General features: G+C 39.1%; 99 protein-coding genes and 1 pseudogene (1 of these 100 running past the window's edge). 50 read left to right on the top strand and 50 right to left on the bottom strand.

Translation table 11 applies throughout. The features are described from left to right. Both H5088_RS12500 and H5088_RS12505 read right to left on the bottom strand, forming a co-directional pair. Positions 1 to 102, bottom strand: a pseudogene (locus H5088_RS12500) (IS481 family transposase); the annotation flags it as partial. Positions 103 to 202: 100 nt separating this feature from the next. Continuing rightward, on the bottom strand, positions 203 to 397 hold the full coding sequence (locus H5088_RS12505; protein WP_002960627.1) for a (2Fe-2S)-binding protein: 195 nt from the start codon (positions 395 to 397) through the stop codon (positions 203 to 205). A gap of 342 nt (positions 398 to 739) precedes the next feature. Here H5088_RS12505 and H5088_RS12510 point away from each other — a divergent pair, with 342 nt between their 5' ends. Continuing rightward, the gene (locus H5088_RS12510; protein ID WP_182753048.1) at positions 740 to 1,297 is read left to right on the top strand and encodes a TMEM165/GDT1 family protein; all 558 of its coding nucleotides are present in this window, start codon (positions 740 to 742) and stop codon (positions 1,295 to 1,297) included. Between the two features lie 61 nt (positions 1,298 to 1,358). On the opposite strand, the gene H5088_RS12515 is transcribed toward H5088_RS12510, so the two are convergent. From H5088_RS12515 to H5088_RS12525, 3 genes are all read right to left on the bottom strand, one after another. Further along, on the bottom strand, positions 1,359 to 1,883 hold the full coding sequence (locus H5088_RS12515) for a DUF6436 domain-containing protein (protein WP_182716305.1): 525 nt from the start codon (positions 1,881 to 1,883) through the stop codon (positions 1,359 to 1,361). Then, a complete protein-coding gene (locus H5088_RS12520; RefSeq protein WP_182753050.1) occupies positions 1,867 to 3,333 on the bottom strand; it encodes a methyl-accepting chemotaxis protein in 1,467 nt (488 codons plus the stop codon). The genes H5088_RS12515 and H5088_RS12520 overlap by 17 nt, the downstream gene beginning before the upstream one ends. Positions 3,334 to 3,481: 148 nt before the next feature. Next, on the bottom strand, positions 3,482 to 4,033 hold the full coding sequence (locus tag H5088_RS12525) for an isochorismatase family protein (RefSeq protein WP_182695210.1): 552 nt from the start codon (positions 4,031 to 4,033) through the stop codon (positions 3,482 to 3,484). A 166-nt stretch (positions 4,034 to 4,199) separates the two neighbouring features. Between H5088_RS12525 and H5088_RS12530 the strand changes: the two genes are divergently transcribed. Further along, positions 4,200 to 8,699 (top strand): EAL domain-containing protein, encoded by a 4,500-nt coding sequence (locus tag H5088_RS12530; protein WP_182753052.1) that lies wholly within the window; start codon positions 4,200 to 4,202, stop codon positions 8,697 to 8,699. A gap of 58 nt (positions 8,700 to 8,757) precedes the next feature. On the opposite strand, the gene H5088_RS12535 is transcribed toward H5088_RS12530, so the two are convergent. Further along, the gene (locus H5088_RS12535) at positions 8,758 to 9,651 is read right to left on the bottom strand and encodes a cation diffusion facilitator family transporter (protein ID WP_002960617.1); all 894 of its coding nucleotides are present in this window, start codon (positions 9,649 to 9,651) and stop codon (positions 8,758 to 8,760) included. 197 nt (positions 9,652 to 9,848) lie between these two features. On the opposite strand from H5088_RS12535, the gene H5088_RS12540 reads away from it, so the two are divergent. The 3 genes from H5088_RS12540 (at position 9,849) to H5088_RS12550 (ending at position 12,847) form a co-directional block, all read left to right on the top strand. After that, entirely contained in the window at positions 9,849 to 11,288 is a 1,440-nt protein-coding gene (locus H5088_RS12540; protein ID WP_182753064.1) for a diguanylate cyclase domain-containing protein, read from the top strand. Between the two features lie 128 nt (positions 11,289 to 11,416). Next, positions 11,417 to 12,370, top strand: a complete 954-nt coding sequence (locus tag H5088_RS12545; protein ID WP_024597361.1) for a slipin family protein — start codon at positions 11,417 to 11,419, stop codon at positions 12,368 to 12,370. Between the two features lie 21 nt (positions 12,371 to 12,391). Further along, the gene (locus tag H5088_RS12550; protein ID WP_024597362.1) at positions 12,392 to 12,847 is read left to right on the top strand and encodes an NfeD family protein; all 456 of its coding nucleotides are present in this window, start codon (positions 12,392 to 12,394) and stop codon (positions 12,845 to 12,847) included. Positions 12,848 to 12,867: 20 nt separating this feature from the next. On the opposite strand, the gene H5088_RS12555 is transcribed toward H5088_RS12550, so the two are convergent. Further along, positions 12,868 to 13,740, bottom strand: a complete 873-nt coding sequence (locus tag H5088_RS12555) for an SMP-30/gluconolactonase/LRE family protein (protein WP_182753067.1) — start codon at positions 13,738 to 13,740, stop codon at positions 12,868 to 12,870. 167 nt (positions 13,741 to 13,907) lie between these two features. Between H5088_RS12555 and H5088_RS12560 the strand changes: the two genes are divergently transcribed. Next, on the top strand, positions 13,908 to 14,744 hold the full coding sequence (locus H5088_RS12560; protein ID WP_182753069.1) for a patatin family protein: 837 nt from the start codon (positions 13,908 to 13,910) through the stop codon (positions 14,742 to 14,744). Between the two features lie 9 nt (positions 14,745 to 14,753). Here H5088_RS12560 and H5088_RS12565 read toward each other — a convergent pair whose 3' ends face one another. The 3 genes from H5088_RS12565 to H5088_RS12575 are packed head-to-tail and all read right to left on the bottom strand — an operon-like array spanning position 14,754 to position 16,875. Next, complete coding sequence (locus H5088_RS12565; RefSeq protein ID WP_182753071.1) at positions 14,754 to 14,999, bottom strand: hypothetical protein; 246 nt, start codon at positions 14,997 to 14,999, stop codon at positions 14,754 to 14,756. After that, the gene (locus H5088_RS12570; RefSeq protein WP_182753073.1) at positions 14,996 to 16,591 is read right to left on the bottom strand and encodes a PepSY domain-containing protein; all 1,596 of its coding nucleotides are present in this window, start codon (positions 16,589 to 16,591) and stop codon (positions 14,996 to 14,998) included. Before H5088_RS12570 ends, H5088_RS12565 begins: the two co-directional genes overlap by 4 nt. Next, positions 16,588 to 16,875 (bottom strand): hypothetical protein, encoded by a 288-nt coding sequence (locus H5088_RS12575; RefSeq protein ID WP_182692528.1) that lies wholly within the window; start codon positions 16,873 to 16,875, stop codon positions 16,588 to 16,590. Before H5088_RS12575 ends, H5088_RS12570 begins: the two co-directional genes overlap by 4 nt. A gap of 236 nt (positions 16,876 to 17,111) precedes the next feature. Between H5088_RS12575 and H5088_RS12580 the strand changes: the two genes are divergently transcribed. The 4 genes from H5088_RS12580 (at position 17,112) to H5088_RS12595 (ending at position 20,820) form a co-directional block, all read left to right on the top strand. Continuing rightward, positions 17,112 to 17,885 (top strand): undecaprenyl-diphosphate phosphatase, encoded by a 774-nt coding sequence (locus H5088_RS12580; RefSeq protein WP_182692529.1) that lies wholly within the window; start codon positions 17,112 to 17,114, stop codon positions 17,883 to 17,885. 206 nt (positions 17,886 to 18,091) lie between these two features. Continuing rightward, on the top strand, positions 18,092 to 18,313 hold the full coding sequence (locus tag H5088_RS12585; protein WP_007375621.1) for a hypothetical protein: 222 nt from the start codon (positions 18,092 to 18,094) through the stop codon (positions 18,311 to 18,313). A gap of 172 nt (positions 18,314 to 18,485) precedes the next feature. After that, positions 18,486 to 20,504, top strand: coding sequence for an ATP-binding protein (locus H5088_RS12590; RefSeq protein ID WP_182753075.1), 2,019 nt, complete (start codon positions 18,486 to 18,488; stop codon positions 20,502 to 20,504). 58 nt (positions 20,505 to 20,562) lie between these two features. Continuing rightward, positions 20,563 to 20,820, top strand: a complete 258-nt coding sequence (locus H5088_RS12595; RefSeq protein ID WP_182692531.1) for a hypothetical protein — start codon at positions 20,563 to 20,565, stop codon at positions 20,818 to 20,820. Positions 20,821 to 20,937: 117 nt separating this feature from the next. On the opposite strand, the gene ahpF is transcribed toward H5088_RS12595, so the two are convergent. Next, positions 20,938 to 22,512 carry an alkyl hydroperoxide reductase subunit F gene (gene ahpF / locus H5088_RS12600; RefSeq protein WP_182692532.1) on the bottom strand — a complete coding sequence of 525 codons (1,575 nt, stop codon included), beginning with the start codon at positions 22,510 to 22,512 and terminating at the stop codon, positions 20,938 to 20,940. A gap of 155 nt (positions 22,513 to 22,667) precedes the next feature. Further along, positions 22,668 to 23,237 (bottom strand): alkyl hydroperoxide reductase subunit C, encoded by a 570-nt coding sequence (ahpC, locus tag H5088_RS12605; RefSeq protein WP_002960601.1) that lies wholly within the window; start codon positions 23,235 to 23,237, stop codon positions 22,668 to 22,670. Positions 23,238 to 23,518: 281 nt separating this feature from the next. Here ahpC and H5088_RS12610 point away from each other — a divergent pair, with 281 nt between their 5' ends. The 3 genes from H5088_RS12610 to H5088_RS12620 all read left to right on the top strand — a co-directional run bounded on the left by H5088_RS12610 (position 23,519) and on the right by H5088_RS12620 (position 25,226). After that, the gene (locus tag H5088_RS12610) at positions 23,519 to 23,938 is read left to right on the top strand and encodes a DUF3429 domain-containing protein (protein ID WP_182692533.1); all 420 of its coding nucleotides are present in this window, start codon (positions 23,519 to 23,521) and stop codon (positions 23,936 to 23,938) included. A gap of 67 nt (positions 23,939 to 24,005) precedes the next feature. Beyond that, the gene (locus H5088_RS12615) at positions 24,006 to 24,407 is read left to right on the top strand and encodes a hypothetical protein (protein WP_002960599.1); all 402 of its coding nucleotides are present in this window, start codon (positions 24,006 to 24,008) and stop codon (positions 24,405 to 24,407) included. Between the two features lie 3 nt (positions 24,408 to 24,410). Further along, positions 24,411 to 25,226, top strand: coding sequence for a class I SAM-dependent methyltransferase (locus H5088_RS12620; RefSeq protein WP_182753077.1), 816 nt, complete (start codon positions 24,411 to 24,413; stop codon positions 25,224 to 25,226). Between the two features lie 27 nt (positions 25,227 to 25,253). On the opposite strand, the gene H5088_RS12625 is transcribed toward H5088_RS12620, so the two are convergent. Beyond that, on the bottom strand, positions 25,254 to 26,858 hold the full coding sequence (locus H5088_RS12625; protein ID WP_182753079.1) for a GMC family oxidoreductase: 1,605 nt from the start codon (positions 26,856 to 26,858) through the stop codon (positions 25,254 to 25,256). 102 nt (positions 26,859 to 26,960) lie between these two features. On the opposite strand from H5088_RS12625, the gene H5088_RS12630 reads away from it, so the two are divergent. From H5088_RS12630 to H5088_RS12645, 4 genes are all read left to right on the top strand, one after another. Further along, entirely contained in the window at positions 26,961 to 27,971 is a 1,011-nt protein-coding gene (locus H5088_RS12630; protein ID WP_182671069.1) for an AraC family transcriptional regulator, read from the top strand. 37 nt (positions 27,972 to 28,008) lie between these two features. Then, positions 28,009 to 28,995 (top strand): Gfo/Idh/MocA family protein, encoded by a 987-nt coding sequence (locus H5088_RS12635; protein ID WP_182733326.1) that lies wholly within the window; start codon positions 28,009 to 28,011, stop codon positions 28,993 to 28,995. 589 nt (positions 28,996 to 29,584) lie between these two features. Further along, on the top strand, positions 29,585 to 30,328 hold the full coding sequence (locus tag H5088_RS12640; RefSeq protein WP_002960591.1) for a FadR/GntR family transcriptional regulator: 744 nt from the start codon (positions 29,585 to 29,587) through the stop codon (positions 30,326 to 30,328). Between the two features lie 232 nt (positions 30,329 to 30,560). Further along, positions 30,561 to 31,424, top strand: coding sequence for a DMT family transporter (locus H5088_RS12645; RefSeq protein WP_182753081.1), 864 nt, complete (start codon positions 30,561 to 30,563; stop codon positions 31,422 to 31,424). An 81-nt stretch (positions 31,425 to 31,505) separates the two neighbouring features. Here the strand turns inward: H5088_RS12645 and H5088_RS12650 are convergent, their stop codons facing one another. After that, positions 31,506 to 32,702 (bottom strand): MFS transporter, encoded by a 1,197-nt coding sequence (locus H5088_RS12650; RefSeq protein WP_182753084.1) that lies wholly within the window; start codon positions 32,700 to 32,702, stop codon positions 31,506 to 31,508. Positions 32,703 to 32,777: 75 nt separating this feature from the next. Next, complete coding sequence (locus tag H5088_RS12655; protein WP_182753086.1) at positions 32,778 to 33,872, bottom strand: NADH:flavin oxidoreductase/NADH oxidase; 1,095 nt, start codon at positions 33,870 to 33,872, stop codon at positions 32,778 to 32,780. A 478-nt stretch (positions 33,873 to 34,350) separates the two neighbouring features. On the opposite strand from H5088_RS12655, the gene H5088_RS12660 reads away from it, so the two are divergent. The 4 genes from H5088_RS12660 to H5088_RS12675 all read left to right on the top strand — a co-directional run bounded on the left by H5088_RS12660 (position 34,351) and on the right by H5088_RS12675 (position 40,485). Next, positions 34,351 to 36,768, top strand: a complete 2,418-nt coding sequence (locus H5088_RS12660) for a TonB-dependent receptor (RefSeq protein WP_182753088.1) — start codon at positions 34,351 to 34,353, stop codon at positions 36,766 to 36,768. An 85-nt stretch (positions 36,769 to 36,853) separates the two neighbouring features. Next, positions 36,854 to 38,437, top strand: coding sequence for a sulfotransferase (locus tag H5088_RS12665; protein ID WP_182753090.1), 1,584 nt, complete (start codon positions 36,854 to 36,856; stop codon positions 38,435 to 38,437). A 312-nt stretch (positions 38,438 to 38,749) separates the two neighbouring features. Beyond that, the gene (locus tag H5088_RS12670; RefSeq protein WP_033021299.1) at positions 38,750 to 39,457 is read left to right on the top strand and encodes an AraC family transcriptional regulator; all 708 of its coding nucleotides are present in this window, start codon (positions 38,750 to 38,752) and stop codon (positions 39,455 to 39,457) included. Between the two features lie 101 nt (positions 39,458 to 39,558). Continuing rightward, a complete protein-coding gene (locus tag H5088_RS12675) occupies positions 39,559 to 40,485 on the top strand; it encodes a DMT family transporter (protein ID WP_182753093.1) in 927 nt (308 codons plus the stop codon). 389 nt (positions 40,486 to 40,874) lie between these two features. Here the strand turns inward: H5088_RS12675 and H5088_RS12680 are convergent, their stop codons facing one another. After that, the gene (locus H5088_RS12680) at positions 40,875 to 41,852 is read right to left on the bottom strand and encodes a helix-turn-helix domain-containing protein (RefSeq protein ID WP_182753095.1); all 978 of its coding nucleotides are present in this window, start codon (positions 41,850 to 41,852) and stop codon (positions 40,875 to 40,877) included. Between the two features lie 1,052 nt (positions 41,853 to 42,904). On the opposite strand from H5088_RS12680, the gene H5088_RS12685 reads away from it, so the two are divergent. From H5088_RS12685 to H5088_RS12695, 3 genes are read left to right on the top strand one after another with little or no spacing between them, the layout of a single operon-like run. Beyond that, positions 42,905 to 44,758 carry a CIA30 family protein gene (locus tag H5088_RS12685; RefSeq protein ID WP_182753097.1) on the top strand — a complete coding sequence of 618 codons (1,854 nt, stop codon included), beginning with the start codon at positions 42,905 to 42,907 and terminating at the stop codon, positions 44,756 to 44,758. 28 nt (positions 44,759 to 44,786) lie between these two features. Then, complete coding sequence (locus H5088_RS12690; protein ID WP_182724058.1) at positions 44,787 to 45,827, top strand: sensor histidine kinase; 1,041 nt, start codon at positions 44,787 to 44,789, stop codon at positions 45,825 to 45,827. Next, a complete protein-coding gene (locus tag H5088_RS12695; protein ID WP_024597345.1) occupies positions 45,824 to 46,612 on the top strand; it encodes a LytTR family DNA-binding domain-containing protein in 789 nt (262 codons plus the stop codon). The genes H5088_RS12690 and H5088_RS12695 overlap by 4 nt, the downstream gene beginning before the upstream one ends. A gap of 13 nt (positions 46,613 to 46,625) precedes the next feature. Here the strand turns inward: H5088_RS12695 and H5088_RS12700 are convergent, their stop codons facing one another. Further along, positions 46,626 to 47,030, bottom strand: a complete 405-nt coding sequence (locus tag H5088_RS12700; RefSeq protein WP_182753099.1) for a hypothetical protein — start codon at positions 47,028 to 47,030, stop codon at positions 46,626 to 46,628. A 280-nt stretch (positions 47,031 to 47,310) separates the two neighbouring features. Between H5088_RS12700 and uvrA the strand changes: the two genes are divergently transcribed. Further along, entirely contained in the window at positions 47,311 to 49,863 is a 2,553-nt protein-coding gene (gene uvrA / locus H5088_RS12705; protein ID WP_182753101.1) for an excinuclease ABC subunit UvrA, read from the top strand. 120 nt (positions 49,864 to 49,983) lie between these two features. Here uvrA and H5088_RS12710 read toward each other — a convergent pair whose 3' ends face one another. After that, positions 49,984 to 50,808, bottom strand: a complete 825-nt coding sequence (locus H5088_RS12710; RefSeq protein ID WP_259398110.1) for a haloalkane dehalogenase — start codon at positions 50,806 to 50,808, stop codon at positions 49,984 to 49,986. 242 nt (positions 50,809 to 51,050) lie between these two features. Here H5088_RS12710 and H5088_RS12715 point away from each other — a divergent pair, with 242 nt between their 5' ends. Next, on the top strand, positions 51,051 to 51,563 hold the full coding sequence (locus H5088_RS12715) for a MarR family winged helix-turn-helix transcriptional regulator (protein ID WP_182753103.1): 513 nt from the start codon (positions 51,051 to 51,053) through the stop codon (positions 51,561 to 51,563). Between the two features lie 72 nt (positions 51,564 to 51,635). On the opposite strand, the gene H5088_RS12720 is transcribed toward H5088_RS12715, so the two are convergent. From H5088_RS12720 to H5088_RS12775, 12 genes are all read right to left on the bottom strand, one after another. Beyond that, the gene (locus H5088_RS12720) at positions 51,636 to 52,127 is read right to left on the bottom strand and encodes a DUF2798 domain-containing protein (protein ID WP_024592896.1); all 492 of its coding nucleotides are present in this window, start codon (positions 52,125 to 52,127) and stop codon (positions 51,636 to 51,638) included. Between the two features lie 149 nt (positions 52,128 to 52,276). Further along, positions 52,277 to 52,525 carry a DUF4282 domain-containing protein gene (locus tag H5088_RS12725; RefSeq protein ID WP_002960155.1) on the bottom strand — a complete coding sequence of 83 codons (249 nt, stop codon included), beginning with the start codon at positions 52,523 to 52,525 and terminating at the stop codon, positions 52,277 to 52,279. 77 nt (positions 52,526 to 52,602) lie between these two features. Further along, complete coding sequence (locus H5088_RS12730; protein WP_002960153.1) at positions 52,603 to 53,172, bottom strand: hypothetical protein; 570 nt, start codon at positions 53,170 to 53,172, stop codon at positions 52,603 to 52,605. A gap of 1 nt (position 53,173) precedes the next feature. Continuing rightward, a complete protein-coding gene (locus H5088_RS12735) occupies positions 53,174 to 54,391 on the bottom strand; it encodes a murein transglycosylase domain-containing protein (RefSeq protein WP_182753105.1) in 1,218 nt (405 codons plus the stop codon). Between the two features lie 19 nt (positions 54,392 to 54,410). Further along, positions 54,411 to 55,124 (bottom strand): hypothetical protein, encoded by a 714-nt coding sequence (locus tag H5088_RS12740; RefSeq protein WP_182753107.1) that lies wholly within the window; start codon positions 55,122 to 55,124, stop codon positions 54,411 to 54,413. Then, positions 55,124 to 56,419 (bottom strand): hypothetical protein, encoded by a 1,296-nt coding sequence (locus tag H5088_RS12745; protein WP_182753109.1) that lies wholly within the window; start codon positions 56,417 to 56,419, stop codon positions 55,124 to 55,126. Before H5088_RS12745 ends, H5088_RS12740 begins: the two co-directional genes overlap by 1 nt. A 9-nt stretch (positions 56,420 to 56,428) precedes the next feature. Continuing rightward, positions 56,429 to 57,796: a hypothetical protein gene (locus H5088_RS12750; RefSeq protein ID WP_182753112.1), complete on the bottom strand. Its 1,368-nt coding sequence runs from the start codon at positions 57,794 to 57,796 to the stop codon at positions 56,429 to 56,431. Next, a complete protein-coding gene (locus H5088_RS12755) occupies positions 57,793 to 58,923 on the bottom strand; it encodes a hypothetical protein (RefSeq protein ID WP_182753114.1) in 1,131 nt (376 codons plus the stop codon). The genes H5088_RS12750 and H5088_RS12755 overlap by 4 nt, the downstream gene beginning before the upstream one ends. Before the next feature lie 8 nt (positions 58,924 to 58,931). Next, complete coding sequence (locus H5088_RS12760) at positions 58,932 to 59,834, bottom strand: LPP20 family lipoprotein (protein ID WP_182753116.1); 903 nt, start codon at positions 59,832 to 59,834, stop codon at positions 58,932 to 58,934. Then, positions 59,834 to 60,556, bottom strand: a complete 723-nt coding sequence (locus tag H5088_RS12765; protein ID WP_002960140.1) for a hypothetical protein — start codon at positions 60,554 to 60,556, stop codon at positions 59,834 to 59,836. Before H5088_RS12765 ends, H5088_RS12760 begins: the two co-directional genes overlap by 1 nt. Before the next feature lie 305 nt (positions 60,557 to 60,861). Then, the gene (locus H5088_RS12770) at positions 60,862 to 61,479 is read right to left on the bottom strand and encodes a LysE family translocator (protein WP_149603552.1); all 618 of its coding nucleotides are present in this window, start codon (positions 61,477 to 61,479) and stop codon (positions 60,862 to 60,864) included. 71 nt (positions 61,480 to 61,550) lie between these two features. Then, positions 61,551 to 64,013 (bottom strand): prolyl oligopeptidase family serine peptidase, encoded by a 2,463-nt coding sequence (locus tag H5088_RS12775; RefSeq protein WP_154902959.1) that lies wholly within the window; start codon positions 64,011 to 64,013, stop codon positions 61,551 to 61,553. A gap of 166 nt (positions 64,014 to 64,179) precedes the next feature. Here H5088_RS12775 and H5088_RS12780 point away from each other — a divergent pair, with 166 nt between their 5' ends. The 3 genes from H5088_RS12780 to H5088_RS12790 all read left to right on the top strand — a co-directional run bounded on the left by H5088_RS12780 (position 64,180) and on the right by H5088_RS12790 (position 67,744). Further along, positions 64,180 to 65,175, top strand: coding sequence for a LacI family DNA-binding transcriptional regulator (locus tag H5088_RS12780; RefSeq protein ID WP_182753118.1), 996 nt, complete (start codon positions 64,180 to 64,182; stop codon positions 65,173 to 65,175). Next, positions 65,172 to 66,401: a glycosyltransferase gene (locus H5088_RS12785; RefSeq protein ID WP_182753120.1), complete on the top strand. Its 1,230-nt coding sequence runs from the start codon at positions 65,172 to 65,174 to the stop codon at positions 66,399 to 66,401. Before H5088_RS12780 ends, H5088_RS12785 begins: the two co-directional genes overlap by 4 nt. 116 nt (positions 66,402 to 66,517) lie before the next feature. After that, positions 66,518 to 67,744, top strand: a complete 1,227-nt coding sequence (locus tag H5088_RS12790; protein WP_002960134.1) for a threonine/serine exporter ThrE family protein — start codon at positions 66,518 to 66,520, stop codon at positions 67,742 to 67,744. Positions 67,745 to 68,298: 554 nt separating this feature from the next. Here the strand turns inward: H5088_RS12790 and poxB are convergent. Beyond that, a complete protein-coding gene (gene poxB / locus H5088_RS12795) occupies positions 68,299 to 70,023 on the bottom strand; it encodes a ubiquinone-dependent pyruvate dehydrogenase (RefSeq protein ID WP_182753122.1) in 1,725 nt (574 codons plus the stop codon). Between the two features lie 316 nt (positions 70,024 to 70,339). Between poxB and H5088_RS12800 the strand changes: the two genes are divergently transcribed. Then, positions 70,340 to 71,995, top strand: a complete 1,656-nt coding sequence (locus H5088_RS12800) for an RluA family pseudouridine synthase (RefSeq protein ID WP_182753124.1) — start codon at positions 70,340 to 70,342, stop codon at positions 71,993 to 71,995. Positions 71,996 to 72,174: 179 nt separating this feature from the next. Next, positions 72,175 to 74,094 (top strand): GGDEF domain-containing protein, encoded by a 1,920-nt coding sequence (locus H5088_RS12805; RefSeq protein ID WP_182753126.1) that lies wholly within the window; start codon positions 72,175 to 72,177, stop codon positions 74,092 to 74,094. A gap of 32 nt (positions 74,095 to 74,126) precedes the next feature. Here H5088_RS12805 and H5088_RS12810 read toward each other — a convergent pair whose 3' ends face one another. Genes H5088_RS12810 through H5088_RS12820 form a run of 3 tightly spaced genes read right to left on the bottom strand, consistent with a single transcriptional unit; the run spans position 74,127 to position 74,943 of the window. Continuing rightward, positions 74,127 to 74,345: a DUF6500 family protein gene (locus H5088_RS12810; RefSeq protein WP_024591904.1), complete on the bottom strand. Its 219-nt coding sequence runs from the start codon at positions 74,343 to 74,345 to the stop codon at positions 74,127 to 74,129. A 29-nt stretch (positions 74,346 to 74,374) separates the two neighbouring features. Next, positions 74,375 to 74,629: a hypothetical protein gene (locus H5088_RS12815; protein ID WP_039488404.1), complete on the bottom strand. Its 255-nt coding sequence runs from the start codon at positions 74,627 to 74,629 to the stop codon at positions 74,375 to 74,377. A gap of 59 nt (positions 74,630 to 74,688) precedes the next feature. After that, a complete protein-coding gene (locus H5088_RS12820; protein WP_182753128.1) occupies positions 74,689 to 74,943 on the bottom strand; it encodes a hypothetical protein in 255 nt (84 codons plus the stop codon). A gap of 331 nt (positions 74,944 to 75,274) precedes the next feature. On the opposite strand from H5088_RS12820, the gene H5088_RS12825 reads away from it, so the two are divergent. After that, positions 75,275 to 75,700: a hemerythrin domain-containing protein gene (locus H5088_RS12825; RefSeq protein WP_008134499.1), complete on the top strand. Its 426-nt coding sequence runs from the start codon at positions 75,275 to 75,277 to the stop codon at positions 75,698 to 75,700. A 93-nt stretch (positions 75,701 to 75,793) separates the two neighbouring features. Here the strand turns inward: H5088_RS12825 and H5088_RS12830 are convergent, their stop codons facing one another. Next, on the bottom strand, positions 75,794 to 76,207 hold the full coding sequence (locus H5088_RS12830; RefSeq protein WP_096794390.1) for a hypothetical protein: 414 nt from the start codon (positions 76,205 to 76,207) through the stop codon (positions 75,794 to 75,796). A 418-nt stretch (positions 76,208 to 76,625) separates the two neighbouring features. Between H5088_RS12830 and H5088_RS12835 the strand changes: the two genes are divergently transcribed. The 10 genes from H5088_RS12835 to H5088_RS12880 all read left to right on the top strand — a co-directional run bounded on the left by H5088_RS12835 (position 76,626) and on the right by H5088_RS12880 (position 93,170). Then, on the top strand, positions 76,626 to 78,986 hold the full coding sequence (locus H5088_RS12835; protein WP_182753130.1) for a TonB-dependent siderophore receptor: 2,361 nt from the start codon (positions 76,626 to 76,628) through the stop codon (positions 78,984 to 78,986). Positions 78,987 to 78,996: 10 nt separating this feature from the next. Continuing rightward, positions 78,997 to 81,150: an FAD-dependent oxidoreductase gene (locus H5088_RS12840; protein WP_182753132.1), complete on the top strand. Its 2,154-nt coding sequence runs from the start codon at positions 78,997 to 78,999 to the stop codon at positions 81,148 to 81,150. A 1-nt stretch (position 81,151) separates the two neighbouring features. Next, positions 81,152 to 81,970 (top strand): DUF547 domain-containing protein, encoded by an 819-nt coding sequence (locus tag H5088_RS12845; protein ID WP_182753134.1) that lies wholly within the window; start codon positions 81,152 to 81,154, stop codon positions 81,968 to 81,970. Beyond that, positions 81,957 to 83,291 carry an ABC transporter substrate-binding protein gene (locus tag H5088_RS12850; RefSeq protein ID WP_182753136.1) on the top strand — a complete coding sequence of 445 codons (1,335 nt, stop codon included), beginning with the start codon at positions 81,957 to 81,959 and terminating at the stop codon, positions 83,289 to 83,291. Before H5088_RS12845 ends, H5088_RS12850 begins: the two co-directional genes overlap by 14 nt. Next, positions 83,288 to 85,042: an ABC transporter permease gene (locus H5088_RS12855; RefSeq protein WP_182753139.1), complete on the top strand. Its 1,755-nt coding sequence runs from the start codon at positions 83,288 to 83,290 to the stop codon at positions 85,040 to 85,042. The genes H5088_RS12850 and H5088_RS12855 overlap by 4 nt, the downstream gene beginning before the upstream one ends. A gap of 71 nt (positions 85,043 to 85,113) precedes the next feature. Beyond that, positions 85,114 to 85,752, top strand: a complete 639-nt coding sequence (locus H5088_RS12860; RefSeq protein WP_002960109.1) for an ATP-binding cassette domain-containing protein — start codon at positions 85,114 to 85,116, stop codon at positions 85,750 to 85,752. 32 nt (positions 85,753 to 85,784) lie between these two features. Beyond that, complete coding sequence (locus H5088_RS12865; RefSeq protein ID WP_182692667.1) at positions 85,785 to 86,465, top strand: CDP-alcohol phosphatidyltransferase family protein; 681 nt, start codon at positions 85,785 to 85,787, stop codon at positions 86,463 to 86,465. Continuing rightward, positions 86,458 to 87,249 (top strand): sterol desaturase family protein, encoded by a 792-nt coding sequence (locus H5088_RS12870; protein WP_182753141.1) that lies wholly within the window; start codon positions 86,458 to 86,460, stop codon positions 87,247 to 87,249. Before H5088_RS12865 ends, H5088_RS12870 begins: the two co-directional genes overlap by 8 nt. 261 nt (positions 87,250 to 87,510) lie before the next feature. Beyond that, positions 87,511 to 90,171: a glycoside hydrolase family 16 protein gene (locus tag H5088_RS12875; protein ID WP_182753143.1), complete on the top strand. Its 2,661-nt coding sequence runs from the start codon at positions 87,511 to 87,513 to the stop codon at positions 90,169 to 90,171. A 65-nt stretch (positions 90,172 to 90,236) separates the two neighbouring features. Beyond that, positions 90,237 to 93,170, top strand: coding sequence for a TonB-dependent receptor (locus tag H5088_RS12880; RefSeq protein ID WP_182753145.1), 2,934 nt, complete (start codon positions 90,237 to 90,239; stop codon positions 93,168 to 93,170). A 242-nt stretch (positions 93,171 to 93,412) separates the two neighbouring features. Here the strand turns inward: H5088_RS12880 and H5088_RS12885 are convergent, their stop codons facing one another. After that, the gene (locus H5088_RS12885; RefSeq protein ID WP_182753147.1) at positions 93,413 to 94,171 is read right to left on the bottom strand and encodes an SDR family NAD(P)-dependent oxidoreductase; all 759 of its coding nucleotides are present in this window, start codon (positions 94,169 to 94,171) and stop codon (positions 93,413 to 93,415) included. A 130-nt stretch (positions 94,172 to 94,301) separates the two neighbouring features. Here H5088_RS12885 and H5088_RS12890 point away from each other — a divergent pair, with 130 nt between their 5' ends. Continuing rightward, on the top strand, positions 94,302 to 95,204 hold the full coding sequence (locus H5088_RS12890; RefSeq protein WP_024032767.1) for a LysR family transcriptional regulator: 903 nt from the start codon (positions 94,302 to 94,304) through the stop codon (positions 95,202 to 95,204). A 432-nt stretch (positions 95,205 to 95,636) separates the two neighbouring features. Here the strand turns inward: H5088_RS12890 and H5088_RS20340 are convergent, their stop codons facing one another. The 7 genes from H5088_RS20340 to H5088_RS12920 form a co-directional block, all read right to left on the bottom strand. Next, complete coding sequence (locus H5088_RS20340; protein ID WP_259398111.1) at positions 95,637 to 95,813, bottom strand: DUF421 domain-containing protein; 177 nt, start codon at positions 95,811 to 95,813, stop codon at positions 95,637 to 95,639. Between the two features lie 8 nt (positions 95,814 to 95,821). Beyond that, positions 95,822 to 96,148, bottom strand: coding sequence for a hypothetical protein (locus tag H5088_RS20345; protein WP_259398112.1), 327 nt, complete (start codon positions 96,146 to 96,148; stop codon positions 95,822 to 95,824). A gap of 419 nt (positions 96,149 to 96,567) precedes the next feature. Then, positions 96,568 to 97,041, bottom strand: a complete 474-nt coding sequence (locus H5088_RS12900; RefSeq protein ID WP_138684764.1) for an energy transducer TonB — start codon at positions 97,039 to 97,041, stop codon at positions 96,568 to 96,570. Positions 97,042 to 97,128: 87 nt separating this feature from the next. Further along, complete coding sequence (locus H5088_RS12905; protein WP_006794835.1) at positions 97,129 to 97,554, bottom strand: hypothetical protein; 426 nt, start codon at positions 97,552 to 97,554, stop codon at positions 97,129 to 97,131. Positions 97,555 to 97,640: 86 nt separating this feature from the next. Next, the gene (locus H5088_RS12910) at positions 97,641 to 98,282 is read right to left on the bottom strand and encodes a hypothetical protein (RefSeq protein ID WP_182753149.1); all 642 of its coding nucleotides are present in this window, start codon (positions 98,280 to 98,282) and stop codon (positions 97,641 to 97,643) included. Positions 98,283 to 98,396: 114 nt separating this feature from the next. Next, positions 98,397 to 98,798: a hypothetical protein gene (locus tag H5088_RS12915; protein ID WP_182753151.1), complete on the bottom strand. Its 402-nt coding sequence runs from the start codon at positions 98,796 to 98,798 to the stop codon at positions 98,397 to 98,399. Between the two features lie 434 nt (positions 98,799 to 99,232). Then, the gene (locus tag H5088_RS12920) at positions 99,233 to 100,753 is read right to left on the bottom strand and encodes an aldehyde dehydrogenase family protein (RefSeq protein WP_182753153.1); all 1,521 of its coding nucleotides are present in this window, start codon (positions 100,751 to 100,753) and stop codon (positions 99,233 to 99,235) included. Positions 100,754 to 100,924: 171 nt separating this feature from the next. Here H5088_RS12920 and H5088_RS12925 point away from each other — a divergent pair, with 171 nt between their 5' ends. Both H5088_RS12925 and H5088_RS12930 read left to right on the top strand, forming a co-directional pair. Next, complete coding sequence (locus H5088_RS12925) at positions 100,925 to 101,818, top strand: AraC family transcriptional regulator (protein WP_182753155.1); 894 nt, start codon at positions 100,925 to 100,927, stop codon at positions 101,816 to 101,818. 80 nt (positions 101,819 to 101,898) lie between these two features. After that, positions 101,899 to 102,930: a LacI family DNA-binding transcriptional regulator gene (locus H5088_RS12930; protein WP_182695370.1), complete on the top strand. Its 1,032-nt coding sequence runs from the start codon at positions 101,899 to 101,901 to the stop codon at positions 102,928 to 102,930. A gap of 95 nt (positions 102,931 to 103,025) precedes the next feature. Here the strand turns inward: H5088_RS12930 and gtfA are convergent, their stop codons facing one another. Beyond that, positions 103,026 to 104,498: a sucrose phosphorylase gene (gene gtfA / locus H5088_RS12935; protein ID WP_182737733.1), complete on the bottom strand. Its 1,473-nt coding sequence runs from the start codon at positions 104,496 to 104,498 to the stop codon at positions 103,026 to 103,028. A gap of 176 nt (positions 104,499 to 104,674) precedes the next feature. On the opposite strand from gtfA, the gene H5088_RS12940 reads away from it, so the two are divergent. The 3 genes from H5088_RS12940 (at position 104,675) to H5088_RS12950 (ending at position 109,530) form a co-directional block, all read left to right on the top strand. Beyond that, complete coding sequence (locus H5088_RS12940; RefSeq protein WP_039488390.1) at positions 104,675 to 105,901, top strand: sugar MFS transporter; 1,227 nt, start codon at positions 104,675 to 104,677, stop codon at positions 105,899 to 105,901. Positions 105,902 to 106,072: 171 nt separating this feature from the next. Next, entirely contained in the window at positions 106,073 to 108,469 is a 2,397-nt protein-coding gene (locus H5088_RS12945; RefSeq protein WP_182753157.1) for a TonB-dependent siderophore receptor, read from the top strand. Between the two features lie 113 nt (positions 108,470 to 108,582). Continuing rightward, positions 108,583 to 109,530 carry a carbohydrate kinase gene (locus H5088_RS12950; RefSeq protein WP_182753159.1) on the top strand — a complete coding sequence of 316 codons (948 nt, stop codon included), beginning with the start codon at positions 108,583 to 108,585 and terminating at the stop codon, positions 109,528 to 109,530. A 45-nt stretch (positions 109,531 to 109,575) separates the two neighbouring features. Here H5088_RS12950 and H5088_RS12955 read toward each other — a convergent pair whose 3' ends face one another. From H5088_RS12955 to H5088_RS12965, 3 genes are all read right to left on the bottom strand, one after another. Further along, on the bottom strand, positions 109,576 to 109,965 hold the full coding sequence (locus H5088_RS12955) for a nuclear transport factor 2 family protein (protein ID WP_149603532.1): 390 nt from the start codon (positions 109,963 to 109,965) through the stop codon (positions 109,576 to 109,578). A gap of 82 nt (positions 109,966 to 110,047) precedes the next feature. Further along, complete coding sequence (locus H5088_RS12960) at positions 110,048 to 110,698, bottom strand: DsbA family protein (RefSeq protein ID WP_182753161.1); 651 nt, start codon at positions 110,696 to 110,698, stop codon at positions 110,048 to 110,050. A 40-nt stretch (positions 110,699 to 110,738) separates the two neighbouring features. Next, positions 110,739 to 111,617 (bottom strand): MBL fold metallo-hydrolase, encoded by an 879-nt coding sequence (locus H5088_RS12965; RefSeq protein WP_182753163.1) that lies wholly within the window; start codon positions 111,615 to 111,617, stop codon positions 110,739 to 110,741. A 119-nt stretch (positions 111,618 to 111,736) separates the two neighbouring features. Here H5088_RS12965 and H5088_RS12970 point away from each other — a divergent pair, with 119 nt between their 5' ends. Then, on the top strand, positions 111,737 to 112,624 hold the full coding sequence (locus H5088_RS12970; protein WP_182753165.1) for a LysR family transcriptional regulator: 888 nt from the start codon (positions 111,737 to 111,739) through the stop codon (positions 112,622 to 112,624). 95 nt (positions 112,625 to 112,719) lie between these two features. Here the strand turns inward: H5088_RS12970 and H5088_RS12975 are convergent, their stop codons facing one another. The 3 genes from H5088_RS12975 to H5088_RS12985 form a co-directional block, all read right to left on the bottom strand. Continuing rightward, the gene (locus tag H5088_RS12975) at positions 112,720 to 113,100 is read right to left on the bottom strand and encodes an STAS/SEC14 domain-containing protein (RefSeq protein ID WP_182753167.1); all 381 of its coding nucleotides are present in this window, start codon (positions 113,098 to 113,100) and stop codon (positions 112,720 to 112,722) included. 121 nt (positions 113,101 to 113,221) lie between these two features. Continuing rightward, complete coding sequence (locus H5088_RS12980; RefSeq protein WP_182753169.1) at positions 113,222 to 113,914, bottom strand: cupin domain-containing protein; 693 nt, start codon at positions 113,912 to 113,914, stop codon at positions 113,222 to 113,224. A gap of 49 nt (positions 113,915 to 113,963) precedes the next feature. Next, on the bottom strand, positions 113,964 to 114,584 hold the full coding sequence (locus H5088_RS12985) for a glutathione S-transferase family protein (RefSeq protein WP_182673696.1): 621 nt from the start codon (positions 114,582 to 114,584) through the stop codon (positions 113,964 to 113,966). Positions 114,585 to 114,973: 389 nt separating this feature from the next. Here H5088_RS12985 and H5088_RS12990 point away from each other — a divergent pair, with 389 nt between their 5' ends. Further along, positions 114,974 to 115,343, top strand: partial view of a TetR/AcrR family transcriptional regulator gene (locus H5088_RS12990; protein WP_182694099.1) — the 5' portion only. 149 nt of this gene lie beyond the right edge of the window; only the first 370 of its 519 coding nucleotides appear in the window; its start codon is at positions 114,974 to 114,976; its stop codon lies off the right edge, out of view.

The following is a 115,343-nucleotide window of genomic DNA, read 5'->3' on the forward strand; positions in this document are numbered from 1 at the left end:
AGTGGGCCTAGAAATTCCACACCGACGACAAACTAGGCCCGCATTATTAGTTTTTTCGTAAAGCTCAATCCACTTTAAACGTTGTTTAATTTCTTTGTTCATAGCGTCATAGTATATTGAAACGACCTCTATGAATCACACAAACAAGCATAAAAAAAGCAGCTAAAAAGCTGCTTTTTTTATATCTAAATTTTATATGTAATTAAGCAACTTGATCCGTTACATCCGCAATTTGAATAAGTCTGCGATTAAGGATCTTTTTAGTACAACCACAACACTTACCGCATTGGCTGCCTACTTTAAGCTCTTTGGTTAATTCACGCATGGTCGTTGCACCATCGTCAATTGTTTGCTCAATTTTTTTATCAGTCACACCGTGACAAAGACAAATATACATCAATACAAACCGTGTTAATTACATTCAATAGGTGCATACTAATCTAAACGACAATTGTTATCAATAGCTTCCTCACTAATAAATATAAATTATTTATTAGAATATGGTATTTGTTCTCTTAACTATATTTACCTAAAAGTAAAGTTATGGAATAATGGCCGCCTCTTAGGGGAGTAGCCCGCTCAGTAATGAGTAAACTTATCAACATAATTGCACCTCATGTGCATGGTAAGTTTGTAATGTTGTAGCAAGCGTTATCGGCGAGACCTAGGTAGACACTATCCTCATGGCGGGAGATAGTTGTTTGCCTTGGTTTAGTATTCCCGCCTGTAAGAATCAATAATGGAAGTTTTTTTAACCTCAACCGTCACTGTTACACTTGCCGAAATTGGCGATAAAACCCAGCTTTTATCACTCCTGTTAGCTGCCCGTTTTCGTAATAAAAGCGCACTTATTCTTGGTATTTTAGCCGCAACTTTACTCAATCATAGCCTATCAGCGTGGTTTGGGCAGTGGTTAAGTAATAGTTTTTCTTCTGAATATTTACCTTGGCTTGTAAACATCAGCTTTATTGTTGTTGGCCTTTGGCTATTAGTTCCAGATAAAGACGAAGATGTAAGTAGTAAATACGATAGCTACGGGGCTTTTTTAGTCGCTTTTGTATTATTTTTTATTGCAGAAATTGGTGATAAAACACAAATAGCGACGGTGTTGTTAGGCGCACAATATCAGTCTGTGTTTTGGGTAACGGTAGGAACCACGTTAGGTATGCTAATTGCTAACGTGCCTGTTATATATGCAGGTAATGCATTACTAAAAAGAATATCTCTAAATACCGTACGCGCGATTGCTGCTTGTGTGTTTGTGTTATTAGGTATTTATGGGTTAGTGACAATTTAATCAATATTAAAGCTCGTAACTGTTGATTTAAGTGCGAGCTTTAGTTTTTTCTGCACATTATTTACGCATTATTTACACAATAACACCCCTTGGTTTGCGTAATTAAAAGGTTTGAGTTAAAGCCTGCAGCTAAATTAGTGACCGCAGTTTCAACAAAGCCACTTCCCTGGGCACACGCTAACCCTTCAGAGAGAGGACCGGCATAAACAAACTCACCGTTTTTATTAATAATAACGGCGGCAGGCGTTGCCGGAATAACGTGTTTAAGCTTTGGTGTTAATTCAACTTGTACAACCTTCATAGCTTTATTGGCAGCAAAAGAGCTTAACGATGAAATATGCGACTTAGCCTGTATGGTGCACCCGCAATTTTTTTCAGTTATAAGCACTAACGACGCTTCATTAGTGTCAACCCAGTCCAATTGCTTTTTAAAGTTATTAAACCAGTGCTTTTGCAATAAAACTTTTGAGCTATCAAACGGCTTAAGTTGCTCTAACTGAAAATAAACTAACCCTGCAACAACACAAACAAGCCATATAGCTATAAGCGAAAATACAAAAGAGTTAGATTTATTTAAACTTGGCAATGCTTTGCTCTAATACATCAATACTTACATCGATTAACTGCACCTTAGCGGTTAACTGCTGCACTATTTGCGTATCTTGGTACTGATTTTGGCGCATAGTATCAGTACTGCTTGCTATTAACTCGGTATTACCTGCCTGCTCCGCTACCACTTGTGCAACTGAGTCAGAGCTTGAAGATACTGCGGCTATTTGCTCGCTCATTGCTGAAATATTTTCTTTCATTGCAGCACTAATACTTGTTAAATCAACTACAAAACTCACACACTGACTCATTGATTGCGTTGACGTTTTACTATTATTAACAAGATCTTTTAATGTAAGACTAATTTTATCTGTTGTTGCTTTACTGTGGTTGGCCAAAGATCTTACCTCATCAGCAACAACAGCAAAACCTCGACCGTGTTCGCCTGCGCGGGCAGCTTCAATAGCGGCATTTAAAGCAAGTAGGTTTGTTTGCTCAGCAATGCCTGATATTTCATTAAGAAGCCCTGAAATAACATCGCCCGCTGCCACTAAGTGGTTTATTTTTTCTTCGGTATGGTTAAGCAGTGTTAACAACTCTCTACTTTTAGCGTCTGTTTGAAGCACTTCTTTTAATGCATCACCTGCAGATTGTGTAATATGGTCAACTTGGCGCTTAAGCACCTCACTTTCTTCTTCTACAAGTTTAAAGCCATTGGCAACTTGAGCGCCAGAATTAGCAATATCATCGGTTTGTTGTGTGCGTTGAACCGCACCACTCGCTAACTGATCGTGTACATCAATAAGCTCTTGTGAGTTTTTTTGCAATGATTCTGATTGTGTTTGTACCTGTTTAATAACATCAGATAAGTAATCTAGTAACGTGTTAAAACCTGCTACAGCTTCACTTTTAGTATCATCAGCGCGAAGAGAGAGTTTTATGTTTTCAGGGTCTTTCATTATTTGCTCTGTCGCATAACTTAAAGATAAGCCCGCACGACGTTCCCGTTGCAGCGTTTTTGCAATATAGCCTGCAACTAATACTTCAACTATTGCGTATCCAGCATGAATTAGCACCGTAGTAAAAGCGAGTCTATCAGGGTCAAATACGTAAAAACCCGTATTTTGAGTTTGTAAATAATAAAAAGATAAATGATGTACCGCTACAAAAATAATAGCGGTAATAAACACTCGCCACTGTACAAAAACAATTAACATGGGCATTAAAATAAATATTTCAAAATGGACTTCAATCAGCCCAAAAGTTTGTTGTATGTGCAAAAAAGAAAACATCATTATGGCGGCAGCTACCACATGGGGGATAATAGGGCTATCACCTTGTGTTTTTAAAAGCCATATAGGTAATAAACACAATGGCAAACCTACCATAAAAGCCTGCGCTAATGTGTCGAAATACAAGCCTATAGCGATAGACTCGACAAACAAAAGACTGAAAATAATTGTAAATAACCGGCCAATACTAGACATAAAAACCTTAAAATTGTTGTTTGCATTGTTGTTTTATAAAGCAGTCTGCAATATACGTGTAAAAACGAGTTTCAGTTCACTGAACACAATAATAAACTACCGACACATCAAAAAGTAATACATTTGATTTATATTATATACATGTGGTCTACTTAATTATAGGCAGTATTTTCTTAAACGTAGGCGTTGCAGCTTTTTTTGTCCATTGAAAAATAACTATTTCAGCGCATGAAATTACAGCTCCAGCTTGACGTAGCTGCTCAATCGCCAAATTTTTATGTTGCGGGTTTCTCGAACCAACTCCGTCGTAAACAATAATAACTTCAAAGTCATTTTCTATTAAATCTAAGCATGTTTGTAAAACACACACATGTGCTTCAGTTCCCACAACAACAACTTGCTTTTTACCATGGCTTTTTAACGTATCAACAAAACCAGGCTCTGCACACGCACTAAAGTACGTTTTATGAAAATACGTGGCATTAGGTAACGTATTTTTAATTTGCTGATTAGTCTCGCCCAAACCTTTCACATATTGCTCCGTTACTAAACATGGAACGCCATGAATAATACCCGCTTGAGCTAACTGCAATGTGCTTTTTAAAATATTCGGAAAATCTTTAATTGCAGGAGCAAGCAACTCTTGTAAGTCTATAACTAATAACACGCTGTTTTTTGCATCAATATTAGAGAAAAGCACTATACTCTCCTTATAAGCATTTACTATTATCTGTATAGAGTAGCTCACTATTTAAAAATAGAACTTTTAGCGTTATGTATATTATTTGTAATTAAAAAATAAAAACTTATGCTATATTTACTATCTAGCTAAGCATCATCCTATCTTCCACTGAGAGTGTTTATAAGTGCGTTTGAGCAAATTTTTTTTTCATATCACCATTACTTTTTTACTATGCATCCAAAGCACTTTTGCATCACAAAACTATGCTCAGCAATTACAACGAATTTCTACTGACGAAGGCCTATCGCAAAGTTACGTTTTGCAGACTCAAGAGGATGATATTGGTTATATTTGGATAGCAACCCAACAGGGTTTAAATCGTTTTGATGGATATAATGTAAAAACTTTTAGTGGCGGCTTTGGCCTGGATAAACACTATATTTATGCATTATTTAAAGCCGAAGACGGAAAAATCATTGTCTCAACAGATCTTTCTGGTGCCTATATAATAGATCCCCTCACTTTAAAAACCGAAAAAATCTATTCTGGTCAAATAGATAAAGAACAAAAAATGTTCTCTCCGATCTCTGCAATGACTCAGCAACAAAACACTTTTTATTTCGCCATAGATGCTCAAATATATACATTTGATGAGACGAGTAAACACTTTACATTTAAGCTAACCCTACCAAATAAAGGTGACTACATTCGGTCATTAACAATATATAAAAACACTTTATATATTGGTACAAATGATGGTTTATACACTGCAAATATAGATAATTCAGAACTTGTAAAAATACCTCTTCATCCCCCTGAAAAAAATACGATAGATAATGTAAACGTCAAATTCTTAAGTATTGATAATGAATTAGGATTACTTGTTGGTACTGTTGAAGGCATGTATCAATTAGCATTCGATAATACCAAAAATATATCTGCAGCAAATATTACAACTTTAATCCCTGATTATAATATATGGGATTATGCCAATACTGTTTACGGGGAGTTTGTAGCAACCGAAAGTGGATTGTTCAGTTATCACCGCGAAACCAAAGAACTAGAATTCGTATTAAATTATGAAAAAAGTAAGTTTAATATTAATGAAAACTCAATAAACGATCTAATGGTTGATAAGTCCGGCGTACTTTGGCTCGCATCTAGAACCCAGGGCGTGTTTACATGGCCAATTATAACCCGACGGTTTAAACACATTACTTTACCCGGTAACAATACTATTCATGCCACCTACCAAGACAAAAATAATATTATTTGGTTAGGAACAGAAGATGGAATTGCACGGTACGACAAAGCAACAAATAAAAGTGATGTATATCTGAGCTCAACCGACTCAAAAGCAATATACGGGGCATCTGCCGTTTATGATATTTTTGCGTCTTCAATTGGTGATAATCAATTCCTTTGGCTTGTTACTTTCGATGGTTTTAAACTGTTTGATAAACAAACGGGTAAAATTATTGAAAATAAAGACACAGAAAAAAATGTAATTAACCAATCCAACTTATTTGGCTTTGCCCAGTTATCTGCAGACACATATGCATTTATGTCGAATGATAATTTTTATGTTTTTAATGAAACAACAGGAAAAACAAGAATTATTAAGGGGCTCAAAGAGCAAGTCGATCCTTTATTTTCTTACGCTTTTTATAAACACCTCGACACACATCCTGAAGAGTTTGTACTTGGCACATCAAAAAGCTTCCTTAGGTACAACGAAAAAACGAAAACTTTAACGACTATATTTCAGTCTTTTAATCCTAAAGAAGATATTTTTTACACTGTAGAAAACTTTTACTTAGACTCAAAACGAAACATTTTATGGTTAGCAACCACTCACGAAGGTTTGCTCGGCGTTGACCCCGTTACTTATGAAAGAAAGCACTATATAGGATTAAAAAATTCGTTTAATACTGATTCTATCTATTCACTACTTCCCGATAAAAACGGCTTTTTATGGGCAAGTACCGACAATGGTCTGTATCAAATAGACCTAGATACTCTCAATGTAGTGAGTTTTTCAGTAAAAGACGGTTTGAATATAAACCAATTTACACCAATAGCGGCAGCAACACTAAGCGATGGCAGGCTTATATTCGGTAGCAATGCTGGAGCCTTACTTCTTGACCCGATAGACTTTAATGAAAAAGAACAACTACAAAAAAGTAATCTAGCCATTACTGATATTAGCCTCCTTACTAGGGAACTCAATTACAACCCTCATAAATACCTTAGCAAACCACTTGAATTAAATTATGAAGACATGGGATTGACGGTTAGCTTTTCTAACTTCTCTTACCCTAATATTGATAAAGCATATTATAAAGTAATCCTTTCAGGGCCTACGTCTCTTACATATGAAGATTTACAATCTAATCAAGTGTTTTTCACAAAGCTTCAACCTGGTAATTACTCACTAAAAATATCAGCACATAATCGTGATGGTATTATTACAAGCGAGCCTAGAACACTTAATATCAACGTGGCGTATGCTCCTTGGAAATCGCCCATTGCTATAGCCACCTACATTATTTTAATACTTGGGGTGTTATGTTTTATTTTTTGGCAGTATCGCAGCCGCCGAGTAGCAATTGAACAAGCCCATAGAGCGACTATTCATTCGCAAAAGCAAACAGAACTCGCGCTTAAAAATAATAAAAGCGGCGTATGGGATTATAACTTTAAAGACGCTTCCGTAAATACGCTCAGAGGAAGTGAATTAGGCTATACAGACTTACCTGAACGCGTGCATATAGATCAATTTTTAGCGATTATACACCCAGACGATCGACGTCTTTTTGAAAACCAATGGGAAAACTACTTCAAGTACAAAAAACAACAAAACTGGCAAGCAACTTACCGTTTACAGCATAAAAATGGCCATTGGCTCTGGTATCAAGATACAGGGCAAGTTATATACGATCCTCAAACAAATGAGCCTCTATATGTTTCTGGCATATATACCAATATCACCGAGCAACGAGCTAATGAGCAACAAGCAAAAATTTTAGGTGAAGCGTTTAGCCAAATAAACGATTGGTTACTTATACTCGATAAGCGTTTAATGCCATTTTCTGCGAACAATAGTTTTATTGAAACATTTTCAAACGAGCAAACGGCCACCAAAATTAGCCCTAAATTGTTTATTAAAGCAATTGGTAAAGATAAGTGCAGAGAGTTTGCTAGTATTTTAAAAAAATTAAAACCAACTGAAAACTGGCAAAGTGATGTTTATATAAAAACAGCAAGAAATAATGAACACCCAATACATATAAGTGCCACAGCTGTAACAAAAGACACTGCAAGTTACTATGTGATTGTTATTACAGATTTAACTGAACAAAAACGTGCTGAAAACGAACTGCGCTATTTGGCTAATTTTGACCCTCTAACGCACCTACCTAATCGTAGTTTAATGTATCAAAACATTGAAAAGGCGATTAAATATGCCGATAAAAACAATACCCAATGCGCATTATTATTTATTGATTTAGATAAGTTCAAACCTGTTAATGACTCTTTTGGTCATGCAGTGGGTGACAAGTTGTTATGTAATATTACCCAAAGAGTAAGCGGTATGCTTAGCGAAAACGCTATACTTGGCCGCCAAAGTGGTGATGAATTTTTAGTGCTGATTCAAAATATAAAATCACTCCAATCTCTTCGCGATAACGTAAGAAAAATTAGTAATGAATTAGCTAATAAAGTAATTATTGAAGACTTCTCTATTAATATCTCAGCAAGTATTGGCGTAGCTCTATACCCATTCGATGCTGTAACCACAGATATACTCATCCGTAATGCCGATGTTGCAATGATGCACGCTAAGCAAGGCGGGAGAAACGACTTTAAGTTTTTTAGCGATGAAATGAATGAGCTAATAAAACAAAAGTTACTGCTTGAAAATGATTTAAAAGATGCAGTAAAAGACAACCGATTTTTTAATCACTACCAGCCTATTATCGACATAGAAGAAAAAACAATAAATGGCGTGGAGTTACTCATGCGCTGGAAAAATGAAGGCCAGTTAATATCTCCAGCTCTTTTTATTCCTGTAGCTGAGGAAACCGGTTTAATAGAACTTCTTACTGAGCAAGCCTTGCACCGTTCACTAATTGAACTTGCGCCTATACTCAGCGAAAACCCGTTGTTTTATATATCTTTAAACTTATCGCCTAAACACATTTTAAAAACAAACATAACACAGCGGTTAATGGCTATATTAGCGGACTCTCAAGTTCATCCAAGACAATTAAGGCTCGAAATAACAGAGAGTATTTTATTAGAAGATAAGCTTAAAGCAGCCAAACAGCTGCAAAACCTAAAAGCTGCTGGGTTTAAATTACTGCTTGACGATTTTGGTACAGGATACTCATCACTCACCTACTTAAGCCAATTCCCTATTAATGTTATTAAGATAGATCAAAGCTTTGTAAATAGTATTGGTATAGATAAGGGAGATGAATCAATTATTAAAACTATTTTTTCATTGGCAGAAAACTTAGATCTATACTGCATTGCAGAAGGAGTAGAAACGCGCGAACAGATGCTCTTTTTAGCCGAGGTTGGCTGCCATGTATTACAGGGTTATTACTTTGCAAAACCAATGAATGCTAAAGACTTACGTAAAAGCGATTGTTTTAGCAATATCATTGATTTGATTTGATTTGAAACATTAAAAGCGTGCTATCATTATTACACGCTTTTATATTAATCAGATGCTATTAATGGATATGATGGCATTCATGGCTTTCAATTTGTAATACACTATTACGTACATTAAATTTTTCGGCTAATAATTGCTCTACCTTCATACGACACGCTTCATCATGTTTTTCAATCGTACAATGTTGTTTAAGGACAACGTGTGCGCCTACTACAATACCATTATATTTGCGCGTTACAGTGACGTTATGGACATTATGAACATGTTCCATATCTGTAATTTTACTTTCAATATCAGTAACTTTAGGAAGTTTCGCTTTATTTAGGCGTAAACCTTTTATACAACTAATTATGACCTTAATACCGGTGAATAATACGAAAGAAGCAATTAACATACTCGATAAAATATCGATTACAACCCAGCCTGTGAAATATATAAGAATACCGGCAACAAATGTCGATACGGTAGAAATCAGATCAAAGAATGAGTGTAAAAATACCGCGTACACATTAATACTCGCTTTGCGGCCTTTATATAAAACCCATGCAGCAGCCCCATGAAATAAAAAACCAATAGCAGCAATAACCGACATTAAATAACTATTGATAGCCAGCTCATTTCCTTCATGTTGGTGTATATAGCGCTCACCACCTTCATACAAAATAATTAAACTGATTGCTAGGTATAAAAACCCGTTCACTAGGCCACCAAAAAGCTCTGCTCGTTGATGGCCATCGTTATAGGTTTTGGCAAAATGAATAGCGAGACTTGATGCTATCAGTGCGATGAATAACGAGCTATTGTGAACAAACAAATGCCCCGCATCAGCAAGAACAGCAAGCGAATTAGAATAATAAGCACCTATAACCTGAATTACCATAAACGAACACGTAATTGCTAGCGCAATGAGTAACCGACGACGAGAAGCTTGGTGTGTAGTGATTTCTGTCATGAAATGCTTGAATAACCTATACTTAAAGTGCAAATAAGCCAAAGATGGCTTAGAGTAGAAATGGGTAATGATATACAGTATCAATTATAATACGTACTGCCCGCAAACGCACTAAAAACTTAGTAAATCAAAAAAAATGTGCTAATAGTTAGTAAAGAAAAAGAATTTAATTATGGCTTGGACACATGGAGAGTTGAGTGAGTAATAACCTATCAGAAGAAGCATGGCAAAACTTGGAGTTATTGCCGTTTTGTGTATTACTTTATGATGCAAATGAAGATATATTTAAAGTTAACAGCCAGGCACAGGACTTGTTTGACTTAAAAGACCAATCACATTTTTATAAAACTGATTTTTCACACATCACTTTAACCAATCATCACAGTAAAAAAAATCTGTTGTTCGAGGAGCTATTCTTTGATTATTTTACGGCAAATAACCAATGCCAGTTTATTTTATCGAAACAATCATCCAAATTGCTACTCAACGTAAAATTTGCAAATTTACCTAATTCAAACTCCATTATTATTATCGATATATTAAATAACAACGTGGATGAACAATATGATTTTGATAATATTATATCGAACATCTCAACTGACTTAATTGATATTCAAAATGACGATGTTGATAAGCATATCAACTATGCATTAAAAGCAGTCGGTACGGTTTGCAATGCCGATAGGAGTTATCTTTTTAAATTTTCCGATGATGGTAAAACTATTAATAACACTCACGAATGGGTCAATGATGGTATCAAAGCTTTTAAAGACGACTTACAAAACCTTTTAAAAAGCGACCTCCCTTATTTTTTTAGTTCGATGGCCCGTACCCACTTATTCAGAGTGAATGATGTAACGTTGCTCCCCATTCAAGCAATGAGCGAAAAAACGATTTTCCAGCGACAAGAAATAAAATCGGTACTTTGCATTGGATTACGTTATGACAAAGAACTGGTTGGCTTTATTGGCTGTGATTGTGTTGTTCAAAAGCGAGATTGGACAGATTTAGACCTTATTCGCCTAAGGTTAGTAGGTGAAATGCTTGCTAATGCTTTCAAAAATTTAAATTATAAGCAAGAGCTTCAACAAACTCAGCAGCAACTCATTAACGCCAACCAAAAACTCAATAAACAAGTCAATACTGATGGCCTTACAAACATTGCTAATAGACGCTGTTTTGATCAGACTTTAAAATGCGAAATTAAGCGCTGTGCACGTAATAAGGAACCCATTAGTTTAATTATGTGTGATATTGATTTTTTTAAGCGTTATAACGATAACTATGGGCATCAGCTTGGCGATGAAGTGCTAAAGCGAGTGGCCAAAGCGCTACACAATATTTGTAAACGCGAAGGTGATCTAGCAGCTCGTTTCGGGGGTGAAGAATTTGCGATAGTTTTACCTGCAGTCGACACAGAACACTGTCAAAGGTTTGCTGTTCTTATTCAGGAAAAAATCGCAGAACTCGCAATTGAACATAACTTTTCAACTGTCAGTAAATACCTCACTTTAAGCATTGGGTTTTATAGTTTCATACCCAATCACAAAACAAAACCCAAAGAGGTTATAACTAACGCCGACATAGCCCTTTATAACGCAAAAGAAACAGGTAGAAATAAAATAGCTAGTTTTTAAAAACCGACTAAGGTGGCGCACTGCAGTGAGTTTTAGTGGTTTAAAGTTCTCTGTAGTGATAATCTATACACGCTGAAATTATAAACAATACAACTACTCAGCGTTTAATTATTATAAGGAATGTTTAAATGGATCCAGTCACACAAATTCTCAATATAGTTTTTACTGTTGAGGCTTTTTTACTTGTTTTTGTTATCGTGCTTTTAAAAAGTAGCGTTAAATTTGTACCACAAAACCGCGCCTGGTTAATCGAACGTTTTGGTAAATACCAATCAACTAAAGAAGCTGGCCTTAACTTTATTATTCCATTTATTGATAGAATCTCGGCTGATCGTAGCTTAAAAGAACAAGCTCAAGACGTACCATCGCAATCAGCTATTACTAAAGATAACATCTCACTCATAGTTGATGGCGTACTGTACTTTAGAGTATTAGACCCGTACAAAGCTACGTATGGCGTTGACGACTATACCTTTGCAGTTGTACAACTTTCGCAAACAACTATGCGTTCAGAATTAGGTAAAATGGAGCTTGATAAAACATTTGAAGAGCGTGATCTACTTAACACCAACATTGTTGCAGCTATAAACCAAGCATCTGAGCCTTGGGGTATCCAAGTACTTCGCTATGAGATTAAAGATATTGTGCCGCCTAACTCTATTATGGAAGCTATGGAAGCACAAATGAAAGCTGAGCGTGTTAAACGAGCTCAAATTTTAGAGTCAGAAGGTGATCGCCAAGCAAATATCAACGTTGCTGAAGGTAAAAAACAAGCACAAGTACTTGCTGCTGAAGCCGACAAAGCCGAGCAAATTTTACGTGCTGAAGGTGAAGCAACAGCTATTACGACGGTTGCAGAAGCACAGGCAAATGCGCTTATCAAAGTAGGTGAAGCCGCAGATACAGAACAAGGTCAAAAAGCAATACAGCTAGATCTGGCAACTAAAGCAATTGCAGCTAAAGAAGCGATTGCTCGTGAGTCATCAATTGTATTACTGCCAGATAACGCGACAGATGCAAGCTCAATGGTTGCTCAAGGTATGGCAATTATTAATAGCTTAAATAAAAAGCATCTGGGTTAATAACTAAATAAAGAGGTTTGTATGGATTTTATTACGCAAAATTTACCGCAAACACTTATGGTAATTGGTATTGTTGCTTTAATAATAGAAGTAGCAGTACTTGGCCTTTCTACATTTATTTTATTGTTTTTTGGATTATCGTTATTCCTCACAGGATTATTAATGAGTTTTGGTATTTTACCTGACTCATTAACCACTGCACTTTGGAGTAACACAGTGGTAACAGCAGGCTTGGCCGTTGCACTTTGGAAACCATTAAAACAAATGCAAAATCGCGTAGATAAGAAGCAAGTGAATAGTGATTTTGCTGAACTTACTTTTGTACTTACTAGCGATGTAACAGAGCAAGGTTTAACTACACATCAATACTCTGGTATCAGCTGGAAACTCAAAAGTGAGCAACCAATTATCGCCGGTACTGAGGTTTTAGTAACCAAAAAAGAAGTGGGTGTTATGTGGGTTACGCCTAAAAGCTAATCATCACTGTAAATTATAAGTCACAGTAAAACGGGCGGCTCAAACTGCCCTTTTTTTATACCTGAGATCTGAAATACAGCGCCTTGTTCACCAACAGTATTATTAATCGCTTCATCAAATGCCGATGTCACAAGTAGTAACTCAGCATTTTCACCACCGAAGGCGGTGCACGTCGGTTTTAATGCACAAAGCTCTATTGTTTTAATTAGCTCACCGCTTGGGGATAAACACATAACACATCCCATTCCCCAAACAGCTAGCCACAAATTGCCTAATTTATCGGTTACGCAGCCATCGGGGTCAACATCAGTATTATTAAATTGATAAAAAACACGTGGCTCAGCGCAAGGCTCACCAGTTTTCTCATCCAAATCTAATACATAAATGCAACTAGTTAAAGAGTCGCAGTAATAACCGCGTAAACGGGACTTATCAAAACACAATCCATTTGGGATACTCAAACCACTTACAACGGCTTTAAGCTGGTTTTTATAATAACGGTATATTTTACCATCCCCTTTTTTAGCATTTACATCCATTGTACTTAACCAAAAGCCACCCCATGGATCAGCACGGCCGTCGTTTGAACGTCGATTTAGCTGTGTATTTTCAATATTAAGAATAAGATGGCGAGTGCTTGAATTAATATGGTATTTGTATATACCAGTACTTGTCCCTAGCAATAAGTGCTGCTCATCAATCCACGCTATTGCACTGAGCGTATCGGGCATATTCACGGTTTTTAGTTGGCTTTCGCTGTGTATATTTTTGCTTAAAAGTAATTTTTTATTTATATCGACCCAAAAAAAAGTGTTCAGCATAGGATGCCAAAGAGGACTTTCTGCAAGCTGACTCTGTGTGCTTTCAAAAATGGTTACGCTAGGATCAAACATAAGTAGTTATTCTTTATTATTAACAAAGCCTTGTAATACTAAACCTTACCAGAAAACAGTGAATTTCGCGATGTGTACCTGGCTTTAATTTATCAACACATTTAGTAATCTCTATCGCATTTTTTAGACTGAGTTGATAACATCAAATTTCATAAAAAGGATTGGCCATGAACAACAATAATAAAAACACACTCGTCGTTGAAGGCGGTGCAATGCGCGGTATATTTGCCGCAGGTGTGCTTGATGAGTTTTTAAAACAGCAATACCACCCGTTTGAACGCTATTTTGGTGTTTCAGCCGGAGCAACTAATATAGCCGCATTTTTATGCAAACAACCAATGCGAAATTATAAAGTGATTACCGACTATTCATGCCGTCCTGAATTTATTAATTTAGCGCGCTTTATTAAAGGTGGTCATTTATTTGATTTAGATTGGTTATGGCAAGAAACAATTCGCGAAATACGCCTTCATACAGAGGTATTCGAACAAACTCCACAAGAGTTTTATATTGTATCTACGGCAATCGAATCAGGCAAAGCACACTATTTAAAAGCCACCAGCGCCGATATGGTGCATCAATTAAAAGCATCATGCGCTATACCCATTGCATATCGTGACTACCCTATTATTAATGACATAGCGATGACCGATGGCGGTGTTGCTGATTCAATTCCGGTTATAAAAGCTTACGAAATGGGTGCACGCGAAATCACCGTTATTTTGTCTCAATGTTTAGGCTATCGTAAAAAACCAAGTAAGGCACCTTGGCTTACTAAAAAAATGTATAAAAACTATCCAGCATTAATTCAAACGACCTTAAACAGGGCTAATTTTTATAATAAGTCTATCGATTTTATTATGAATCCACCTAGTGACTGCAAAATCAATATTATTGCTCCACCGACTAATTTTAAAGTTGGCCGAACCACTAAAAAGTTTGAAGTACTTAATAGTGGTTACAATATGGGAGTTGATACTGCTAAGGCTTTTTTAGCTAAATAAATGCATTATTTACCCTAATAATTGCGGCGCTTTACCCGCAATAACTGCAGTTAGTAACCCTGCTAACATAGCTCCTACAACGGTGCATATTGCACCGCCTAAAATACCATAAACACTCATAAAGCATATCAGCGCTAAACTAAATAGCAGTGTACATAAAAAAGCTATAGTGGGTATTGTGAGTGTGTTTTTGCGTATATTGAGCATCATTAATAATAGACTTACCATGGCAATTATAATTAGTAGTTCGTTCATGCGGGTTGTACCTCTGCTTGTAATTTTTGTGTGTTTTTTATTTTTAAGGCACCAAAAATACACGCGATACCCACCACCATAAAACTTATATCTACTATCGCGACAAGCGAGCTATTAAGGTTAATAACATTGCTCACGCCAAATATAATATTGAGCGGCAGCACCAAAGCAAGCGAAGCGCCGCATAGCAAAAGAGTCAGCTTAAAATAGTTTTTATAACCTATAGGCAATACACTTAAGAGTAACCATGCCAACCACGTATAAAAAAACACGGGTCCAAAAAAGCTATTTTGCGCCACACCAATAACGGTATAATTAAGTACAACTTGCAAAGGAAATAACACAAAGCTTGCTAATACCAAGCCTCCACAACTACCAATAATAAAACGATTCCAGCGTGCATATGCCTGCACACTCAGCGACGGGCTACTGCCACGTGTACGCTTTGCTAGCCACATCATCATGCCCGAAATAGGTAAAAGCGCAGTACTTAAGCCAAGCAATACCCAAAGTAATTTTACAAACACCCCTGCAAAGTTCCCAAAGTGCAGCGGAAACATCAACTCAATTACTTTTATCGAAACACCTGAAATATCACCAAAACTACTCATCGACTGCACAAACTCACCATTGCCTTTATAATGCAGTAATTGAGAAGCAACTGCCTCGCCACCTAACAAACGCAAATACACCTGCGCATTCGCATCGTTATGCGCCATTATTGTGACATCCCTAATTATTGCTTCAGGGTAACGACTATGAGCATTGTCTAAAATAGTGTCTATTTTTGTAGGTTGCTTAATGTGGCTAACTACCGGCTCAGGAATAGCGGTAAACGTTTCTATTAACTTATCTTGATCGCCACCAAAGCTCACAAACGCAGCTGCTGGTAATAAAATAACGGTCGCAAGCCCTAAAAATGATCCTGTAAAACCAATTACAATATTAAATACGCTGCCCCAAATACCTATGACCTTATGAGCATCGCTTACTGCAATATCTAATCCTTTATCTCGCCTAAACGTAAAGAGCTCTTTTATCAATTTACGATGAATAAACAAGCCTGTCACTGCACTTACTAAAAGTGTTAAACCTAAAAAACCAGTGAGTATTAACCCAATTGGTCGCCCTAAATGCAAATCTGCATGAAACTCACCTATATAAGTTGGCGCATCCGTTTTTTTATTAGCGTAAAATTCTTTACTAGGCCCATAGTAAGTATTTTCCAGCGCCAATGTATTGGGATGAAATTGAAATACTCTGGCCACCTCTTGGTCATAGTTTTCATCGCCATGGTGGGATTCAAATACCAACGTTAATAAATGAAAGTTATGTCCACTTGGTAAAAACACATGAATGTTTTCGCCAAATTCACTAGGCACCTGTTTATGGTATTCGTTTACTAGTCGATTAATTTGCGCGCTGGCAACGTGTTGGCTAGATTGTAGCTCTGGATTTGCCCATATTTTTAACTCAGGTCGCGACAGCACTGCTAACGCCCCACTAAATGCAACAATAAATAGCAGTACAGCAGTAATAATTCCTACCCAGCTATGTAATAAAAATAGCTTTTTTAAAGTAATCGACTTCATCCCTGCCCCTGCGTTAACGCCCAAAAACTCAATAAACCATGTAATACACACAGTGCAAACATTACAACAAACGGTTGCCATACCTTTTGCGCCAAATACGCATAAATAAACAACGCAGTCCAAATAACAGGAAAGAGTAAAATAGGCAGTAATATTTGTTCATTCATTTGAAACGGTAAATAAGTTGTCATACCCGGAATCATTATTACCGCAGTAATTAGCGCTAGCACACATGCAATTAGGTGCCTTCGCCGTGTAGCTGTAAACGTTTTTTTATTATTCATTATTCGCTCATTAAATTTGCCCAAACATATACAAAACATCATATGCAAATGATAACAATTGTTATTATATTGTGCATTTAACACTTAATGCAATTTATTAAACACATTAAGTCTAAAAATACTGTTGGTTTGCTTTAAGAGCTTTTATGCTACGCCTCGCAATTTAGGTACGCAGTAATGCGTCATTTCAGTTAAGCCGAGTTCGGGCTTTTTAATTTTTCAGGAAGCAGTAAACCGTGGATATAATTAACGCGATTATTTTAGGTATTATTGAAGGTATAACAGAATTTTTACCCATATCATCAACTGGGCACTTAATTGTAGCGTCAAAGTGGTTAGGCATTGAATCAACAGACACTAACCTCGCCTTCGAAGTCATTATCCAACTTGCCGCCATTTTGGCGGTACTAGCCAACTATAAAGACAAGTTTAGCCCTAAATATTTCAATTTATGGGTGAAAGTTGCCATTGCATTTATTCCTTTGGGTATTATTGGTTTTATATTTAGTGATGTAATAAAAACACTGTTTAGCGTACCAGTAGTAGGTGTTATGTTTATTGTAGGCGGTGTGATCTTTTTACTATTAGAGCGCAGTTATAAAGAGGCTCACTGCACAACTACCGATGTAACCCAAGTTACTTATAAACAAGCACTTTGGATTGGCGTAGCACAAGTATTTGCGTTAATTCCGGGGACTAGTCGTGCTGGGAGCTCTATTGTTGGTGCCATGTTGTGTGGTTTAAACCGAAAAACCAGCGCTGAATTTTCATTTTTACTTGGTTTACCTGTACTTGCAGCAGCCTCAGGGTACGACTTACTTAAACATTACCAACTGTTTAGCTTAGATGACCTAACTGCCCTTGCTGTAGGTTTTTTAACGTCTTTTATAGTTGCTTATTTTACTATTAAACTATTCATACGCTTTCTAGAAAATTTCACTTTTGTTAGTTTTGGTCTTTACCGAATCGTATTTGGTGTTATTTTACTAACTAACCTAAATTCTGGTTAAGAGATTTAAAAACACTGTAAATAATAACGATATTTAAGTCTGTCTCTCTCTAGCTAGAAATTTTTGGTGAAAACAAGGCAAATTTACGCGTCAATAGCTGGTCTATTGCAAGGAAATTCAACGCAGTTAGCGCTAAAAATAGCTGCTTGAGATAGATTTATTATCCAGAACTCAGGTTAGCTATAGCCTACACATAAGAGAACATTATGAGCGAAAAAATAAACGAAGAAGCACTCCACGCCCTAAAAATAGCTTTTACTTACATGCCTAAAGCGATTGAAGTGACAAAGTATGAATATGGCGAGCGCTACCAAAGCGTACTTGATCACATTGAAGCTGTACGTGAAACACTGCTTATTAACGATGTTGACCCAGAGGAAGTAGGCGGCGATATCAACCCTGAGTACACACCAAACTCAACGTACTAATATACACAATAAGCTGCGAGCAACTTACTCGCAGTTTGTGTTTAAATCAGTTGTGCTTAATTGGAGAAAGTTTATATAAAGTAATAATTAACTAAATATATTTAATTTTTTTGTTAAACTAGTGCTTTATCAAGCTATAGACTCAGTTCTAAAACCAACAGGATGTTTACTATTGAATTTTCTTAGGCAATTTCACGACATAGTATCTAGCCAAAGTTTAGACTTTGATGAAAAAACCCATCAGCTACTAGCATTTGGACTTAAAGTGTTTAACCTTGATTTAGCTATTATTAGTAAGGTCGAGAAAAACTGCTATACCGTGCTACATGCCATTACGCCAGATAATGCATTAGAAATAGGTACTCAATTTGATTTAGATGGCACCTATTGTGTACACACTCTTAGTGCGGGTTCTGCACTTGCATTTCATAACGTCTCACAAAGCGCAATTGCTGACCATCCTTGCTATGCAAACTTTAAACTTGAGTCATATATTGGGGCACCTATTAAAATAGGTACCGATATATTTGGAACTGTAAATTTTTCTTCTGCCAATCAATCTCCAGTATTTACAGATGCCGCCTACGACTATATTGAGCTATTTGCGCAGTGGTTAGGGGCAGAACTAGCTCGCAGCATCACTAAAGAAAAATTAATAAAAAACAGCAATAGCTTATTAAAACTAGAAAGCATAGCAAATATAGGCACGTGGGAAGTTGACCTTACTAATAATAAAATTTATTGGAGTCAGCAAACTAAACAAATCCATCAAGTTGATGAAAACTATCAGCCTGAAATTGAATCTGCAGTTAACTTTTATAAAGAAGGTACAAGCAGAGACGAAATAAGTAAAGCAGTTGAGCTTGCTATACAACACGGCGAAAAGTGGCATCTAGAGCTTGAAATTATTACAGCCAAAAATCAGACCATTTGGGTATCTACATTTGGTGAAGCCGAATTTGACGGTGATACCTGTGTACGTTTGTTTGGTACCTTTCAAAATATTACCGAAGCAGTGGCTTTAAGAGAAGAGCTTAAAAATAAACAAGAACAAGCCGAGCGATTACTCGAAGATAGAAGCATGCTTTTTGCAAAAATAAGCCACGAACTTAGAACACCGCTAAATGGCATTACGGGCATGCTTACTACGTTAATAGATGAACATAACGAACAAAAGAGAACCGAAAAAATAAAAGTCGCGCTGCGTAGCGCAGATATACTCTTGAGCATAATAAACGAAGTACTCGATTTTTCTAAAATTAACCACGGTGAGTTAAAACTAGAACCCACGGATGTTTTATTAAATACAACATTTACTGATCTCATTTCTTTGTACACCCCGTTATTTAAAAACAGCAATGTAGAACTAGAAGTAAAAAATGAAATTTCTGATAGCTGCTGGGCATATTGCGATAACACACGCCTAAGTCAAATTACCTCCAACTTATTAAGTAATGCGTTAAAATTTACTGAGCGTGGTTGTGTAAAACTGCACACGTCTGTGATTAATAACAATAATAAATTAACGCTAAACATTAAAGTCGCCGATACGGGAAGAGGCATGACTAGCCAATTTCTTGAATCTTTATTCTCCCCTTTTACTCAAGAAGTAGATGCTAAAAACAGTAAAGGAGGCACAGGACTTGGCCTCGCAATAGTTAAAGAACTTGTTGAGTACATGGGTGGAACAATCAAGGTCAGTAGTAAAGTTAATCAGGGAACTACTTTTTCGCTAAGTATCCCTATAGAGCTAGGTAAAGAGCAAAAAGTAGAGCTAAATCCGCTATCAAAAATAAACATTAACGCTTCTAAGCTTTCTGTTTTAGTGGTGGATGACAACGACATAAACAGGCTAGTTCTTGATGCGTCGCTTAATAAACTCAATATAAAGCCAGACTTTGCAGTAGATGGGCAAGATGCCATATTTAAATGCGAGCAAAAGCATTACGACCTTATTTTTATGGATTGTATTATGCCTATACTCGATGGTTTTGAGGCTACAAAACAACTGCGATCAAAAAGTATCTGTCCGCACGATTCAACCTATATTGTTGCCCTTACAGCCAATACTTCATCGCAAGATAAATTAGCGTGCAAACAAGCTGGTATGGATATGTTTATTTCAAAACCGTTTAAAATGCATTCTTTAGAAGTCGCTATTGCGTCAGCGGCGCAATTACTAAAGCTTTAAAAATATTAGCTTTGCACACTTAACCGCGTGCTAAATATAGTTAGATAAGGCATTAACAATGAAAAACATAATTAGAACTATATTACTAACTGTCCTTATTGTTGCAGTATTTAAAGGCGTTTCCACTGGGCAATGGAGCTCATCAATAACAATAGTTATCGTATCGGGCGTATTGCTGTTAGTTACATTTATCAGTGCTAAGTCATCACGTGGATCATCTGCTTATACTGGCAGTGACTCAACAGCTTCCTCTAGCAGTAACTCATCACATTCTTATACAAATTGCGGCGGCGATTCTGGTGGTGGGTGCGATTAAATCGTGTGCTAATTCTTAAGCATTAAAAAAGCCGCCTTTGGAGAAGGGCGGCTTGGGTTAACAAACAGCTATGGGTGTAGCCTTGCTGTTATATCAAGAGAGTTTTTACTAATTACATTAAGCAGCGCTTTGATCAGCTTCTTCAGAGTGACGAATTAAATAATCAAATGCGCCTAAGCTTGCTGTTGCACCGCTGCCCATTGCAATAATAATTTGTTTAAACGGAGTATTGGTTGCATCCCCCGCGCCATAAATGCCTGGTAATGAAGTTGCGCCTTTAGCATCAATTAGTATTTCACCAAATTTGCTTAATTCAAGGTCGCTGTCTTTTAACCACTCGGTATTTGGTATTAAGCCTATTTGTACAAATATACCGGCAAGTTCAAGCTCTTTGCTCTCCCCCGACACTCTATCTGTGTACATTAAGCCAGTTACTTTTTTACCATCACCAAGTACTTCGGTTGTTTGTGCACTTTTTATAATAGTAATATTAGCCATGCTTTTAGCTTTACGAATAAGCACTTCATCGGCTCGTAGTGTGTCTGCAAATTCAAGTACCGTAACGCTTTGCACAATATTAGCTAAATCGATTGCCGCTTCTATACCTGAATTACCACCACCAATTACAGCAACAGGTTTGCCTTTAAATAAAGGGCCGTCGCAATGTGGGCAATATGCCACACCGTGGCCACGATACTCTTGCTCACCTGGTACGTTCATTTCGCGCCAGCGTGCACCAGTTGCAAGTACGAGCGACTTAGCTTTAAGTACTGCGCCATTTTCTAGTGTAATTTCGTAACCATTGTTATAACCAAGTGCCGCTGCACGCTGATTATGCATTACATCTACATCGTATTCTTTAACGTGCTCTTCAAGCTGGGCAACCAATTTAGGCCCTTCAGTCGCTTTAATCGAAATAAAGTTCTCTATTGCTAGTGTATCGGCAACTTGTCCACCAAATCTATCAGCAACAATGCCTGTATTTAACCCTTTTCGTGCTGAGTAAATTGCAGCCGACGCGCCCGCTGGGCCGCCACCAACTACCAGTACATCGAACTCGTCTTTTTCGCTTAGCGCTGCTGCTTGTTTAGCAGCCCCTTTGCTATCTACTTTATTAAGTATGTCAGTAAGGCTTAGTGCACCTTGGCTAAATGGTTCGCCATTTAAATATACAGCCGGAACAGCTAAAATATTTCGTTCTTCTACTTCATCTTGAAATAATGCACCGTCAATCATGGTGGCTTTAATATTACTGTTTGTCGCTGCCATAGTGTTAAGTGCTTGCACTACTTGCGGGCACGTTTGGCAACTTAAACTTATGTATACTTCAAAGTTCAGCTCTTGAGTAAGCGATTGTATTTGCTCAATGTCTTCGCTTTTAGCTTTACTTGCGTGTCCGCCAGTATGCAAAAGTGCTAACACTAAACTTGTGAATTCATGACCCATAGGTACGCCTGCAAACGTAACATGAGTTTTTTTAATAGGCGAATGTACAACCATTGACGGGCGACGTGCGCTTGTATCAGGATTGCTTATTACAGTAAATTTATCGCTTAGTGAGGCTAAATCGTTTGCTAAGCTTTCTACTTCTGCTGATTTTTTGCTGTCATCCAAGGCAATAAGCAGCTCAACAGGTTGAGTAAGCGATTCGAAATGGCTTTTTAATTGATTTTTTATGTTGTTATCTAACATGGCTTAACCCTTTTAGGAAAATTTAAACAGCAAGCCTCCCATGCCAAATAATGCATGTGCTTAAACAAGTATATTGATATTGGAGGCACCAACAAACGAATGTTCGTTGATTTAAGGGCAGTTACCTGCCCTTATAAAAGTGGGTAAACCTATATTTAGATTTTACCAACTAAATCTAGTGAAGGTGCAAGTGTGTCTTCACCTGGCTGCCAAGATGCAGGGCAAACTTCACCATCGTGAGTTGCAATGTATTGTGCAGCTTGTACTTTACGAACTAGTTCTTTAGCGCTTCGGCCAATTCCTAAATCGTGAGTTTCGATTACTTTAATTTCGCCTTCTGGGTTCATTACAAATGTACCGCGAAGTGCTAAACCTTCTTCTTCAATCATTACACCAAAGCTACGTGTAATACGCCCTGTTGGGTCGCCAATCATTGGGTAAGTAATTTTACCGATAGTGTCTGACGTGTCATGCCATGCTTTGTGAGTAAAATGAGTGTCAGTAGATACTGAGTAAACTTCTACGCCCATTTCTTGAAGTTGTGCATAGTAATCTGCAAGGTCACCTAATTCGGTAGGACATACAAATGTAAAGTCTGCTGGGTAAAAGAAGAAGATAGACCATTTACCTAGAACATCTTTTTCAGACAATTCTACAAAGTCACCGTTGTGGTAAGCGGTTGCATTGAATGGTTGTAATTTTGTATTGATTAATGAAGTGCTCATGGTATTTCCTCATCTGTGTTTATGTATTTTAAAAGTAATCAACGCTTTCGTTTTAAACGACCTTCTGCGTTGGCTTGATTAATACAATAAGTCCAATGGGAAATTAAATAAAATTGATTGTTTAGATTAAAACAATCGGTTTTTTGGGTTGAACTATGTAATCATTGTTATCGTATGCATTATGTGAATTGTAAACGCTGGCGAATTATTAAGACCGCTAATCGCAATACTGCTACAATAGCCGCGCTTCAGATAAGTCATTAAATATAAGGCACACCGTAATGGAAAAATTTGTTAACCATATACAGCTAGGTTACCTAGGCTTAATCCCGTTTTTAGGGTGTGTAGGTTGGCCGCTCATGTTTGGCAGTAATAGCCTTAACTTGGAGTTTTTTACTTTTTACAGTATCGCCATTTTAGCATTTATGGCGGGTAACTTATGGCGCGCCGGAGAGCAAACTTATAGCAATGCGATAAAAGCTGTTGTTCCTGTAATACCTATACCATTTTTATCATTTTTACCTGTTGAGTGGGCACTCGCTTGTTTAGGTGCTAGTTTTTGGTTAGTACTTATATTTGAAAAAGCCACGCCGCAATGGCAAACCTATCATAAAGATTATCAAAAAATGCGCTTTGTACTTACCTCTGTTGTGTTTGTGTGTCATATCCTTACTATTGGTATGAGTATTTACCCTAAATAGCAGCTGTAAACTTAAATATTGCGTGGTAATAAGGTAATATCCGCGCACTGCTATTTGAGGACACACCATGATTGACCAACTACGCCAACAACTCGACGAACTTGGCGAAAACTACGTAGAAAAAAACGCTGCATTTAAAATCAAAGTGATCCCATTTTTTTGTGCTATTCGCATTAAAAAAGATCATAAAAGCGAAGGTCGTTTAAGCTTTTATTCAAGTCAATTACTCGAAATATTTTTAGTCGTCTTATTTTTGCTATTCGGTTTAACACTGTACGATACAGATGCAGGATTTACTCACGGCCCTATTCATATTGCCTTTGCCATTTTAATTACCTTTAATCTTATTATTAAACAAATCGCTATTGAAGGGTTAAAAACCAGACTTGCGTTTCATCGTTTACTAGCAAAAGACTCACAAACAAATAGCGATATAAATAATACTGCTACAAACATAAACGCTAAATAAAATATGTATTTAAATCCTCAATGGCGAATACTCACCGTAGGCGATGGCGATTTATCGTTTTCGAACGCTATTTACACTCATCTATCGCCAAAAGCTTTGGTTGCATCCACTTACGATGACCAAACTACTATTGAGCAAAAATACCAGCACAATGCACTTAGCAACTTAAAAGCGCATAACGTTGAGGTACTTAATAGTTTTGATGTAACAAACCATGCATGTTGGCAAGCTCTAAGTGAAAACCAGCACAGCTTTGATGTGGTTATTTTTCAGTTTCCGCTTATACCTGCATTTGTTGGCCGAGAAGCGTTTGAAAACAACACGCGCCAAACCAGTATGAACGTATTAAACCGCGCTTTACTGCACCAATTTATTAAATACGCTAACGAATACGCGCTTGATAAAAATGGGCCAATGCTTTGTTACATCACCTCAAAGGATGTAAAACCTTATCGAGAATGGAATATAGAGGGGAGTTTAAATAACGGTTTAACCGCAGATTACTTAGGCCAAATCCCATTTGATATTAGCCATTTTGAAGGTTATAAAATTCGTAATGTTGACCGCGACAAACACGTTAAAGACACAAGCGGCATAACTTACGTTTTCAGCCCAAAAAGTCTCGATAAACATACTAGCGAATTAAGCTCACGCCTTACAATGCCTGCATACTTAACATCTAACCATTGCCCCCTATGCCGCGTTGGGCCTTATGTGGCAAGCGAGGACGAAGCCAAGCATTTAAACGCTAAAAAGCATCAGCAAATGCTGCATCTTGAAAGCGATTGGCAACAATGGCTAAATGAGTTTTATAGCTAATTAATAGCCCTACTACTGTTTATTTAATTACTTCCTTGCGTGTTTAATTAAATCAGCCGCTTTTTCAGCAATCGCAATTACCGGCGCATTTGTGTTGCCGGTAATAATAGTAGGCATAATCGACGCATCAACTACGCGTAAGTTACTTACCCCGTGTACTCGTAAATTAGTATCTACCACTGCCATTGAGTCTTGCCCCATTTTACAAGTCCCGACCGGGTGATATTCGGTATCTGCAGTTTGGCGTATAAACTCGATTAGCTGATCATCATTATTTATATCAAGCGAGTAGAGCATTTTACCGCGTATGTTATCAAAAGCGTTGCTTTGCATAATAGCGAGTGTTTTTTTAAGACCAGCAAGCATTACAGTTAAATCATCTGGATGGCTTAAATAATTAGGGTCAATAAGCGGTGCACTACGCGGGTTGTTATCTGCTAATGTAATCGTGCCTCGGCTTTTAGGGCGCATAATACTGCTGTGTATACTGTAACCATGCCCAGTGTGTAATTTACGACTATGATCGTCCACCAGCCCAATTACAAACTCTAGCTGCACATCGGGCGCTGGCGAGCCTTCAAATAATTTAATAAACGCGTGCGACTCTGCAAAATTACTGGTTAATCGCCCTTGTCGTTTACTAAACCAGTTAACACAGCCTTTTATAATGCTGGCAATGCCAAGCGGGCTTATACCAAATGTGCCTTTACTTGTTTTTGATTTATAAAGTGGCACTACCGTTAAGTGATCTTGTAAATTAGCGCCAACACCTTCAAGTACGTGCTGAACCTCAATGTTATGCGCACTTAACTGCTCTTTTGGGCCAATGCCTGAAAGCATTAATATTTGTGGTGAATTAATAGCGCCAGCACTAAGTATTACCTCTTTTTTAGCACGTAAATTAATAACTTCTTTATTACGCTCAATTTGCACACCTTGCGTTATCTTATTAGCTATATTTATTTTATTAACGTGGCTATGGGTTAATACCGTTAAATTGGGGCGGTTTAAATGCGGTGTTAAATATGCTTTTGCCGCACTACAACGCTCGCCATTGTGCTGAGTTACCTGCGATAAACGCGCACCGCTTTGCTCTTTGCCATTTATATCGTCGCTTAAATTAACGCTCTGCTCAGCACAGGCATTTAAAAAATATTGGTTTACATTGCTTGGGTTACTTAGCTCTTGTACATGTAGCGGGCCTTTTGTTCCGTGCAGCTCATTATTTATAAACGCTTTATTGTTCTCAGATTTAATAAAGTACGGGAGTAAACTCTTAAAATCCCAGCCTTCATTACCAAGCTGTGCCCAATTATCGTAATCGTATTTGTTACCGCGAATATAAACCATTGCATTGGTAGAGCTTGAGCCACCCAATACTTTGCCGCGCGGCACAAAACCACAGCGGTTATTAAGCTCTTTTTGTGGCACCGTATTGTAATGCCAGCTATTTATGCCATAAGGCACACTCGCTGCTATGCCAGCTGGCATTTGCACAAATGCACTTTTATCGCTGCCGCCAGCTTCAATTAAACACACACTGACATTTTTATCCTCAGACAATCGCGATGCCATAACGCAGCCGCCACTGCCTGCGCCAATCACAATGTAATCAAATGTTGTATTGTTCATGGTTTACCTTAATAAAAGTTTTAAACGGCCTTAACAGTAATAGTGCATAGAAAAACCCAATAAAACTTGATATTTTTAGACATCACTTATTTGGGGTTAACCATGAGCAGCCTAATCAGAGCCACGTCATTACAAGGTATAGACACGCTAATTAGCGAATTTGGCGGCGATCCGCATGAAATAATGCAAAGCTGTAATATTAGTAACGTTGACTTTAAAAATCTCGACAACCAATATTTACCTTATCGAGATTACGCTGAGCTTTTAGAATACTGTGCTTGTAAGTTCAATTGCTCTAGTTTTGGCCTTAAGCTCGCAAGTAGACAAAACTTTGATATTTTAGGACATATTGCAATTGCTGCCAAAAGTAGTACTAATTTAGGTGATGCACTTAATTGGGTTATTAAATACCTTCACTTACACAGCCCTGCACTTAGCTTAAATTCGCACCCTTTAGAGAATGATAAAAGCTTGTTTTTATCATTCGAAATTAATTTAAAACCATTACCGCACATAAACCAAGTCATTGAGCTAACCATTGGTTTAGCATTAGCTGTTATTAAAAAGCTGAGTAATAACCGCTGCAAACCAATTAATATATTTTTGCCAAAAAAGTTAAGTACTAATACTCGTGCCTATAACACTTACTTTGGTTGTAACGTTATAGAGCATCGCAACAGCGCTGGCATTGTAATCTCAAAAAGTGATTTAACTCTTGAGCTTGATCACCCTAAACTAAATAAAGTACAAGCAGCGCTAAACTTCTTGGCAAAAAACAAAGAACACACACAACCGTTGCCCAACCAAGTTAGTGCGCTAATTAGGCCTATGCTTCCTATTTATCAATGTAGTAACCAAACTATTTCAGCTGCGCTGGGTATGCACCCGCGTACTCTGCATCGAGAACTTATCAAACATAATACGAGTTTTGTAAAACTAAAAGATGCCACTCGCCGCGCTTTAGCTGCACACTATTTAGCGCAAAACCAATTTACAATCTCAACCATATCTGAGCTTTTAGGATATCAGGAACAAGCAACACTAAGTGTTAATGTTAAACGCTGGTTTGGATGTTCTCCTCGAGCATATAGAACTAAAAAAATGTTAAACTAAATACTCTTATTATTTTTATTTAAGCTAAGGAGTGAGCATGAACTTTGTTATTGTTGGCACCAATTTTATTAGCGACACATTGTTAGCCGCTGCAAATACGTTAAACGATTTTAATTTATATGGGGTGTGCTCGCGCGCAGTATCTAGCGGCGAAGCATTTTTAGCCAAACACCCACAAAATGCACAAGCAAAAATTTTCACCTCAATCGAGCAAGTTTGCCAAGATCAAAATGTCGATGCTGTCTACATAGCCGCCCCTAATAGCTTACACAAACAATATGCCGTTATGTGTCTAGAAGCGGGTAAACATGTCCTTGGCGAAAAACCATCAGCTGCCAATTCTAAAGAGCTTGCAAGCATTATAGCTACAGCAAAAAAGCATCAGCGCCTTTACATGGAAGCCATGATGACCACTCACTTGCCTAACTATGAACAGCTACAACAGGCAATGGTAAAAATTGGCACACCACGTAAATATATTGGCCAGTACAGTCAATACTCATCGCGTTACGATAAGTATAAAAATGGAGAACGCCCAAACACATTTTTACCCGAGTTTGCAAATGGTGCTTTAGTTGATTTAGGGATTTACCCGCTGTATTTATTAATTGCACTTTGGGGGGCACCAAAAAGCGTGAGTGCCAGTGGCGTATTGCTCGATACTGGTGTAGATGGTGCGGGCGATGTATTACTAAACTATGCAGATAAACAAGCCGTTATTAGTTACTCCAAAATATCGCAAGGCGACAACATAACCGAAATACAAGGCGAGCTTGGGCGCATACGTATAGAAGCCGTATCGCAACTTAAAAAAGTGGAATTTATTGCTAATAATGGTGATGTAGAGATTATATCCCAGCCGTTTGATGAGCACTTTATGAAATACGAAGTTGAGCATTTCATGTCATTAGTGAAGCAAAATATCCTTGAGTCACCTGTTAATACGCACATTTTAGCCAGTAACGTAATGAGCGTTCTTGATGAAGCGCGCAAACAGCTTGGGGTTGTGTACCCTAACGACTAATTAAATAAAATATGGGCGTTAACCAACGACAGTTAATACCAATCTGCTTATATATGGGGTCTATTTAACGTTAAGAAAATTACGCTAGAACTAGGCAAAAATTTTTATATCTAGCTGTTCTAAATAAAAAATTTTTAACGACGTTATAGTGCAATTTAATTCGTTAAATTGATCAAAGATTTATGCAGGTTGGTATAATACCCAGAAGAAAGCTTAAATAGCTCTCGTACAACGACACATTTTACAAAACACTTTAAAATAGCGATCCCCATCCATGGGCAATCAAATACTTCTACAACAAACTTAACACTGACAACCCAACTCGGTTTATTACCAATATTTATTACTCAATAACCTTAAATCTAACCTAACACATAAAAACATTACCAATCAAGCTGGCCAATTACATTATTTTAAACTAAATTGGTAATACAAGAATGCAACCGTTGGTGTATAGTGGTTTTTAACCCTAACATCGCGTTAGAATTTTGACATAATAGTGAATTTTAAGGTAACCTCTGATATTAACAGTTGGTTTTGACTTATAGGCCCCAGAGGCCATTATTCCTTAAGGTAATGAAGGTAAAGTATGGGTAATCGTCGCTTATTTTGGCGCATAGTTGATAAAATTGAGTCTTTAATAAATCAAGGCGAATTTTCTGCTGGGAGTCGTTTACCACCTGAACGTGAACTTGCAGAAATGTTTGATGTAAGCCGCCCTACCATTAGAGAAGCTATTATCGCATTAGAAGTACGTGGCCGAGTTGAAGTTAAAACTGGCTCTGGTGTTTACGTAGTAGAACAAAAAAATGCATCTATAAAATCAAAAGAGATCAGTGCATTTGAACTTACTCAAGCTCGCGCATTAATTGAAGGCGAAATTGCCGCTCTAGCTGCTCAAAGCATTACAGAAGAAGAACTAGAGCAACTAAATAAAACATTAATTGCTATGGAAAAAGGCCTATATGTTGAGCAAGCCGATCGTGAGTTCCACGAAATTATAGCTAGAGCAACGCGTAATAAAGCACTTGAATTTGCAGTGTCTAACTTGTGGGATTTACGTTTAACAAATCCACAAATTGTTGCTGACTATGGCAGTGTGTGTAAAAACAATAACGAGTGCGTTATGGATGAACACACCGCTATTTATACAGCCCTAAAGTCGCATGATGCAAATGCAGCGCGCAGTGCAATGCACAAACATTTTAACCGCTTAATTAATGCTTTATTTGACGCTGTAGAATCGCGTGCACTTGAAGAAATTAAACGCAAAAATGATGAAAAACGAGGCCTCTACTCGCTTGATGGCTTAGTTAATAAAAGTGCCCATTAAGGCCTTTTAACCAACTGATTAAAGTTAGCAAACGCCTGTTTGCTAACTTTACCTCTTACTTTATTTACCTTCCCTATTTAATATACTTTTTATTGCGTTATTTTTGGTCGCAAAGACTTACCTATAAATTTAAAAAAAGATACTATGCCGCCATTAATATCGGGTGGGTTTAGCTTTTATACTCCCTGCATTACATAACTAATTGATAGAGTTACTCAACTCAAGGATAAAAATGAAAGCATCTTCAAAAAGTTATTTACTGGCTATCGTGTGTGTATTGCTTGCCATGATGACCATTCAAACGGGCGCGTCGTTTGCAAAACAGCTTTTTCCAATTGTTGGCCCTGAGGGTACGACGGCCCTTAGGCTTGGTTTTTCTGCCTTTATACTTTGCTTAGTGTTTAAACCTTGGAAACACATACCCACTACGGGTAATCGTATTCCTATAATTGTGTATGGTTTAAGTTTAGGCGGCATGAACATTTTGTTTTATTACGCTATTGAACGCATTCCACTAGGCATTGGTGTAGCACTTGAATTTACAGGCCCGCTTGCTGTTGCCTTATTTTCATCACGCCGCAAACGTGATTTATTTTGGGTTGCCTGTGCTATTGCTGGTATTTTGCTTCTGCTTCCTGATATGAGCGGGCAAGATAGCCTTGATCCATTAGGTGTAGCGCTTGCGCTTGGTGCTGGCGCGTGTTGGGCAGGTTATATATTATTTGGTAAAAAAACCGGCACACAAAGTTCTGGTGGAGCCACTGTCGCATTGGGCATGACTGTTGCCGCTATAGTGCTAGTGCCTTACGGCGGCATTATGCAAAGCCCCGCGTTTACATGGGAAATTATCCCACTGGGTATTGGTATTGCTATTTTATCAAGCGCACTGCCTTACACACTTGAAATGGTTGCACTGCGTAACATGCCTTCACAAGGGTTTAGCGTAATGATGAGTTTAGAGCCTGCAATAGCTTCGCTCGCAGGGTTTATTATACTGGGTGAATTGCTTACTTTATGGCAGTGGCTCGCTATTTTGCTTGTAATTATTGCATCTGTTGGTAGCTCGTTTTCAAACGCAAAAAAACAGGCTACTTAGTTAACTACCAAACTAACCTAAACAACACAATAAAGTCACCATACAACATGGTGACTTTATTGTGTTGTATCCGGTAATTTTTTAACTCACAGCCTTACTTCGCTTTTTAGTTGTAAGCAAATAGCCAATCAACGAAATAAGCGGCATACCCGTAGCCACCAGTGCAATACCAGTCCAACCACCCACTTCATATAATGGGCTGGCAATAAGCGAGCCTACTGCGCCACCTACAAATATGCTAGTCATATAAATAGCGTTTAAACGCGCACGGCTTTGTGGTTCTAGTGCGTACACTGCACGTTGACCCAATACCATATTGGCCTGCACAGAAAAATCAATAAACACACCGGTTAATGCCAATACTATAATGCCGTAAGGTAACTCAAATAAGCTTGGTAAAAAGCACAGTGCTGCAATGAGTTTGGCCAGTAACGATAACTGATGCGTATAGCCCTTATCAGCCAAACGCCCAACAATGGGAGCTGCTACAGCACCTGCGGCGCCCACTAGTGCAAACAATGCTATTTCTGATTGGGATAAACCATACTCACGGGCAAGCACAACCGGTACGCTCGTCCAAAATAAGCTGAACGATGCAAACATTAACGCTTGAAAAAGTGAACGTTGGCGCAGCACTGGCTGGCTTATCATTAATTGTTTCAGCGATTTTAATAACTTAAAATACGTTGTTTTATGGGTTGGTTGCCTACTTGGAATAGCAAAATAAATTACACCAGCAATAAACACCATACACCCTGCTGCAAAGTAAAATACAGCGCGCCAACCAAAGTGATCGGCTATTAAGCTCGATATAGGTCTTGCTAGCAAAATACCTAACAACAAACCCGCCATAATATTACCAAGAACTTGTCCGCGTTTTTCGTCAGACGATAAATGCGCAGCAAGTGGAATAAGCACCTGAACAGAAACCGAACTTATACCTATCATCAAACACAAAATAAGCATTACATTAGGTGAATCAGCAAGTGCCGTACCCACTAAACTCAAAAACGACACACCAAGAGTGACCAACATAAGCTTTTTATTTTCAACTAAATCAGCTAGTGGTACTAAAAAAAACAACCCCAAAGCGTAGCCTATTTGTGTAAGCGATACGATAAGGCTAGCACTGTGCGCACTTAATCCAACTTCTGGGGCAAGTAACTCAATAATAGGTTGAGCGTAATAAATATTGGCAACAATAAGACCGCAACACAAAGCAATAATAGTAACGAGTGTATTGCTAAGAGGTTGCGCTGAAACGCCTGTTTGGGTCATGTGTGTCTCTACTTTATAAAAATAATAAAACCCAACCCGCAAACGCGGGTTGGGTTTCTACAAAAAAACTAAACTTTATTTTATTGGTGATGGCTGCCCATGTGGGCTTGAGCGTAAATACTGTTTAGGTGCAGTTACTGTAGCGCCAAGCTCTGCAGCTGCATGCCACGGCCAGTGCGGGTTATATAAAATACCACGCGCTAGTGCTACGCCATCGGCTTGCTGCTCACTAATAATATCTTCGGCTTGTTGCGCCTGTGTAATTAAACCCACCGCTATAACAGGCATTTTAACTGCTTCTTTTATGGCTGTTGCAAACGGTACCTGGAAATTAGGTTTAACTGGTATTTGTTGCTCTGGGCTTAGGCCCGCCGTACTTACATGAATAAAATCACAACCTAGTTCATCAAGCGCTTTACTAAGCACTATCGAGTGATCTAAATCCCAGCCACCTTCAACCCAATCGGTTGCCGAAATACGCACACCCACTGCTTTATTACTGGGGAATACCGCTCTTACCGCTTTAAACACATCAAGCAATAACCGCATTCTGTTTTCTAGGCTGCCACCGTAGTTGTCATCTCGCTTGTTTGAAAGTGGCGACAAAAATTGATGTAACAGGTAACCGTGCGCACCATGAAGCTCGATTAAATCAAGGCCGAGTTCATCAGCGCGTTTAGCTGCACTTACAAAATCTTTAATTAGTGAATCTATGTCAGATTGGCTCATTGCTTTTGGCACTGGGCTGTTAGCGTCGTACGCAATTGCCGAAGGTGCGAGCGTTTGCCAGCCATTTACATCATCAGGTGCAATGGCATCGCCACCGTCCCATGGTTTTTCAGTTGATGCTTTGCGCCCAGCATGCGCTAACTGAATACCAATAGGCATAGGGCTGTATTGCCTTACTGCTTTTAGGCTTTTGCCTAATGCTTGCTGGGTTTCGTTATTCCAAAGCCCCAAATCGCCGTAGCTAATACGCCCTTCTGGGTTTACTGCTGTTGCTTCTAAAATAAGTAACCCTGCACCACTTAAACTCAATTGGCCTAAATGAATAGTATGCCAATCGCTAGCAGCGCCATTATTGGCTGAATACTGGCACATAGGGGCAATAATAATACGGTTATCTAACGCTACTTGCCCAAGTGATAAAGGCGAAAATAGTTGGCTCATTGTTAATCCTTAAAAACACGCACAAAAAAGTGCGGACAAAATAAAAAAGAGAATACGAAGCGGCAATCAAACACGCTCACTCAATAACTTAAACTGTCACTAGTAATGGCGACTTAACACTCTTAATGGGGATCAAAATACACTTTAATAGTGCTAATAAAAGTATAAGTAATGACATTATGAAATATTAATTTTAATGTAATAATTTGTTTAACGAGCACGTCATAACACCACCTTTAAAATACGAATGACTATTTACCTTTAAACAAGGGTTTAATTTTCAATCTAACTGTACCTAATTACACTAAGCCATTGCCTGTATTGCCTATTAACCAAATAAAAACCCCGAAAATAAGCTATATTTATTCTATAAAAGTGAATTAAAATTCAATTTAAATATTCCAAGCTACTTCACTCCCTGATAAACTGCTTAACTTAATTTACTAATGTAAAACATTTGAACTGGGGATCACTTTTTATGTTTAAACCAAGCTTGTTAACCTTGGCTATTTCGAGCGCTGTATCTGGCGCATTTTTATTTTCTAATTCTGCAGTGGCACAAGAAGAAATCACAGCTAAAAACAAATCACTCGAAGTAATCGAAGTTACAGCAACAAGGCGCAGCGGCTCGGTGCAAAATGCACCGCTAAATATTACAGCCCTTGATGCTGATATAATGAAAGATCAAAATATCAGTGAGCTTGCGGATGTAGCGCGCTGGGTACCTGGTTTAACAATTACCGATCAAGGTGGCCGCTCAGGCTCGCCTATTATTGTTCGTGGTTTAAATACAAACTCGTCTGGTCCATCATCAGATGGCGGCACAGTATCTACTTACATTAACGAAATTCCTGTTTCGGTAGATATGCGCCTAGTAGATATTGAGCGTGTTGAAGTATTAATTGGGCCACAAGGCACCCTTTATGGTGCAGGCACATTAGGCGGCGCAATTCGCTACATGCTTAAACAGCCTGAGCTTGATTTTACATCGCTTGAAGTTTACGGCGACCTGTTTCAAACAAAAGAAAGTGACTCTTTAGGTGGCGAAGGCGGTTTTATATTTAACCTTCCTATTATCGAAGATAAATTAGCAGTTCGCGCCAGCTTAAACGTATATGAAGACCCCGGTTTTATCGATTACGGCTACGTAGTACGCGAGCCAGGCGTATCACTGCCAGATCCAGATTGGAGCGATAGCTCAGCAGTTAATAACAACCTTAAAAATGTAAAAGACGCCAACGGCGAAACCACCACTACAGGTCGTATTTCTGTTCGCTTTAAACCAAATGAATCGTTTGAAGGTACGCTTAACTACTTTTACCAAAACCAAGACAGCGAAGGCCGCTCGATTGTTCATTACAACAGTCTTAATGCAAACAACGGTTTAAGCGGCGTAATAGGTAAATACGAGTCAGCTTATCGCTTTGAAGAACCTCGCGAGAAAAAAGATCAATTACTAAGCCTTGAACTAAAAGCCGACTTAGGTTTTGCAGAGCTAGTATCGGCAACCGGTATTTCGAGCTTTGATGCCGACGGTCAACGCGATCAAACAGACTTACTTATTCGTCTTGATTACGGCTATGAAGAATTCCCTTCGTTTTCAACGTTTACCCGTGAAATAGACGAAGAAGATACCTTCACTCAAGAAATTCGCTTAGTGTCTCAAAGCGACAGCGACTTTAACTGGATTGTGGGTGGCTTTTACAACAAAACAGAAACCGAAGCGTCAAGCCGAGAGTTTACCCCTGGGTTTGACCAATTCGCTATTGATAACTTTGGTGGCGAGCAGCTAAGACCTGACTCATTAGAATACTTAGAGCTTACAAAAAGTAAAGTCACTGAGTCTGCACTATTTGGTGAAGTTGGTTATCAAGTAACCGACAAATTAGATATTACCATTGGTGCCCGTTTTTACGAATACGATGTAGAGTCGCAAGCAGCTTTTGACTTCCCGCTAGCCAATACATTGTATGGTGGAGTAGATCCTGACAAAATCACCGTTGCATACGAAAAAGATGACGCTGGCGATAACGGTAACTTATTTAAATTTAATGCTAAATATCAATTTACTGATTCAGTAATGGGTTATGTAACAGTAAGTGAAGGCTTTAGAATTGGCGGCTCAAACGGTTTAGTGTCTTGTCCTGATCCAATTGTTGAGGATCAACAAACAGGTTGTGGTAAACCTGACGAATTATTATATGAAGCCGACACCACAACAAACTACGAGCTAGGCTTTAAAAGTACATGGTTTAGAAGCCAGCTACACTTTAACGCCGCGTTATTTAACGTAGATTGGGATGATGCGCAAATCACTGGCGCTACAGATATAGGTCAATTAACGTACCTTTCAAACGCAGGCAGCGCTAATGCAAAAGGGGTAGAAATTTCGACCCGTGCCATTTTATCTGACTCGTTTTCAGTTTACGCAACTTATGCCTACACAAAAGCAGAGCTAACATCAGACGCACCATTTTTGTTTAATGCCGATGGTACCGATGGCGCAGAAGACGGCGACCGTTTACCAGGCTCACCTGAAAATCAATTTTCGATGGGTGTAAACTATCAAACAGACGTGTTTAACGACAAAACGCTTGATATTAACTACGGTTTAACTGCGCAAAGCGACGTGCTTTCAAGAGTAGGGCTTCGTGATAACGGCGAAACACTACCAGGTTACAGCTTAAGTAATATATCAGCTAAATTAACAGCTGATGCATGGTCAACTACCCTATATGTTGATAACCTATTCAACAAATACGCGGTTACATCCGTTCGTCGTTCAGATGCCGATATAACATCAGCAAATGGTGCCGACATACAACGTAACTACGGCCATTACATTAATCGCCCGCTTACGGTAGGTGTTAAATTTAACTACAAATTTGAGATATAATTTATAGTAATTTTTAAACAATGTTTTAAGGCTCAAATTTATTTGAGCCTTTTTATTTTCTTTCACAAAATAATTACCAAAAACCATGCAGCCAAATTTAAAGCAACTTCATCAAAGCGCAATACACTCTCTAAACCAAGGTAAAATAGAGCAAGCACACAAAGCCCTAGTGGAGTTAGTTACACTCAAACCAGACTTTGCTGATGGGTATTTTTTGCTGGCAATGGTTAATTTAACTGTTGGGCAAATACACAAAGCAATAAAGCTCATCGAAAAAGCCCTCACCCTTGGCAAAAGTATTGAATATACCGCGCAACTTGCTAAATGTTACGCACTTACTGGCGAATTACAAAAAGCAAAAAACACCGCACTATCGGTGCCATTAAAGCAAATAACTAAAGCACTTGATGCCGACACACTCGGCGTTGCACTTACTCAAGCAGGCATTCACGAACAAGCACTTAACTACTTTGAGTGCGCTATTAAACTGGCTAATACAGCCAACAAAGCTCAACCCCCGTTTTATTATAACTACGGTGTAAGCGCTAAATTTTTAGGACTGTTTGATAAAGCTCAACACGCTTTTGAAAATGCCATAGCGCTTAACCCACTGCATCATCAAAGTCATTTTGCATTAAGTGATTTAACTAAAGTAAGTAAGCAAAACAATCATATTGAGCGCTTAAAAAATGTATTTGAGCAAGCAACACACCCCGATGCAAAACTGCATATTGGCCATGCTTTAGCAAAAGAGTATCAAGATCTTGGTGAATTTTCAGAGGCTTTTAACGCGTTAGAGCAAGGTAAATTAGCAAAACGTGCTGTACAACCGTTTGATCATAAAAGCTCAACTGAGTTATTTGAACACATTAAACACTTAAGTGAGCAGCATAAACAAGCGCCAACACAAGGTAACCCAACGGCCGAACCTATTTTTGTATTAGGCATGCCCCGCTCTGGAACCACATTGGTTGAGCGTATTTTATCGAGCCACAGCGACGCGCAATCAGCCGGTGAATTACAAGACTTTGGCCTAAGTGTTAAAAAGCTGAGCCAAACACAAACACCCCATGTGCTCGACACTCAAACGCTCAGTAAAGCCTACGAGCTTGATTTTAATCAGCTTGGGTCAACCTATTTAAACGCAACACGCGTAATAACAGGCAGCCATAAACACTTTATTGATAAGCTCCCGTTTAACTTTTTTTATATCGATTTAATAACCAAAGCACTGCCAAACGCCAAAATAATTTGTATGCTGCGCGATCCAATGGACACCTGTATTGGCAACTATCGCCAATTATTTACCATTAATAACCCCTACTACGCGTACTCGCTCGATTTACTCGACACAGCAAAATTTTACAGCCGTTTTTACAAACTACTGCAGCACTTTAGTACCCTGCACAGCAATATAAAATTAGTAAAATACGAAGAATTAGTCGCACAGCCCGAGCAACAAATTAAAGAGTTAGTCAGCTTTTGTAACCTAGAGTGGCAAGCACAATGTATAGATTTTCACTTAAACACCGCACCGGTCTCTACCGCCAGTAAAGTACAAGTACGCCAACCACTTAACAATAAAGCAATTGGGCGCTGGAAAGCATTTAAGCCCCATACTGATAAAGCAGTGGAGTACCTTTTAAAACAAGGTATTAGTATTGAGTAAACGCTTTATTTTACCGGTGAGAGACGCCAAATAAGAGGCTTTGTGTACGTGTGTAGATCGGATAAGCGAAGCGCCATCCGACACAGTAAAATACCTTGCCAATTATTATCTACATTTTATGTTGTGGAGTGGCGGAGAATGCCAACAGCAGATATTACCTTTCAAAGCCTTTAGTGGGACTGCTAAGCCACCATTGCAGTCATTGAGGTTTAAGTTAAAGAGCCAATAAAACTAACACTTCACTTTGTCATCCATTGCTCTACTATGTATAACCAAAATCAGGATGAAATAAGGCCATACATTTCTGTTATTATGAAAAATCTATTATCCATTCGTTCTTATAGCACAAAACCAACCCGTCACTCACATCACTTTAATCAATTGGTTTTACCTTTACGTGGTGTCATAAATATATGCGTTGGTGATTTCAATGGTAAAGTTGCGCCAAGTGAGTGTGTTGTAGTTAAAGCCAATGAAGAGCACTTGTTCACTGCAGATACTGAAGCTAGATTTGTAGTTGTGGACATGAAAAACCTACCCCTAAATATTTCATCTTCTCACTGTATTGTTTTTGCAATTAACTCATCCCTTAAAAGTTACTTAACCTTTATCGAAAACCAATTAGAAAATAAAGTTAATGCTCAATTAGAACAGGCGATGTTTGAAATGTTCAGTTTACTGCTTGCAGAGCAACCTTTATTGCCAAAAGTAGATAACCGTATTGGTACAGCAATATCCTTCATAGAGCAAAATATTGCAGAGCAACTTCACATTAAACGCCTGGCTGAATCTGCTTTTCTAAGCGAAACGCAGTTTAAGAAACTATTTAAGCAACAAACAAATATGACTGTGATGAAATACGTAACCAAACTTCGTATGGAAAAAGCGCAAGCTTTACTAACACACACAGATTATCCACTATCAATCATTGGTGAAAAAGTAGGCTACAAAGAGCCGTCAGCCTTTAGCCGAAAGTTTTCACAATACTTTGGCCTACCACCTAATAAATTCAAAAAGTAAACTTAGTCTTTATTGTCAACGATAGCGTCTTAATTGTTAAAAACTCCTTTCATCATTAGCATACAATTTCTGTATTGAAATAATAAAAAACAGGTTTCACTATGCAAAGTCATCACGGAAGTTTTAAAGGTGTAATTGCTATCATTATTGCTAGTTTTTTGTGGGGAACAACAGGCACCGCAGCAAGCTATTCCCCTGATGTGAGTTCGTTTGCAATTGGTGCATTCTCTATGGGAATAGGGGGAATGCTACTTGTTATTACAGCACGAAAAACGTTATTTATAGATTATAAGCTCATGATTTCACAGCCTAAGGTATTACTTTTAGGTGCCGCTTCTGTCGCTATTTATCCATTAGCATTTTATACTTCAATGCGTTTATCAGGTGTTGCAATTGGCACTGTAGTTTCAATTGCTACGGCACCTTTTTTTGCTGCAATCCTTGAAAGCCTAATTAGTAAAAAAAATATATCACTGGAATGGGTACTGAGTTTTGTTATTGGAGCTATAGGTATTACTTTATTAACGTTAGGTAGAGATCAGAGTAATGATCCTTCATACAGTATTAATCAACAGAGCCTGGGTATTCTTTTGGGGTGTATTGCTGGATTAACCTATGCAGGTTATTCATGGGCAGCAAGGAGTTTAATTGAAAGTGGAGTTCATTCGAAATCGTCAATGTCAGGACTGTTTGGTTGTGCTGCTTTATTGTTACTCCCTTCATTATGGTTTACAGGTGATAACTTATTTTCAAGCGCAACCAATGCATTGGTATCTTTGTATATGGCAGTAATTCCAATGTTTTTAGGATACTTATTATTTGGTTTTGGCTTGAATTATATAAATGCAAGTAAAGCAACATTAATTACCTTAATAGAACCATTAGTTGCAACTGTTTTAGCCGTTTTCGTTATTGGTGAAAGGTTTAAGATAATTGGTTGGATAGGTGTGGCTTTGGTATCACTATGCCTATTAATGCAAACCATCAAACCTCAAAAGCAATTAAGAGTACCTATTAAATCTATGTAGCTTAAGAGCATTGACAATGCTTTTAAAAGCTTACCAAAGGGTATAATTCATTTATATAAAGTAAAAAATATGAACGCTCGTAACGAACGTTCATAACGAACGTTCATAAAGAACGTTCATAAAATGTAATAACCAAGGAGACGAGTATTGACTTCATACATCATAATTTCTCACAGTCTGCCTCACGCTCACAGCCGAACTTCGCTAAAGTGCCATTTATAGTATTTGAATTTAGGTCTAGATTGATGATCGTAAATGCCAGCATAGCGGTTGTTCAAGTATTTATATTTAGATGACTTATTTGTATCCCCCCTAATCTCTGCCATATTAGAAAGTTACTGGTTAAGATTAGGTTTTTGTATCGCTGATAAAGATGCATATCATGTTCATCACTCTTCTTTATCCAGCAACTCCATTAATCCAACCAGTGCAGCGAAAAGTACAGCCCCTACAGGCCAAATTATCCAAGTTACGCCCCAATCCATAGTCCATAAGCTCCAACCAAGAAAGATAGCGATTAGCAAAGGCCAGTAGAATGCAGCGAGTTTTTCAGCACGTTTTACACGTCTACTCTTTACGGTATCTAGAGGCCCATCTTTTAGAATATTGTTATAAGCCTCGTATTTAGCCGCAACAGGAGACACAATGTATATCCCAGCGGCTATGATGAGCATAAGTACAATTAGCATCATTAGAGTTATACTTGGGCCTCTGAAAAGCATACTAGCAAACATAAGAGGTGCAAAACTGATAATGAACATAAATATACCCAACGATAATCTTCGATTATAGGTAGGTCTGAACTTTGTTAATTTTTCATTGAAAACACCATGTACACCATAGGCTAATTCAAATGCTTCATTATCTATTACCGCTATATCGCTTTCATATTGGTTGGCTCTGAGAAAAAAATTTATTCCCATAGAGACCATAACTACAATACACACAACTCCTATCGCTGCTGCGATATTGCCTGTCAGGTTCAATCGATTGGTTTCAGCCATTGCCAAGAAGAAAAACAAAGGTACTACTGAGCATAAACAAAGTATAACTCCTTTAGTGATTAAGGCTGACACTTCCATCTTATTTTCAATATATTTTGCTGCTTGTTCTAAACTAATTTGAATGATATCAGGCTTTTTATTTTCATCATGAGAATCAAAAGCTTCATTCTCATCTCTTAGTAGAAAGTCAGTAGATACGTCAAAAAGCTCCGCCAACATAATTATCCTATTTAAATCAGGTATGCTATTAGTACTTTCCCACTTAGACACTGACTGCCTAGAAACATTCATCTTTCCAGCCAATTCTTCCTGCGACCAACCAACTTGTTTTCTTAATCTGACAATCTTTTCTGCTAAAATCATAAAGTTCATTCCTTCATTTGTTGTTGAGCGGTAAGCATAGAAAGTCAGGTAGTTGCAGACCAGCAAGTCAAGTTGTTAATTTGTCAACCAGCGGTTGCAATTAGGCTAAACAGCTAAATTTAAACATTTTATTTGGTGCTAGCAAGTTAGTTTTTCATTTTGAGAGTCGAACCAAATCAGACATCCTAAATATAACTAAGCTGTCAATCTATGGCAAAATTTCCCCATCAGACAGGTCTTCCAGCCCAAAAGCTTAAAAGGTGCCCGTTTGATCCAATTTTGTCACTCGTTTAGGGAAGAGTTTAGTGTTTAATTGCTAAAATCACCTATAGCATAACTAGGGCATCCATAGTTAAACCACCTCAAAAAAAGAATGTTAGGAATGGGTCAATTTTGTTGGCTAACGGTTGCTCGATTTAAGTTGTTAATTTACATTATTATTGATAATTTTCAGTAATTTGACATGATTAATTCATTAGAAATCTGTGTAAAAATTAAATGCTAGCGTCTTCTATACTCACAAAGTGATCTTGAAACCGAATTCATTACTGACTGCTTTAGGCTCAAATGAACATCAAGTGATGGAAGTTCAAAGGCAGCAACGAGCTTACACTAGCCCCTCAAACATGCAGTATATATTGGTTTGAATTACCAATAATCTGTTTATTCTTTTACAAAAACTAATGTCAGCTTTCGGCTAATAGTTAGCTTTAGTAAAGCAGGTTCGAACGTCAGCTATAGAGAAAAATGGATTCCAATTACAAGATGCTTGAGCGGCTGTTAATCGCTCCTAGCCGCCTTTAAAAGTCATTCAAACAAGATTAAATTTTAAAACCCTGTTTTAAAATAGGCATACCCGCCGAAGGGATCTATCGCTAATTCATAATATTTAGTTCAGTTAATCTGGGCGCACCACTACGTTTATTTACTTTAGTGTCGGTTCAACGGTAAATAATGTCGATTCAGATAAACATTAATGAAGCAGGTTAAAAAACTCGCTAAATTCATTATCAACAAAACGCCAAATACCTATTTTGATAAGGAATATAGTCATGAACATTATTACAAAAACAGTTATAGCACTGAGTTTAACAAGCCACTTTAGTGCGCATGCCATTGACCTGCGAGTCGACAATATTCGTGTATACCAAAGTAATTCGCAAAGCTTTTCTGCGCCGAGTTCGCTTTATATTGACGATGGTAAAATTGTAAACGTTGCCAAAGCGACCGACCCACTACAAAACGCCGATAAAACTATTGATGCCAACAACCAATATGCAATACCAGGTTTAATTGATTTACATGTACATTTGGGTTCATCAGGCAGTAACTTTTCTGAGTTTCAGTATTTGCCGGTTAAATCGCACTTTAATTCTAATTTGTATTTAGGCGTAACTAACATTGTTGATTTGTTTTCGTTTGAGCAAACCCTAAACGAAGCCGCTCAATTAGAAGAAGCCCAACTAACCCCTAACCTTTTTTATGCAGGTACATTGTTTACCAACCCTGGCGGGCATGGCACGCAGTTTGGTGGCAACGCTTACGAAATTGCCAAAAATGAAGACATAGCAGCGCTATGGAAAAAACATATAAGCACCCAGCCCCATGTAACTAAAGCGGTTATTGAAACCTTTGGCGGTGTGGGTAAATCGTTGACTGATAGCCAATTAAGCGATCTTGGTAAGCGCTCTAAAGCGGCTAATTTACCGTATTTTGTGCATGTTTCTACACTAGATGATGGCAAACGCGCTATTAAGGCCGGTGCAACGGCTTTAGCCCACGGTATTAATAGCGAAGCGATAGATGATGAGTTTATTACGCTAATGAAACAGCATAATGTAACCTACATTCCTACCCTTGCGGTGTACCACAACCATAGCGATGAAAAGCATAACCATACTATTAGCTCACAAAACGAGTTACTAAAAACCATTCCCGAAAAGCTTCAAGAGTGCTTGTTTGAAAATGTGCCTGCGCCTTCAAAATGGAAAGAACACGCATGGAGTAAACGTAAAACCGCTTATGCAAATATTCAAAAGTTACATAAAGCTAATATCACTATAGGCACCGGCTCTGATGCCGGAAACCCATACACAATCCATGGAACAGGGTTACATAACGAGTTAGATGCACTTAAAAAAGCGGGCCTAACTAATGGTGAAATAATTAATGCGGCAACGGTTAACGGCGCACAAGCGATCAATAAAGCAGATAGTATTGGTAAGCTTGCTAAAGGCTTTGAGGCAAGCTTTATACTGCTTAAGCAAAACCCACTTGATGATATAAACCATATTCACACAATCTCAGAGGTTTATAAAGCAGGTATACAAGTAAACCGCCCAGCGCTTATTGCTCAAAACAAAGCCATAAAGCCACAAGGCCCCACTTGTAATGAAGTAATTAAAAGCAGCCAAGCGCAGCATGTTATTGATGATTTTACCGGTGATACACCATGGCAAGCCTTAAGCGACTCGGTAATGGGTGGTCAGTCTGTGGCAACGCTTACCACGCATAAAAATAGCTTAACTATAGATACAACCATTACAAAGCCAACAAGCTTTGGCGCGTGGGCAGGCGCTGAAATAAAATTTACATCACCGGCTGATGCTTCAGCATTTAAAGGTGTGCGCTTAACGTATAAAGGGTCTACCACGCCTTTTGCTTTGTCTGTTTATCATAGTGATGTAAAGGATTGGGATCACTTTAGTGTACTTTTAAAGCCGCGCGATGAATGGACCGCGCTTGATATTCCCTTCACTACACTTAAACAATTTGGTTTTGGTAGCCCAGTTACGTGGTCGGCAACAGAATTAACTGGGGTTAACTTAATGTGGCGTAAAATGCCAGGCGCAAGCAATGAGCTATTAAAAAACACACTACAAATCAAAGAGCTAACTTACTTTTAAATGAGTAGCAGTCAAAACACAAAATCATTTGGGTTTTGACTGTTTTTTGTTATGGTTTAATCACTTACAAAAAGAAGCACATACTATGCTCAAACATCCATTTTATAAATACAGCTTTTTTACTCTACTTATTGTAGATATTGCTTATGCCCTTGGGCTAATAATCGCGAACTCCGCACCCTTTACTACTGGTAGTGCACTCGCTGCAACTGTGTGGTTCGTTACTTTTTACTGGGTTCCTGTTTGGAGTGCGGCAGCGGTTATTTTTTACCTTCGCAATAAACACATTAACAAAATAGCATTTGAATGGTTAATTGCAGTTGTATTTATGGCACTTGGTAATGTGCTTACCGATATATTACTCACACAGCTTTTTGATGGGCATAAATCGATGGGAGTATTTGTTGTATTTAACGGCTTACTTTGGGGATCGTGTATTTACTTTACCAGTATTTTTATTGAAAATAAAAAACGCGCAACAGCCGAAAAACACGCACTTAAACAAGCCCAACTTGCTACATTACGATATCAACTAAACCCTCACTTTATGTTTAATAGCTTAAATACAATTTCGGCCTATATTCATACAAACCCTGATTTAGCCGATGAAGTACTGCATGAACTTGCTGATATTTTAAGGTACTCCCTTGATACCGCCGAGCAACAGCAAATACCTTTACAGCAAGAGCTTACAATAATAGAAAAATACTTAAATATTGAAAAAGCACGCTTTGGCGATAAACTTCAGGTTAATTACCATATTCCCAATAGGCTTAAAGACATATCGCTACCACCGCTACTTATTCAGCCAATTATTGAAAACGCCATTAAACACAACGCCAACCAAACTTCGCTAATACTTAATATAACCCTGAGTGAGCTTCCAAACGGCGTTAAAATACAAATTAGCGATAATGGTAAGGGTTTTTCGAGCGATGTAATAAAGCACGGGCATGGCAATGGTGTAGGGATGAAAAACATACTCAAGCGCGTCAAACAACTTGGTAAAAGTAAGGTACTACTGAGCAATAATAATGGTGCAGTGGTTACGTTGGAGCTAGCACTATGAACAGCAAAAACCAGCAACATACTATTACTAAAATGCGCGTATTATTTGCCGATGACGAGCTTCCCGCTCGCGAAAAATTAAGCCATCAATTAAGTTTAATGGAGCATGTTGAATTGGTGGCTATGGCTACAAATGGCAAAGAGGCTATTACATTAATCAATGAGTTGACCCCTGATGTGGTATTACTTGATATTCAAATGCCTGAAATTAACGGTCTTGAGCTTATTGATTTACTTAACTACCAGCCCATTATTATTTACACAACCGCGTATGACCAATTTGCTATTGAAGCTTTTGAGCACGCCTCAACTGACTACTTACTCAAACCTTTTCCTATTGCTAGGCTAAAAAAAGCTCTCGCCAAAGCGCAGCAGCAACTAGAGCAACAACGTGCACATACCCTAGTCAATCACGAACCCAACGAGCAAACGTTTACATTAACCAAAAACACTATAAATAAACTCATTAGTAAAAACGGTGAGCGGATATTTTTACTCTCCCCTAGTAATATTAAATTTATTAAATCGGAGCAGGGCAATAGTTTGGCGTGGAATGGCGATACATTTCATCATTTAAGCGATACACTTGATCAGCTTGAGCATGCTTTAGCTGCACATAACTTTGTACGAATCCACCGCAGTTATTTGGTTAATATTGACCACATTAAAGAAATACAGCGCTGGTTTAATGGCAAACTTATGGTGATTGTAAATGACGATATTAAATCTGAACTAAGCACCAGCAGAGCCGGCGCAGATAAGTTAAAGCAATTGCTGCATATTTAACTTATCCAATATGCTACTGGTCGTTACTCGAATACACACTTAAAATAGGGAATTTATAATCGGCAAACGATACAGTTACCGATTGTGTTTCGTTGCCTTTAAAACCGAGTTTAAATTCCATTGGCATAAATCGGCTGCCGTCAGCAAAAAGTGCAAGTAAGTGCTCCTCGCCTAATTCTCGATTGCCCGACGATAAGTTAATTAGCGTTATAACAGCCCAGCGTTCGCCCTCTTCATTGCTCATTAATACATAATTAACGATTTTAAAATCCCCTTTTTTAGGGGTTATGTTGCTATCGTTTGCAAACGATAAGTGCATGCTATTTGGTACTGCACGGTCAACATTTAGCGCTTTGATAGAGTAGGCTTGGCTTGCCCACGAAAGCACCAATAAAATGATCACTAAGGCTTTCTTCACTGTGAGTTCCTTTTTATTACCTAGTAAAATACCTAGTAAAATACCTAGTAAATTACCTAATAAATTACATAACAATAACTGTTTAAATTATATTCGCATTCCATACCTATTATGTAAACAAACAATTATCACAATTTTATCCAGCGCTTTGGCTGCGCCACTACAGACTAAGCGCTCATTCAGTGTGCTTGCGCTACTTTGAGGTAATAACTAGTGATAAGAGTAAATAATTAAAAGCTAACTTAAAGTAAAAAGCGCGATTAAACAGGAGTATAAACGTATGGCAAGCACACATAAAAACTCAACAACGGATTTATCTGATCCCAGTAACAGCATTCAAGTAAGAGGGGCGCGCGTTCACAACTTAAAAAATGTAGACGTTGATTTACCTCGTAACGCATTGGTTGTTTTTACAGGAATATCGGGCTCTGGAAAGTCGTCGCTTGCGTTTGGAACGCTGTTTGCTGAGTCGCAGCACCGTTACCTTGATTCAGTATCGCCGTACGCCCGAAGGTTGATAGATCAAGTTGATGAGCCCGATGTTGATTCTATTGAAGGGCTACCGCCTGCCGTTGCTTTGCAGCAGCAACGCGGCGCACCGTCGGTTCGCTCATCAGTTGGCAGCATAACAACTATTTCTAACGCGCTACGCATGCTTTACTCTCGTGCTGGCGAATACCCCAAAGGGCAAGGCATACTTTACGCCGATGCGTTTTCGCCGAATACGCCACAAGGTGCGTGCCCAGAATGCTCAGGAATAGGCCGAGTGTTTGAAGTAACCGAAAAGCTACTTGTGCCAGATGATACAAAAACTATTCGCCAGCGCGCCATTGAAGCGTGGCCACCAGCATGGCAAGGTAAAAACCTAAGCCGTATACTTACCTCGCTTGGTTATGACATAGACACACCTTGGAACAAACTTTCTAAAAAAGCACGGGATTGGATTTTATTTACCGACGAAACACCTAGTGTGCCGGTATACCCAGATTACACCTATGAGCAAACACAAAATGCGATAAAAAATAACGAAGATCCAAGCTACATGGGAACTTTTTCAAGCGCTAAACGCTTTGTTTTACAGTCTTTTGCTACTACCCAAAGCCCGCGTACTAAAAAGCGCGTATCACAGCTTATGCAAATATCGCAGTGCCCTACTTGCCAAGGTAAAAAATTAAAACAAGCATCGTTAAGTGTTAAATTTGCAGGGCTTGATATTGGCGAGCTATCTCAACTTACATTAAACGAGCTTGCTAAAAAACTAAGTAACGCCGCCAATACCAAAGTAAATAAAAATACAAAAAATCCAGAGCAAGCCATTGTTACGCAGCGCATTGCCAGCGATATACTCACCCGTATTGAAGCACTAACCATGCTTGGTTTAGGATACTTGTCGCTTGAGCGTACAACGCCAACGCTCTCACCCGGAGAGCTACAACGGTTGCGACTTGCCACACAAATTCGCTCTAAATTATTTGGGGTAGTTTACGTGTTAGATGAACCTTCAGCGGGTTTACACCCTGCAGACACTCAAGCACTTTTAAAAGCGCTTGATGAGCTAATAGCGGCTGGCAATTCTGTATTTGTTGTTGAACACGATGTTAGCGTTGTTAAACATGCCGATTGGATTGTTGATGTAGGCCCTGATGCAGGTGTCCATGGTGGCAACATTATTTACAGCGGCCCTGTTGAAGGGCTAAGAAAAATAAAAAATTCGCACACCGGTCGCCACCTTTTTGCTAAAGACGCCAGTCAAAAATCTACTCAAAATAGCGCTCAAAAAAAGGAGCAAAGGCAGCCAAAAGCGTGGTTAAAATTGGCAGATATTGAGCGTAACAATCTTAAAAAACTCAATGCAGAATTTCCACTAGGTGTTATGACAACCGTTACTGGTGTTTCGGGCTCTGGTAAATCAAGTTTAGTAAGCCAAGCGTTAGTAGAACTTGTTTACGAAGCACTTGGGCAAAAAATAATAACGGAAGCGCCAACCGACGAAGCCGACTTACTCGAACAAGAGCTGCAAACACACACCAGCGGAAAAATCATTGAAGGTATAAATAATATAAGCCGCCTGATTACCGTAAATCAAAAAGCGATTGGCCGTACCCCTCGTTCAAACTTAGCTACCTATACGGGTTTATTTGATCATGTGCGTAAACTATTTGCTTCTACCCAAAAAGCGAAAGAGCGCCGTTACGATGCCGGTCGCTTTTCGTTTAATGTTGCTAAAGGTCGCTGTAAAAACTGTGAGGGCGTTGGCTTTGTGAGTATAGAGCTACTGTTTTTACCTAGTGTTTATTCACCTTGCCAAGTGTGTCATGGCAAACGTTATAACGAGCAAACACTTGAGGTTACATATCGTGATAAAGACATAAGCGATATCCTCAATTTAACGGTTGAATCGGCGCATACCTTTTTTGAAAATGAACCTGCAATACTGCGAGCACTCGATGCACTTATGCAAGTTGGTCTTGGGTATTTACGTTTAGGGCAACCTGCCACTGAGCTTTCGGGCGGTGAAGCGCAGCGTATTAAATTAGCAACTGAACTACAACGTACGCAGCGCGGTAACACCCTTTATATTCTTGATGAGCCAACTACAGGCCTGCATCCATCGGATGTATCAATGTTAATGGCGCAGTTAAATAAATTAGTTGATGCTGGCAATACCGTCATTATGGTTGAACACGATATGCAAGTAGCCCGCAATAGTGACTGGGTTATTGATGTAGGACCCGGTGCTGGCGAAGAAGGCGGCTTAATTGTAGCGCAAGGTTCACCCGAAAAAGTGGCAAGCGTAAAGGCGAGTAAAACCGCACCATTTTTACTTAAATAGTTAATGGGTGACGCTTTTAGTTGTATAAAAGCGTCACCTATATATGGTAGTTAACGCTGAAAATAACGGCTTGAGATAGATTAATTATCCAAAGTTCAGGTTTACTAATACATCCCGTTTTTATCTTGGTAACCAATCAGAAATAGCCTTACCTATTTCGTGCGGCGAATCTTCTTGAATATAGTGAATACCGCTTACGGTTACCTCAGTTAGGTTTGGCCATGTGCGCACAAAGTCTCTTGCGTAACCAACTAAAAAAGCACCCGGTTCAGCATTAATAAATAGCTTTGGAATATCGTGAGAGTTAGCTAAAAAACTCGCATAGCTTTTTACTGAAGCCACGGTATCGGCAGGCTCTCCAGCAATGGGCAGTTGGCGAGGCCCTGCTAAAATTGCACGGCGATCTTCCCCTGAATTAATAAAGGGTCTGCGATACTCATCATGCTCTGCCTGCGTTAATTTGCGTGCAATGGTCGCTGGTAATATTGTTTCAATAAAAAAGTTGTCATCAAGCACCATTTTTTCACCCTCAGCTGAGCGCATAGTGCCAATAGGGCCGTGCAAATCTTTAGGAAAATCGTCCCATGTTGGAAAGTCAGTAACAATTGCTTCCATAAACGCAATTGCTTTTACTGCATCACGATGTATATTAGCCCAGTTAAAACCAACGCCTGAACCCCAATCGTGTAGCACCAAGGTAACGTTATTATTTACACCCAACGCTTCTAAAAGTGCAAATGTGTATTTGCTGTTTTCAGCAAGTGAGTAGCTGCCCTCATGGGTGTTATCTAACTTTTGCGAATCTCCTAATCCAATCATATCAATAGCAATTAAACGCCCTTTTCCTTGCAAATAGGGCATAACGTTTCGCCAAAGAAAGCTAGATGTAGGGTTACCATGTAAAAATACAATAGGATCACCTTCTCCTTCATCTATGTAGGCCATTTTTTATCTAATACTGTTTTAAACTTTTTTGTATAACGTAATGTTTCTGAATCATTTTTCATTTAATTATATCGCTTTATTTAACTGATGAGCTGGCGGTAAATCCTCGCTCATCTAATTTGTGTAATATTCGAAGTAGATTAACTAATTTCGAGTTAATATACATGACTGAGTCACACAATAAATGAGAGCGCTTAATTTGTCACTATATTTATATGATCGAATCACATATAATTAAATTTATGAAAAATGAAAAATATATATTAAATTTAATCGGCACGTTTGCTACTTCTGTTTCTAATGACGTTGAAAAACAGATTGCTGAATTAGGCGGGCGAAGCCTAAGCCACGAAGCGGCACTGGTCACTATTTACAATCATCCGAATGAAACCATTGATGTACTAAGCAAGGTTTTAGGCTTAACGCATTCTGGTGCAGTTAGATTAATAAATACACTTGAAAAAGAAGAACTTGTAGAAAGGCGAAAGTCAGTAAAAGATGCCCGCTCTGTTGTTTTATGCGTAACGGATAAAGGAAGTAAAAGGGTTGAACTAGTACTAGGCAGCAGAGAAACAGCCACCTCTAAAATACTAAACAACTTTAATGATGAACAAAAACAAAGTTTTTTAAGTTTGATAGAAGTAGCACTTGGCAGCCTAACAAGCGAGCAGGTAGAAGCACGTAAAATATGCAAATTATGTAACGAAGGTGTATGCCGTAAACAAGGCTGCCCGGTAGAAAACTCAATTAAGTAACTAATTACTTCATGCATCTGCCCACTATAAACGTATTAAATTATTTGCTTTAATACGTTATCGCTCAAAGTGTTAGCTCTTTAAAAAGCGTTCTATTTTAGGTTTTACCGTAACCGACATTATCAGCATTATAGTTAAACCTATTGGTAATGCGGCTAATAACCCTTCAGCCCATCCAGTTACAAATACACGCATATCTGCATAGCCAATATTATTAGTAGCGGTAACAAACGCCATCACCGACTCCATTATCAGCGCCATAAAAACACTAATCACTAAATTACGTTTTAGCTCGCTACTAGTAGGCAATAACTTATTAACTAGCTTATGCATTAAGGTCATCATTACAAAACCAACAGGCGCCATAACCAATACTGCACTTATAAATGAGGTAAACCAGTCGGCATAAAAATGCTCTGTAACACCCACATTCACATAAGTCATAATGCCAGTTAGAGTACCGCCGATTAGAGTGATAATACTAACCATAACCAGTATTTTATAAATTACAGGTGTTTTTTTAGGCTCAACCATAACTGGATTTGCTGATACGGGTGTACTCATTTTTGGGCATGCCTTAAGCGTTAAGTAGATGACAAAATCAACTATAGCAAATTAATTGATAATATCAACTACTTTAAATTGGTTGGACCGCCTAAGATTAAAAGTAGTGGTAGCACTCGATGCAACCACTACTTTATGAGTATTTAAATTTATTCTGATTTATTAGCTATTTTTTGAAGATTCTCATGAATTTTAAATAATACAATTAATAGCTCACACCAGATGCGCGCACCAATTGCCCCACCAACAATTATGGCCAAACCACTAATGAAACCACCACCATACTTAGCAAACATTGTTGTTACACCTGAGATCAAAGTACCTATTAAAATTAACCAGTAAACGAATGTAATTATTTTTGGGGTTAACATTGAATCAAAAAAGAATATATCTTTCATTTTAGTCCTTTATAACTCCGTTTAAGAATACTAGTTTAGCGGAGTTAGAAACTAAACTAGTAATATAGAATTTTTTATTACTTATTTAAACTATCTAGCTCTTTTTCAAGATCTTTCATCGCTTTTTGGGCTTTAAACTCTTCGTAAAGCGCTTCGCGTGAACTAGGATCTAGACGCTTACCAGATTGAGCTACTAGGTTATTAAATGTTTCTTGTGTATTGCTCATTACAACGAATGTACAAAGTTGCTTTACCCCGTCTAATTTAGCAAATGCAACTTCTTGTGGCACAGCACCCACAAGGCTTTGCTGTGCAACTTGCTTACTTACTTGCTCAAAAGTTCCACCAACGTTTAGCTCATCATTACTTTGTGCTTTACGTTGGTATAGCTTGTCCATAACGCTTGCTTTAACCTGTATTTGCTGAGATAAATCGGCGCGAGCAGCTGCAATTGCTTGTGCTCTGTCGGTTGACATACTGCCTGACCAAGGTACGCATGACGACGATGCTAAACCTTTATCAGACACAGGTAATAACACCCAACTTGGTACTGAATCATTTTTTGCTAATGGCTCCGACTGTGTTTTTTCAGTGCTTGAACACGCACCTAATGCTAAAGCGGCTATTAGAGGTAATAACTTTTTCATTTTAAATTCCTTTCAATTGCTTTTGATAATAAGCGGTGCGTTTTACCACTTTTTGTAAATAGTTACGGGTTTCTTGCGCAGGTAAATTGTTAACCATTAGGGTGTAAACCTTCTCAGCTGACATTGCATTAGCTGCAATACTTGCTTGGTTCAGTGATTTAGAGCCACTCAGCGTTTTGGCTACGTTACCTGGGCCAGTATTATAAGCGGCAATACTCATGTAAATTCTTGATTGCACATTACGTACATTTTTAAAGTAACGATTACTTAAAATATGCACATAAGTGCTGCCTGCTTCTACGTTATTATCAGCCTGAAATAAGTACTCAGGGCTAAGTAATAGCGGTTTACCTTGCAAAAAATTGCTCACATCTTTACCCGCTGAAGTAGGCACTATTTGCATTAAACCAAAAGCAGGAATTGGCGAGCGTGCAAGCGGATTAAAACTCGATTCGGTATGTATAATTGCCAATAACAGTGCGGGATCTAAGTTATAACGCTTGGCTTGCTGTTGGACTTCTGGTAGATAACGTTTTGCTTGGTTCGAAAGTGTATTATCGGGCAATTTATAGCTAATTGTTACTCTGTCTTTTTGTTTAGTTATTACAGGTGCCTTTGCAGTGAGCACCTCTTTTACAATCTCTGTAGAGAGCACCGTTTGCTCGACTATTTTTTTAGCTTGAGTCGTTGTTGGTGACTTACTTTGCTCAACTTTTTTATTTAAAGGCTTACCCGTTGAGGTAAAGTTTTTGCTTTTTATTGTGTTATTTGCCGCAATATAAACGGGATCATTTGAAAGTGTTTTATTTACCGTTACTTGTGAAAGCTCATTTAATTGCTGCTTTGCATATTCAACTGCTTGCTCGTCGTTTTGGCTGTTTAATAACTCAACAACGACTTCACCACTTTCGAAATTTACACTCGTGCGTTTATTTAGATCATCACTGTATTTAACCCACACTGTTGAGCTTGGCAGGTTTGGATCTTGCCACTTTTGGGTTACTTGTTCTAAATATGCATTTTGCGCATTATGCCAAGCACTTACAAACGCTTCAAATTCTTGCTTTTGCTGTTGTTCGTACTGACTAAACTCACTTTGACGCTTTTTTAAAAAAGCCTCAAATTCGGCTTCTTCACTTGTTTGAGCTAAGCTATTTAAGCTCATAGTTAAACAAGCTAAAGCGCTAATTTTTAGTAGTATTTTAACTTTTGAGTGCATTTTTTATATCCCTATAAAATTAAAAATAACTACTTAAATCATCAGCAGATAGATTATCAAACTCAGTTTGAGCAGCTAAGTTTAAACGCTTACAGTCTATGCTTCCACATCGCCGGGTTAACGAAATTACTTGCTTATAGCGCTTATTAACAAACCAGGTTTGTGCAACTGAGGCTCTCGCTTCGTCGAGTTTTAGCTCACTCGCTTTTAAATATTTATCGAGATAGCTTAAACGTTGCTCCTCTGGCGATTGATCCGCTGCTAATGCTACTGCATCAGACATCGTTGTAGGGTGATTCAATGCAACTTGCAATAAAGGGCGTAAGTTTGCTTTATCTTTTTGGCTACCAACTTGCCAAGCCGCTCTAATGGCAAGTCCAGCTTCGTTAATATCTTGCGCGACAGGTGTTACAACACCAGTACAAGTTAACCATTCTTGCTGTTTTTCTTGCTCATAGTCCGTAATTTCAGCGTCAATAAAGCTTACCGACTCTGGCAAAGTAATATTGAGCTTATTAGCTAAAGTATTTTTAATAATACGACGATCAGGCAAGGTCAATGCATTTCGACATGCCTGCTCAAGCGCATTTTTTGCACTCGATTTTAACGCCATTACTCGGGCGTATTGACCATTAGCCTGACTTTTAAAAAAAGCAGTTTGTTGTTCAATGGTTTGCTCTGAGTCGAAAGTGGCCGAAGCCACCAACGAAAGCGCTAAAATAGGTGCTAGCATTAAAGTTCCTTTTCGCTCGCTACTTTACCTGATGCACCTTGAGGGTTAGCCGCTTTTTCGTTTAACCCACCGTGTGCTTTTATTTTGTGGCCGTAGTGACTTACACCGTTAACAGTTTGGCCATTATTACCTTCCATCTCTTTAGCTGCTTTGCGTGCCGTTGCCTCTAAGCTTGGCGCATAAACAGCTACGCTGTACTGCCAAAATCCATCATCACTTGCAAAACTTTTAACACTTACACCAGGTGGTAATTTACCTTTTGCAACGGTTGAATACTCGTCAGATGTTTTTAATTGATTTAAAAACGTACTGCGATCTTCTTCAAGAATTTCTACTTGTTGCGGATCATTTAAGTATGGGTCATCGTACTCAAACTGTTTAGTACCTTCCATTTGCTTTTCGTCAAAACTACCTTTCCAATACACTTTTTCACCTTGAATAGTGGCAAGCAACGCAGAACGCGCACGTGTTTGCGATTGCGATTTAGCAACGCCTTTAAGCTTACGAGCAACATTGCTGTTTCTATTTTGACGTGCAATTGCAGAGCCATAACCTAAAACGATAACTTCGCCAGTATCAGCGTTAGTAAGTACTTTGGCGCCAACCGGTGGTAAAACACCACTTTTAACATCACTGATTACTTGTTGGAAAATTACATTCGGTTCAGTAGTTACCGCTACGGCACCACGATTACCTTTAATTTGTGAACGTGTTTTAGGCGTTGAAATTAAGCTTACACGTACGCCTTTATCATCAACGTTGTCGTAGACGTCATAAGTAACAAAGCCCGCTAACGAGCCCGATACAGACTCTTTACACGCCTCCATCATATTAGTTTGTTCGTTTGCCGTACCTTCAACGCCCGTATCAATAACATCCATTCTTGCAGACACTACATTGCTACATTGATGTTCAACACCTTTCATATTTTCAATTAATTGTTTTTTCGCAATTAAATAAGCTTGATTATAAGCACCGCGTTTAGACAGCAAAGTCGCATTCATATTTTCGTAGGTGTTATAACTAGCACTACCAATAGATAAAATACCGGTGCCACTACCAACCTGAATCATTTTAATACCGTCTTCGTTGTCATCCATCAGTGCCTGATGAGCAACAGCAACTGCAACGCTTGTATCTTTTGCAACCACTACATCGCCAGAAACTTGGGCTTGTTCAGCACCCACTACTTGCGCGCCTGGGCGAGCAGGTATCATATCTGTTAGGCTAAATTCTTCCTCTGCGATTGCAGGCATAGCTAAAACCATTGCTAATGTTAATATTTTTAATTTCATCATCTATCCTTATTTGTACCTGAGTGTAAAGTCGTCTTCGACTGTAATTTTTGAAAGGCTTTTTGCTGTTATTGTCATTAACGCCTGATCAAGCGCATGAGCAAGCTCCCCGGTGCTACCTTTAAATCTCAGGCTTGCTACGGTATATTTTTGCTGTTTATGTATAGATATATCGCTTACGCCACCTAACGTACTTAACACATCATGCAATTTTTCTGGTTGCGTTAGCTTATTGCTTGGCAACATGACTTCACGAACCAAGCCCCCTCTTGCAACTACTTGAGTAAATGCATTATTAAGGGCTTTATGAAGCGCTTTTGATTGTGACTCGCTCGCCAAATGTACTGCCATTAAATCTTTTTCTACGTAAGGAGCATTAGGCAACGACATAAATGAAGGATCGTTTTTCCACTGACCATAAGTGTTTCCAGCTAAATCTCTAACGTCAGCACTTAAATAAAGTTGTCTGTTGTTAGCGCGCTTAATCACTTCAGATTTTGCATAAATAACTAAACTAGCCGCGTTACCAACTTCCATTCCTTGCTCGTTTAACCAAACTTTTAGTTCGGTTTTTAATGGTTCAGGCGCAATAACCTGCACTCTAGGTGAACCAATCATGCTTAGTAATTTAGATGCTTTTTGAATAAGTGGTGCTTTTTCTACAACAGCCATAACGGTGACTTCCACACCACCATTTTGCAGTTCTCTGGTTTGCAGGGTTTGCCACTCTTTCACAAGCCCTTCACTATGACTCGAAAGCTGTTGCCCTATTAACTCTTGCATGTTTGTTGATTCGTTACCGTCAACAATATTCATACTTGTACTTGATGATTGCGTATGCTGCTGAGTAAGCCACACACCTACAACTTGCGATACAGCACGTTGCAAAGCATCTTGCTCTGCAATCGTCAGTGCTGTTTTACCTTCTTTTTTCCAGCCTTGGCCTATTACTGTCACACTAATATTTTGAGTGGTTTGTTGCCAGCTTTGCTCTTGCGGCTCTCCTAACTCTTGCGGGTTAAGGCTTACAGTCATGCATGTGTCGTTACCACTGAGTGTAGGCGTTGAGTAATTTAAAGGAACGGCACCAGCACTCAAACCTTCCATCATCATAGTGCGTTGTTGTTCATATAAGCTGGCGGCATCATCATCTAAACTGGTTGCTAAATGTTGCTGTGCACTTTGGGTTGTTAAGCTTTTATTACCTTTAATAAAACTTATAAGCTCAGCACTAGCTTGGGCTTTTGCACCCGAGATAGCCGTGCTACCTCGTCCATATGCACATGACTGTGTTTGCAGTGTACCATCAGACAATACATTCACTTGAGCTTGCGCACTCAAGGAACATAATGCTAATAAACCAAGCTTTTTGATCATGTACGGCTCTCCAAAAAGTCAGCGGGAGTACCGACCGATACAGCAAATATTTTTGTACCATTTGACGGTCGATAAATACCATTTTCAGCTTTGTTTTTAACATCATCTGCTGCATCGGAGTCTTTCCAACGAATAATTTCTCCATTTGCACTACTACGCGAAGGGTTAACATTCGCAACGCCAATCGGTTCAACAAATCCTGCTTCATAGCTAAAAACTATCATTGTTTCGTTAGGAAGTACGCCTGCATTTTGACCTCTATCTAAACTAATTTTGTTCCCTTTAATACCTAAAACTTGCGCTGTGGCAGGCATTTCACTCAACATACGGGTAAGCAAGATATCAATACCACGCGATCCCATATCACTGAGTACTGCATTTACATGAGCACTTTGATCAAAGTGAAAACCTGCGACGTAGCGCCCGCTTACAGTCGTAAATTTTAACTCCGAGCGATCACGTACATCTTCAGATTTAACACGAATTTTGCCTAAATTAGGGTGCGATAGTTTTTCACGTGTTTGCGGATTTATAACGCCTGTTGTCAACTCTAATGTATAGTCGGCCCAATCGGTAATTGAACCTTCGGTTTTTAATGTTCTGAGTGAGTCTATTTTTACTACAAAATCGGGGATTAACGCTTTAACTTCTGCACGCTTGGCAGCGGCAACTACTCCTTGTTGTTGTAAAATTAATTGTTGTTCCTTTGAAATAGCATCATCATCACGCGTTACTATCCTGAAGCGATTAATTCCTGCAAATTGATTTTCGAGCATTAGCAATAAGTTTTGGTTGTCAAACTCGCGCATAGCATCAACACCAATACCACTGCCATTTACACCAGCTAAATCAAAGTACATGCGTACGATTGGTTTTTTAAGCGGACAACTATCTGTTTCTGTATTTGCATCAAACGTGCAACGCTCTAGACCTTGGGTGTCAAAATATGCAGGTATAGCTATATCCGCGTCATTAAATATATAAGCACTTTTGGCTATTACGGTATTTGAGGCGTTGTTACTAACCAACCCTGATTGTGTAGCACTTCCTTGTTTAGGTGAAGAGTTACACCCTGCTAATAAGGCGAGTGTAAATGCTGATAGAGTTAAGTTTTTTATTAATTTCATTACCATTCCTAAATATCGAACAGCCACTGACTAGCAGGCGCTTTAAGTTGTTGTACTAAATTGTTAATCGCTTTTTGTTTTGCATTTTCTTGTGTCGTAGCACTTTCTTGCGCAAAAAGATCCTGTTGTAGTAATACTTTGAAAGGACTTGAACTTCGCGTTAGCGCTAGAGTTAAAATAACTTTGGCTGAATAATTATTATTAGATTTGGCGTACTGCAAACGTATTTGGGGACGCATCCATAAACGTGTATCGCCGCTATGTGGGAGTGCATTATTTAGTGCTGATTTAATCTCGCTAATATTATTAGCACCGATCACATCACAAGAAACAGCATTTAATGCTTTTGCTTGCTCATTCAATAAATTATTTAAAGTCGATTGAATTAATAGCTTAGGCCCAGAAAGGAGCTCTAATACTGCTAGCTTTTTTGCCGCAACATCAAGACCTCCACTATTTTTAAGTGCCCAAATGAAACGCTGTTCGTTGTCATTTTTTGGCGCAGAGATACGAGAAAGTTTTAATAAATCAGATTTTAGGTTTTTTACTAAAGTCGATTTTTTAACTCCCATTTTTAAAGCAAATAAGTTATTTTTCTCAAGCGTATTTAGCTCCTCTAGTCCAGTTAATGTAAACGGTAAACTAGTTAAGGTTGTTGCTTGTTCAAAATAATTGCTTGCTTGGTTGTCCTGCTTTATGAACTTTTGTAATTGCTGCGTACTTACATCAACGCTTAGTTGAGTAGTAATATCGGCTATAGCCGCTTGCTTTGCAGCTAAGCGACTCTCACCAACCCCAACCGCAGTAATATATTCATCACTTTTTTGCGGTTGAGTTACCCAATCTGGCCAGTTTTGAGCTGAGCAGCTAAAAGCACATGCTATAAGAAAAGCAAAAATGCTTGTTTTCATTAGCCTTTCGCTTCTTGCTCAAGTTGTAACTCATTTATTGCTGTAATAGTTGCTTGCTCAAGTTCTATAATTTCGTTTGCTTCAAGCGCTAACGCAAGTTGATCTTTTGCTTTAATAAGAGCGGTGCCTATATCTTTGGGATCTTCTTCTTGCTCAGCATTCTCTTCATCGCTTGAAAGCCATGAACTGACAAGATTTCCACCCATTTTTAAAGCTGTTACTTTCGCTATGACAGTACTGTGTTGGCTTAAAATATAAGCAGATTTAGCAATCTCTACCGTTAAATCAGTCGCAAGTTCAACATTTTGCTGATAAATACCTTCGTTCGCTAAGTTATAAGCTGCTATTTTATGACCAATTTCTTCATCTTTATTCTTTGCTCCTGCGTCAAACTCTTCGATTGCAGCTTGAAGTTGCTCTGGTGTCGACTTTTGATGGGCATATAAAAAGGCTTGTACATCACGGTAGTTATCAGTTTGAGTGCGGTATTCACCCATAACTTTTCGTTGACGCTCAAGGATAATAGCTGACATATTTAAAAATTCGTCAATACCTACCTGTACAGCCACCGGGTGAAAATAACCGAGTGTATCCATTCGAGTAGTTAACTCTGCAACTGCAGTATTGCGGTCTAAATTAGCAGAAGTACTAGTATCGGTTGTTGAAACACAACCAGCAAAAAGAGGTACAAAAATAAGTGCGGATAGAATAGCTTTTTTCATGAGGTAATTCCCTATACATTAAAAAGGCAAGAAAGCACAAAGCTAAGCTGTTGACTTGATTCATTCTTCCTTGAATATGAGAATAGAATTACCGAATTTGTAAAAAAATGCAACACAGAAAATTAATAAATTTATATTACTATCAACAAAAAAATAAACAAATGTAACCACGACAAGGTGTTCAGCTTAAGTTAATACTTTTGTCTCATTTTTGTGTGATAGCTCTATTTATTTAGTTTTATGTAAAAAACCCTTGCAAGCTGTATAGATATTGTTCAATCACGTTTATCGTTAATCTTGAATAATTAGTCCAACGCTAACCACACACCTACAGCAACCATTAAACTACCAGCAATACGGTTCATCCATTTTATATTATCACCACGGCTTAAAAATAAACGTAAGCTTTTACCGCCTGTTGCGTAAGCTAACATACTTAAAAACTCGGTGGTCATTATAACACCAAGCAATACTAAAAGCTGAGGGGCTACAGCATGCTCAACACTTATAAAGGGTGGCAGTAGTGAAATCATAAACGCCCACCCTTTAGGGTTAGCAATTGCGGTTACAAAACCTTGCGTAAATAACGACTTCCTACTTACGTCACTTGGTTTTGAGGTATCGACCGACATTTTTCCTTTGGCTCGCCACATGTTAACGCCAATATAAATTAAGTACGCACCGCCTACCCACTTTAAAATAGCGAACGCATCTGGGTAATTTAGCATTACGCTTGCAACGCCTAATACCGCAGCTATAGCAACACTTGCTACACCTAACAGCTCACCTATCATCATCCATAATGTGCGGCGCACGCCAATGCTCATACCGAGTGTCATGGCAAGGGTCATACACATACCTGGCGTTATCGACACAAAAAAGAAGGTAGGAATAAAAACCGCGAGTGCTGCTACATCAATCATTAATTTACTCTCATATTAAAAGCAAAAACGCGGCTATAAGTAGCCGCGCTGTTGCTTACTCATTTTTATTACTATTGACCAGCACTTACCACGGGGTCAGTAATAACCTCTACTGGCTCTGCTGTATCATTTAACAAATACTTATCTAACCACTGTTCTTGTTCCCACAACACATGTAATAAGCTTTTACGCGCACGGTAACCATGTGCTTCATAAGGGAGCATTACTAAGCGAGCATCTTTACCTAAACCTTTAAGGGCTGCGTACATGCGCTCACTTTGCATTGGGAAGGTTCCTGAATTAGGATCTTCTTGGCCGTGGATCATTAGCATTGGTTCGTTAATTTTTTCAGCATGGAAAAACGGCGACATATTAGCGTACACACTTTGTGCTTGCCAAAAATCACGCTCTTCTCCTTGAAAACCAAACGGCGTTAATGTGCGGTTATACGCGCCACTGCGAGCAATACCTGTTTTAAATAAATCGCTATGAGCCAATAAGTTAGCAACCATAAATGCACCATACGAGTGCCCTGCTATGGCTATTTTGTTTTTATCGGCAATACCTTTTTTAACCAATACATCAACAGCTGCTTGCGCACTTGATACTAACTGCTTTCTAAAGTTATCGTTTGGCTCGCTGCCATCAATACCCACTATTGGCATTTTAGGGTCGTCAAACACGGCAATCCCTTTAGCAAGGTAAGGCATTGGGCCCCAATAACCAATGTAGGTAAACGCATAAGGCGATTCGCGTACTTGCGATGCAACGGCTTTATCTTTGTATTCAAGTGGATAAGCCCACATAAGTACCGGTAACGGGCCTTGTGTTTTATCGTACCCTGGTGGTAAATAAAGCGTGCCCGAAAGCTCAACGCCGTCGTCGCGTTTATAACGTAATTGCTCTTTAGTTACGCCTTTAAATGCAGGGTACGGATGCTCAAATGTCGTTAGTTGCGTTAACGTGTCGTTATCTAAATCACGTATAAAAAAGTTAGGTTGCTCAGTTTTAGATTCGCGAATAGTAATAAAGCGCTCACCTTCGTCATCAAGTAGTGCACGAACACGCTCATAGTATGGCGCTTCTGATTGCCATAAACGCTTGCTGCTATTTGTTTTAACATCGTACCTATCTAAAAACGGCACATTACCTTGCTCTGAAGCACCATTACCGCGCAGGTAAATATAACGCCCGCCTACAATTTTAATTACGTTTGCGCCTAAATCGTTGCGCTCGTAAATGGCATTACCCGGGTCTTTGTACGCATCGTTGTAACTACGCTCTGAAAATAGCACGCGGTTTCTGTCGGCATTTCGTGGTTGCACTATGTAAGTACGTACTTGGCGATCGCTAAAGCGCCAGTCTGTCAGCATTGCTACGTTTTCGTTGCCCCACTCCATTCCCGCATAACGGCGCTCTACTTTGGCAAATAATTTAGGCTCGCGTTTAAATGGTGCACGTAAGCTGTAAACATAATCATGATGCTCAACGTCGGTTTTCATGTCGCCGCCATCTTGCGCCTCGGCCCAAATAACTTCAGCACCTTGATCGGCTCGCCATTCAAAATCACGGCGGCCAGTGCGTACACTGTCGTAACCTTGTGGAATATTATCGGCAAGTGGCTGTTTTGCCAGCTCTGCTAATGCATAGCCGCGCATGCCCCATATTTGCCACGTGCTTGCAAAGCGGCTGTAAGGCACTTGATACGAAAACGGCTCATTAATACCGGCAACTAAAATATTGGTAGAATCAGGTGATACTGAAAACGATTTAAATAAAGAAGGGCTACCTATTGCTTGAGTATTGCCATCAAGCGTTATGTAAGCCAATTGCCCTTGGCCGTAAAACTTAAACTGTGATTCATCAAACGGGCTGGTTAATAAATTTTGGTAAGTACGTGCTGGCGCTTTTTCGCCAGTACTTTGTTGAATAACAGGCACTACATTTTGGCTGTTATTTTCAAGCCTTGGTTTACCAAAATTAACAGCAAGATTTGCAACAATGGCGCTGCTATCTGGCAGCCATTTATATGGCGATGCAGTTAGTACCGAATTTAACGCAGCACTAGTTAACTCTTTTGCTTGTTTGGTTTCAACGCTGTAAAGCCATAAGTTGGCTTGGGTTGGTTGCTCAACAACAAAGGCTAAATATTTACTATTAGATGACCATTTAGGTGAGCGGATAATGCCATTAGGTAAGTTGTTAATGCTAATAACCGACCCGCTTTGAACATGCTTTAGCTCCACGGCACTAAATTTGGCACTCACACGAGAGCGCGAAAAATTAGCGGGGTTTAGCTTAATACCTGCAAGCTTAAGCTCTTCTTTTGCAAGTTCATCAAGGGTTACTACACGTTTGCGCTCAAAAAGCGCTAGCCACTGGCCATCGCTCGATAAGTAACTAGTGGGTGCTAACTTAGCGTCAACCAATGCTGCAAGTTCGGGTGATGGGGTTTGATAGCCCTGCTCGGCGTAACTTGTTGGGACTAATGCCGCACAACAAATAAAGACAACTAACAGCCTAAAAGCGCTCATGTTTTTATCCTTTTGTTATTTTTTACTCTTATAGGCGTATATAAACACGTTTTGCTTTGTTCATAAAGTATTAAGGTAAGTTAAACACCTCTAAAAGATGACTTAATAGTGCTGATTAAGCTAAACTACAGCGCTATTTATTCACCACTGCGGTACTTAAAATACAATGCATAACAAAGCCAAATCAGTCACCATTTTTGATGTTGCAGAGCGTGCTGGTGTATCAAAATCAACCGTATCCTTGGTACTTACCAAAAGCGATAAAGTGGGCAATAAAAGTAAACAAAAAATACTCAAAGCGATAGATGAGCTAGGGTACGTTTATAATCGTGATGCCGCTGCTATGCGCTCAAAACGCTCTAACTTAGTGGCCATAGTAATAAATGATTTAACTAACCCAGCTATGGCACACCTTGCTACCAGCTTACAACTTTTGTTAAACGACAATGGCTTACAAGCCATGATTGTAAGCAGTAATAATAGTCTTGAGCTACAAGCAAACGCAGTTAAAAACTTAAAAGAATACAACGCAGCTGCATTTATTATTTGCCCCGTTGCTAATACTTGCCCCAAATGGCTTGATGCGCTCAGCGCGCAACACAAAGTAATTACCTTAATGAGTGAAGTGCCCTTTAGCGCAGCTCCGTGTGTATTACCCGACTATAAAAAAGCCAGCCACGTAGCCAGTATGCATTTACTCGCACAAGGCGTGCCAAACATAGCATTTATAGGCAGTGAACTTACTTTAAGTGATTCACAAGCACTGCAAAGTGGCTTTAATACCGCATGCGCGCAGCACAGCATTACACCATTAGCACCCATTGACTGCGCAGTAAACACAGCCCTTAGCGCTAAAAATGCATTTATGGAAGCATATAAACACAAACCCACATTAAACGCAGTGGTGTGTGCAAACGATATTATTGCTCAAGGTGTTATTGCCGCTATTAACTCATTAACTCATCACTCTATTAAAGTAGTGAGTTGCCACCACATTCCTAATAGCGCGGTTATAAATAATCACTTAACCACCGTGGCTATTAGTACAACTGATATAGCTAAGCGGTGCCTTTTAATACTCCAAGAGCTACTACAAAATACAGTCCCGCCAGTAAAAACACTGGTAAATGTAAACTTACAAATTAGAGATTCTAGCCAATGAAAAAAGTGCTGGTAATTGGCTACGTATGGCCAGAGCCAAATTCGTCTGCTGCGGGAACGCACATGATGTCGTTATTAAATGCATTTAGAGCGCAAAACTGGGACGTTGAATTTGCAACGCCCGCGCAGCGCACCGACCACATGGTAAACCTTGACGACTTTGGTATAACCAGCCAAAGCATTGCACTAAACTGCGATAGCTTTGACGAATACGTTAAAGCCTATAACCCAGATATAGTCATGTTTGACCGCTTTATGATGGAAGAACAATTTGGCTGGCGCGTCGATAAACATTGCCCAAATGCCATTAAAATTCTCGATACCGAAGATTTACAATGCCTACGTAATGCACGCCACGAAGCGCACAAAGGTGAGCGCGAGTTTACAACCAGCGATTTACACTCAGACATAGCAAAACGAGAAATTGCCGCTATTTTACGCTGCGACCTAAGCTTAATTATTTCAAGTTATGAAATGAGCCTGCTAAACAGCGTATTTAAAATAGAGCCAAGCTTATTACACCATTTACCATTTATGGTCGATTTAAGCTCACTGCCTACAAGTACAAAAACGTTTGAGCAGCGCCAGCACTTTATGACCATAGGTAACTTTAGACACGCACCAAACTGGGATGCTGTACTTTATTTGCAAAAAATATGGCCACTTATTCGCAAGCAACTCCCAAAAGCAGAACTACATATTTATGGCTCCTACCCACCACCAAAAGCCACGGCACTAAATAACCCTAAAACAGGGTTTTTAATAAAAGGCTGGGCCGATAATGCGTTTGATGTAATGCAAAGTGCGCGTGTATGTTTAGCTCCACTGCGCTTTGGTGCAGGCATTAAAGGTAAATTACTTGAAGCCATGATTATGCAAACACCCAGCGTTACCACCTATATTGGTGCAGAGGGCATGCATAACGATTTACCATGGCCTGGTAAAATAGCCAACACCGCCGACGATTTTGCCAATGCTGCTGTTGAAATGTACACCAATCAAAGTGACTTTGAACAAGCACAGCAAGATGGCAACACGCTCCTTAATACGCTTTACGATAAAGCACAATTGAGTACGGTGTTAATTAAAAAAATCGATTCAATAAGTAGCGATTTAGAGGCTCATCGCGAAAAAAACTTTACAGGCCAAATGCTCAAACATCATACAATGCGCAGCACTCAATACATGTCGCAATGGATAGCTGAAAAAAATAAAAAATTAGATTAAAAATGACTAGACACACACCAATTAGTGTTTAAAATCGCGCCCATCAAACGTGGGCAGTTTTAGCTGTATTGTCTATATTTTTAGCTTAGTTATCGCAATATTTGGTCCAAAAAGATTTGAAAACTGCAACCTTTACAGAAAAACGCAAATTTATCGTTAAATTGGGTAAAATGCTTCACAAGTATGGTACGCCTGCTTACCGCCTAGAAGCCCACCTAATGGAAGTGGCTACATATTTAGGACTTAAATCGTCGTTTGTTATGTCGCCAACTTCGGTAACGTTTGTTATTTGGACTGATGGCCACGAAGACGAGTACACCCATGTTGCGCGTGTAGACCCTGGCGATCACGATTTAGGCTCACTTGCCGACACCGACGATCTTGTAAACCAAATGCTTGACGACAAGCTAACTTTACAAGAAGTTGACGCCCAGCTAGATGCTATCTACGACATGCCAAACCCATACAATAAACTTGTTACGGGCGTTGCCTTTGCAACTTCTGGTGGTGCGTTTGCAATGTTAATGGGTACTAGCTGGACTGATGTTATTTGGTCATCGCTTCTTACTTTAGTTGTTTATTTGTTTGTGCTTTGGTCAGGACGCTCAAAACGCGTAGCCCATATGCTTGAGCCATTAGTGGCCATAATATCAGCAATACTTGCCTGTGCAGTAAGCGTGTATATAACACCTGAAATAAACATACGCTTGGTGGTACTTTCGGCCATTATTGTATTTATACCAGGTTTAGCACTTGCGCTTGGCTTAGCAGAGCTTGCAGCGCGGCATTTAGTGTCGGGTACAGCAAGAGTCATGGACTCGTTTATGCTGTTATTTAAACTCTATTTTGGCGGTTTTATTGGCATAGGTATTGGCTTTGCACTCTTTGGGCAAGCTGACTTTGTACAACCTGAACCATTACCAAAGTGGACAGCATGGCTCGCCATATTTTTACTTTGTAGCAGCTTAATCGTTATTTTTAGAACCAAACTTAAGCACGCTGTTTGGTCTATTGCATCAGGCTTTATAGCTTATGGCACCAGTATTGGCTCGGCTATGTACCTTGATTACACGTTAGGTACGTTTGTGGGTGCTTTATCGGTAGGTATATTTAGTAACTTGTTTAACCGTGTTGCTAATGCGCCAGCTTCTATTGTGGCCATGCAAGGCTTAATTGTATTAGTACCAGGTAGCAAAACCTATATTGGCTTAAACTCACTCATTGAAGGCCAAGACTTTATATACGCAGAGCATATAGGCCAGCAAACGTTTTTAATATTTATGTCGCTTGTTGCAGGGCTAATATTTGCAAACGTAGCCCTACCGCCTAAAAAGAGTTTGTAACTGATACTGAGCGCTCGCTTTACTTTAATTGAGTAAAGCGAGTAAAACATTAAACTAAAAACAACTACCAAGTAGCAATTGAGGCCAATGCTAAATGTTTTAGCTCATTACATTGCACTTGAGTCAAACTCAAAAACCTCATAGTGATTCCAACGTAAAAACAGTTCAGCGCTTTCTAAATAACCTAAACTCTGGATAATAAATCTATCTCAAGCAGCTATTTTCAGCGCTAACTGCGTTGAATTTACTTGCAATAGGCTAGATATTTGCGTATTCACTGGTGCGTAAACTGCTTTGCTGAGCTTGAATAAGCCATAAAACAGCCAGCGACAGTAAAACCGATTTCCATTTCATTATTGCTCCGTTCCCTCTATGAGTAGAGGTATTTCATGCGTGTTTTTATTAATTTAATGATAAACCATATATTATTTTCTATTTCGGTTCAATCACTTACAAACAGCAGCCTTAGCTTATTAATAATAAAAGATGATAGTGAGGATTATTACTTGGCACTTCCCTATTGAGCAAAAGTACTCAATAGGGAAGTAACTCACTTAGCGTGACCAGTTAGTTTTGGCAAGCTCTACAATCTCGTTTCCTTTGCCGTTTATCAGCGCTTTCATCATGTAAACACTAAAGCCTTTTGCTTGCTCTAATTTGATTTGCGGCGGCATTGAAAGCTCTTGTTTTGCAGTATCGACTTCTAAAACAACAGGTCCTGAGTGGTTCATCATCTCGTTCATTGCCGATGGTAATTTTTCAGGGTCATCCACATGAATCCCTTTTAATCCACAAGCCTCTGCAATGTTAGCAAAACTTGGGTTTTTTAAATCGGTATCGCTTGATAAAAACCCACTGGCTTTCATTTCCATAGCCACAAAACTAAGTGAGCGATTATTATAAACAACAATCTTTATTGGTAAATTAAGCTGCTTAAGTGAGATTAAATCCCCCATTAACATCGAAAAGCCACCATCACCACACATTGCAATGACTTGGCGGTCTCTATCAACAGATTGAACCCCCATTGCCTGCGACATCGCATTTGCCATAGAGCCATGATTAAACGATCCTATTAAGCGACGCTTACCATTCATTGATAAATAACGCGCAGCCCACACTGTTGGCGTACCTACATCACAAGTAAAAACAGCATCGTCAGTCGCTTGCTCGTTGAGTAAACGTGTTAGGTATTGCGGATGAATTAAATTTTGCGAGGTTTTGCCACTGGCAAGTTCATCAAGATCTTGTCGAGACTCTTTGTAATTTTTAACACATTTTTGTAAGTGCGAACTGCTCCGTTCACCTTTAATATAATCAAGCAGTGTGGCCACTGAGTTTTTAGTATCCCCTAACACGCCACAGTCAATTTGCACGTGTCGCCCGAGTGACGCAGCCTGATTATCAATTTGCAATATGGTGGTATTTTCGGGATAAAAAGCACGATAAGGAAAACTAGTACCAATCATTAATAACGTATCGGCTTCTTGCATTGCATGATAGCCCGATGCAAAGCCAATAAATCCGGTCATACCAACATCGTAAGGATTATCGTATTCAATAAATTCTTTACCGCGCATGGCATGCACTATCGGTGCTTGTAATTTTTCGGCTAGCGCAACAATTTCGTCGTGGGCATCCTTACAACCAGCGCCGCACAACAAGGTTACTTTTTTACTTTTATTAAGATGAGTCGCCATTGCTTCAATATCAGATAAAGCGGGGGTATAAGTTGCTGGTTTTGGCACGTTCCATTTTGGCTTAATAGCTTTAGGCATATCTTTTAATGCAATGTCGCCAGGTAGCACAAGTACACTCACACCTTTGTTTAGTATTGCTTGTCGCATTGCGGTTTCTAGCAGGTACGGCATTTGCTCGGGGCTCGACACCATTTCACAATACACACTGCATTCTTTAAATAATTCTTGCGGATGGGTTTCTTGAAAATAACTACTACCAATTTCAGATGAAGGAATATGTGCGGCAATTGCTAATACTGGTACATTATTACGCTGACAATCAAATAAGCCATTAATTAAATGAAGGTTACCCGGCCCACAAGAACCCGCACACACCGCAAGCTCGCCTGATAAATGGGCTTCGCCACCAGCTGCAAATGCGGCAACTTCTTCATGTCGCGTTCCTAACCATTCAATTGTTCCCATTTTTCGCAGACTTTCACTAATGCCGTTAAGTGAATCGCCAGTTACTCCCCAAATACGTTTTACGCCTGCTTGTTCGAGGGTTTTAGTGATAAAACTTGCGATATTTTGACTCATAATATAGAACTCCTAAATATTCAGTTATTCTGTAAATTGATTTTTCGTCTCTGATCTATCAGGTAAGTCATCGTTTCGAAATGCGCTCAATTATTGAGAATCGATAAGCTTAAATATTTTGATAATGATAAATATATTACTACTGAGACTTTACTAACAAACGCCTATGCTTGCTGCGACCCCATACTGATACATAAAACATGAATGTCCGCTTTAAAGTGTTTATGAATATGCGGGTGCGAGATTTTTAGTGGCTTAACTATGAATATGTTATTATGCGCTCAATTATTTTACTGAATGCTTTTCTCTTACTTCTATGTCAAATTCTGCTTCTTGCTTTACATTATTTTCTCAAAATATTGATGCTCTCGCGCTTCCTGAAAAGTTTACTTTCCCTTTTTATTACGAGCCGCAACCATTAGCTGTAGCAGCCACTAAACAATTACAGCAACAACTTGAAACGTTAACGCATTTAAAAGCAGAAAATGCAGGTAAAATGTTTGGGGTTTTAGTGGTGCAAAATGCTAAGCAACAATTAGGCTTTTTAAGTGCTTATTCGGGACAAATTGAAGGTGATAAAGGCAATATTAGTTTTGTGCCGCCTGTTTCTAGCATGCAACTTCAAGATGATACCTATTTGGCTCAAAGTAAAATAATTAACGATATTAATGCTCAAATTGAGCAGTTAGAAAATAGCGAACAACTACTTGAAGTTAATAACAAACTTGATGATGCAACACAGAGCTACCAGCAAGCGCTATTAGCTCAACAAGCAGTAATGCAAGCCGGTCGTCAGCAACGAAAAATACAACGTACTGAAGGTGAATTAGAACTTAGCGAAAGTGATTTTGAGCAGTTAAAAAATAAGCTTGCAGGGCAAAGCATCGTAGAAAAAAAGCAACTGCTGGCACTTAAAGCCTATTGGCAAAATATAATCGAGTCACTGCAGCAAACACACATCAATATTTCTGATGAAATTGCTCATTTAAAAAAACGCCGTAAAACGCTTTCTAAAAGCTTACAAAAAAAGCTATTTGCACAGTACCAATTTTTAAATGCAAATGGTGAAACTACAGACTTAAATGCTATTTTTGCAGCATTACCTGAGCACACTCCTCCTTCGGGTGCTGGCGATTGTGCAGCGCCTAAATTATTACAATACGCCTATAAACATGACTTAAAGCCACTTGCTATGGCAGAGTTTTGGTGGGGAGCAGCACCTAAATCAGCAATTAGGCAGCATAAGAATTACTACCCTTCTTGTTACAGTAAATGCCAACCAATACTTGGGCATATGCTAAAGGGTTTAGATGTTGAAGATAACCCGCTACTTATCAACCCAGCTCAGGGTAAAGATTTAAATATTGTTTATAAAGATGACGACTTACTTGTGGTAAATAAGCCCGCTGAGTTTTTATCGGTACCTGGCGTTAATATTGATGACTCAGTTTATATGCGAATCAAAACGCAGTTTCCAGAGGCATCAGGGCCACTAATTGTACACAGATTAGATATGTCGACTTCTGGGTTATTGATGATTGCGCTTAATAAACGCGTGCACAAAGCACTGCAAAAGCAGTTTATTGAACGCACCATAGATAAACGTTATGTCGCATTAGTTAATGGTAACGTAGCTGAGGATAGCGGAGTAATTGATTTACCCTTAGTGCTCGACTTTGATGATAAACCGCGCCAAATGGTATGTTATAAACACGGTAAGCCATCACTTACTACCTGGCACGTTTTAGAGCGTAACAACAATATTACCCGATTACAGTTATATCCTAAAACAGGGCGAACTCATCAACTAAGAGTGCATTGTGCGCACAGCTTAGGTTTAAACATGCCAATTATAGGCGACACACATTATGGGAAAAAAGCCGATAGGTTACATTTACATGCAGAATACTTAGCATTTACTCACCCAATTACACTTAAACGATTAGAATTTGAAGTAGCCGCAGATTTTTAACAAAAGCACATAAACCGCTACCACTAAAACGTACAAATATTGGCTTTTATTAATTAAATTGATATTGTTTATGGTCTTATTTTTTTCAATGATGAGTATAAGAAACAGTTCAAACCCAAGTTTATTAAGCAATGCGAAAAAGTATTTCAATAATAAAAATAAATCAGCAAAGGATTAACATGGTTAACAATACACAAATAAAGATTTTAGGTAATACTTTATGGGCAAAGTATATTGTTCTCCTTTTATTTTTACTTTTTAGTAAACTTGCCTCTGCTAACGGCGATTCATTAAATGCAACTTCACATGCGCTAGACTTTGACACGACTCAAACTCTCATCAATAACATAAAACTAAATGAATTAGACTATCTTCAAAATGGAGACAAACTCACTCAAGCGTTTAAAATAAGCAAAGATCAAAATTGGGAAAAGCTTCATCTAGAAGCGGCCGCTTTGTATGCGGAGTTACTTTTTAGACAAGAAAAATACTCAGCGTTAAATACTCACTTATCCTATTACTTAAAGAACAAAGAGTTACCAAACCAAAAAAGTGTGTATTTATTATTTCTCGAATCACAACTCAAGTCTCTAGCGAGGGATGCAAACCCAGCTCCAGCACACACGCTAGCCACAAAATTAGAAGAGAGCTTGCAACAGCATTCATCTAAAGAAAAAATTATTATTTTACGAGCACTTGCTTACTATTACACCGATACTGATGCATTGAAAAAGACCCTAAATGTTGCACTAGAAGGGCTAGAATTAGCATTAAAAGATGACGACTCAGCATCTCAGGGATACTTTTTTAGAAAAATAGCCGATGCATATAATTATCTAAACGAAAAAGACAAAGCCATATATTATGCAAAAAAAGCGGTTGCAGCATATGAGCAAACACAAGATGGGCTTTTTACTGCAAAAGCATATTGGAGTTTAGGCAATATATTGCTCGAGATAAAAAAACCTAAAGATGCCTTAATATACCTAGACAAGGCATTGCTCTATTTTAAAAAAGCTAATATGCAAAAAGGCTTAACCTTTGCCCAATACTCAATTGCTAGCATTGAGTACTTACAAGCAAACTACGATAAAGCTTTAACTTTAACTAAAGAGAACATTGAGCTTGCTCGTTCTGCAGGTGTACACGACATGCAACTCGCATCGCTCATTTTGTTAGCTGACATATATATAAAACTAGATTTACTTGATCAAGCAAATGAAGCAAACGATGAGGTATTTTTAAACTTAGATAAATTCAGCCGCAGTATTTATAAAGCCGATTTTTTAAGTAAACGCTATGAGCTAAAGCGACGCCTCAACTACACTGTCGAGGCTTTTGAAGCAATTGAACAAAAGCTCCTTTATACAAAAAAACACTACGAAGCTACCAGTGAAAGTAATATAAAAACACTACAGGTACAGTTTGAAGTAAAAGAAAAAGAAGAAAAAATACAGCAACTAGAGTATGCAAAAGACATTAGTGAACTACAAGCTAAAGAAGAGTACCAACAAAAAATAATTTGGCGACTTAGCGCTGCTATAGCGTTTATTTTAGTGATTGCTTCATTATTTTTATTTTATCGGCAAGCTCGACAACGTCAAAAATATCACGATATTTCATTAACAGATTATCTAACAAATAGCCCTAATCGCAGAGGAATAATGCGCGCCGCAGAAGCAAAGCTTGATGAAGGTAAAATGACGATAGCAATTGTTGACTTAGACTACTTTAAAAAAGTTAACGACCAATTTGGTCACGATGTTGGAGATTTAGTTCTTATTTCCTTTGTAAAGGCTGCAAAAGAAACACTAAGTGGTGATCATCAGTTTGGCCGCTACGGCGGCGAAGAATGGTTGTTTGCACTAAATTCGGTTGACGAACTAGCTATTCGAGATATCTTTGACCAGCTCGCCACTAGGTTTACCGAGCATTGTAGTAATATAAAAGACCTTCCTAGTGATACAAAAATCACTTTTAGTGTGGGAGCCTCTGTAAGTAGCCCTTTAAAAAACACACTAGATGTTCTTATTAAGCATGCAGATAAATTACTTTATAAAGCAAAAGAAAACGGAAGAAACCAAGTCGTTGTTGATTAAATACAGCTAAAAGTACTTGCTCAGTTAATTGACTAAAGTCCATCTAAAACCATCTGTTTAATTTTATGTGCTTTTACAAAATGATCTAATTTATGGGTGTGTATCCACCAAGTAGCAGCTTCCATAAGTAGCTCTGGGTCGTCGTTTTTATTAGCAAAAAATGCATAAAAAGAAAGCCCTACATTTTCGCCTTTAACTGCTATTTTTTTATCGCACACGGTAATTATTTTTGCTCTTAGTTCTTCCCTCATACATACCTTATTTAATTATATTTTTACTATTAAAATACGCCATTTAAAAAGCTAACGATTAGCTGTAAAAGGCTTCTATCAACCAAGCCATGATTCTCAAGCTCTTTATTAGGCGTATTTACTTTTGCAGCTTTGCATTCATTATCTAGTGTCTCATTTTTACGTGTATCGGTTTCGTATGCAATATCTGCTTGTTCCATACATTTTGCCGAGCCTGCGTAAGGCTTCGCCGCACAAGCGCTTAGTAATAAAAAAAGTGGAATTGCTATCAATAATTGCTTCATAACTAATCATATTTTTACGCAACTTATTTACTTTAAATTACAGTTGCAAGTTAGCCTATTTACTTTTCTACCACCATTACAAAAAATTCAAAAAAGAACGTACCGATGGCATCAAAAAAAGTGTTATTTTTTTCATCCTTTTTAATTTGTGCGCTAATGCATTGATTGTAAAACTGTGAGCTTGTTTGAGCGCCATTTCGATCAACCATTTCAGCCTCTTCAATGCATAAGTTAGGGTCAGAACGCGGGGCTGTACTACATGCACTCAGTAAAGCGCACAGCAATAATGCGGCGACGGGGCTTTTTATGTTCATCCTTAAACTATCCTATTAAGTTAACGTGCTACCTGCATTTATGTGTGAGAGTAATATATAGGTTGTACCCAAATAACACTGGCACTTTATCACTGCAATAAAATAAACAACCAGTAAATATTTGTAAGGTTCTGTAGGGATTTATACTCACTTTTATAATTGAACTGCGCGAAAGCCTGAAATTATTGCATTCATATCACTGTAAAATTTACAGTGATCGCAGCCAAAGAATAAAAGATTAAATTAAATTTATTAAAATACAATAACTTAATATTTGGCATTTAGTTTGCTAGTTAATGATATAAGCAAATAAATTGTAAAAGGACTAGTTATGAATATTTTTGAAGCACTACGTCATGACCATGACAAACAACGAGAATTGGTAGATGCGCTTATTCAAACACACGGCGACACAGAGCAGCGCCACACGCTAATGGATGAGCTAAAAACAGAATTAGAAAATCACGCAAAATTTGAAGAACGTTACTTTTATAACCCACTTATGTTTGATGACTTAACTCATGAAAAAGCGCGCCACAGCGTAGCTGAACATCACGAAATTGATGAATTAATTGAACAACTTGAAGATACCGAAATGAGCTCGTCTGCATGGTTAGTTGCAGCTAAAAAGCTACACCATTTGGTACATCATCATTTAAGTGAAGAAGAACACGAAGTGTTTCAATTAGCGGGTAAAGCACTTACCGAAGGGCAAAAAGAGAGCCTTGCTGAGCAATACAACGACGCTATGCATTAGTTGTAAACACGCAAACCGACTTCCACACACTCCCTGTGTACTTATTGGTTATAAGCCTTATGGCTTATAACCAATTTTTTTGCATGTACTTTATTACTTTACAGTAAATTTCACGTCTTGGTCGCGTAATAAGTAAAGTGCAAAACACGCAGCCCACATTGGCCATGCAGTGAAGAATAATAAGTTGTTGAAGCCATCAATGTATTGGTTATAAGATGAAAGCGTAGACAAACCATGCATCACAAAAATCACACCATAAGTAATGCGTTTTTTAATACCCGCTAAAAATGCTAAAACAAGCACTAACTGCACCGCACCAATAATGTAAGCCACTATATCTGTAGAGCCACTAATACCGTAAAAATGTTCAAAAATACGTGCGCTATGCCCAGGATTAACAAACTTATCGAATGTCCACATAACCATTACAATAAACACGCCTAAACGCAAAGATAAAAGTGACCACTGCAAACGGTTTTGCACATCAGAATTCATTGAACCTGTCATAAAATTTCCTTAAATGAATATTAATAAACGTAGAAGTAACCTAGACCGTATAAGTTATTTTTTATTTCAAAAATTTTTAATTAAATTCATTAGTTAAGCCATGCAGTACTAAAAGTGAAGCTTATTTAAGTAATTTAAAAAATGCTGCATAAAAGTTAACTCTTTTAAAATGTTAGCAGGTTAAAAGTAGTCTATAATTAAAAATTCTATTAAAAGCATATATTTACATTCACTCTAGTACAATCGCTGTATTAATATTTTATCAACTAATAAAACAATACTACTTAATTACCATCTTTATAATGCATCTGTTTTGTTATGTTCTAAAAAACAAAAAGAATCAAAATTTTACTGAAAGTTATTTTTAATCCTTTCGGTCTTTATCGCCAACAACATTTTAACCGTAAAGAGAAAACGTTTGAAACACGCATATTTAGCACTTTCCCTAGCCACCATATTAAATACACCACTTAATGCTTTTGCAGCCAAAGAATCAAAATCAGCAAAAGAAGGCGCAATTGAGCGTATTGAGGTGGCAGGCCAGGTTATTAAATCTCAAGGTCTTTCAGTTAAAAATGCCACTGTAGACGGCCCCTTTGGCGACAACTTAGCTCTACGAGATATAGCCCGTTCAGTAACACCAATTTCAAGCGAGTTAATAGAACAACTCAATATTACAACTTTACAAGACGTACTTGCAGTCAGCCCTAATACCTATTCAGCCAGTGGTTTTGGGGCACCAAGTTTACCTACTATTCGTGGGCAACTAGGTGAGCTTTTCCAAGATGGTACACGCCGCCAAGCAGGTAATAATGGCTTTGGTGTGCCGTTATCGTTCAACTCTATAGAACAAATAGATGTAGTAAAAGGCGCGCCACCGGTATTATTTGGTTCAAGCCAACGCAACGGTGGTTTTGTAAACTTACATTCTAAAAAAGCATCAACTGACGACAGTAAAGGCAAAGCAACGGTATCTGCAGGACGATGGGATCAGTACAGTGTTTTAGTTGATTACAGTGCACCTATAGTAAAAGACAAAGTAGGTTTTAGAGTAAGCGCTGAACACATTGATAACGGCAGTTACTACGACTTTTCGGGCACGAAAAGCGACAGCCTATTTGCAGCACTTAGGGTGTTACCTGATGACAAGAGCAGCTGGGATATTAACTTTGAGTTATACCAAGTTGAATTTACCGATAACGCAGGTATTAACCGCCCTACTCAAGCGCTAATAGATAATGGTCTTTATATTACCGGCCAAGGCGTGCAAGTAAATGGCAGTACAGTTCCAGCGGCAGGTTCTATTGTTTCACCTACTGGGCAAGTAAAAATAGACCGTAGTACAGTACTTACCGACCCTGACAATCAAAACGAAGCCACTACTTATTTACTACACAGTATTTATAAGCGTGAACTTTCAAACAACGCATCAATAAAAAACATTACGTATTTTCAGCACTTACAACGCGAAGAAATTGCACAAAATAGCTTTGTTGAAATTATAGATGGTGCCGATACCGCGCAGAACCGTACCGAACTGACTTACCAATGGAGCAACGAACAGCAAACAATTTTTGCTTTTGATGTGCGTTACAACCGCGTGCTAGGCTACAGCCAATTTACAACAGAAGCCGACCTACCTATTGATTTAACTGGCCCAATTTCAAATCGCCGCATTCCTTTAACTGATGCACAACAAGCGCGTTTAATTGAAATTAGTCCAGGTGTATTTGTATCCCCTGGTGGTCAGTACGATATTAATAACGATGGCAGCGGCGACTTTAACTTATCAGACACTACCGATTCGCGCTCATGGCAAACGGGTTTTGCTATTCAGCAAGATTCAGATTGGACAGATAAGTTTCATACAAGTGTTGGCTACCGCATTGATTTTTATGACGTAGACGCGCACGACCCAATAGCACCAGAGGGTGAAATTGCAGCGAGCGATAGCATTAACGATAAGCTACATTCGGGGCAAGTAAGCTTTAATTACCGATTAAATGGTGATTACACCACTTATGGTGCAGCAAGTTACAACGAAGCCACATCAAATAGCATGGCTGGCGGCACGTCTCTTGGTGGCGACAACACGATTAGCGCGCAAAACTTTTCAACCGAAAATACCTTAGTTGAATTCGGTTTAAAATACGCACCAACCGACAGTGATTGGTACGCCGATGGTGCAGTGTTTAGCCAACGTCGTAGTTTACGTAATCGCGATGGTAGTAATACCGGCATTCGTACTACCGGCTTTGAAAGCCAAGTATTCTATGATGCTTACCCTTATTGGTTAAGTGCCGGCTACAGCTATATTGATGCTCGCTACGATAATTCTGCAAGTAGCCAAGATTCAGCGCAAGTAGCAGATGCATTTGACAACTCACGTCCAGATATTATTGCAGGTACCAGTGTTGGCGCACCTAGCTTTACCGCGTTTGCACCTTCAAACCGCCAAGTTCAGGGCATCCCTGAGCAATCTTTCAGCTTTAACGGAAATTATTCAATTAATTCGAAATGGCAAACGGGTTTTTCAGGTCTATATACAAAGAGTTACCCATTAGACTTTTTGGCGACAGTAAAAATTCGTGATCAGTACACCCTAAACGTAAATACTAGCTATGCTTTTACGCCTAATACCAAGTTACGATTAGATGTGAACAACGTGACGAATCAAAAAAACTGGCGCCCAGTATTTGAAGGCGGTTACTTTGGTGCAACTTTAGCTTTTCCTGAGTTGCCAATTAACGCCAAGTTAACCCTTACGCATAGTTTTTAAGAGAGAGAACATGATTAAAAAAATATTTCTATTATTGATTGCAGCGGCCGCCGTCGGCCTGTTCTTTCATTTTGACTTACACCAACTACTTACGCTTGATGGCTTAAAAGGATCGATGGATCAGTTTAACCAATACAAAGAGCAGTCACCGTTACTCGTTATTGGTGGGTTCTTTTTACTATACGTAGTAGTAACTGCTCTCTCTTTACCAGGCGCCGCTATTTTAACACTTGCCGCAGGTGCATTGTTTGGCTTAGTTGAAGGCTTATTGGTTGCATCTTTTGCCTCAACTATTGGCGCAACACTTGCCTTTTTAGTATCGCGTTACTTACTACGTGACACTATTAAACAACGTTTTCCTGAGCGATTAGCCGCCATTGATGCAGGCGTTGAAAGAGAAGGTGGATTTTACTTATTTACGCTTAGATTAGTGCCGGTGTTTCCGTTCTTTTTAATCAACTTACTAATGGGTGTTACTTCAATAAAGTCTTGGACTTACTACTGGGTAAGCCAAGCAGGTATGCTCGCCGGTACATTTGTATTTGTTAACGCAGGTACACAACTGGCGCAAATAGAAAGCTTATCTGGAATTTTATCATTCAACTTAATCTTATCATTCGCTTTATTGGGTATATTCCCATTCATTGCAAAAGGAATCTTAAACGTGTTTAAAAAGCGTCGCGTATACAAAAACTACACTAAGCCTAAAAAATTCGACCGTAACATGATTGTTGTTGGCGCAGGCGCAGGTGGTTTGGTAACAAGTTATATAGCCGCTGCTGTTAAAGCAAAAGTAACCCTTATTGAAGCGGGCGAAATGGGCGGTGACTGTTTAAACTATGGTTGTGTTCCAAGTAAAGCAGTCATTAAAAGCGCTAAAATTGCAGAACAAATTCGCCATGGTGAAAACTACGGCCTAGAAAATGCGACACCGCAGTTTTCGTTCAAAAAAGTAATGGCACGTGTACACAAAGTAATTGCAGATGTAGCACCACACGACAGTGTTGAGCGTTACACCAACCTAGGCGTAGATGTTGTAAAAGGCTACGGTAAATTAATAGACCCGTGGACTGTAGAAATTAAACTTAACGATGGCGGCACGCAAACACTTACCGCTCGTACTATTGTGATTGCCACTGGCGCGCGCCCATTTGTACCGCCACTACCTGGTATTGAAGAAACTGGCTATGTAACAAGCGATACGTTGTGGAATAAATTTGCAGAGCTAGATGAGGCACCTAAAAAACTTGTAGTACTTGGTGGTGGTCCAATTGGTAGCGAATTAGCACAAAGCTTTGCACGTTTAGGTTCAAGTGTTACGCAAATTGAAATGGCGGAGCGCATCATGATCAAAGAAGATCTTGAAGTGTCTACTTTTGCTCACGAAGCATTAACCGAAAGTGGCGTTAATATTTTAACATCGCACCAAGCACTTCGCTGTGAAACGCGCGATGGTAAAAAATATATTGTTGTTAAACATAACGACAAAGAAATAGATATTGAATACGACGAGCTATTATGTGCCGTTGGTAGAAGTGCACGCCTTAAAGGTTACGGTCTTGAAGAGCTAGGCATTGAAACAAACCGCACAGTAGTAACTAACGAATACCTAGAAACACTGTACCCAAATATTTTCGCAGCTGGCGATATTGTAGGTCCATACCAGTTTACACATGTGGCAGCTCATCAGGGTTGGTACGCAGCGGTAAATGGCTTATTTGGTCACCTTAAAAAGTTTAAAGTAGATTACCGTGTTATTCCGTGGACTACGTTTATTGACCCAGAAGTAGCACGTGTTGGCTTAAACGAGCAAGACGCAAAAGACAAAGGCATAGATTACGAAATCACTCGCTTTGAATTTGAAGAGCTAGACCGTGCAATTACCGACAGCGCCACAAAAGGCTTTATTAAAGTGATTACACCCAAAGGCAAAGACAAAATATTGGGTGTTACTGTAGTATCTGAACACGCTGGCGATTTAATTGCTGAGTTTGTACTGGCAATGAAACACGGTTTAGGCCTTAACAAAATACTCGGTACTATACACAGCTACCCTACTTGGGCTGAAGGTAACAAGTACGCAGCAGGCGAGTGGAAACGTGCTCATGCACCTGAAAAAGTGCTTAACATGCTTGAAAAATACCACACATGGCGCAGAGGCTAATATGTTTAAAACACCTCTAAAAGCATTGCTACTTGGTTCGGCTTTAGTTGTAACATCGTTTGCAACGTCATTTTCGGCCCAAGCCCAAAACATGCACGATAGCTGGAATGCATTATTAAATAAGTATGTTGTCGCTATTAATCATAATCACAGTACTGAGGTTGATTACGCTGCTATAAAACGTGAGCATGCACAGCTAAAAACGTATTTAGATTCGTTAACGGCTGTAACGCAAAGCGAATTTGACGCTTGGGAAAAGCCTAAGCAACTCGCTTTTTTAATCAATGCTTATAATGCGTGGACTGTTGAACTTATATTAACTAAGTACCCTGATATTAAGTCAATTAAAGACTTAGGGAGCTTTTTTAGCTCACCATGGAGTAAAGAGTTTGTGCCATTACTTGGCAAAACTCGCAGCCTTGATGATATAGAGCATGGTTTAATACGTGGCAGCGGTAAATACAACGACCCACGCATTCACTTTGCAGTAAATTGCGCGAGTATTGGTTGCCCAGCGCTTCGAGAAGAAGCCTATACAGCCACTGATTTAGAGAGCCAATTGCAAGAGCAAACAGTGCGCTTTTTATCAGATATGACACGCAATATGGCTCAAGAAAATACGCTAAGCGTGTCTTCAATATTTAAATGGTACGGCGATGATTTTGAAAACGGTTTTAGAGGTGCAAACACGCTACAGCAGTTTTTCCTGCAATATAGCGATGCACTTAAACTGATACCCGCTCAGCAAAAAGCACTTAAAAATGATGACATGAAAGTTAAATTTTTAGACTACAACTGGGATTTAAATGTTCGCCATTAAGTTTTGGCAAACACTGGCGCGATACAGCTTTTGCTGTGTCGCGTTTTGCGTTTGTGTAATCGCAAATTTAGCTGCTTTTTCAAGCACTGCGTTTGCTAATCCCTTTATTAACTCAAATAGTACAAGTAATTTAGTAATTAACACACAACAGCAATCTCGCTGGCAACAAGTTCAAGCACTTGGTAGCAATCAAGATGTATACTTTTATGCATGGGGCGGCGACGCGCAAATAAATGCTTATATTCAATGGGCAGCACAGCAAGTTAAAACTAAGTACAACATTAACCTGGTACATGTAAAATTAAGTGACACCAGCGAAGCAGTAAGCCGTGTACTTGCCGAAAAATCAGCAAACAATAACAACCAAGGCAGCGTAGATTTAATTTGGATCAACGGAGCTAACTTTGCCACCATGAGTGAGCACTCTCTGCTTTTAAAGCAATGGGCAAATAAACTCCCCTACTTTGCATTAACCGATCCGGCTAATAACCCTGCTGTAACATTTGATTTTGGTTTACCTACCAATGGGATGGAAGCGCCATGGGGGCAAGCGTCACTTACGTTTTATTACGACAGCATTGCAATAAATGGTAAGGCAAACAATAAATTGCCGACGACATTAAACGAATTATTAAACTGGAGCGCACAAAACCCTGGTCGCTTTAGTTACCCAAAGCCGCCTGACTTTTTAGGTATGAGCTTTTTAAAATACGCCTTAGTTGTGCTGCATAAGCACAGCAGCGAAAACATTAAAGCGCAGCTAAACCAACCAGCTACAACTAAAAATACGGCGCAAGTGTTAAATCCACTGTGGGACTTTTTAGATAAACTACACCCAACTCTTTGGCGTGCTGGCACTCATTTTATGCAAAGTGGTGCTCAAATGCGCCGCTTAGTAGACGATACAGAGCTGAGTTTAGCCTTTACTTTTTCAGCACCTGAAGTACCGGCAGCTGTAAAACGCTATGATTTACCAAACAGCATTCGCAGTTACGCAATGAGTGATGGCAGTTTAAGTAATACCCATTTTGTGGCAATCCCTTACAATGCAAGCCACCAGCAAAGTGCGCAATTAGTGGCTAATTTTTTAATGAGCCCTGAGGCGCAAGCTGAAAAACAAAAAGCGCATATATGGGGCGATAAAAGCGTACTTATTCAATCAACGTTAACGCCTGATCAGCAAGCCTTATTTAAAACAGCTAAACCACATCCAAGTGCACTGCCTTTAAACAGTATTAAACGCACATTGAGCGAACCTCATCCAAGCTGGGTAAACGCCATTATGCAAGGTTGGCAAACCCGTTATGGAGTAAGCCAATGAGTGTTATTTCAAAAAGTGTACCTATTAATACCAAAGCAACAACGCAGTGCAGCACCGATATGTTTACGCGCATTGTAAAATTTAGCCCGCGATTTTTACTCGCTTTACTTATACTACCCGTACTTGGTGGCTTAATTAGCGTATTGCTGCCTGCCTTTGGTTATGCGCCCGTACTTGAGCAAACAACGTTTAGCTTGCAAGGTTTTAATGCCCTTTGGCAAACACCCGGCCTTACCCAAATGGTTACCTTAAGCGTTGCAACGGGCTTAATAAGTACTCTGCTTGCATTTATCATTACCTTAATGATTTTAGCTGCGTTTTTTAATAGCCCGTGGCTTAACCGAATTCAGCGTTTATTGAGCCCTATATTAGTTATACCTCATGCCGCCGCGGCTATTGCGGTAGGGTTTTTAATTGCCCCTTCAGGTATGATTTCACGCTTAGCGTCGCCTTGGTTAAGCGGCTGGGAACTTGCGCCAAACGGCATGTTTCCGCATGATTCATTCGGTATTAGTATTATTTTAGGCTTAACACTAAAAGAGCTTCCCTTTTTATTATTAATGGCACTGGGCGTACTTGCTCAACCTGAGCTTGGCAAAAAATTACGCCAACAACATAAGGTTGCGCTTAACTTGGGTTATTGCCCAATGACCGCCTTTTTTAAAGTAATACTGCCAAGTCTTTATCCGCTGCTGCGTTTGCCCCTTTTAGCCGTGCTTGCCTATGCAAGTGCCAGTGTAGAAATGCCACTCATTTTAGGCCCAAATACACCACCCACGTTAGCCGTTGCAATAATGCATTGGTTTAACGATGTTGATTTAAACCTGCGCATTAAAGCCTCAGCGGGCGCTTTATTACAACTGGCTGTTACAGGTGGGTTATTAGCCCTTTGGCTTGGCGCAGAAAAGGCCGTAAAAGTGCTATTTAGCGACTCCCTCACTAATGGAGTGCGCGAATACGGTGGATTTTATTGGCAAAAAATAACGGTCGTACTCACCACATTAGTAATTAGCTTTATATTGTTGTCGCTTATTGGTTTAGTTATGTGGTCGGTTGCAGGCTTTTGGCGCTTTCCAGATGCAATGCCTGAGCAATTTACACTACTGCATTTTAAAAGTGCGCTAATGCAAATGAGCAGCCCGCTTTTTAATACCCTAGCAATCGGTTTAGTAACCACATTATTTGCCATTATTCTTACTCTATTGTGTTTAGAATCAGAGCAATTGAGTGACAAACCGATTTCTCGTTTTACCAGTTTAATTATTTACTTACCGTTATTAGTACCCAGTATTGCCTTTTTGTTTGGGCTAGTATGGATACAACAATTGGTAAATAACCAAGCCGCATTTTTTAATGTGGTACTTACGCATTTACTGTTTGTGTTGCCTTATGTGTTTTTGTCACTTGCGAGCAGCTATAGACGTTTAGACCCTCGTTTCGCTCATGTTGCAGCAAGCTTAGGCGCAGCGCCATGTAAGGTGTTTTTTAAAGTAAAACTACCACAGTTGTTTGCCCCTATTTTAATTGCAGCCGCACTGGGCTTAGCTATTAGTTTTGGACAATACCTCCCCACGCTTTTAGCTGGCGGCGGGCGTATAGCCACAATAACAACCGAAGCCGTTACGCTTGCTAATGGCGCAAGCAGACGCACCAGTGCCGTGTACGCTATTATGCAAATGGCACTGCCGCTTATTGGATTTATACTGGCATGGGGTTTACCTAAATATTTTTTCAAAAGTGCACGTGCTTAAAAGTACGCGAGTTTAAAAGTGCACATATTTAAAGCACCCATGTTTAACACTATCAGGGTTAAGGTTTTTTAATGCAGTCATCGTTACAAATTAAAAATTGTCAGCTTTATCGCCAAAATGAGCTGTTACTTAGCTTAAACGAGCAAGTTAATGGCGGTGAAATTCTGACTATTATGGGCCCATCAGGCAGTGGTAAATCAAGCTTATTAAATTGGCTTACGGGTACTTTACCAAGTAGCTTTAAGGCCAATGGTGAGGTGTGGCTTAATGGTCAAAATATCGATAACACCCCTCCACACTTGCGCCATATTGGAGTGCTTTATCAAGACGCTTTATTGTTTTCGCATTTAACTGTTGCTGGTAACATTGCCTTTGCAATGCCCAAAGGTAATAAAAAACAACGCCTTGAAAAAATAGAACACGCACTTGAGCAAGTCGGTCTTAAAGACATGGGTAATCGTCACCCCGATAACCTCTCGGGCGGGCAGCAAGCCCGTGTTGCATTATTACGTATGCTGCTGAGCGAACCTAAAGCCATTTTACTCGACGAACCCTTTAGCAAACTCGACACCCAACTGCGTGTTGATACACGCGAACTCGTGTTTAGCCAAATACGCGATCATAAGCTACCTGCAATTATGGTAACTCATGACCATAGCGACGCCGACGCTGCAAATGGCAAACTCATAACTTTAAATAGCGCACTTTAAATACATAGCTTTAAACGCATAAGGCAAAAAACATGCTAGACAAATTTATCACCCCTGTAATTAAGCCACTTTTAACACCTGTGGTTATGCTTATGCATAAACGCGGCATAACCGCCGATCAGCTCACCGTGGTAGGCTTTTTAGTTGGCTTATTAGCCGTGCCATTACTGGCGTTTGAAATGTGGTACGGCGCATTAGTTGCCATTGCTTTAAATCGAATTTTAGATGGACTTGATGGCGCATTAGCACGTTATGCAAACCAAAGTTCAAGCGCGGGTGGCTTTTTAGATATCACACTCGACTTTTTATTTTACGCGGCTATTCCGCTTGGCTTTATTTTGGCAAACCCTGAGCAAAACGCGATAGCGGGCTCCTTATTACTTGCCACTTTTATTGGTACGGGCTCAAGCTTTTTAGCTTTTGCGATTGCCGCCGAAAAATTTAAACTCGAAAAACCGCAATTTAAATATAAAAGCTTTTACTACTTAAACGGCTTAACCGAAGGCACTGAAACAATAGCGCTATTTATTGCATTTTGTATTTGGCCGCAGCACTTTGCTGTTATGGCGAGCATTTTTGCTATTGCGTGTGGCATAACTATTTTTACCCGTATACATGGCGGTTATCACACGCTTAAGCGACAAGAAGCCGATGCTAACAAAGCAGCTGAAAACGTGCCTAACAGTGCAAATTCTGAGGTAATAAATGACTAATGAAGTATGGTGGCGACTCGGCTGCTTTTTTAGCATTTTAATTATAATGATGCTGCTTGAATGGCAAAAGCCTGCTCGCCAAGCAGCTATTAAAAGCAGTACACGTTGGTTTGCTAACTTTGGGTTAGTGTTTGCTTCATCAGTTGTTGCGCGCTTAGTGGTTCCCATTGGGCTAACCGCCGTAGCACTTTACAATCAAGAGCACGGCATAGGCTTATTTAATCAAATAGCTCTACCAAGCAGTTTAATTATTATATTGAGCATACTTTTACTCGATATATTAATTTATTGGCAACATAGGTTATTCCATAACGTGCCTATTTTATGGCGCTTACACCGTGTACATCACGCCGATGCACACGTTGATACAAGTACGGGCTTGCGCTTTCATCCTATCGAAATTGTACTGAGCATACTTATAAAACTAATTGCAGTAACTGCTCTTGGCGTACCTGCCATTGCGGTACTTATATTTGAAATAGCACTTAATGGTTTAGCATTATTTAATCATGCAAATATACGCCTACCTAATGCCATTGAAAAACCACTGCGTTTAATACTAATGACGCAAATTTTGCATCGAATTCACCATAGCCAAGTGGTTAGTGAAACCAACTCAAACTATGGTTTCAGTGTAATTTGGTGGGATAAATTATTTGGTAGCTACAAAGATAAAGCAAAAAAAGCCGACGCAGATATAAATATTGGCTTAAAAGAATACCCAAGCCAAAAGCAAAATGCCTCGCTTTGGGGTTTATTGATCATGCCATTTAAAAATAAGTAAACCGCGTACATTCTCGGATTAGTCCTATATTTAATAGGCTCTTATTAAAGAGCCTATTATGAATTAAGTAACACTAAAACGCCTCTTACCGTAAACTAATTGTAAATAAAATAAACAAATATGTTGACCATTTGCGTACTCCACAATATCATTTGTAAGCGCTTACAAAACACAATCTAAAATGTAAGCGCTTACAGCATGAAAAACAAAGCTCAAAAAACAATTAATCTGACAATAATCTGTTGAAACCGGGGTTCAGTTATGAACATTGAAACAACGCACATTACACGTTTACTTGCCGCTATCTCTTTAGTTACGTTAGCTGGCTGTGGTGGTGACTCTGCCACTAAATCAAATTTTGAAAATGTAGATGCCTCTGAGCCAGTATCAGATTGGCAAATGGTTTGGAGCGACGAGTTTGAAGGCTCAGCCATTGATACAAACAAATGGAACTATGAATTAAACTGCGATGGCGGTGGTAACAACGAGAAACAGTGTTACACCGACAGTGAGCAAAATGCATTTATTGCAGACGGTGTGTTAAACATTGTTGCCCTACCCGCTGAAGAGGGTGCAGAAAAACCTTACACTTCAGCGCGCTTAAATACGCGTTACAACGCCGACTTTACATATGGTCGCTTTGAAGTGCGCGCCAAACTTCCATCAGGACAAGGTAGCTGGCCAGCATTTTGGATGCTGCCAACTGATGAAGTTTACGGCACTTGGCCTCGTTCTGGCGAAATAGATGTTTTAGAATCAGTAAACCTTAAAACACCAGATGAAGATGGCGGTATAGAGTCTAGTATCCACGGCACACTTCATTACGGACGCGCGTGGCCAGATAACAGCTACACAGGGCAAGAATACAAATTCCCTGAAGATACTAATCCAGCAGATGATTTCCACACGTATGCTGTTGAATGGCAAGAAGGTGAAATTCGCTGGTACGTAGACGGTTACCTTTATGCAACTCAGCGTCAATCAGAAGTTCGTACTAATGCAAGTGGTGAGGCTGTAGGCCTAAAACATCGTGGTTGGTTTGCAGAATACTTTGAACAAGGTTCTGGCGAACTTACAACGCATTGGGATAGCGCACCATTTGATAAAGACTTTCACTTATTGCTAAACCTAGCAGTAGGCGGTGACTGGCCTGAAAACGTAAATGATTTAGGTGTAGACGCTAGCGCATTTGAAAACGGCCAAACCTTTGCTATTGATTACGTACGTGTTTATCAATGTGCATCAAACCCTGAAACAGGTAAAGGCTGTGAAACTATTCGCCCAGGTTACAATAGCTTAGACGATGCGTTGCTTGAAGGCGATGCACCAATCCCTAGCCCACCTTCGACAGGCATTGCAACACCACTAACTATTTTTGGTGAATCATTTAATCCAAATTGGCCTGCATGGGATTGTTGTGGTGGTTCTACTCCCGCTATTGTTGCAGATGAAACCCAAGGTGATGTAGTTGAATTTGTAGTAGGTGCAGAACCCACTGTAATGGGCTTTATTAGCCGTGAGATTTTTATTACTGACGAAGCAGGAAAAGCCAGCCCGTTTGATGCTTCTCCAATGCTGGATGAAGGTTACGTTCGTTTTAAAATGAAAGTAACAAATGCACCAGGCACAGCTGATGCAGCTTGGCTTGTAAAACTTGAAAGTAATGAAGGTTCTAGCGCAGTAGAAATGCCGATTACAGACAGTGTTGAAGGCGTAAGCCCTGTTGTTGGCCAATGGCAAACTTATACATTTTTACTAAAAGATCTAGATGCTGCAAATTTAGATATTAGTGCAATTGATGTGATCATGGTGTTTCCAGCATGGGGCGCAGGTGAAGGCGCTGTTTATTTAATTGACGATGTTGAGATTACTCAAGATAACTTAGGCGTATCACCTGAGCTTACTATTTTTACTGATGAGCAAAATCTAGCATGGCCAATGTGGGATTGCTGTGGTGGCTCAACCCCTGTTGAAGCTATGGATGATGAAGAACATGGTCTAACTGCAGAGTTTAGCATTGGTGCAGAGCCTACTGTGATGGGCTTTAATAGCCGAACATCGTCAGGAGGCTCAGGCGAATCGTTTGACGCTAGTAGCATTTTAGATGAAGGCGTTATTCAATTTGATTTAAAAGTAACCTCTACTCCTAGCGATCCAGCTACACCGTGGTTATTTAAAGTTGAGTCAAATGGCGGCGACTCTGCAGTAGAGCTTGAATTAACGGCAAGTGTTGAAGGCGTAGCGCCAGTTACTGGCGAGTGGCAAACATATACATTTAAATTGTCTGATCTTGCAGCTGCTGGCTTAGATGTAAGTACTATAGATGTATTAATGATTTTCCCAGCATGGGGGGCAGGTGAAGGCTCTGTTTACCGTGTAGATAACGTTAAGATTTATAATCCAAATGCAGCGCCAGCTGCAACGGGTGAGCTTACTGTATTTAAAGATGCAGCTGCCGATCAGTGGAGTATTTGGGATTGTTGTGGTGGCTCTACACCAACAACAGAAACCGATGATGACGCGCATGGCGCAGTAGCGCAATTTAGCATTGGTTCTACTGCTACAGTAATGGGCTTTATAGCTGATGAAGACGTATCGTTTGATGCCTCTGCAATACTTGAAAATGGTGTAGTTCAATTTGATATGAAAGTTGTATCAGCCCCTTCAGATATTGACGCTCAGTGGCTATTTAAAATTGAATCAATTGGTACATCGAGTGCCGTAGAGCTTGCTTTATCAAGCAGTGTTGAAGGCCAGGCACCTGTAACGGGCGAATGGCAAACATACACCTTCCCTCTTCAGCAATTGTTTGATGCAGGCTTAGACATTAGCGCATTAAACGTAATTATGGTTTTTCCTAGCTGGGACATGGGCGATGGCGCGCTTTACCGTATAGACAACGTGATTATTGCAAATCCATAAAACACACACCAATAGGCGCTTAGCGCCTATTGCTACACAACAACATTTTATAAAGCAGAGCTATTATGAACACATTCAATTTTAAAAAGAGCCAACTTGCGGCTTCTGTGTCTCTCATCATTGCTGCGAGCACATTAAACACAGCTATTGCGGCAGAAGCACAAACAAGCGTTTCATCTGATGTAGAAGTTATTGAAGTAAAAGGTATTCGTGGTTCACTTATTCGTTCTATGGATATGAAACGCGACTCTTCTGGTATTGTAGATGCCATTTCATCTGAAGAAATGGGTAAATTCCCAGATACCAACTTAGCAGAATCATTACAACGTATTACGGGTGTATCGGTTAGTCGCGCAAACGGTGAAGGTAGCCAAATTACAGTACGTGGTTTTGGCCCTGAGTTTAACTTAATAACCTTAAATGGCCGCCAAATGCCGGGCACAGGTTATACACGTTCGTACAACCTTGAAAACGTTGCCTCTGAGGGCGTAAGTGCCCTTGAAGTTTTTAAAACAGCACGTGCAGACGTGCCAAGCGGTGGCTTAGGTGCAACAGTTAATATTTCTACTGCGCGCCCTTTTCAAAAGCCGGGTCAAAACTTTTCAGCAACCGTTAAAGCAAATCACGACTCGTCAAACGAAGCTGGTGATGACGTAACACCAGAGTTTTCTACTGTTTACAGCAATACTTTTGTAGATGACACTTTTGGCTTTGGTTTTTCGTTTTCGCACCAAGAGCGTGACTTTCAAAAACAAAGTGCCAATATTCAAGGCTGGCAGGCAAACGTAGACTTACCTGAATTAGATAGCAGCAACGTCGTTGATAACCGCACAGACCCTGCAGGTAACTACTACTTCCCTAAAGACATGAATTACTCTATTGAAGATGTAGAACGTGAACGTACAAACGGACAAGTTACCTTTCAATATGCACCGGTAGATGGCTTTGTAGCAACACTTGATTACACCGCAAGTAAAGCTGTAACAGGTTCTCAAAGTATTGGTTGGGGTATTTGGAACGACTTTGGTAGCAATATTAATGGCTACGAGCTTGATGAAAATGGTACGGCTGTTTATGCTGATATTAGCGGTAACGATGCCTCGTTTACAGCCAACAAAGGCACTACAGAAGTAAAAGCGCGCTCACTTGGTTTAAACCTAGATTGGGAAATTAGCGACACGTGGCACGTAGAGCTTGATTACCACGACTCTAAAAACGAAACCGATAACGGCGCCGACAATGGGCTGGGAAGTGCCGGCCAAGTAATTTTAGGTTCTGATCAGCTAGCTAATAAAATTTATGATTACCGCACGGGCGAAGTACCCAGTGCACAAGTTAATTGGTTAAATGGCACAAGTGAATTAACGCCTGGCGAAATTGATTCAAACTTTAGTCAATTTACTCACTCACCGGGTGAATCAAACATTGAACAATTACAGCTACATACAACATGGTATAACGAAAGTTATGACATTGGTTTAGTTAAAGTTAAATTTGGCGCATCACGTACAGAACAAAACACCGGTGGTTACACCGCGTGGAGTGGTTTAGTAGGTGGTCCAGGCTTTAACCCATCATATACAGAAATATTCCCAGACGGCATGTTTACCCGTCACGATACATCGGGCCTTTTAGATCAATTTGAAGGGGGCGGCAGTGACTTACAACCTGGTTACTACTATACCTACGATTTTGACGAAGCTGTTGCGCGCCAAATTGCTTACTTAACAGCTGATGTGACAGGCGGCGATGCATACGCCGCAAATGCATATATGGATGGTATTGACAGCGAAAGCTACGTAGAAGAAATCACTAATAGCTTTTATGTTCAATCAAGCTGGGAATTTGACGTAAGTAACTACTACGTAAAAGTAAATGCAGGCCTACGCTATGAGCAAACAGATGTAACCAGTACTGTACGTCAACGCGTTGAAGATCAAGTTAATTGGATCAGCGCTTCTGAGTGGATCATGCAATACGCTGCTGGCGGCGATGATAACTTCTTAGAGCAACAAGGTGATTACGATGTTTTACTGCCTTCAATCGACGTAAGTGTTGATTTAACTGAAGACGTAGTAGCCCGCGTATCTTGGGGTAAAACAATGTCGCGTGCACCACTGGGTAATTTAGCCGGTGGCCGCAGCTTAACAGGCAGCCCAAAACCAGGTTCTCGCACAGGTAGCCAAGGTAATACAAACTTATTGCCGTTTGAATCAACAAACCTTGATTTATCACTTGAGTATTACTACGCAGAAGGCAGCTACGCATCTGTTGGTTACTTTAAAAAAGATGTTGATAACTTTATTCAAACCACCATTACGCAAACTACTATTGATGGCTTGCACGATATTTTAAACGGCCCTCGTTACTTACAAGCCGTAAGCGATATTGAATCACGTGGTGAGCAAGCAACAACCGACGCTATTTTTGCACAAATGATTGCCAGCGGTTACGGCAATGCAAATGGCGTTATTGAACCAAACAGCGACGATCCGCTAATTACATGGAATATTAGCCAACCGCAAAACACCGACAGTAAATCGGTAGATGGTTTTGAAGTTGCAGTACAGCACTTAATTGGTGAAACCGGTTTTGGTGTTGGTGTTAACGCAACATTTGTAGATGGCGACGTTGAATTTGATAGCGAAAGCCTTGATCAACAAGCTCCACTTACAGGCTTAAGTGACTCAGCTAACTTCCAAGGCTTTTACGAAAAAGACGGCCTATCAGTTAAAATTACTTATGCATGGCGCGACTCGTATCTAATTGGTGTAGGCCAAGCGCAAGGTTCAGCTGATGCGCCTCCGCAATATGCTAAAGCGTATGGCCAGTGGGATATGAGCGTTAACTACGATGTAAACGAAAACGTAACGGTATTTTTTGATGGCATAAACTTAAATAATGCCACCGAAGAGGGTTACGGACGTTACGAAGAGCAGTTCTTATTTGCTAATCAGTACGGTCCACGTTACTCAATTGGTGCCCGTTACACGTTCTAACTAAATTTCCTTTAGTAAAAAATGCAAAAAACCGCTCACTGAGCGGTTTTTTATTGTCTAAAGTTATAATTTTTTAATAAATGGTACCAATCTGTTTATATAGGATCTATTTAACGTTAAGAAAATTACGCTAGAACTAGACAAAAATTTTTGTACCTAGTTGTTCTAAATAAAAATTTCAGCGACGTTATAGTGCAATTTAATTCACTAAATTGCTCAAAGATTCATACCGGGTGGTATGATTACATATACATACCGCCCGATACCTCAAGTCGTTGGCCTGTCATCCAACGGTTTTCGTCCGCTAATAAGTTAGCAATCATAGGCCCTATATCGTCTGTTACACCAACTCTGCCCATTGCCGTTTGTGATGTAATAAACGCATTTACTTCATCGTTATCACGAACGACGCCATTACCAAAGTCGGTTTCAATTGCACCAGGGGCTACAACATTTACCGCAATATTTTTAGGTGCAAGTTCTTGAGCTAAATACCTTGTCATTACTTCTATTGCACCTTTGGTCATTGCATAAGTAATATGACCGGGTAATGAAAAACGCGTTAAACCACTTGATAAATTAATAATACGACCACCGTTTTTTATAAAGGGTAACAACGTTTGGGTAACAAAAAATACTCCCCTTAAGTTAATATTTACTAACGTATCAAAAGTTGATTCACTTGTGTCTGCAAAACTGCTAGTAAGCCCCACCCCTGCATTATTAATTAAGTAATCAAACTCACTTTGTTGCCAATGAGTCTGCAGGACATTTTGTAGTTGCTGTGCAAAATCCTCAAAGCCGAGCATATCACTTACATCTAATTGCAATGCAACCGCTTTAGAGCCTAGATCCTGTACTTGCTTTACAACCTCTTTTGCTTCTTTTTCATGACGACGGTAAGTAAAAATGCAATCGATACTTTGCTTTGCAAGGCAAAGCACCGTGCTTTTACCAAGCCCACGATTACCACCTGTGATCACTGCAATTCGTTTGTTCATTGTTATATCCTGTTGAAAATAAAAGCGGGGAGTTAAATAACCTCCAAGCCAGTATATTTTTTCAAGCAACAAAGATAAACAGGCTGAAAAGAGTTACACTGTTCAAAATAAACGAACAATAAACGGTATTATGAAAGACCTAAACGCAATACGTATTTTTATTAAAGTAGCGCAACTCAGTAGTTTTTCTAAAGCAGCAACAAGCTTAAATCTTCCTAAGTCAAGTGTATCGCAAGCAGTAACCATGCTCGAAAGTACATTAAATACGCGTTTATTACACCGTACTACACGCACCGTAAATATGACTTCAGACGGTGAGCTATTTTATCAACGTGCACTAGGAATTATCAGCGACGCTGACGATTTAAAAAATTTATTTGTAAGTGAGGATAAAGGTTTAACAGGCCGAATACGTGTAGATATGCCACAAGCTGTTAGTCGAGATACCATAATTCCAAACTTAAGTTCGTTTTTAAAAATGCACCCAAATCTTGAAATAGAACTTGGCAGCTCCGATAGACGAGTAGATGTCATTAAAGAAGGATTTGATTGCGTAGTAAGAGTGGGCGAACTTACCGACTCATCGTTAATTGCTCGGCGATTAGGAAGCTTTAAAGTTTTAAATTGCGTAAGCCGTTATTATGTAAAAAATCATGGCTTACCTAAAACTCTAAACGATTTAAAAAATCATTACATTGTTCGCTACAGTCAAACACTTGGTATCCCTGATCCGGGTTTCGAATATTTAGATAGCAATAATCAATTGCAATCAATAACGATGAAAAGCCAGCTTACTGTTAACTCCTCAGAGGCATATTTAAGCGCAGTACTGAGTGGTTTCGGGCTTATTCAATCACCTATTCACGGTATAAGTAAATACCTTGAATCTGGCGAACTTATACAGGTTTTGCCTCAATACGCGATGCCCGACCTACCAATCAATATTTTGTACCCGAATAGGCGTCACTTACCCAAACGCGTAAGTGCATTTATGCTTTGGCTTGAAGAACAATTGAGCGTATTTACAAAGTAATAACCTAGTTGCTAGCTTGAGTTACTAAAACAAGTTACAGGTTTTTAATCTGCTCAAGTAACACATTAATTGTCCAATCAATGCGCTATATTATGCCACTGCGCTTTTGTTGTAGGTTCTGCGTGCTCTTGTGCAGCATTTACAACTGCTGATAGTAGTAAAATTGGGAGCAATATATAATTGGTTATTCTTGTTTTATAGTCATAAAAATCCATTTAAGCTAAAAATAAATTACTGGTACATTATTGTTCATTAACCATACTAAAAAAGCGATTTAAGGGACATAAGTAAATACATACGGCACCTAAGTTAAAAACTTAAGAATCGGCCAACCTTATTTAGTAGTTGAGCAATGTGTCTGATACAGTAAAAAAGCCATGCCAATTAATTTTGGTGCTTGAAGGTAATCTTCGGCCGCTAAAAATTGTCCAATTAATCCCGGGGATTTCTTAACTTCATAATCAGTTGATCATAGTTTTCACTTTTCGGCACAATACTTAATTCACCGTCGGCCTCGAAAACCACCGCCATAACTGTGCTTAAATCACCAAAACCGGCTTTTCGAACACTCGCTTCCACTTCGGTGCTGGTGAGACGAGTGTCTTTCATAGCAGCCTCTATATATTCACCGTCGAAAAAACTAATTGTGGAGAAGTTTTGACTACTTTGTCGAACGTCGAAAAATGGGCGCTGATCCAAGTGAGTAAATATTGTAAAAAGAGGAGTAGGCTTACCGCGACTAAAACCTCAACTATAACCACGTCTTTCAATAAGATAGCAGAACCCAAGATGGAGCCTGCCGCTACGGTGATTATCCAGTCAAAGTTATTCATTTTAGCAAATGAGCGTTTACCCAATAAATGCGTCGCTAGGATTAAAAAGGGATAAATAATCAAGGTTGTGGTGACAATGCGCGCTATTTCACTCCACGATTCAAAAAACATATTTCCCTCTACTTAAGGTGCTGAATATACTAATAATCATATAAACTAAACAGCCACCTGAATCACACAAACTAGGCAGTCACCTTAATAAAACAAACAACACTGTACAACTAAATCTGCCATACAGATTCAGGGTTTATCTTTTATTGCAGGGTCTCTTTACGGATGGTTTTTAATTTATGTCAGGGCATCAAATTATAATGGGACCTAACAAGTTATGATGGGACCCACTTTATTTAGCCTATTAGAATCTAGGCTTTGTAAAGAGCAAAGTTCAAGATGGGTGTCTAGTTTAATACGGTGTCTAGTTTAATTCTTGGTGTGCACTGCGAAATAACCAACACAAATTAAGCGGCCACTTCAAATTAATAGCTAAGCTTTACTAGTCGTCCACCTAAGGGCATGTTGCTATAAATAGATTAACCACTTACCTTTATACGCTTGCCTGTAGAGTATATTATATCTTTGCTTGGACATGAATATTTTGGTGTTATGGTTGAACAAGGTTGATTTGGTTTATCAAAACAGAAATCAAACCGAGTTTGCGTTTTAACTGGATGAGTAATGATATTTTTTGGTAATTCTGACCACTTCCAGTTTTTAATTACATCTTCAGCCGCTTTAGAAAAGTGCTTATTTGTCGAAGCTATAACAGTTATGTCTTTTACTTCATTTTGTGGTGTGATTACATACTCAATGGTGGCGCAACCTTCAATAGACTTCATTACAGCCTGTTTTGGATACCTAGCTGGAAACCGATTTAATTGACTCCATTTTGAAGATTGTATTTCGTTGTGAGTAACTGATAAGTGCGAATACTCTTTATCTACTTCCGTTGATGCACATCCACCAATAATAAGAGTAGTGATTAGAATGCCAATATTCTTTTTCATAACCGAAACTTCCTTTTATTTATAACGCCCAAATAAAAGGCTAAAAATAGTGGGCTAAAATGGAGCGAAGCGAACAGCCCGCTGTTTTTAGTCCTTGTTGATTTGCTTGTTAGGGCTTAATGCTCGAATAGATTTTAAGAACTCTTTACTAAAATCGAGGTTAGCCCAAATTAATTGAGTACCACCACAATAACCCGTTATCCAATTAGAGTCGTCTGTAAAAGCAACATACTCTTTCCCCAATGAAAAAGACATTCCGTGACATGCATTAACGTCCATTGCGGAATATATGACTTTTGTGTAATTGCCCTTAAGCATACTTTTATTGTCTAAAGTGATTTTTTGATAAGGTCTATTCTCTTTATCAAATAAAATCTCCAACTTCATAATACGCCCATTTAGCACATTACTAGCGTTACCGAAATGCACAGAAGGTGGTTGTTCTGCACAACTGCAAGCAAGGGTGTTAGCACTAAACAGTATAAAAGAAATAAAAAACGCTAAACGATACACCAAATTCTCCCTTGAGCCCTAACGCCCCAATAAGGGGCTAAAAATTGTTTGCTAAAATGTTGAGGAACGAAAACAGCAAACTGTTTTTAGTCCTGCTTGATTGGCTTGTTAGCTATACGATTTAACCAAACCAATGTTGACTTAGCAATTAAAAGAAACCCAAATATTTGAAATAGCGAAATGTATATGGCATTGCCAGATTGTTTAACATACCATTTTTTGAGTTCACTAATTTTTAAATCGGAAGCTGCATTATCTTTATTTTTTTTAACATCTAAAGTAGACGGATTAAAGTCCTTATACTCTCCAGATTCAAGTTTGAACTGAACTATAACACCATAATTTTGATATATGGCTTGAGCGTGTAGCCTGTTTTTTTCTTCACTATCTAAATAAGTTCGTTTAAACAATTCTGCGGAGTTTACTGAAGAATCAAATTCAAGTTCAACAGCGTTACTTTTTAAGATAAATCCTTGAGTCGAAAGTACGTTCAATCCAACAGATAGACAAAACAAAACTAAAAATTCATTAAGTTTAATTGGAAGTACTTTAGTGGCAACAAGCGGTTGTTTGAATGAAGAAATAGAATATGCAATTGGTAACAAAACCGATAAAAGAACTATTAACACCCAATTTTCAAACAGGTAACCATCTTCTATTGGAAAAGTGAAAATAAATATTAATTGTGCATAAAATAAAGCATGGCAAAAAAATGTTAAATACTTCATTACTTCCCTGTATAGCTAACGCCCTAATAATGGGCAAAAAATTGTTGGCTAAAATGTTGAGGAACGAAAACAGCCAACTGTTTTTTGTCCTTATTTATTAGCTTGTTAGGGAGTTTAACCGCCCAACGTTGGCTGAAAATTAATTTTAATACTATCACCATTACAACCCGGGTACTGATGAATCGAACTTACAGACATACTACCCTTTATTTTATCTTCAGGAGTCCTAAGGTAAACATCGTTAGTTACTTTAAAAGTAACATCTGGTTTTGATAATAAGCCCCAATTAATTTTAGAACCAATAGGCGTAGGATTACTATTTGAAAAAGTGCTGAGTTCATCAATTGAATTTGGCCAATTTTGATTGTCACAATAAAACTTTGCGATAACGCCTGACAAATAAACATGCTGCATTGCACTTTCAGCAGAAGCCTTACTAGAATCAGCCTCTTTTTTCTCAGTTGACGCACAGCCTGAAACAAACAAAATTAATACCAAAACTTGAAAATAACGCATACTCTTGAAGAACTCCCTAACAACTTTGTCTACGACATTTGTCGTTTTATAAACCGACAAATGTCCCTATATTACAATGCATTTATCTTAGCCAGCAAATAACCACCTGTAAACAACTAGTTAACTATAAAGAAATCTCCGTTAATGCTGTAATGCACCTAAATGGGGGAGATCAGTAATATCCGACAATGCATAAATCACTGCTAATTTTTAGAGCAACTTTTATAAAAAGTTAATATTGTAAAATCGTTTTTAACGCAGGTAATGAGTTATTAAAACGCTTAGGTTTTAACGTTTTGAACGCGGCTGGTATTGTACTTATATATTACAACACGCTTAAAATAGTGTTGTGAGCACTGTGAATAAAAAAGCGCTACAAATATGCAGCGCTCTCATTACTTAATGGTTGTTGTGTTTAAGTTTGAACTGTTTTATTAAAAAAAGCCGAGCGGATCTTCACTGTAGCTCACTAATAAATTTTTAGTTTGTTGATAGTGATCGAGTGCTAGTTTGTGTGTTTCGCGCCCTATTCCTGATTTTTTATAACCACCAAATGCAGCATGTGCTGGGTACATGTGGTAACAGTTGGTCCACACTCGGCCAGCTTCAATTTTGCGCCCCATGGTATAAGCACGGTTCATGTTTCTACTCCACACCCCTGCGCCTAAGCCAAATTCTGAGCTGTTGGCAAGTTCGAGTGCTTCAGCTTCATCTTTAAAGGTCGACATAGAAATAACAGGGCCAAAAATTTCTTCTTGGAACACACGCATGTCGTTTGTACCTTTAAGCAGTGTAGGTTGTATGTAATAACCACCATTTAAATCGTCATTTAGCTGCTCTACGTTTCCGCCGGTGAGTACTTCAGCGCCTTCTTTTTTACCTATGTCTATGTAACTAAGTATTTTATCAAACTGTGCTTTTGAAGCTTGAGCGCCCACCATGGTTTCGCTGTCGAGTGGGTTACCGCGTTTAATTTGTTGGGTACGTTCGAGTATGCGCTCAATAAACTGCTCGTATATATCTTCTTGAATAAACAATCTTGATGGACAGGTACATACTTCGCCCTGGTTAAAGTAAGCAAGTACGGCGCCTTCTATGGCTTTTGATAAAAACGCGTCGTCTTTTTCCATTACATCATTAAAAAATATATTGGGCGATTTACCGCCAAGCTCTACCGTTGACGGAATAATGTTTTCAGCAGCACATTTTAAAATATGTGAGCCAACAGGTGTAGAGCCTGTAAATGCAATTTTAGCAATGCGTTTACTTGTGGCCAGTGCTTCGCCTGCTTCTTTACCAAACCCATTTACAATATTGAGCACGCCTGCAGGCAGTAAATCACCAATAATTTCCATTAAAACTAAAATAGATGCTGGAGTTTGTTCGGCTGGTTTTAGTACCACACAGTTACCTGCAGCAAGAGCTGGGGCAAGTTTCCATGCGGCCATTAAAATAGGGAAGTTCCACGGAATAATTTGCCCAACCACACCTAGTGGCTCGTGAAAATGATACGCAACGGTGGTTGCGTCTATTTCACCTATAGTGCCGTCTTGCGATCGTAGGCACCCTGCAAAGTAGCGAAAGTGATCTGCCGCTAGCGGAATATCAGCAGCGAGTGTTTCACGAATTGCTTTACCGTTATCCCATGTTTCGGCAACAGCTAGTAACTCTAGGTTTTGCTCAATTCGGTCGGCTATTTTTAGCAGTATGTTACTTCGGTCGGTCACCGACGTTGTGCCCCATTGCTCTCGCACTGCATGCGCTTTATCGAGAGCCAGCTCTATGTCGTCTTTGTCTGAACGCGGTATTTGGCAAAATACCTTACCGTTTACTGGGCTTATATTATCAAAGTATTGGCCATTTACTGGCTTCACCCACTCTCCGCCAATGTAGTTCCCGTATTGTTGTTTAAAGTTTACGAGTGCGCCATCGCTACCTGGATTTGCATATATCATGTGTGTGCTCTCTTTATTGTTGTTAGCTAAAGGTCGAACATTTATATAAAACAAAATGCTTTATATTTAATCAATGTTGATTGACATTAAACTAACAAGTACCTAAAAACTTGATTAGCTGTCCACAAAAGTTGTCTGTGAGTCCAAACTAATAAAACCTAAAGGATTGATATGCACACATCTCAGTTAAACAAAAAACGCCAACAACTTGATGTATTAATAGAAAATAAAGTCACATTCGCTGCAGATAGCAGTGAGTTGAGTATTTACGACACGTATCAAAGCGCGCAAAAGGTAGCACTGCACTCAAACGAGCTGCTGTTTTGTGCCATGCTAAGCGGCAAAAAGGTAATGCACGTAGAAAGGAGCCAATACCATAAAGTATTTTTACCACACGAGTCGTTTGTATTAGCGCCAGAGCAAGGTGTTTTAATTGATTTTCCACAAGCATCAATGCACGCCCCAACCACCTGTTTAGCCATTGAAATTAGCACAGATAAAATAACGAGCGTGGCGAATGCACTAAACATGCAGCAAAATTTTGCACACGATGGCTTATTTGAATATGTACCTCAGTTAGTGCATACCCAACATAATATTCAAACGCAGCAATTATTAGAGCGCATGGTGCATTTATTTAGTGAGCAAGGCGCACAGCGACATTACTTGATTGATTTGTCGTTGAACGAATTGATCACCCGTTTATTACAACAACAAAGCCGCGAGCTATTGCTAGCTAGCTGCGATAAGCCACGCCTTAAAACAAAAGTGAGCGATGCCCTGCTTTATATTGAAGAACACTTAAGTGAAACGCTCGACATAAATACCTTATGCAAAATAGCATGTATGAGCCGCAGTAAGTTTTATCAGCAGTTTAAACTTGCATTTGGCACTAGCCCAGCCCTTTGGCAGCAACAATTAAGACTTAAAAAAGCGCGTACTCAATTGCTACAAGGCCATGCAATTAGCCAAGTGTGCTTTGATGTTGGATTTAATAGCGCGAGCCACTTTAGTCGCCTATTTAAACAAACCTTTGGCATTGCGCCTAAAGAATGCCGACATTAGCCCTAAAATCTTATTTTTTTACTTTGCTAACGCCCTGAATATGTTAGTTTATTAACATGTGTATTGAGTAAAGAATTGGTATGAGTAAGCAAACCCGCTGGACCCTAAAAAGTATTGCTAAAGAGTTAGGTGTGTCTAACGCGACAGTATCTAATGCGTTTAATCGCCCTGATCAGCTATCGGCTAAACGCCGAGACGATATTCTTGCAGCGTGTAAAACTTTGGGCTATTACGGGCCCAATAAGGCCGCGCAATCGTTGCGTAATGGCACATTTAATATTGTCGCTTTAGTGCTGCCCGATAGTGTGGAATACATGGTGTCGGACCCTGTGGCTAGCAGCTTTATGCGCGGTGTTACCTCGGTGCTTGAAAAAAACGGCATTAATGTTTTATTGTTTTCAGGTAATAGCGGTAACCTTAACAACGTGGTCGACTTGGTAGATGGCTTTATTTGTTATGGCCGCCCTCGTAATAACGCGTTAGTTGAGCAATTAAAAACAGTGTCTAAACATGTAGTGACAATTGATTTTGATATTGCTCGCAATGCCTCTGTAAATATTAATAACGAGCAAGCAAGTTACGAAATTGCTAAACACGTACTGCATAATCAAAGCGATAAAGTGGCTATATTAGGGCTTAGATTACTTGATGAAAACGTATTATGCCGCGTGTATGAACACCACGAATTTGAAACCGGACAATCTATTTCGCATCAACGTTTACGTGGTTATCAACGCGCTTTAAGCGAGGCAAATATTACGGTAGCTGACGATCGTATTTGGAACATTCCTGAAAGTAGCGAGCGTTTTGCTAATATTGCTGCTAAAGAGGTTTTAAGTGCCTCCCCTCGTCCTAACGTTATTATTTGTATGAGTGATTTAATTGCGCTTGCCACAATGCGAGAAGCAATAAAACAAGGCATAAAAATAGGTGAAGAACTGCGTATTGTGGGCTTTGATGGTATTGATGAAGCAGCCCGGTTTGTGCCTCGCCTCACCACCATTCATCAAAACAGCCAAGAAAAAGGCGTTATAGCCGCTGAATTATTTATTTCTAAAGAAGAAAAAACTCAGGAAGTCAGTTACGAATTAGAGATTGGTGCGAGTAGTTAGCTTACAAACCTTGTAATAGTTTTATGTGTTAAAAAGCCAAGCTACTTAAGCTTGGCTTTTGCTTTACATGGCGTTTGTAAATTACTTTTATAACATTAAGCTAAAAATGAATTTAAGTTAATCGTTGTTTCTTCATCACCGTTTACCTGCGTAATAAGTGCATGGCGTAATTTAAAATCAACAGTAAGTGAAATAGTTTGCTCATCTAGTTGCCACGATAAACAACACATACAGCCTTCACCTTGGGCGCTAAATTCACCTGCAAATGCAGGGTGTGAATTGCGAATTTTAATTAATTCAATTAAACCTTTTACTACAGGCTTATTTAAGGCTTTGTCGATTATATTTGCATCTAAATATGGGCGGTTAATATCACGGCCTACATTTGTATTTGTCAGTAATTCCATGTCGTTTTCGCAAGCAAATAGGCCGCCGTAATAAACTTGTGGTACACCTGGAGCAAAAAATTGAATTGCACGCGACAGTAAGTAATCAAAGTCTTTAGCGCCTAATGCGTTGTAGTACGTACAGTTAACTTGATATAAGTCGACATTACTCGCCGCAGCGCCCGTAGCTTGGCGGCTTTGGTTGTTGCTGTTGGCGTGCATTGTTTCTACTAGGTTATCAATCTGCTGTGCATTTAATAGCCCTGGTTTGTCGCCCATTGGACCTGCGTCAATAATGCCAATACCGTCATGTGTATCAAGTACAGTTAAGCAATTACGTGGCGAAATTTGTAACCATTTGAGCAGTGCATCTACATCGTTGTTAAATAAGCTGTGTAAAATAAGCGGGGGTAACGCAAAGTCGTAAACCATATTTACGCGTTTTGCCACTTCTACCTGAGTTTGATAATGGCTATGAATTTCTGCTATGGTTTCCATGCCTAAATCGTTTGCTTGCTTAGATAAGTTATCTAGGTAGCCAAACGTTTCATCAAGCATAAAGCAGTTAGTGCCAGCTTGCTTAATAGCGTAACCCGCCGCATCTAAACGAATAATATTTACATTGTTAGCCGAAAATTTAGTGAGTACGTTATTTAAATACGCAACACCGGCTTCTACTTTTACGTTTATATCAATTTGGTTATCGGTAAAAGTGGTCCAGAAGTCATACGTTTTACCATCACCACATTTCATTGGGGTAAAGCAACTACCAGGACGTGGGCGGTAAATTGCTTTTTGCTCAGCTTCGCTCATACCATTTGGAAATACATCATCTTTGGTTAAAAACAAATCCCAAAATTCTGATTGCTTACCTTTAGCTAATACATCTTGAAACTGAAAAGACTGCGCCGATACATGGTTAACAATTAGGTCAGCCATTAAGTCGAGATCTTTACCTAACACTTGTATGTCTTCCCAAGTGCCTATTCTAGAATCAACTTCACTATGGTCAATAGGGTCAAAGCCAGCATCGCTGCCATCAATAGGATTGTAAAATGGCAATAAGTGCACACCACCAAATACGCCTTTTAAAGGGCCGTTTAAAAGTGTGGTTAGCGCGCCTATATTTTGGCCAGTGATTCGATCAGCATATGTGATCAATTGAACTTTATTCTTCATCATTGTGTGATTACCATGTTGAAACTTAATCGATTAAGATATATCTTTAACTAGCGAGTAAGAATTTACAAGTAATTTTTAATAATTTTACATACAAATTTCGTGTCTCACGTAATACTACAGTAAGCAACTGACTGACTTACGAAGTATTAATAGAGAATTTAACGAGGAATAAACACATGACAAAATCACACACTCACGTAAGCAGCGACCCACTGCAACAAATACGCTGGCTTACATACATGATGTTTTTTATGTTTGCCATGACCTCTGACGCAGTCGGCATGATAATCCCCGAACTTATAAAAGATTTCGGTTTGAGCATGACTCAAGCTAGTGCATTTCATTACGCTCCTATGGCACTCATTGCCTTTAGTGGATTATTTTTAGGCTTTTTAGCTGACAGCCTTGGCCGTAAAAAAACCATTATGCTAGGTCTATTAATATTTTCCGCGAGTTGTTTTTTATTTGCATTTAGCACCAGTTTTACTTTCTTTTTAGTATTGCTTTGCTGCATAGGCCTGGCCATTGGTTTATTTAAAACCGGCGCACTGGCATTGCTTGGCGATATTTCACATAGTAACGACGACCATACTAAAACTATGAACAAGGTTGAGGGCTTTTTTGGCATTGGCGCTATTGTAGGCCCTGCCCTAGTTGGTGTTTTATTAGTGCAAAACGTTAGTTGGACATACCTGTATATTACTGCGGGCGTAATGTGTTTAATCCTTGCTTTATTAGCATGGCGCGCAGACTACCCTGACGTAGTTAAAACAACTGAAAAGCCAGCCTCTTTGGCCACGACCATGAAAATGGTAAAAAACCCTTATGCACTTGGCTTTTCTTTAGCTATTGCACTTTATGTAGCGACTGAAGTGGCTATTTATGTATGGATGCCAACGCTATTAAAGGACTACACAGGCTCTTGGCCACTCCTTGCCACTTATGCACTTACTATATTTTTTATACTACGTGCTGCAGGTCGTTTTATTGCCGTATGGTTACTAAATCGTTATAGCTGGCAAGGTGTTATGGCTTATTTAAGCTTAGGTATTGCGCTTTGTTATGTGGGTACACTTATTGGTGGCGTTGACTGGGCTGTAGGGTTACTACCTCTTTCAGGTTTATTTATGTCTATGGTTTATCCAACTTTAAACTCTAAAGGTATATCGTGTTTTCCTGCTGAGCGCCATGGAGCCGTAGCCGGCGTTATATTATTTTTTACCGCATTATCGGCTGCTTTAGCTCCTTTATTTATGGGTATGATCAGCGATTACTTTGGCCATGTGCGCTATGGCTTTTACTTAGCAACAGGGTTTGCCGTGATTTTATTTGTAGCTATGTTGTTCAATTATTTACGCGACCCATCAATGAGTGCTTTACAAGAAAATAACCCAACAGCTTAATAAATTTGTATCTCAATACAATAAAAAATACTTTTAAAATCAACATATGAATAATAAAAGAGCAAATTAAACACAAAATAATTTGCTTATTGTAAAATATTTGTTATTTTTACTTAATCGATTAAGTGAAAATAACAAATCCTACTGGGATCAACACAACGAGGCGTTCACATGACAACACACAATACACCTTTATATTTAATCAGCGCTTTAGCACTTGCCGTAAGTCAAGGCGTTAACGCACAAGAAACAGACCAAGCAAAACCTGAAGCATCACAAAACAAAGGTCTTGAAACAATAGTTGTAACCGGCGTACCACGTCGAACAACGATCATGGCTTCAAGCGTTTCAGTTAGTAGCGTATCACTTGAACAAGTTCAGGTGTCTACTCCTCGCTCAACAGCCGAGGCTTTTAGAATCATTCCTGGTATCCGTGCAGAATCGACAGGTGGCGAAGGTAATGCAAATATTGCTGTTCGTGGCCTGCCAGTTGCTTCAGGCGGTGCAAAATTTTTACAATTACAAGAAGATGGTTTACCTGTACTGCAATACGGTGATATCGCTTTTGGTAATTCAGATATTTTTATGCGATTAGATAACACTGTGCAAACTATCGAATCGATTCGTGGTGGCTCAGCATCTACTGCCGCAAGTAATGCACCTGGTGGCATTATTAACTTTATCTCTAAAAATGGCGAAAACGAATCTGGCAGTGTATCTACAACACTTGGCTTAGATTACGACAGCGTTCGTACAGACTTTGAATACGGCACTTACTTAACCGATAGCGTGCGTTTTCATGTTGGTGGCTTTGTTCGACAAGGCGAAGGCCCGCGCGAAACAGGTTACACGTCTAATAAAGGTGGCCAAATAAAAGCTAATCTTACTAAAGATTTCGACAACGGTTACGTTCGCCTTTATTACAAACACTTAGACGATAAGAGTGTTGGCTACCTTCCTATGCCAATGTACTCAAATGGTGACTCTATTGCTGGCTTTGATGCGCAATCAGACACACCTCACTCAGCGTTATTTACTAAAACAGTACGTTTAAATGGTGAAAACCAAATCAGTAGCGGCGATATTCGCGATGGTATGAATCCAAAGGTTGACTCTGTTGGTTTTGAAGCTGTATTTGATTTAGATAACGATTGGCGTATCGAAAACCGTTTTCGTAAATCATCAATAAGCGGCAACTTTAACTCGCTTATTCCTGCAGAGGTTGGCAGCGCATCATCTATTGCACAGAGCATTGGTGGTGTAGGCGCAACACTCAGTAACGCAAACACGGGCGCTGCATTTAACGACGACCTTGCTATGCGAATTCATACGTTTGACGTAACAATGAACGACTTCGATTCATTAGTTAACGACTTTAAACTAACTAAATCGTTTGATGATGACACCAGCATTACCTTTGGTTATTACGCGTCAACACAAAACATTGCTATGTCGTGGTTATGGAATTCATACCTTATGGAGCTTAAAGGCGACAATGCTGCATTATTAAATGTTACTGCAGCTGACGGTACTGAATTTTCAGAAAATGGTTTATATGCATATGGCACACCTTACTGGGGAAACTGTTGCCAACGTGATTACGACACAGAGTACGACACCCGTGCACCATACGTTGCATTCTCTACTAAATTAGGCGACGTAAGCATTGATGCAAGTGCCCGTTACGACAGTGGCGAAGCTCGCGGTAACTATGCAGGTGCCGTAACATCAACTGTAGATATGAACCGCGACGGAGAAATATCAATCCCTGAGCAAAACGTTGCAGGTATTGATATTGCCAACGCCAGCCCAGTAAACTATGACTGGAACTATTCTTCTTATTCAATTGGTGCTAATTATCAAATTGACCCAAGCCTTGCTACGTTTGCACGTATTAGTAAAGGTGGGCGTGCAAATGCTGACCGTCTTTTATTTGGTAAAGTACGCGCCGACGGCTCTGTTGCAAAAGAAGACGCTGTTGATGAAGTAAACCAGTTTGAGTTTGGTGTTAAAAAGCGCTTTGATTCATTATCAGTGTTTGCTACTGCGTTTTTTGCCGAAACTGAAGAGCAAAATTTTGAAGCAACATCACAAACGTTTTTTGACCGTGAATACGAAGCAAAAGGGATTGAAATAGAATCTACTTACTTTATTGATGCATGGGATTTTCGCGGTAATTTAACTTGGACCGATGCAGAAATAGCAAAAGATGCGCTTAACCCAGATGTTGTAGGTAATACGCCACGTCGTCAAGCCGATTTAATTTACTCATTAATGGCACGTTACAACTATGAAAAAGGCGCTGCAGGGGTAAGTTTCATTGGTACTACCGATGCATACGCTCAAGATAATAACGATCTACAATTTGACGGCTACACACAGGTAAATGGCTTTGTAAGCTATGACTTATCTGAAAACCTTAATATTGCGCTTAATGTGAATAACCTCTTCGATACAGTAGGTATTACAGAAGCCGAAGAAGGTTCAGTACCTGAAAATAACATTATTCGTGCCCGTACTATTAACGGCCGCACAACGTCGGTAACTTTAAAATACGCTTTTAACTAAATGTGTGTATTGCGCTGCGGTGAGTAGTCACTGTAGCGCCTTTTAAAGTATGAATAAATAACACCCTTCACGTTTTTTAGCCTAGCCTTGCTAGGCTTTTTAGGATATTCCAAATGACTAAACTCCTGTGCTTAGGCGAGCTATTAATTGATATGCTGCCACAAGATGCTAATAACTCAGCCTATTTACCTATACCAGGTGGCGCGCCTGCCAATGTAGCTGTTGGCTACGCAAAACTCGGCGCAGAGGCTGCATTTTGTGGTGGTAAAGGGGACGATCATTTTGCCAATCAATTAAGTAATGCATTAGCGCAATACAATGTAAATACAGACTATTTATTTACCATTGCAGGCTCACAAACCGCCATGGTTATAGTAAGCCTTGATGAAACCGGCGAGCGTAGTTTTGGCTTTTATCGCCATAACACAGCCGATGTACTATTAACGCAGGCGCATTTAGCGCATATAAATTGGCAAGAAATAAGCACACTACACTTTTGTTCAAACACATTAACCGAATCAGCAATTGCCAACACAACGGTTAAAGCGCTAGAACTTGCAAAAGCGAATAATAAGCTCGTCAGTTTTGATGTGAATTTACGCTACAGCTTGTGGGAAAACACAAACGATATAGCAAGCAATGTAAAAGCCTGTTACACCTATTGTGACATAGTAAAACTCTCGCGTGACGAACTTAATTTTTTAGCTCAGCATAGCGATACAACGAGCGATGATTACATTCAAATGCTATTAAATACCGGAGTAAAACTGGTGTTTTTAACCGATGGACCAGAGCCTGCCACGGTTTACCACAGCGCATTTACACTTAACGAATCGGCACCAAAAATAAACGCCGTAGATACAACAAGCGCAGGTGATGCATTTATAGCGGGGGTTTTATACTACTTAAATAACTTAGGAAGTGATTTACCACTAGCAGATAAACTAAATGATAAAGCGAGCGTAAAAGGCGCTCTGCACTTTGCTCTTAAATGTGGCTCTAAAGCGTGTTTAGCTAAAGGGGCATTTCCGGCATTACCTGTGCTGACTGATGTACTTTAATAGACCTAATGTTTTTTAAGTTCAAATATATGCAGTAACGCGTAGTTACTGCATAGCATCAAACACCATTTTACTATCCACTATTTGTTCAAAGTGCGTTATTTTTTGATTTTTAAGCTGCCAAATATGCGCGACCCTAGCTTGCATTTTTTTACCCGTTTTAATATAAGTACCAGAGTACGTGCCATACACTACAACAGTATCATCTTGGGATAAGTAGTTTTGTGGCGTAAACGTGTAGTTATACCACTCGCTTGCAAGCTTTTGAAAAACATGTTCAGTAATGTCATTCATACCATGGTATGTACCAGCATAAGCAAAACCGTCAGCCTCTTTCCAAGTAATAGTATCACTTGCATGAGCAACTAAATTTTGCCCATTCTCTTGTGATGTTTTGCCTTCATACGTACTTTTAATTATGTCTATGTTGTTCATTTTTGCACACCCTTGCACTATAAAAAGGAAGCTCAATAAAGCTGTAATATAAACAGCTTTATTATTTAGAAATTTCATCACACTATACTAGCGCAACGGATTGCTGTAAGTAGGTAACCCACTGCTCAGTTTTTCCATAATAATGGGCTATATCGGCTTTTTGCCACTTACCTGTGTCAAATTCAAATGCTGCACTAGGAAAACCTTGCCCATGAATATCGTGCAATAAGCCTCGGCTTTGTGCTATATGTTGATCTGTTGCACCGCCTTCTAGCGCATTAAAGTGGGTTTCAAATAAGGCCTTGTTTAAACCCAGCTCCAATGCAATATCAGTCAGTACATGCAGCTGCATAATGTTTTTACCCTGAGCATAATAAGCATGTTGAATACTATTAAGCATTTCCCCACCTGATATACCAAGCTCTTGCGCTGCCAATATAGCGGTAATAGCCGGAGCCGAGTTGAGTATAATATCGTTGGTTTTTAAAAGCCCATCAGTATAGTTACTACCAAATACCTGACCGGTTTTCTTCGCTATGACACTGTCGTTTTTAAGTGCAAATTCACGCCATGCAGGAGTCACAGGTTTGACATTATCACCTGTTAGCATACCTCCACTGTGTACTTTTACAATTAAACCATCAATATTTTCAGCAGCGGTGATCAAGGGCACGCTGCCGTAAGTCCAACCACATAAAGGGTCAACAATTATATGTAACGTTACGTTTTTCATTAATATTTCCTATCTAAATAATTGTTTAACGCAAGGGCGCTTAGTGCCATTGCATCTCACCCATAACCACTTTTGAGCCCAACTCTAAAATGCTTCTTGCACCTAAATCAGGGTAAGCTTGAGTCATGATCTCTACAAATTCAGCTGAGTTTTTTGCATTTTTTGCAGCGCTATCCGCTTTATTTAAGTACCCTTTCATGAATGACACACCAGAAAGGTCTTGTTTACTGCCCTGTAAAAAGTGACCTGGAATAACAGTCTGAGGTTTTAAATTCTCGATGTTATCTAATGTTGACTGCCAAGTTTGACGCTCTGCAGCAGTGCTCGAATCGGCCAACCACACATGCATTTGATCAAATACTACAACCCCACCCAGCACTGTTTTTATAGAAGGGATCCAAAGGTAAGTATGCTTTGGATCATGCTGTAAATTTTTAATAATAATTTCTTTCCCATCTATAGTTAGGCTATTTGATAGCATTACTTCTGGCAAAATAAGTTCTTTAGGTGCATTGCTCTTTAAAATAGGCCCCCAATAATTTAACTTTCCTTGCATTGAGCGTTTAATATTCTCTACTGTTGATTTAGTCGCTAATAACTTTGCTTTTGGAAAAGCAGCTTTAATTACATCTAAACCAAAGTAAAAATCAGGGTCGCTGTGACTAATATAAACAGTTGTTAATGTTTTACCGCTCGCTTTTATTTTTTCAACCAATGCTTGTGCATCATTACGCTGAAATTGGGCATCCACTAATAACACTTCGTTATCACCACTTATAATGCTTGATGAGACAGCAAAAATACTTTTGTCTTGTGGGTTATATACATCAACAACTAATTCACTTTTCGCTAATACCGGTTGCATTAATGTGCTTGCTAATAAAGCTGTTGCTGCTAATACGTGTTTAACTTTTTTCATTCTCAGTAGCCTGTTTGTTATTTCGTTAAGATGAGGCTATTGTATGTTGCAATTTAAGAATTAAAAACTAGGCAGAATGCAACTATCTGTTGCATAAATCGAACATATAGGCAAAGTGAATGGATAGAATTATTGCAGCTGATGTATTTATAAAAATTGTAGAGCAGAAAAGTCTAGCCGGTGCTGCCCGTGCTTTAGATATGTCTAGATCTATGGTTACACGGTATTTGAATCAAATGGAAAAGTGGGCAAATACCCAACTACTCCATCGGTCAACAAGAAAAATAACACTCACGTCTGAGGGTGAAAAAGTACTTAATCATAGCCGAGAGCTCATTGCCATCGCCCAAAACATCAGTGCGCCAATAGAAAGTAATAACAGATTAAACGGGCAAATTAGGTTGTCGTGCTCGCCTTTTTTAGCACATGATGTACTACCAAATATGTTGCAACAATTCTTACACGCTCATCCCGAAGTCAGTATTGATGTACAAATTAGTAATCACGTTACAAATTTGGTAGAAGAGCGAATAGATTTAGCAATTAGAATTACCAATGACTTAGATCCTAATATAATTGCTCGCCCACTTGGGAAATGCCATTCAGTATTATGTGCAAGCCCAGAATATTTAGAAAAAAACTCTAAGCCTATAACTACGGATGATTTGAGTCGCCATAACTGTTTAAACTATTCACGGTTTGAAAAAAGTATGTGGCATTTTTCACACCCTGAAAACCCCGTATCTGTAGCGATTGCTGGTAACTTCAGTGCTAATGATTCGAGCTTACTGTTAAAAGCTGCTCTTAATAATCAAGGAATAACTCTACAACCTAAGTTTGCTGCGCAGAAATATATAAATAATGGAAAGTTAATACATTTACTACCACACCTTAAACCACAAACTTTGAGCATATACGGTATTTACCGCTCTAGGAAACATCAGTCACTTGCACTTCGTTCATTTATTGATAGCTTAGTAACGTATTTTGATAAAATTGATACTTAACAATAAGCGAAAACTATTAAACGTTCGCTATAAGTCCTTTATTTAAGAGTTGAAATAGCGCTTTGTAAGCGCTATTTTTTGAAAGAAGGGATTTATTATTCGTCTAACCAATCTATGGCAGCGGTAGCATTTTCAAAGTATTGAACCTCACCCGATATAAACCAGTTACCTATTTTTGCCATTCGAGCTTGCCACTCTTTATTACCGTAAATAGCTACTTTTTTAAATTCTTTAGAGTGTTTAACACCTAATTTTAAGTCATCCCAGGCTGCGCGTAATTCCCAACCTTCAAGTTCGCTACCATCTATTAATGCATTCACCACTGGGAGCTTAACTTCGCCAAGAGCTGAGTTTATCATTGGGGTAATTATTTTGTAGTCGTCGTGAGTAAGCGTACCAACGGCTTTAAGTTTTAAAAAAAACTCTCTTCCTGCACGTTCAAGACCAATAGATAAACCATGTGTTGTGTGTACCATTACTGCTCTCCTTAAATAGGCTGAGTGGTAAAAGTACACCTTCTAAAATTAATTAGTCCTGAACTAAATCAATAAATAGTCTTGAACTAAATTAATAAATAATCTCAAATAAACGACTCAATCACGCATTTTGTACGCGAGATATCTGGTTTTCTACATCAGTCAAATGACCCGTTTTAAGCCATACTTTTGCACCATTACTCCCCGCTTTAACGTTAACGGAGCTATTAATAGGCACTCTTAACCAACTGTTTTTTACAAGGGTATCGGCTTGCTCATCAAATGAGCCTTCAAGTACTAGCAGCTCAGCTCCGCCTTTTGCGTTTATAACCATGCAGACGTTGGGCTTAAAGTGCAACAAGCTTACCTCTTCAAAGTCGTCTTTGTATAAAGGGGTTACGGCAACATTTTTAAAACTAGGATGCACCGTACTTTGCATCAAGTTTGTTTGTAAACGCACGTGGGTTCGATCATCTGGCTGAAACTGCCATAATTTTACAAATATAACGCAGCCATTTTCAGACCCCGGCTTATGCTTTGATTGCGGTGGATTACGGATATAAGAACCTGCCGCAAAGTCACCATGCTCATCTTGAAATACCCCTTCAAGCACAACAAACTCTTCACCGCCTGTATGTACATGCGGCGAAAATTCACTCCCAGGTGCATAACGAACAATGGTCGTTGCGCGAGCAACTTCGTCGCCCACTCTATCGAGCGCTCGCCTATCAACGCCCGCCATTGGCGATGCAACCCACGGAAGTGATTCGCTATGTACCACAACTCGTTTACTAAAAACGGCAGCTATTTTCATATTTGGCTCCTAAGCGTAACTTCACTTAAATTTTAAACTAATAACCTAATTAAGCTGCAACACTTGGGCGTTTTGCTACTTTTTCTTGCCATGCAACTAAATGGGTTAACTCATTCGGGATTGCTATTTGTGCAAATCCAGCAAATACCATCCCAGCATACAATGTAATATCAGCAATACTAAACTGCTCGCCGCCAACAAACGCCGATTGCGCTAGTACATCATTAAAATAGCTAAACCCTTGGCGCGCTTTTTCGCCTTGTTTTTCACCCCAAGCCACATTTTGATATGTTTCAAGCTCAGGACCTAAGCCATCAGTTGCATGATGAAAGTAAGTTGCCACAGCGTCAAGCACCATAGATTCTGCACGCTTTTGCATCATGTTAATTACTGCACGCTCTTTTGCGGTTTCACCCATTAAAGATGGGCCTTCAAATGCGGTATCAATATACTCAGTAATAGCGGTACTTTCTGATATAAACGTGCCGTCATCTAGCTCTAATACGGGTACACCTGCTAATGGATTTTTAGCTAAAAAGGCTTTTGTTCTGTGTTCACCATTTAATAAATCAACAGGTACAAACTCAACATTTGAAGTGGCATTTTTTTCAGCTAAAGCGATACGAACACGAAGTGGATTTGGAAAGTTTTCTACATCATAAATTTTCATAGCAATCTCTATCTTTATTGTTTAAAAGTGAGCCAATGGCGCAACCTACCTACTGGTAGGTAATTTTTAATGTTAAACCAAATTTAAGTCAACGTTTAAATTATTCTAATTTATAGGATTTAACTTAATTCATAATAAAATTAGGGGGTTGCTTAAAAGTAAAAACGCTTGTAAATAACTACCTACTGGTCGATAATTTTGCTGTACCAATTGCATTAAATAAGTGATCCATTATTGCGCTAGGAAAATAGCGCAATAACAAGGCGAAAATTATGATATGCAGTTATTCTGTATGAATAATTTTTAACGCAGTTAGTGAGTTATTTAATGCGATACAATGATCATGTTTTTAATAAAACTGGTATTACTGCAGATAGGAAATATTAAAAATGAGTAAAAAAGAAGCTTTATTAAAAGCCGCTGAAAACAAGGTGCGACTTGGCGGGTACAGTAATTTTAGTTTTAGAGAGCTAGCCTGCGAAGTCGGCATTAAAAGCGCCAGTGTGCACTATCACTTTGCGACTAAGGCCGATTTAGGTGCAGAGCTTGCTCATCAATATACTAATTCTTTTTTAGCTGCGTTAGGCGAGCCAAGCGAGCTTAAAGCAAGCGGTAAAAATCCTATTGATGTGTACACTCAGCTTTTTAGACGTGCATTAGTAACCGATAAAAAAATGTGTTTATGTGGGTTACTAGGAGCCGAAAGCGATAGCCTTCCAGATAAAGTACGCCTTGAAGTAAAACGCTTTTTTAATCAAA

The sequence above is a fragment of the Pseudoalteromonas sp. SR43-3 genome (genome assembly GCF_014163875.1).
Lineage (GTDB): Bacteria > Pseudomonadota > Gammaproteobacteria > Enterobacterales > Alteromonadaceae > Pseudoalteromonas > Pseudoalteromonas distincta.

Excerpts from the sequence above, each read along its gene's own strand:
- H5088_RS20340 (WP_259398111.1), bottom strand. The coding sequence starts at position 95,813 with ATGAAAGACACTCGTCTCACCAGCACCGAAGTGGAAGCGAGTGTTCGA.
- H5088_RS12645 (WP_182753081.1), top strand. The coding sequence starts at position 30,561 with ATGAAAGCATCTTCAAAAAGTTATTTACTGGCTATCGTGTGTGTATTG.
- H5088_RS12965 (WP_182753163.1), bottom strand. The coding sequence starts at position 111,617 with ATGAAAAAAGTTAAACACGTATTAGCAGCAACAGCTTTATTAGCAAGC.
- H5088_RS12970 (WP_182753165.1), top strand. The coding sequence starts at position 111,737 with ATGGATAGAATTATTGCAGCTGATGTATTTATAAAAATTGTAGAGCAG.
- H5088_RS12875 (WP_182753143.1), top strand. The coding sequence starts at position 87,511 with ATGAACATTGAAACAACGCACATTACACGTTTACTTGCCGCTATCTCT.
- H5088_RS12575 (WP_182692528.1), bottom strand. The coding sequence starts at position 16,875 with ATGAATAATAAAAAAACGTTTACAGCTACACGGCGAAGGCACCTAATT.
- H5088_RS12545 (WP_024597361.1), top strand. The coding sequence starts at position 11,417 with ATGGATCCAGTCACACAAATTCTCAATATAGTTTTTACTGTTGAGGCT.
- H5088_RS12920 (WP_182753153.1), bottom strand. The coding sequence starts at position 100,753 with ATGATATATGCAAATCCAGGTAGCGATGGCGCACTCGTAAACTTTAAA.
- H5088_RS12670 (WP_033021299.1), top strand. The coding sequence starts at position 38,750 with ATGAAAAATCTATTATCCATTCGTTCTTATAGCACAAAACCAACCCGT.
- H5088_RS12730 (WP_002960153.1), bottom strand. The coding sequence starts at position 53,172 with ATGAAAAAGTTATTACCTCTAATAGCCGCTTTAGCATTAGGTGCGTGT.
- ahpF (WP_182692532.1), bottom strand. The coding sequence starts at position 22,512 with ATGTTAGATAACAACATAAAAAATCAATTAAAAAGCCATTTCGAATCG.
- H5088_RS12855 (WP_182753139.1), top strand. The coding sequence starts at position 83,288 with ATGAGTGTTATTTCAAAAAGTGTACCTATTAATACCAAAGCAACAACG.
- H5088_RS12680 (WP_182753095.1), bottom strand. The coding sequence starts at position 41,852 with ATGATTTTAGCAGAAAAGATTGTCAGATTAAGAAAACAAGTTGGTTGG.
- H5088_RS12975 (WP_182753167.1), bottom strand. The coding sequence starts at position 113,100 with ATGGTACACACAACACATGGTTTATCTATTGGTCTTGAACGTGCAGGA.
- ahpC (WP_002960601.1), bottom strand. The coding sequence starts at position 23,237 with ATGAGCACTTCATTAATCAATACAAAATTACAACCATTCAATGCAACC.
- H5088_RS12560 (WP_182753069.1), top strand. The coding sequence starts at position 13,908 with ATGAACAACAATAATAAAAACACACTCGTCGTTGAAGGCGGTGCAATG.
- H5088_RS12745 (WP_182753109.1), bottom strand. The coding sequence starts at position 56,419 with ATGAAATTAAAAATATTAACATTAGCAATGGTTTTAGCTATGCCTGCA.
- H5088_RS12860 (WP_002960109.1), top strand. The coding sequence starts at position 85,114 with ATGCAGTCATCGTTACAAATTAAAAATTGTCAGCTTTATCGCCAAAAT.
- H5088_RS12815 (WP_039488404.1), bottom strand. The coding sequence starts at position 74,629 with ATGAAGCAATTATTGATAGCAATTCCACTTTTTTTATTACTAAGCGCT.
- H5088_RS12785 (WP_182753120.1), top strand. The coding sequence starts at position 65,172 with ATGAAAAAAGTGCTGGTAATTGGCTACGTATGGCCAGAGCCAAATTCG.
- H5088_RS12510 (WP_182753048.1), top strand. The coding sequence starts at position 740 with ATGGAAGTTTTTTTAACCTCAACCGTCACTGTTACACTTGCCGAAATT.
- H5088_RS12770 (WP_149603552.1), bottom strand. The coding sequence starts at position 61,479 with ATGATTGATGTAGCAGCACTCGCGGTTTTTATTCCTACCTTCTTTTTT.
- H5088_RS12595 (WP_182692531.1), top strand. The coding sequence starts at position 20,563 with ATGAAAAACATAATTAGAACTATATTACTAACTGTCCTTATTGTTGCA.
- gtfA (WP_182737733.1), bottom strand. The coding sequence starts at position 104,498 with ATGATGAAGAATAAAGTTCAATTGATCACATATGCTGATCGAATCACT.
- H5088_RS12675 (WP_182753093.1), top strand. The coding sequence starts at position 39,559 with ATGCAAAGTCATCACGGAAGTTTTAAAGGTGTAATTGCTATCATTATT.
- H5088_RS12550 (WP_024597362.1), top strand. The coding sequence starts at position 12,392 with ATGGATTTTATTACGCAAAATTTACCGCAAACACTTATGGTAATTGGT.
- H5088_RS12610 (WP_182692533.1), top strand. The coding sequence starts at position 23,519 with ATGGAAAAATTTGTTAACCATATACAGCTAGGTTACCTAGGCTTAATC.
- H5088_RS12950 (WP_182753159.1), top strand. The coding sequence starts at position 108,583 with ATGACTAAACTCCTGTGCTTAGGCGAGCTATTAATTGATATGCTGCCA.
- H5088_RS12555 (WP_182753067.1), bottom strand. The coding sequence starts at position 13,740 with ATGTTTGATCCTAGCGTAACCATTTTTGAAAGCACACAGAGTCAGCTT.
- H5088_RS12620 (WP_182753077.1), top strand. The coding sequence starts at position 24,411 with ATGTATTTAAATCCTCAATGGCGAATACTCACCGTAGGCGATGGCGAT.
- H5088_RS12720 (WP_024592896.1), bottom strand. The coding sequence starts at position 52,127 with ATGAGTACACCCGTATCAGCAAATCCAGTTATGGTTGAGCCTAAAAAA.
- H5088_RS12695 (WP_024597345.1), top strand. The coding sequence starts at position 45,824 with ATGAACAGCAAAAACCAGCAACATACTATTACTAAAATGCGCGTATTA.
- H5088_RS12585 (WP_007375621.1), top strand. The coding sequence starts at position 18,092 with ATGAGCGAAAAAATAAACGAAGAAGCACTCCACGCCCTAAAAATAGCT.
- H5088_RS20345 (WP_259398112.1), bottom strand. The coding sequence starts at position 96,148 with ATGTTTTTTGAATCGTGGAGTGAAATAGCGCGCATTGTCACCACAACC.
- H5088_RS12925 (WP_182753155.1), top strand. The coding sequence starts at position 100,925 with ATGCACACATCTCAGTTAAACAAAAAACGCCAACAACTTGATGTATTA.
- H5088_RS12565 (WP_182753071.1), bottom strand. The coding sequence starts at position 14,999 with ATGAACGAACTACTAATTATAATTGCCATGGTAAGTCTATTATTAATG.
- H5088_RS12650 (WP_182753084.1), bottom strand. The coding sequence starts at position 32,702 with ATGACCCAAACAGGCGTTTCAGCGCAACCTCTTAGCAATACACTCGTT.
- H5088_RS12915 (WP_182753151.1), bottom strand. The coding sequence starts at position 98,798 with ATGCGTTATTTTCAAGTTTTGGTATTAATTTTGTTTGTTTCAGGCTGT.
- H5088_RS12660 (WP_182753088.1), top strand. The coding sequence starts at position 34,351 with ATGTTTAAACCAAGCTTGTTAACCTTGGCTATTTCGAGCGCTGTATCT.
- H5088_RS12980 (WP_182753169.1), bottom strand. The coding sequence starts at position 113,914 with ATGAAAATAGCTGCCGTTTTTAGTAAACGAGTTGTGGTACATAGCGAA.
- H5088_RS12735 (WP_182753105.1), bottom strand. The coding sequence starts at position 54,391 with ATGCACTCAAAAGTTAAAATACTACTAAAAATTAGCGCTTTAGCTTGT.
- H5088_RS12780 (WP_182753118.1), top strand. The coding sequence starts at position 64,180 with ATGCATAACAAAGCCAAATCAGTCACCATTTTTGATGTTGCAGAGCGT.
- H5088_RS12830 (WP_096794390.1), bottom strand. The coding sequence starts at position 76,207 with ATGACAGGTTCAATGAATTCTGATGTGCAAAACCGTTTGCAGTGGTCA.
- H5088_RS12885 (WP_182753147.1), bottom strand. The coding sequence starts at position 94,171 with ATGAACAAACGAATTGCAGTGATCACAGGTGGTAATCGTGGGCTTGGT.
- H5088_RS12775 (WP_154902959.1), bottom strand. The coding sequence starts at position 64,013 with ATGAGCGCTTTTAGGCTGTTAGTTGTCTTTATTTGTTGTGCGGCATTA.
- H5088_RS12960 (WP_182753161.1), bottom strand. The coding sequence starts at position 110,698 with ATGAAAAACGTAACGTTACATATAATTGTTGACCCTTTATGTGGTTGG.
- H5088_RS12940 (WP_039488390.1), top strand. The coding sequence starts at position 104,675 with ATGACAAAATCACACACTCACGTAAGCAGCGACCCACTGCAACAAATA.
- H5088_RS12825 (WP_008134499.1), top strand. The coding sequence starts at position 75,275 with ATGAATATTTTTGAAGCACTACGTCATGACCATGACAAACAACGAGAA.
- H5088_RS12890 (WP_024032767.1), top strand. The coding sequence starts at position 94,302 with ATGAAAGACCTAAACGCAATACGTATTTTTATTAAAGTAGCGCAACTC.
- H5088_RS12570 (WP_182753073.1), bottom strand. The coding sequence starts at position 16,591 with ATGAAGTCGATTACTTTAAAAAAGCTATTTTTATTACATAGCTGGGTA.
- H5088_RS12655 (WP_182753086.1), bottom strand. The coding sequence starts at position 33,872 with ATGAGCCAACTATTTTCGCCTTTATCACTTGGGCAAGTAGCGTTAGAT.
- H5088_RS12985 (WP_182673696.1), bottom strand. The coding sequence starts at position 114,584 with ATGAAAATTTATGATGTAGAAAACTTTCCAAATCCACTTCGTGTTCGT.
- uvrA (WP_182753101.1), top strand. The coding sequence starts at position 47,311 with ATGGCAAGCACACATAAAAACTCAACAACGGATTTATCTGATCCCAGT.
- H5088_RS12535 (WP_002960617.1), bottom strand. The coding sequence starts at position 9,651 with ATGACAGAAATCACTACACACCAAGCTTCTCGTCGTCGGTTACTCATT.
- H5088_RS12715 (WP_182753103.1), top strand. The coding sequence starts at position 51,051 with ATGAAAAATGAAAAATATATATTAAATTTAATCGGCACGTTTGCTACT.
- H5088_RS12625 (WP_182753079.1), bottom strand. The coding sequence starts at position 26,858 with ATGAACAATACAACATTTGATTACATTGTGATTGGCGCAGGCAGTGGC.
- poxB (WP_182753122.1), bottom strand. The coding sequence starts at position 70,023 with ATGAGTCAAAATATCGCAAGTTTTATCACTAAAACCCTCGAACAAGCA.
- H5088_RS12810 (WP_024591904.1), bottom strand. The coding sequence starts at position 74,345 with ATGAGGGAAGAACTAAGAGCAAAAATAATTACCGTGTGCGATAAAAAA.
- H5088_RS12685 (WP_182753097.1), top strand. The coding sequence starts at position 42,905 with ATGAACATTATTACAAAAACAGTTATAGCACTGAGTTTAACAAGCCAC.
- H5088_RS12725 (WP_002960155.1), bottom strand. The coding sequence starts at position 52,525 with ATGAAAGATATATTCTTTTTTGATTCAATGTTAACCCCAAAAATAATT.
- H5088_RS12930 (WP_182695370.1), top strand. The coding sequence starts at position 101,899 with ATGAGTAAGCAAACCCGCTGGACCCTAAAAAGTATTGCTAAAGAGTTA.
- H5088_RS12520 (WP_182753050.1), bottom strand. The coding sequence starts at position 3,333 with ATGTCTAGTATTGGCCGGTTATTTACAATTATTTTCAGTCTTTTGTTT.
- H5088_RS12850 (WP_182753136.1), top strand. The coding sequence starts at position 81,957 with ATGTTCGCCATTAAGTTTTGGCAAACACTGGCGCGATACAGCTTTTGC.
- H5088_RS12615 (WP_002960599.1), top strand. The coding sequence starts at position 24,006 with ATGATTGACCAACTACGCCAACAACTCGACGAACTTGGCGAAAACTAC.
- H5088_RS12750 (WP_182753112.1), bottom strand. The coding sequence starts at position 57,796 with ATGATCAAAAAGCTTGGTTTATTAGCATTATGTTCCTTGAGTGCGCAA.
- H5088_RS12910 (WP_182753149.1), bottom strand. The coding sequence starts at position 98,282 with ATGAAGTATTTAACATTTTTTTGCCATGCTTTATTTTATGCACAATTA.
- H5088_RS12635 (WP_182733326.1), top strand. The coding sequence starts at position 28,009 with ATGAACTTTGTTATTGTTGGCACCAATTTTATTAGCGACACATTGTTA.
- H5088_RS12740 (WP_182753107.1), bottom strand. The coding sequence starts at position 55,124 with ATGCTAGCACCTATTTTAGCGCTTTCGTTGGTGGCTTCGGCCACTTTC.
- H5088_RS12630 (WP_182671069.1), top strand. The coding sequence starts at position 26,961 with ATGAGCAGCCTAATCAGAGCCACGTCATTACAAGGTATAGACACGCTA.
- H5088_RS12865 (WP_182692667.1), top strand. The coding sequence starts at position 85,785 with ATGCTAGACAAATTTATCACCCCTGTAATTAAGCCACTTTTAACACCT.
- H5088_RS12955 (WP_149603532.1), bottom strand. The coding sequence starts at position 109,965 with ATGAACAACATAGACATAATTAAAAGTACGTATGAAGGCAAAACATCA.
- H5088_RS12710 (WP_259398110.1), bottom strand. The coding sequence starts at position 50,808 with ATGGCCTACATAGATGAAGGAGAAGGTGATCCTATTGTATTTTTACAT.
- H5088_RS12665 (WP_182753090.1), top strand. The coding sequence starts at position 36,854 with ATGCAGCCAAATTTAAAGCAACTTCATCAAAGCGCAATACACTCTCTA.
- H5088_RS12945 (WP_182753157.1), top strand. The coding sequence starts at position 106,073 with ATGACAACACACAATACACCTTTATATTTAATCAGCGCTTTAGCACTT.
- H5088_RS12880 (WP_182753145.1), top strand. The coding sequence starts at position 90,237 with ATGAACACATTCAATTTTAAAAAGAGCCAACTTGCGGCTTCTGTGTCT.
- H5088_RS12765 (WP_002960140.1), bottom strand. The coding sequence starts at position 60,556 with ATGAAAAAAGCTATTCTATCCGCACTTATTTTTGTACCTCTTTTTGCT.
- H5088_RS12505 (WP_002960627.1), bottom strand. The coding sequence starts at position 397 with ATGTATATTTGTCTTTGTCACGGTGTGACTGATAAAAAAATTGAGCAA.
- H5088_RS12805 (WP_182753126.1), top strand. The coding sequence starts at position 72,175 with ATGGTTAACAATACACAAATAAAGATTTTAGGTAATACTTTATGGGCA.
- H5088_RS12870 (WP_182753141.1), top strand. The coding sequence starts at position 86,458 with ATGACTAATGAAGTATGGTGGCGACTCGGCTGCTTTTTTAGCATTTTA.
- H5088_RS12640 (WP_002960591.1), top strand. The coding sequence starts at position 29,585 with ATGGGTAATCGTCGCTTATTTTGGCGCATAGTTGATAAAATTGAGTCT.
- H5088_RS12755 (WP_182753114.1), bottom strand. The coding sequence starts at position 58,923 with ATGAAATTAATAAAAAACTTAACTCTATCAGCATTTACACTCGCCTTA.
- H5088_RS12820 (WP_182753128.1), bottom strand. The coding sequence starts at position 74,943 with ATGAACATAAAAAGCCCCGTCGCCGCATTATTGCTGTGCGCTTTACTG.
- H5088_RS12760 (WP_182753116.1), bottom strand. The coding sequence starts at position 59,834 with ATGAAAACAAGCATTTTTGCTTTTCTTATAGCATGTGCTTTTAGCTGC.
- H5088_RS12845 (WP_182753134.1), top strand. The coding sequence starts at position 81,152 with ATGTTTAAAACACCTCTAAAAGCATTGCTACTTGGTTCGGCTTTAGTT.
- H5088_RS12900 (WP_138684764.1), bottom strand. The coding sequence starts at position 97,041 with ATGAAAAAGAATATTGGCATTCTAATCACTACTCTTATTATTGGTGGA.
- H5088_RS12840 (WP_182753132.1), top strand. The coding sequence starts at position 78,997 with ATGATTAAAAAAATATTTCTATTATTGATTGCAGCGGCCGCCGTCGGC.
- H5088_RS12800 (WP_182753124.1), top strand. The coding sequence starts at position 70,340 with ATGTCAAATTCTGCTTCTTGCTTTACATTATTTTCTCAAAATATTGAT.